This is a genomic window from Vibrio sp. Isolate30 (assembly GCF_022397975.1).
Classification (GTDB): Bacteria; Pseudomonadota; Gammaproteobacteria; order Enterobacterales; family Vibrionaceae; genus Vibrio; species Vibrio fortis.
Map to the genome: position 1 here is coordinate 1 of NZ_JAKEUS010000011.1, position 115343 is coordinate 115343.

Below are 115343 nucleotides of genomic sequence, written 5' to 3' on the forward strand. Positions count from 1 at the left end.
TGCGTATCTAAGCCAATGAAAATTATGCTATCGTTAGTCATGCTAGCCTCCAAATTTAGTTGTTTGACGCACTAATTATGGCTCTGGCTTTAAGCTAACCCACGATTTTGGAGGCTAGCACCTCGTGGGGGTCATTATGTCTATGTTGCAGGAGAGAATATGGAAGTTCTGAATAAGCTTTTTCCATCAGAAAGTCAGGTGGAAAGATTAAAATCTTCACCGGAATCAGGTGAAATTCATCTATTAAACCTTTTCAAGTTTAAAGACAAAGCAGAATATGCAGATGGTCGAGAAACTAATCTAACGGGCAAAGAAGCATATGAACTTTATGGCCAGCCTATGCTTAAGGTTCTGGAAAAGCATGGCGCTGAGGTTGTCTTCTATTCAGAGGTGACTGGTCTTATTCTTGGTCAAGTTGAAGAACTTTGGGACTCATTTGTCATTGTAAAATATCCATCTCGCAAAGCGCTCCTTGAAATGACGTCATCCGAAGAGTTTTTAGCTTTAAGCGTGCACCGTGAAGCTGGGTTAGCAGGGCAGTTGAACATAGAAACGAAGATCCCTTGAGTCACAACATAACAAACTGTTTAAGAGGGATTCGCAACGCGTGGCATTTTCACTATGCGTTGGTTTTAGTGTTTAAGGTGGTATGCGGTGGCATTGCTATTGCGTTGCTCACCCATTAACAGGGCGTTATACGATTAAGAGGAAAATATGGAACAACATTACTTAAATTCTTCCTTTCGAGAGAAGCTAATCGAGCACTCATTGATTAGCGAACTACTTAAAATGTCATGGAAAAATGGCAGTTGTTCCATCGAAATTTCCAAACCAGAGGTAGACAATCAAGGCTATGATCTAATCATGGAAGACCTTGGTGCTTTTCGTCATGTTCAACTTAAAACCTCTCATATTGGTTCGAGCACAGCACGTCAAAAAATCCATGTCGCTTTAGCTAATAAACCATCAGGTTGTGTCGTCTGGATTTACTTTAACGAAACAACGATGGAGCTCGGTCCATTCTTGTTCTTTGGTGGTGAGCCAAACAAAAAGTTGCCTGACATCAGTGATTTTCCTATTGCGAAACATACAAAAGGAAATGCGGAAGGTACTAAAAATGAAAGGCCATCAATCAGGGTTGTGTCAAAGTCAAAATTCGCAATTTTGAACACAATAGAAGAATTGTATGAGACATTGTTCAAAATCGTATAACAAAGCGTTTAAGACAGATTCGCAACGCTCGGCATTTTCGGTTTGCTTTGAATTAAGTGCTTACGGCACAATGGTTTAAGTTTGGTGCCAGCGTCGCTCACTACTTAACGCGGCGTTAGGCATTTTGAGGAGTACCAGGATATGCGGTTAGAATTCTTACTCATTTTTGGTGGGCTTGCAGGGTTGGTTATCAACGGATTTAGATACTTCGCTTTGCGCAGAATCAGTGAAAACAGTGATGATCTCATCGAACGTCTGAAAGAGTACAACTGGACTATGTTGTCAATGTCCATTGTTTTCTTGCCTGCGGGACTTTATTTGGTTTTTTCTAATGACTCTGCTTGGTATAACACTGTAGGAGTATTTATTTCGGTTTATGGGATCAGTGCTCTAGTGCAATCATTTAGACCATACGACACTGCTCAAGAAATAGAGCATTTTGGGCGAGACCCTGAATCGCTAGGAAGTACTTTGATAATTAGTAGGTTAATAGGGTTAGTTGCGATTTTGTTTGGTGGCTTTCTATTCCAACTGTAGAACATGCCTAACAAACTGTTCAAGAGGGATTCGCAACGCGTGGCATTTTTACTATGGCGTTAGGTCTAAGGAGAGACTGTGACAATATCATCAGGAATAGCTTTATTTATTGCAATGGCGTTATCCGCAGCAATTCCCGGACCAAGTGTTCTTGCTGTGGTCTCTAGGTCTATATCATATGGTTCGATGCAAGGACTGCTGGTGGTAGTTGGAGTATTGGTTGCTGATTACATTTTCATATTTTTAGCGATATCAGGCCTATCTTTGGTTGCGAGCTTGATGGGTGAGTTTGCCGTGCTAATCAAATACGTAGGGGTTGCTTACCTTTTATGGTTGGCTTACGTTACTTGGACTTCTGAGGTATCAGATTTACCTGCCAATAGAACGAAGATAAGTATGAAGTCATCTAGCCTAATAACGGGGATGCTCATTACTCTCTCTAGTCCAAAAGCAATTTTGTTTTATATGGGCTTCTTTCCTGCTTTTGTTGATTTAACTGCTCTAACTACAATTGACGTCGTCAGTATTCTATTTCTATCTACGATATCCGTGGGCGGTATCTTAGCTGCTTATGCATGTGCGGCTTCAAAAGCCAGCTTTATGTTTAAGGGACATATTGCTAGAAAGCGCCTAAACAAGCTTTCAGGTGGGTTTCTAGCTACTAGTGGTGCAATGTTGGCGGTAAAGACTTAACAAGCAACTTAAGAGCGATTCACAGCGCGTGGCATTTTTACTATGCGTTAATTTTAGTTATTAAGGTGGTATGCGGCGGCTTTAGTATCGCGATGCTCATCCCTTAACAGGACCCAATGTGGTTGGAGAGAATAAAGTTTAAAGCGCCAGAAGTGCAACTATAAAGCCACATAACGCGGCGCTAGTGTTTACATCAAAATTTACGCAAAAATAGGGAAGTTGTATGAGTATATCTGTCTATGTTGCTGGTAGTTTCAAGAATCTAGAAAAGATGCAGGCTATACGAGAAACGTTGGTCAATGCAGGAATTGAAACTACTATCTCTGAACCTCTTCAAGCGAATGGTATTGATGGTTGCTTGCAGCGCATTAGAGAAGCCGATATTACCTACATTTTAAACTTTGGTGGTTACGTCGGAAAAAGTGTAGCCATGGATATTGGTTATGCTTTGGGTCTCAACAAACCAGTTTATGCTCTTGAGCCAATTGAAGACCCAGACATAACTCACTTGTTAACTCGTGTCGTCACGCCTGGTGAAGTCATTGCTGAACTCAATGGAAATAGTAAAAACGAACAAACCGTTCAAGAGGTGATGACATCATCTTCAACTTTGTAGATAAGAGGGTCGCCAATTGGCACAACTTAATTTTATACATGTTGTCAGATCTAAAACGCTATGAAGCAGGAGCATGTGGGTTAGCTTTCAACTCGGCTTAGAGCAAGTATCCATTGAGTAATGGTTTCTAATGGTGTTTTGTTCCCATCCAGCAAACGCATTGTCAGCCCACCAAACAACAGCGCGAACGCTTGGTCTGCATGTTCATTGCCGACGACCTTTGCAAGCTCTTGCTTGAATTGTGTATTAGCAAGCTCAAGCAAGTTGTCACCTTTCACCTGTTTCGAATCTTTATGTTTGGTGTAATCGAGCACCAGCGTTAGCTCTCCGCGAAAGTGACCATCTAATGTCTCAACTAGTTTGTAGAGCATCTGCTCCTTGTCTTGCGGAATGGCCTCGCCTTCTTCTAAACCATATAAAGATCGCGGCTCTAAAAAGACCTCGGTACTTGCTTTAAATAGCGCATCTTTGCTCGGAAAGTAGTGGTATAAGGCACTTTTAGAAATCCCTAAAGCCTCCGCTATGCCGCGCATACCAAGGCCATTGACGCCATGTTCTGTAAAGATATCGACCGCTTTCATGGCAAGTTCACGGCGGTACGCTTCATGATCAACTACTTTAGGCATTCCTGATTCCTTTTAAAAGTCCACATGGACTATATAACATCTACACCTATGAGTCTAATCCAAACTCTTTTTAGGACGACCGGTCCAAAAAAGTTGACAGGCTAATTCTTGTTCGCTTACTCTATTTTCGACCGAGTGGTCTTTTAAAGACCACCCACTCCAAGAATGATGAGGAAACGAACAATGGATACAGATAAAACCACGATAAAAAACGCACATATCAATTGGCAATGTCAGGGGAAGTTTAATTTCACCACTGGATTTGGTGCGACAAAAGCAGAGTCTATGATTGCCAACTATGCGGCGTTTATTGCCCCTGTGATCCTATATTTCTTTGCATGGCAAACACTGGATTGGAACTGGGTGCAGATCCTTGTGGCGTCGTTCTTGACTCTGGATATGATTGGTGGCGTATTGACTAACTCATTAGGATCGATGAAACGATTTTTACATACTGATCAATCTCTTAATCTGTCACTGATGGGAAAATTAGTTGGCAGCAAATTCTTGTTTCCTGCTATTCACTTCCAGTTATTTGCTGTGCCTTTGTGCTTTGATGTTGCTTGGTCGTATGCGTTCTTTTGGTATGGTGTAATGATGGTTTCGATCGTGTTTATTCACTTCTTGCCAATGTATCTGCACCGCCCAGTCGCTTTGCTTGTCGTTATGCTAGCGATTATCTTTGCAACCATCTTACCTGCACCAGTTGGATTAGAGTGGCTAGCGCCTATTTTTATGATTAAGCTGGTGTTATCACATGGCGTAAGAGAAGAGCCTTACCGACCATCGGTGTCTCAGTAACGAATACCGACGTAATGAACGATAGAGCAATTGAAAATGGCTCGCTTGAACAATGCACGTGCGTTTGTCTCGATTAGTCAGGTAGAAGCTGATTTCTCTTAGAAATAAAAAATGGCGCAGCTTAATATCAAGCTGCGCCATTATCGCTTGAGGAATATTTTCCTAACTCTAAGGCGCTGAATGCCCTGGTACTAGCACCGCATCTGGAGATACCGAAGCACAACCTTGACCTGTCACAGTATCCGCTGAACATTCATAAACACGAACATAATCAACAACCATGGTCTGTGGCAGTGCCGAATCGTCAATACCTGTGTCATTAGTGTTGCCAGCCCAAGCGCCACCCACTGCTAAGTTCAGAAGTAAATGGAAGCGTTGATTGTAAGGCGCATCTTCCTCACCGATGACTACTCTGCCATTTTCTGTATATTGGCTATACCACCCACTTGAACGTTGCGTGGCATAATGTACACCATCTACATACCAACGAATTTCGTCTTTTTCCCACTCGAGTGCATAAGTGTGGAAATCGTCTGCAGGGTTAACGTCGTCAGGCATGTAGTACTCTTGACCTGACTCGACATTATTAGGCCAAGCCGCACCGTAATGGAGCGTCCCGTATACTCTCCTTTCTGGTGTGCCGCTTAGCTGTCCACCAGCATCGGATGGTGCTTTTAAGTTAACTGCTTCCACAATATCAATTTCACCGGAAGCCGCCCATCCACCATAAACATAGTCAGTTGGTAGCATCCAGATTGCGGGCCAAGTACCTTGACCTGAAGGGAGCTTGGCGCGAATCTCAAAGCGACCGTATTTCCAATCGCCTTTGTTCATGGTTCTCAACCGTGCTGAGGTATAAGGTAGTGTAACCGTATTACTCCAATCTCCATCGGGGTTATTCGGCCCGGTAAACGTCTCTTGCTTGGCTAAAATGTAGAGTTTACCGTCGTTTAGATATGAGTTATCCGGACGGTCGGTGTAACACTGCTGCTCACCATTGCCGCCTCCCCAACAGTTAACTTCGAAACCCCATTTAGTTGTATCGATCTCAGTGCCGGAAAACTCGTCATTCCAAACCATTGTCCAACCACTCACATCAGGTGTTGATGGAGCGCTAGATGAGTCAGAACCACTATTACAACCTGAAATAAATGCACCACTCACCAGTGCCATTAAGGTGAACTTTTTAGTATTTGTATTCCACATATCATGCAACTTCATTAGTTATTTTGAAAGCGCTTTCAATTTATCACCTCGTTGTTTATTTATCACAAATGAGAAGTGACTTTGTGATGACCTAACGGGATCAAAATCACATCATTTTTCTGATGGTGTTTGAGCTCACTATGCCATGCTTGCCCTTGCCCCAATAAAAAATATGCAGCGATCTACGCTGCATATTATTTACTCAATATTTTATCTCAAAGACATCAACATGGTTTAAGATTTAACTCGTGTAGTGTGGCACCAGCCTTCACGAAGTCGATGCACAGATGGTAAAAGCCTTTTTCTAAATGCACCTGTGAACCTTCGATATTTACGCGCTCACCTTCGGTTCCATGTACTGACAACGACATGCAAAACTCATCGTTCAAGCTCAAAGCACAAGAAGATTGCGCCAGCGACGGCTTGTCGTAACTCATCACCGCAGACACTTGGTAAGTTGCACCTTCGAGTACCTCAACAACAACGCTTGTTGTCTTGCTAACCTCCACGGTCGATAAAGCATCAAGCGCAATGGCGTCACTTCCCAAATACTCGTTAAATGAACGAATAGCCTTTACTGACTCATAACGCACAATAGGACGTTCCATGGCAGGAGTATCTAAAATGAACCAACAAATGTTCATTACGCTCCGCTGCAGCTCCCCAAGCGTTAGCGTGCCTTGCTCTATCGCCGTTAAAGTGTCGTCTCCAGCAACATTTGTCGCCGCACCATCATTATCGACAACCATATAGAGATCATTTTGAGCGCGGATCATGTATGAAGTGTGTATTTTATCTTCTACGCCACCTTCGGTTGGGTGATTCATTTTCGCCCACCAATCCGTCATTACGATACCTTTAAAGCCCCACTCCTGACGTAAAACGCTAGTATTCAAATCATAATTGGAGGCACCCCAATGACCATTAACGGGGTTGTAACACGTCATAATGGTCGTCGCACCGCCATGCTTCACCGCCATTTCAAATGGCTTAATATGAACTTCTCGAATCGCGCGTTCAGACATCACGCTGTCTACGTCCATTCGCCCTGTTTCTTGATCATTGGCGGCAAAGTGCTTGAGCGTCCCTGTGACTCCTGCTTTTTTTAGCCCTTTAACTTGTGCAGCCGCTAACGTTCCTGTGACAAACGGGTCTTCTGAAAAGTACTCAAAGTTGCGACCATTTAGGGGGTGTCTATGAATGTTGACGCCAGGCCCTAATAAGGTATCGATTTGATACGCTCTAAGCTCTTCACCCACCCAATAAAATAGCTCTTCGTTTAATTCTGAATTCCACGTGCATCCCAACAGTGTGCCAATGGGAACTTGGGTTGCCTTGTGACCACTATCCATACGTATGCCGGAAGGACCATCAGCAGCGGCAACGGCAGGAATACCAAAGTCAATCAAGTCGTCAGACACACCACCGAACGCCGCAGCGGTACCAGGAGTGACTTTAGGGCTGCACATACCTTCACCGCGAACCATGGTCGCTAACTGGGGCAATGATAATTGAGAAACAAATTGCTCCATGGTGACCGAACCATTTTTCACATCAAGAAGCTTGTAACCCAAATCATCAGTTATCACGAGAGCTTGAGGGAGGTTTGATTCTACTCTCTCAGACAAAGAGACCGTGCGCAGAGGCACAGATTCGAAATCAACACCATAGTAGCTATCTCGCTGTTTTACTGGCTTAATTCGCTCAAACGAACGTATTGGTGCGAGCGCTTCCTGACACTGTTCTGTGACGAAAGTCTTAGACACATGATACCTGTGCAGCAGTTTGGTTGTATCACGAACACTCGACCCTACATGAAAGCAGTAATCGCCTTTCTCTAATACATAACAGCTTTTGTTCCCCGTTACTCCGCTATCATCATAAGAAGCAAAGTCACGCACTGGCATCGAGATAACCATAGTTTCAGAGGCGCCCGGTTTAAGCGGTGCGGTTTTTTTGAAGCCCACCAGCACTCTGGCTGGTTTGCCAAGTTGGCCCTGAGGCGCTTCAAGATACACTTGAACCACCTCTTTCCCCACATAGTGCTCACCCACATTGGTGACTTTGATTGAAGCTCGGACAATGGAATTCTTTCCTTGGCCAACCACATCAAAATCCACCAGCTCTTGTTTAAAGGCGGTATAAGACAAGCCGAATCCGAATTCAAACTGCACGGCATTAGGTTTAAAGGTTTCAAAATAGCGATAACCAACGTACACATCTTCCGCATAACAATTGTGTGTAGTACCTCCAAAGTTAGCACTAGAAGGGTAATCACACAGATCATACGCGATGGTATCCGTGAGTTTTCCAGAAGGTGAAACGTCACCAGAAAGTACGTCAGCCAAAGCATGACCACCTTCCATACCTGCCGCCCAACAATACACGACGGATTTGATCGAATGGCGATGCTCCAATGTCATCAGCCAGGACATATCCATAATGTTGGTGGTGTTCATAACAACGATAACTTCTGAAAAGTTTTGCGTAATCTTAGTTAGCATGCTGACTTCAGTATCAGTCATTTTGTAGCTACCAGACGCGTCGGCATTGTCTTGATCTTCGCCAGCTGTTCGACCAATGATAAACATCGCCTTGTTAGACTGAGATGAGGCAAGCGCGACCTCTTCATCGCTGACCAATAGTTCTTCTTGATACCAAGGCTCTGCGGCCCAACCACCACCACCGTCATCAAATGGATTCTCTTTTACCCAATCGCGATAACGCTGTAATAGGTTTTCATTTAGTTCAATCGAGTCGTTTGCCAATAAGCCTTCGATAAGCGAGATTGAATACCTAACATTGACTGCACCACCTGAGCCCGTACCACTGCGATAAGTATCCAATTGGCAACGCCCAAAAACAGCTAAGTTATCACTCTGTTGAATCGGCAACACCGCTTGATCGTTTTTTAATAGAACAATGCCTTCTGCAGCAGATTGTCTACTGATTGGAGCCAGCTTATCCTGAACTTCTAATAAATGGTCTCTATCCATGAATTTTTCTCTCCGAGATCGACACTCATGACTGTCGGTATTTAATACAATTGAAAATAGTTCACTCAAATTTATATGGAAGCTCGCTCTAGAGCTCAGAATCGGCCTTCAATATAAACTCGATACCAATCAACAAAATTAGCCTCTCGACAGCATCGAGAGGCTATATTTTTATTTCATTAGAATGTTGCTGGTTTTACAGTGATGTCATCTAGGTAGATCTGTTGCCCTTCTGGTCCTGCCACCAATAGCTCGACAGAAATTGAATCGGCGTTTTCACCCAGAGTCCAAGGGATCTCGACAGTTTGCCAATCTTCGCTTACTTCCCAGAATTCCTCCCACTGAGATGATGCCGGTAGACCAGAGCCTTCCGCAGATTCACTATGAAGACCTGCTTTGAATACACCACCAGTGGTAAATGTCCCTTTCAACTTCATAGAGACAACCAGTTGGTCGCCCGGTTGTACCGAACCTTGGGCAAAACGCTCTTGTTTGATGACACCAGAGCTAAACACCACAGCACCATCAACGACTTGTGCATCGGTACCAAATTGCAACCAACCGTCTAAGCCAGATGAGAAGTCGCCATTCGTCATCAAGTTATCAACATCTTCCGCCGCAACAACGTAAACCGTTCTCTCCGCGACAGACTCGTTACCATCAGAATCTTGAACCGTGTAAGTAATGACGTGAGTACCTACTTCTGATGTACTGAAGTCGTCACCAGTCACCACCACTGAGGCAGTAAGATCGCCATCAACATTGTCAGCGGCTGAATAGCCCGGCTCGACATACTCTTCACCTACTGACATGCGCACCGCGCCTTCAGACAACGTAATAACAGGCGCGATCATTTCAGCTGTAACCGCGGTTAACGAAACATTGTCTAGTGTAATTGGCGTTGCGACACCACCACCCACAGCGAAGATAAAGTGGATAGGATTTGCCGCATTTTCATTTGCAGTGAATTGAACACTGTATGACTCAAGTTCGGTCGATAGACCAATTGTTGTGTCGTCCATAACAGGTAGGTACCATGGATCTGCTGTTAACAGCTCACCCACTTGCAAAACGATATTACGCGCTTCGCCCGCTTTGGCGTCGAAGCTCGCTACGTAAGTTTGCCCTTCTTGTAACACAACAGAAGATTGAACCAATCTAGGTTGCCATGTCGCACCTGGCGTAAACTCTGACACTACGAGTTGCCCATCGACGATCTCCACACTACCTTCACCTTGGTCAAGCACCCATTCTTCACCAACAGACGTTGAAAAGTCTCCGTTGACTATGAGGTTAGTTGATACAACTGGCTCATAAACCGTTACTGTTCTCTCAACAGTACCTGTGTTGTTTGAACTATCCGTCGCGGAATAAGTAATGGTGTAATCACCGGCTGTGTTCACATCCACTGAACCAGAAATAGTAATATCCGTGATCTCACCGTCTACATCATCTGTCGCTGTTGCACCTAGCTCAACGTATTCGCCATCAAGTGCAACACGAACTGTGGACGCGCCGTTCAATGTAAGCTCTGGTGGTGTGACATCGTTTTCAACATCAGGAGCGGCTTCAATGATCACGGTTCGAGTCACAGGCTTACCTACGTTACCTGTCGTGTCGACCGCACTGTAAGTGATCTCATACGTACCGTTTTCATCTGCATCAACTTCTCCAAGTTCACCGTACGTTTTGGTAACGACAATCTCAGTTTCGTCATCTTGGTTATCCGTGACCGAGTAGCCAGGATCCACAAACGAATCAACTGCATCTGGATAGTTAAGTTGTGTAATTGATGCACCACCGATAAGTGTCAGTTCAGGCCCTTCCGAATCTCGATACTCTGGGTAAATCGCAACGTTATCAACGTTGTACACGGTAGCGTCTGCATGTGGGTACATCTTGATTGATGTGATTGTTGCGAGTTCAGCATTGTTTTTCAGCAATTCCGACTTAGTAAAAACAAAGTGGCCCCACTCTTCTGTTGGCTCTGATGAAAAATTAACGCTGGTTGTTACATCAGCCCCACTGCCATTTTGTCCTTCTACAACGAAAGTCCATTGAGTTGCGCTATCGCTATAACTTGCAATAGAAGCTGATGCAGACGCCACATTAGCCGCACCTACAAGACGAACATCAAACTCAATCGTTGATGTTTCAGAAAGACTGTCCAAAGAGACTTCACCAAGGTCAAAGCCTCCCACTAAACCTGAAGCATCGGCCGTCGTAAACTGTACAACATTACGAGTAGAGCCTGTTTGTGCAGCGATATCAGACGTAACAATTGGCGTATGCGCATTCGTTGGGACAACGAAAGCTGGCGTCTCACCATCTTCACCGCTAAATACACCTTGCGTCGGTGATATATGGAAACCTTGGTCCGCTACATATTCGCCCGAAGGTGACGGTGTTGTCGCTACTGAATCGTTATCATCACTATCGCATCCAACTAACGTCAGACCCAAAGCCACACACATGGCGATATTGGATAGCTTGAATTTTCCCTTTGTTTCCATACATTACCTCATTGACTCGACATATCGCCCTCGAAAATGAAAGCGCTTTCTTTTGATAAATGGTCACACAGAGATAGGAAGGAAAATAGGTGATAATTAGCATTGTTTAAACAAAGTCACAGATACGACATCAAACAAATCATGTTTGGTGATCTACCTTCTCAAAACCGTGAATTCGTAGAATATCGTCATTTGGAGGGAGATTAGAAAAGAAAGCCGGACACATGTCGTATTATTGCTGATAGTCCATGATTCACTTTTCGTCACATTCTCAATCCCTTACTTTCTGTCGGTGGTTCAATTCGCTATTGCTCGCTAAACTGCTAGAACAAACACAACAAGGAAAGCAAAAATGATTCAACAAGGCCAAACATTACCAAACGCCACTCTTAGTGAACTGACCGATGAAGGAATGCAGAATCACGCGACCGAAACGCTTTTTGCAAACAAGAAAGTGGTACTTTTTGCAGTCCCAGGTGCTTTTACACCAACATGCTCTGAAGCCCACCTACCTGGCTATGTCGTTTTAGCTGATCAGATCAAAGCGACAGGCGTTGATGTAATTGCATGTGTATCTGTAAACGATGCGTTTGTCATGAATGCATGGGGTAAAACACACAACGCTTCTGAGATTCTGATGCTTGGAGATGGTGACGCGAGTTTTACCAAAGCGCTTGGATTAGAAATGGATACCGCGACATTTGGCGGCGTGCGCTCTCAAAGATACGCAATGATCGTGGAAAATGGCGTAGTCACTCAGCTTAATGTTGAAGAGCCAAAACAATTTGAAGCAAGCAAAGCTGAGACAATTTTAGCTGCTTTGAAATAACAAGAAAAAAACCACTCCTAAATCCATAGGAGTGGTGTCGAATTTTCGACAAGGTTCTAACAAGAACGTGTTGGACAGAGGGAGAACTCACGCTCCACCGTCTAAGTTACTTTCGTAAAACTAAGTGGACAAAACTCAATATCATGGTAGAGCGAAAGGGATTAGGGTGGCGCACCAAAGCCCTTTAGGAGACAGGCTGAGGTGCGCCTGTAGAATCGGTTAGCAGATGCTTAGATCTTACCTACTAGGTCTAGAGATGGTGCTAGTGTCTCTTCGCCTTCTTTCCATTTTGCTGGGCAAACTTCACCTGGGTTGTTTGCAACGTACTGAGCTGCTTTAACTTTACGTAGTAGGTCTTCAGCGTCACGACCGATGCCTTCAGCAGTGATTTCCATTGCTTGGATAACACCTTCTGGGTCGATTAGGAACGTAGCACGGTCTGCTAGGCCTTGACCTTCACGCATTACGTTGAAGTTGTTTGTGATCGTGCCTGTTTGGTCGCCTACCATGAAGTACTCGATAGTACCGATTTTGTCAGACGTATCGTGCCATGCTTTGTGAGAGAAGTGTGTGTCTGTTGATACTGAGTAAACTTCAACGCCGCGAGACTGAAGCTCTGCGTATTTCTCTTGTAGGTCTACAAGTTCAGTAGGACATACGAAAGTAAAATCTGCTGGGTAGAAGAAGAATACTGCCCACTTACCTTTCACGTCTTGCTCTGTGATTTCNCGAGACTGAAGCTCTGCGTATTTCTCTTGTAGGTCTACAAGTTCAGTAGGACATACGAAAGTAAAATCTGCTGGGTAGAAGAAGAATACTGCCCACTTACCTTTCACGTCTTGCTCTGTGATTTCTACGAACTCGCCGTTTTTGAATGCCGTTGCATTGAATGGTTTGATTTCTGTGTTGATCATGATTTTACTCTCTCAATAATTCGGTTGTGTTTGCGCTCTCTTGCGCTGTTGGGGTTATATTGCAACGAATCTTGAGAAGGGTAAATTTGGACTTTTCTATCAATCTAGTAGGTAAAACCTATCAAAGATGATTTGAACAAAAAAAGCGGACCATACAGTCCGCTCACAAATATTTAGCTTCCACATCGAGGTGTTAATAGACAAAACTGACGGATCAGTTTCTAGCCAGTACAAACATGTGGTAACCAAACTCATTGGCTCGTTGGGTACATAAGTTGACTTCATGTTTGATGTCTTTAAACGCCGCCGATTCGGCCATTTCTGGCTCAAGCTCTGCGACTCTCTGACTCAATGGGGCGTAGTAGTTCAACCATGCCTCTTCACTCATTGGAAAATGGTCGACAACCTGATACCCCGCTTTGCTCATCTGTTCTATGCGCGTTTGTACCAATTGAATATCTGGGTACTCTTGGTTCCAAAACTCTATAGACTCCTTACTTGGAGACTCAGTGCGCCACACCATGTCGCTGATCATAAGGTAACCATCGTCGCTCAACAGATCTTTCCATGCAGAGAGAGCTTTCTCTACACCCATGATATACGCACTGCCTTCAGCCCACATCAAATCAAAGCTTCGTTTAGCAAACGGTAATTCGGTCATACTCGAACATTCCGTTTCGAGACGCTGAGACAGGCCGAGTTGCTCAAATCGCTCCGTTAATCTGTCTAACGCCGATTGTTCATTATCAAGCGCGGTAATTCTCGCATTGGTCTGCTGCGCTAATACTTGAGTGGCTAACCCTTTACCACAACCAATCTCGAGGATGTTAGTCGGCTTAGTTGGTACTCGCGACAGTGCTTTCTTCGTTTCTTCTTCACTGCCTGGCCCCCATCGCTCTAGCGTTTCAAATACACGCATAAAGTCAGCCATATAGAGATCATGTTCGTTCATATCTTTTGATAACCATTTCAATCGCAACGCTTCTTTCTCACTAAAGCCTTGCTTCATTAACCAATCAAGATGAGCATCTGGTGCCAGTTTATCTAGCCCTTCATGCCATGCCTTTAAGTCGCCCTCTCCAAGCATCGCTGCCAAAAGAGTTCGTGACTTTTGCTTCTGCTCAATCTCTTCATCCAAAGCCTTAAGTCGATTCTGAAGCAGTTGCCTATCTACCTTGGCTTCAAGGCAAATCTTGCACTCTTGCAGGGTCAAGCCACCAGCTTGTAACTGTTGAATCAAACGTACACGCTGCACATCTTTGTCACTGTATACGCGATACCCATTCTCTAGCCGTCGACCAGAAATAAGGTTTTGTTTCTCGTAATAAAGTAGTGCAGTACGAGACAGCCCTACTTGCTTTGCCAACTCAGATATTTGATACATGGTTTACGCTCATTTTTTAGCTTCAATTAACTACTTTAAACTATGAAGTTATAGACAAGTCAACCAAAGAACGCTGAGTGATAGCTCACTTGCCCCACAGGGATTTCACCATTGAATGATAACGCTAGGAAGTACTCTGCTGGCACACCTGATAAGGTCAATTCTGGTTGTGATTTGAAGCCAAATCGGCCGTAATATTGCGGTTCGCCGAGTAAAACAACGCCTTCAAAGCCCGAGTTTTTAACTTGTGAAAGTGCTTCACGAATCAATGCACTTCCAACACCTTTACCTTGATGTGAGGGCGCAACGGATACTGGACCTAATCCCAACCATCGGCTGTCGTTTCCATCAATCATGACTGGAGACAAGGCAATGTGTCCGATGAGTTGCTCTCCTTCCTCGTAAACGAGAGAAAGCGTTAATGCATTGGCTTCTCGCAGCCTTTTCACGATCAAATGTTCAGTCGGTTTTGCACCCGGTTCGTGATGAGGATGATTTTCAAAGGCTTGATAAGTCGTCGATTCTATGTGATTTAAATCTAGCTCTGTTTCATGTCTAATGTTCATATCTTTCTATCCAATTAATAGGTATCCGCACTCAATACTTCGACGTCAGAGTGCTTTCAATAATCAAACTATAAAGTGTAAAGCTATAGACAGGTCAACATTGATTATCAACTTTTTATTTATCAGTCGACCAGAATGAAGATAAAAAAGGCGCTCAAATGAGCGCCTAGGTAAACATTGAGTTCGAGCCAAAAATTTAAATCAGTTTCTTAGCTAGGGTTTGGTCAATTGCTGCCTTACCTGCACCAGAGAATGCTAGAGATACACTTGCGGCTAGCAGTGCTAAGCCAAACTCGTAACCGTTGTTTGACATAAACAAACCATTTTCAAAATGAACCGCAAAAATGGCAACTAACATCGTTACTGCTAGTGCAGCTGCAGCCGGACGAGTGAGCAACCCTAGAAGAATAAACAGACCACCGACAAACTCTGCACTGCCCGCCAAGAACGCCATCAACACCCCAGGGCCTAGACCAATTGACGCCATCCACTGCCCAGTGCCTTCTAAGCCATAGCCACCAAACCAACCAAACAGTTTTTGCGCACCATGTGCCATAAAGATGATACCAACTGGTACTCGCAGTGCCAGAGCACCAAAGCCAGCGTTTGAGTGTGCGAGTTTTTGAATAAGTGCTTTCATAGTCGTGTCCTTAAAGTTATTCGATCAATATGAGGTGGTATATCAATCCTCCCTCAGCTGTTGATGAACAGTCTATGTGGCATAACCAACAGAAAGAATCCTGCAATTTTGATGCATTAATTCAATTTTTTCGAACAAGATTTATTGAACTCTTCCTCAATTACAGAATAACAAAAAATTATCATTAATATAATTTATGATAATTTCATTTAATTAATCGAATACCCTAATATTCTCCCCATCGAAGCGAAACGCTGAAAACAAGACAAATTATCTAGACAGATTTTGGAGCAGAATATGAAAATGAATCACGTTGGTATCATGGTTGGCGATATGGACAAAGCGGTAGAGTTCTACACTAAAGCCCTTGGCCTTCGCATTGTAATGAACAACACTAAAGTAATGGAAGAGCGTGAAACAGCAATCGGCCGTATGTGTATTGCTGTGTTTGGTGAAGGCTTCAAAGGCTTCAACATTGCGCACCTAGTAACATCAGATGGTATTGGTGTGGAACTATTTGAAATGGTTGACCGTGAAGAGCGTCATAACGTTGATTTCTCTCGCCTAGGTATCTTCCACTTCTGTTTACAGCTACCTAAAGAACAGTTTGAATCAGCAATCAAACGTGTTGAAGAGTTTGGCGGTAAAGTTCGTATGGATATTCATCGTTACCACCCAGAAGACGATTCTAAGCAAGCACAAATGGTTTACCTAGAAGACCCGTTTGGTAACCTATTTGAGTTTTACTCGCACTCTTACGAAGACACATACGCTTCTGACTACGAGTAATTAGTTGCCCAGAAGTGAGAACATTTTTAATGCCCATTAGCGATTATTGCTAATGGGCATTTTTTATTGAATTATGGCACAGGGAAACGCCAGAAGGCGGTGACATTTAAGCACTATAGATGTCGAACTATTGAGTCGATTTCATTAGGCCAAATAGATCTTTCGGATTGTTCATGTGCGGAACTAACTCTATCGTTTCGCCAAAACCGAGCTCAGTAGCAAGGTCATAGATATAACGCAGTACTGAAAGGTCCTCGAGTGCAAAGCCCACCGAATCAAAGATAGTGACCTGTTGCTCGCTTTCTCGTCCAATGCTCTTACCTGCAATCACTTCCCACAATGGGTACACAGTGTGCTCAGCTGGCAATTGTTGGATATCCCCTTCAACGCGAGTTTGCGGCTCATGTTCTATGAAGATCTTGCCATTAAGCAACACATCTAGATGCAACTCGGTTTTACCTGGGCAATCCCCACCTACTCCATTTATATGCATGCCCGGCTCGACCATATCAGGTGTCAGGATCGTCGCATACGCCTTATCAGCAGTAACGGTTGTTACGATATCTGCACCATTCACGCAAGACTTTGCGCTGTCCGCCTTGATCACCTTCAGATCAGGGTAAGCCTCAAGATGCGAAGCTAGCTTCTCCATCGCTTCAACATCAATATCGAAAATACGTAACTCTTTGATCCCTAAAATGGCATGAAAAGCGATGGCCTGAAATTCACTCTGTGCACCACAGCCAATCATCCCCATCGACTGACTGTCTTTTCTTGCCAACGCCTTTGCCGCCATCACTGAAGTTACTGCTGTACGTAGAGCGGTCGAGATAGTCAGTTCGGACAGCAGGCGTGGGTAACCCGTCGCCACCTCAGACAAAGCACCAAACGCCATCACGGTTGATAGGCCTTGATTTGGATTAGATGGATGCCCATTCACATATTTAAAGCCATATAAATTATGATCTGCAACGGGCATCAACTCGATAACCCCAACCTCGCTGTGCGCTGCGCTTCGCGCGGACTTGTCAAACTCAGGCCAGCGACAAAAGTCTTGTTCCATATACCCAATCAGATCAGCCATAAAAGTATCAGCACCTTGCGCATTTACCAGACGGCCTAGTGCTTGTACATCCAAAAATAATGTCATCCAAAAGCTCCTCAATCTCTTATTATTCATATGCATACTGCGAGTGAAGATAGTCTAGACGCGACTTGAGCCAACAAAAAGACAGAAAATTGCACAAATATCTACCCACAACTGGCGTTTTGATAGCATCATTTAACAATATGTCAGTGGATAAGCGAATCAGGAGAAAAGGTGTGAGCAACCTAGATGATAAAGACCGCGAGCTAATTGCCTTACTGAGAAAAGATGCGCGCATGCCAGTGGTCAACCTTGCAAAGCAGCTCAAGGTATCACGCGCTACGGTACAAAACCGGATCAGCAAGCTAGAGAAATTAGGAGTGATCCTCGGTTATACCGTCAAACTGAGCGAAGATACGGAGCAGAGTCAGGTCGAAGCAATCATTAGCATTTGTGTGGCGGCTAAGGATGAGAACAATGTACTTAAAAATCTGCAAAGTTTTCCAGAGGTATTGAGCGTGTACCACACTAATGGGAAATGGGATCTGATCGCTAACCTACGTAGCCAAAATCTATCAATGTTAGGTGGGGTGCTAGGTCGAATACGTTCAATCGAAGGCATCGAACAGACTGAAGCCAATTTACTCATTAACAAAATATTCTGATCGACAAACAACACAGCGCATAACGCAACCATAAGGGTGCGTAATACGGCTTTGGACATAAACGTGTCAGTTACTTTGCTAAATTAGCACTTAACGGATTACCTAAGGTATTGCAAAACCATTAGTTGATTGGCTAAATTTACACATTCACAACGCTCTTTGAACAGTGAGACACAACAAACCCTCAAACGTGACTGACGAGTTAATTCTCTGAAAAACAAAGAAGAAGACACCCTGTGTCTTCTTCTAAAATCAGCGTCTCTATTATAGTGCGAGCAAGTAAGCTTTGAGGGCTTTTAAACGCACAGTCGCGCCTCCAATTATGTCCATAAAACCAAGCGCCTGATGAGGCTTGTCGGCAGAGATCCAGCCCGAACCCGTTGCACCTAGCGGGATGGTGTAGCCTTCAGGCTCTTCAAACTCGATCACTACTGTCCTGCCGTGGCTACCCATGTTGGCACCCACGTGTCGTTGTACACTTTCTGTTGTACCACGCACCGATATTTCGGCCTCACCTGTATTGGTTGTAATACTGTTCACTCGGCCTCTGAAAATTTCTCCTGGGTGAGAGTTTACGAAAAACTCAGCAAATTGGCCTTCTTGCAGATAGCGATAGGTTTGGTCGCTTACGCGCATTTCTACAAACTTTTTACTTGTGTCGTATAAGAACAAGTTACCCGCTCTTGAGCCTTCAGCAACATTGACGATGCCGATTACGCCATCAAAAGGAGCCCTCACTTCATTGCGATCGTTAAGCCAATTACGTTGATTAATCGTGGCGCGAATAGAGTCAGCATCCGACATTGCCGCTAAGTAGTCCGATTCACCTTGCTGAATTCGGGTATACAGGTCGTCTCTCTCCTTCTGTGAACTAAATTCGTTGAGCTTAACTAATCTTTCATGGTTCTTTCTGTCTATCGCAATCTGTTCCTGAATACTCACAATACGATGCTCTATTGCGGTAAGGCTCGCCTGTAAACTTTTTATCTCTTCTTCAGAGTCTTCCGACTCCAAGGTGTAAATCAGATCACCTTTCTCAACTTCTTGGTTATGAACAACGTGGATCTCTTTGATTTGCTGGCCAACTAAAGGGCTCAAAACCGCATGAGGGGCTTTCACTGTGGTACTGTCGGTTAAATCAGCAGGAGACCAAAAGCGATGAGCCGCAAAAATGGCGAACGCGATAAACATACCTAGACCAACACTAATCACCGCATTTCGCAGCGTCCAGCGAATCACGCCCAGCTTAACCAACAGCCAAACAATAAGGATATAGGGCAACATGATCTCTTTCATTACGCTTTCTCCTCATTAGATTTATACACGCCACGGTAAATGATGGCACTTATGCTTGTAGAGATCGCCACCCAGTCGGTAAAGGCGATGGCGACAGCTAATACCCACCACGCCTTGTGAAGAAAGAGTCCACACAAGGAAAGTGCAAAAACTAAGTTGGCTTGTTTGCTGTTGATTTTTTCTGCCTTATGGACAGCGATTTCATGAAGCTGCCATAACAGGTAAATAACGTAACCAACCACACACAGTGTGATAACAAAAATCACTCCCATAAACAGTTCTGAATCGAGCAATCCAATAATAACCGGCAAACCATTCGTGAAGTGCTCACTCGGTAGATCCGTACCGTGAACCTTTGTCAGTAGTGCGAAGCCGTAGCTAAACAGCACAAAGCAACAGGAAATGAAGCTCCACTTCATAATGAATTTGGCGATATTTGTCAGGGTGTTTTGCATATTGAAACCTTTCATTCGTAATAAATGGGGGTATTCCTTTAACGCGCTGCGACAGCAGATTTCATCCCTGTTTGATGATGATTAGAATAAGGGAGCGAGTGAATGAGATACATAAAGTGAAGGTGGTTTCATTCATAAACTGAATTTATCCCAACCCTCACATATTTCGGTTGTTTAGAAGTTAAATGAAAGCCCAAACTGAACCGCACTCTCTTCAAAGTGGTACTGATCAAAGGCTTTGTTGGTTTGTCGATACTCAACGTAAGGTTTCAATTTTGCATCGGTATAGGTCAGCCGGGCTTCGTAATGTAGGTTGGTGTCACTATCATCGACTAAGGCCGATTCAAATTGTTTCTGCATCACGTAGTTGTACGAGAACTCCGCCACATGACCTAGCTCATAGCTAAAGCCTAAGTCTAAACGCCCTAAGTGACTTCGAGCTGAAGAATCGCTATGACTGTGTATGTTATGCTCATGATCGTGATCGTGGTCGCTATGGCCTGCGCCGATTTTGCTATTGCCATAATCGTAGCCAATTCGACCATGAATACCAAATTCATGGGTTGCTTGATAATCTAATCCAAGGCGAGCTCTGAGCTCATTGCTATCTGCGTAGCCGCCCTGCGCGTATGCACCGTAAGCGAACAACCCTAGCTGTTCGTTAGGCGTAAAATATCGACCAGCACCCAGTTGATAAAATTCGTGGGCTCCCGTTTCCCCTTCAACGTAAACGAAGAAGCCACCGTCGTCCATTGCTACTGCTTCTATACCATAAGATTTTTCGGTGTTTGAACTAGTGTGACCATGGTGGTCTTCATTGGCTACATACACATCGATTTGAGAACCGTTAGAGATATCTACATTACCGTGTGAAAAAGCAAAAGGACTCAATAGTGCTAGTGAGAGCGCTGAAAGGCGAAGATTAAAACGTGTCATGTGTTGTTCCTACAATTTAATTAATTTGGGGTACCTTTGGGTACCCCAAGACAGACGTTATTTCGTGTTTCCTTCTCGGGTATCGCGGTAAGGATCTGCTGAGTGTTTACGGTGGACAGAGCGTGGTTCTAAACCGTGAGCTTCACGCATTTCATCTACCATTCGTTGTTTCTCACCCATTCCGCGTTTCATGCTTTCAGGCAATGCTTCAGTCGGTACAATTAAGTCGCGATCCAATGGCCACTCTTTAAGCAATTGTGGGTGGTAGCCTTCTGGGTAGTACAATGACTCATCAATCTCTAGGTCGCGAATCTCTTGTTCCTGGATATCCGCACGAGAGTTCTTCGGCATCGGCACTCGGAACACTTCTCCGTCATTTAAGTTAAATTGAGGTGCACGGTTATTCGGGAAGTCAGGAATAATACCTTCACGAACCCATGCTTTTTCTGGTGTAACGTTCGCAACAATCATGTCTGGCGCACCAAAGTGGTAAGGACCTTTCCAGTGTTCACGAACCTGAGCTACCGTTTCGTTGTTGTAGTACGGGTCAAATTCCATGTGCGTTGTCATAAACAGGCGCGGTTGAATTTCATTCGCCAACCAACCTGCTGCGTAACCAGAAGTGTGGTGCGTATCGATTGTGTATCGTGTTAAAAAGGCAGGAACACCTTGTACAATTGATGCAATTCCAACAAGTTCGGTTTGAACTTCTGTTACAAATAGGTCAACCCCTTTTGCGTATTCAATATCTAGTTCAGTTGGGCGACCATCACCTGTCCAAACAAAGCTGAGTGACTCTTCTTCGTCAATTTTCCAATCTAGTCGGTACGCCGATGCACCATCTTTTGCGTGTGAACGACGCCAGTGGGAAACTTGGACGCCGTCAACATCATAGATAATGCCGCCATCATCTTTAAAGTCGAACTCAACGACTTCTATGTCGTTACCCGATGGGAATACATCGAACGCATCTTGGTGCCAGGACAGCATTTGCAGCATACCTTCCACCATGTGGCGTGTGCCATCTTCTGGGTTACGACCCGATGGTCCGTAGATCGTTAGTGGTTTTTCCCAACGGCCATTCCAGCCACCAAATTGATATAGGTAAGGTAGCGATCCAAAGTGATCGACGTGTAAGTGAGTAATAAAAATCTTGTCCAATTCATTTAATGCTACCCCGGCACCAATGTAGTTTGCGATAGATGCCTCACCGATATCGAAAACGAAGTTGTCACCATTACCAAGTTCGACGTAAATTGACGTGTTAGCCTGCCCTGGGCGAATCATCGGTGAAGTACCCATAAACGTGACACGCATTTCATTATGAAGCAGTTCTTCCGTGCGTGGGTACCAGTTAGCCGCAGTCACCATGTGGTCCATTGGCTCAATGCCATCAAACATCAGGCCTTCTTTCCACAGCTCTTCGCCCGTTTGTATGTCATGCTTTAGACCACCTTGCAAAATGGCATGGATTTCTTCTGGTGATGAGTAAATTTTTCCGCCTTGCTTCATCAAATCTTCGGTGCTGACATTTTGTTCATAGTTGAAATGCTTGTAGCCACTGAAGCTTGCTGAGTTTTCTGACTGGTAATGCTCGAAGGGATTATTAGCGAAAGCGCTGCTAGACAATAAGATAGCGCCGGCAAGAGTAGTTAAAGTTCGACAATGTTTCATAAGTGAGTTCCTACAAAAGTTAAAGGAAATCACTTCCGTGTGGTGCATTAATGGGCAATGAACTTTAGCAATTCACCCCTGCCCTGCTGATGAAACTATTATGTGATAGACGAACGTGAGAATGGATAGAGCAAACTTTAGTCAAGTCATAAATCAAATTTATGTATTTCACGATAAATAATGCAAGTTGGTAAAAACAACATGACCAATCACCTAAATATCAACGTAAAGACCTGAAGTCGTATTAGGCGGTGTTAGGAAGCAGGCTCTTCGAGGTAAAGATGAGTTGACAAAAAGTCGATGACAGCACGAATACTTTGAGGCTGATGTTCAACATCTTTGCCGTCCAGAGACTTTGGCACTATTTGATAGCAAACCAATTTGGATTCAATAGAACTCTAGCGCTAGCTTGCTCGACTCAGCTTGGGGATGGTTAAATGGCATTTAAACATGACTCAAGAGACAAAAATATGGGGATGAGCCAAGGGGCTAGATCGCTCAAGGTGTCAGATGGATGAGAAGCTTTTTGAACCGCCACTTGCATGTGCCATTAATATGGCCTCAATTGAGCTGCAATGTTTTAAGGTTGAGGAATTTGAAGTAACAGCACCAATGATGTTTACTCGTTGAGATAGTTACAGAATATCTATTATACGGCGTGCCAGTCTTGAGCCTTATTATGTAAAGGCTTTAACGATGGCTAAAGATCAACTGGTAAACTAAAGAGAGAAGGCGGCAAATCCTTTTGCCATTGTAGGACTTATTTACAATTCCTGGTGAACTGAGAACTTAACTTGTTTCTCCTGTCATTTTAATTTGTCGATTGAAGTCGCGGTCAGCCAGCTCTTGTGCGTCATATAGGTCTTCAAGAACTACTTGGTCCATCGCCATCACATCAAAAAACTGCTCTTCACAATAATTTTGGTTCCACTTTGGTAGCATTTCTTCATCTAGCGCAATTTTATTGACATGCTCGGCGGCAAAGTGAGTGTAATGTTCAAAAAGCTCTTCATCAGTTCCATTAGCCACCCACGCCAATTTCTTAAACCAGACTGCCGATTGCTCTTCCGATATATGATTATTGACTTTACACACCGACATTGCCACGAGCGACTCCGTGTAGTTTTCATAATGTGGAAGCGTATTGTGAACATGGGCACCACAAGCGATTGCCAAGCCAGAAAACAACATAGTTGAGGCTAAAATTAGTTTTTTCATAGCGTTTGCTCCTTTTCTGGTTGAGTGCACATCTGTTTAACGTGACCTTTTTCTTCCGCTTCATCAATAAGTTGTTTGCCCATAGACACACCTTCTACATACATCTCATGTTCTTCAGTAAACTGAAACGCTTCGCCTAGCACTTCCTGAGATAGCCCTTCAATGGTTTGTCGCATCACTAAAGACTGTTTCTCGACGTATTCTGGTGTCATTGTGCCGTACTCGACACAGTACTGATTCACTGTTTCTACGGCAGCCGCTGCCATGATTGCGTTATCTTGACTAAACAAAGTATCGTGACTGTGAGATGCCGCATTTGCAGATACTGCACCAAGCGAACCAACGGTTACTAAAGCGATGATGAGTGAGTTTTTCATATGGAATTTCCTACAATTCGTATAATCGATAAGCCAAATGTGATGACCTAACTTAAATGTTTGACTGAAAGTTAAATGCTCAAAGGTGCATGGTGCTTGCAATGCTAAGCGCTGCGAGAGCCAATATTGAGATGATTCGTATGCTAGTCATATGTGAGTTCCTAATTCATGTTTAAGGAAATCACATCCGTGTGGCTAATTTGGTAAGCGGAAGTCCAAGACTCATTCCCTGCTTAGTTGATGTAAGTATTATGCGCGTTAGGTTTAGATAAATGGAGATAGCAAGGTTTGGTTAAAACATTAATTTAATTTATGTATTACAGCCATAGACACTTCGTATTCGTCGTTTCACCCAACCTAATCTCTGCGCTTCATCAATTCTCAATTGAGTGCGTCATACCCGCGGCCTTTCATACAGTTTCGCATCAGGCTGTTGCGTTCTTCTTGGTTGATTTTGTAGGCCGATGCTTTCGAGCTTGCACCAGAAAGTACGCCAACCGTTGTACCAATTGCTGCACCTGTTTTCGCGGCACTGCTGCCAGAGTTGCCAGACACGCTACCTGCAATGGCGCCAGCTGTGGCACCTCGTAAACCCCGCTTTACCCCTTGTTCTAATGCGCCAGCACCTTCGTGCTGTCCGACACTATCTAACATTTCATAGCACTGATTGTGGTCGAGAGTGAATGAGTCCGAGTCGTAAATGGATTCGTCAAAGATAAGAGTGTGGGCTGAAGCGTAGGTAGGGATGGCTGAAAAAAGAACAATCCCTACGGTCGCCGCGGCATTGATAAGGGGTCGTGTTATACGAAAAATCGTCATGGTCGTTGCCTCGAAAACTAGAGGGCAAATCCATTTGCCATGATGAACTTTGAGAACATACAAACGTTAGAAGTCGTAAGAAATACCAAGCGTCCAAATACTGTCATTTTCAACAATATTGCTCAGAGCACTAGTAGTAGAAAGTTCACCTTCATGGGTATTGAAGTACGTGTACTTTACATAAGGTGTCCATTGGTCAATAGAAGTCGAGAGAATGACTTCGTGCTCATTAGTACGGTAGGAATCTTGGCTAAAGTAGAAATCCCCGCCAACATGAGTGAATCCCCCGTTTGAGCCATCTCTATTTTCGTGGGTGTAGGTGTAATCTAGTGCCCATTGCCCCATATCCAGCCCAAAACCTGCGACCCATTGATTGGTATTAATTGCGGTATCACTGAGGTTCTCTAGAGTTTGGCCTGATCGGTTGTATCCATAACCTGTAAACAGGTTGAGGTTATCTGTCGCTTGGAAATCGATAATTGCTTCAATGTGCATCTCTTCACCGGTTTCCCACTTCCCGAGTTCACCGTAGAGGTTTAAACCCCAGTCGTCAGACAATGAAAAGTAGTGACCGTAGCCCGCCGCTAGCCATCCTTGATCGTCAAAGCCGATATAAACCTGGCCGTTTTCTGAAGTGTCAATTAATGCACCAGCTTCAGTAGCATAAGTCCCGTTGTCCGCGGCATTAGAGGCGATATTTTGTTCAAGATATACTTGCGTGGAAGTTGCAAAAGCTGCGCTACTTACACAAAGTAGCGATAAAGGAAGTAAACGGAATGCTTTCATAAATTTCTCCAGTAATGTTGTGTACTTAACAAGTACTGGAGATTATTTACTGACTATTGATTTGAAAAAACATAGCCAAATTATGGCGTAACATTAATTCAATTTATGAGTGGATTGAAGGCAGTGCGGCTCTAACCGATTCTCGAACTTTAATGTGCTGCTCATCGCTTGCGTAGCGTCTGTGATACAGCATACGAAATGTTATTGGGTTCAGGTCCAGTGGGATAGCGTGAACTTTAAGACCAAGCTGTGGCGCAAGAAGCTTCGCAAGAGAACGAGTTGATGATGCCACGTAATCAGTGGTACTGGCCAACATGAGCATTGATGAGATGGAACTAGTCTCAATACTTACTTTTCTCGGTTTAATGGGTTTGTCCGATAAGAAATCTATTGTGTTCATTTCCGAGCGCCTAAGCTTAAGTGCGATATGTTGCTCTTCAAAATACTGATCGTAAGTCATTTCAGTGTCTATTCTTGGATGATTCGAACGCGTTAAGCAGACCGCCTCATCGTCAAAAAGCACCTCTTCTATCAGTGAATGGCGTTTACTCGAAATAACATCAATCACCAAGTCAACTTTCTGTGCGATGAGCGCATCAAAGAGTTTATCCTCATCCAACGGAGCTTCAATAAAGCGCACGCCGTCGATGTGTGCGCAAAACGGTAATAGACTTTCTGTACAATATACATTCAGCTCGTCGTTGTGCTCTGCCACGCTGCTGATGACATTAATCGGGTCTTCGATTCTATGTGCTAATGAAACGGCAGCCCCTGTCGGTGCTATCCCTCGACCTTCTCTGACGAAGAGCGATTTACCCACGACTGCTTCGAGTCGTTTGATCGCCGAACTGACTGCTGGTTGAGTTAGGTCTAGTTCTTCAGAGGCTAACGTTATTGACCGGTGCTTATATACTGCTAAGAATGTCGTGAATAGATTTAAGTCCAAAAAAGGTTCCTACTACGCAACTTACGGTAGTTATAAGTGTATCAAAACAGACATTTATTGTGTTGTGTTCTATCTCATGATTTGTGAGCAATAATTAGCAGATTAGATATCAATTTTAATGTTCGAAAATCTACACCATTTGGACGACTAAGTGTGTTGTAGAGTGTATAGGGGATGAGCAAATTTGGTCACATAGCTAGCGTTTTGTCATAAGGAAAAATAAGTCAAACTCTAAACTTAATGCATTTCCGAAAAACCGACGTAAAACATAAGGGGCCTTTTCGAGTTAGAAAGTGCCGCTGGTAAAAATTCAACCTGAGAAGTTCTTGGACATAAATGAGTTTCGAAAAACCTTATATTAGCAAAGCCTGAATAACTTAAGGTATGACAAAGTGAAAAAGCCCACTTCCTGAGTGTTGAGAAAGTGGGCGAAAGAACACAATACAATAAGCAGAAATCACACTATATGCATCATTGCGAACGATCAATAATTGATACTTGTACAAAGTAAGCTCACAGGGACTTATTGCATTAAGTCCTTCCCTTATATATCGTCATTCTTTCATAATAAACATTGCGAAAGCAATCTAGAGCTTTATAGCTTTAGTTGCAATCATTGTTGGCAAATAGTTTTCAATAATAAATCGCGGGGTTGGGTGTTCGTCTTCATAAAAACCAGCAATTACAAAACCGGAATTAGTTTGTTCTCCGATTTGCTCAGTTAAAGTATGTCCAAATACGATGGCCTGTCCTGTAGATAGCTTTTCTTCATATTCATTTTGGGTAAGGCTAGTTTTATCAGAATACGGTATCGCATATTTAGGTTTAATGAGCCCTTGCTCTTCTAGCTTTTTATTTCTTTCAAAAATAAATAATACAGGATTATAAAAACTAGTTAATAAAACCCCCTTTGTTTTCAGGACTCGGTAACATTCATTCCAAAGGTCTTTGAGTTCAGGGATATACAAATTTGATATTGGAGAAATGATAAAATCGAATGTCTGCTCTTCGAAGATACTAAGGTCTCTCATATCTCCTTGAATAGTGGTAATGTTCAGTTCGTCTCGTTTAGCGACGAGTTTATCTTTATTGAGCTGTTCTATAGATAGATCATATACCGTAACGATTGCTCCGGCTGCCGCAAGAACAGGAGCCTGTTGCCCTCCTGCAGAGGCTAAACACAATATCTTTTTGCCCTCTATACATTTCGGAAGCCAACTTTCGGTTAATGGTTTCTTTGTAATATGAACGGACCAGTTTCCCAACTTGGCTTGATCAATTACTTCTTTTGACACAGGTTTTGACCAATCCACTTCCGCTAGCGCGAATCTGTCCCAAACTAAACTATTGTGATTTATGACATCTGTACATATCTTTGGCATAAAGCCTCCTATTAATTAGGAAGATAGACGTAGAACTCGGTTCAATATGAACTTTTAAATCTTAAGCTGACTCTTTAATTTATAGATATGAAAGATAGACTACGCCTACTGATCCTGTAAATCCGATGATTAAATGGATGAAACAGAATTAGTTGTTCATTGGCGCGTATCCTTTTAATGGAAGAGGTATTTTCTGTGCATCTTATGCTGAAATCTGACAATGTCAACTGTTAAGAAATGTAGTTACCTTGAACTCGGCCCTGATGTTTTTCGTTCTGGCATAAATTAAAGTGGCTTTAGAGCGGCGCATAGAATGAGTGCCGTAATAATCAGCATTCAGTCCCAATTTTACAGCCCAGTTCCTGATAATTGAACGATAGAATGAGTAGCTGATAGGTGCCCAAAGCGTCGGCTACTCGGGAATGGAAAACTGCTTGCCTCTAGGGATGCTGCAAAAATCCATCGGCTAATACTTTGCTGTGTTCTCGGAGTAATCTCATAGTGGACATCGGTGCCATTTTTTTGCTGGATGCACTGAATCCTTTCATAGATAACTCCTTGCGAAGAAACATCGTAAACGTGTAGTTTCAGCAAATCACTCGCTCTTAACTTGCTATCTATAGCTAGGTTCAGTAGTGCGAGCTGCATCAGATCATTTTCAATCTCCAGCCTAGTTCTGATCCGCCAGATATCTTCAAGCTTAAATAGCCTTTTGATACCACTGCATTTTCCAGAACATAACTTTCTCATGACGACCTCCTCTCAGTGTTTTTGGTCAACATGAAGTTTGACAGTCACATTTAGTAGGGTTTAGGAAGATCTAAAACGTCGGTGGACAATTCTGAGTCAGTGGCATTGCTAAATTAGCAATGGGTGGGTAATTCCAGATTTGGAAAGTCTTTTAGTTATGTGCGATAAACTTTGATTAACGGTTTTACTGAAATAGAGAAATCTGAAACACTTTGGTTTTTGAGGCGACCCTCAGCCATTTAATTTGAAAAAACTATATTCCCATGTCACTGCAGAAACTTATTCGCTTTAGCGATGCCAAATTAGGCGCTATCTCACTTTGTATCTTAAGTCCCATTATCGCCGAGTATTTGTTGGGTATATGGTCACTTAGGCAGCTTTCGTCACTCCTATTCTTGGTGCCTTTTTACGGCTGTGGTGCGTTGCTTGTGAGAGAAATTGCACGACGAAGTCGAAGTGGCTGGGTTGGAGTTTTCACGCTTTCTATTGCGTTTGGTTTAATAGAAGAGGGGTTGTTAACTCAAACGTTTTTCAACGCAGATTACTATCACGCAGGATTACTATCTTTTGGCTATATCGAGTCAATTGGTACGTCACCATTCTGGATAATATATATTCTTGGACTTCATAGTCTTGGCAGCATTTGTTTACCAATATTAATGGTTGAATTGCACTTGGGTAGTTCAGAGCGGAAAAAACCTTGGTTAAACTGGCCATCCTTTGTCGTATGTACAACTCTCTACTTTGTGGCATCAGCATCCATTTTCCTTGGAACCCAACGGGCCTTTCCCTATGAAAGTACGTTGCTGCAAAAATTAGCCGTTGTCGCGGCCATACTAGTTTTTTTCGCTCTCGCGCTTGTTAGACCTAAAATCGCCTTAAAACGTAACAACAGACGTATTGGCAACATACAGGTGTTTGTCACCACAACACTTTTGGGCATTGTGTTTTTCGGTCAACACTATTGCATGTACACGCTTGGTCTGAGTGAGCATTTTGTTGCGTTTTCAATGCTGTTTACCTATCTACTCGGAATGTACTTTATATTGCGCTGGAGTCAGTGCGAGAATTGGCGTGACGGCCAACAGTATTCAATGGTGTTAAGCTTGCTAATGATTTATAGCGTATTGGGGCTCTATCAATTCTCTAAACATACGACAGCGCTTGGGCATGACATCAACTATGTCGATACAGCTCTTCAAGTCATGTTGATATTGGCCTTAATTATTCCGATATTAAGAAAAATTAAATCGCTTGCTTAAAGTATGACGTTTAAGTGAGCTAGGTTGGAATGGGCCATTTTCGAGTTAGAAAGTGCCGCGAGTCAAAATTTAGGCCAATGAAACGTCTGGCAATTGTGTATTAGTACCCGTGTTAAATTAACCAGTCATGAATAATTGCAGGTAGGCGAAGAGGAAGTCGAATTAAGACGCGCGGTCAGTAAAGCCGCGCTAGTCCAAAGGTGTGATTCAGTTACTAATTAAGTGCAATTACGTGAATTCAATGCATCGAGCTTCGTAATTTATCACTGCGGGCGAAAGTAAACATCAAGACAAAACAGAAAAGTAGTAACGCTGACGAGATTTGTAAGGTTAACAAGCTTTCAGATACAAGAGGTAACGCCAATGAAAAAATGCATAGTGCTACGATAAATATTTCGAAAGCAGCGCCTATAAATGAATAATTATGACGAAAAAGTGCCCATCTATAACTCATTGATAACTCCATTATTGAGTTTAGTTAAAAAAAGCGAAGGAGCATGCTCCTTCACTTTTTTCGAGGTTGATAAACAACCCCAAGCTGAGTGGGTACTTTATAAAAATACATCTATAATATAAATACTTAGAATCAAAAACATAGACATAGCGCATATTGAGTGTCCGTTTAAAACGCCTCTATTTGTTCAATAACACTACATCGTAAAGACAGGCGACATGCCGCTCTCTTGCCCATTAAGAAGAAGAGTTCCAATAACGATAAGTAACATGCCACCAAACAGCTGCAAGTAATGGCCCGCTACTCTCCATGTGTCATTACCGATTTGATTAGCTACAGATAGATAACGTTTTACTAAGTGCTTTCCTGTAAGAGTCATTATGGCGATCAGGGATGTGGTCAGTGCCGTACCGGCAGCCATAGCCAACGCACTCAATACACCCATCCAATACAGGCCAACAACATTAGCAAACAGAAGAACCATAACAGCACCAGTACACGGTCTTACACCAATAGTAACGATAATCCCGGCATACTCTCGCAAGGTGGAAGCTTTATTGATCGCCTCTGCGTCGGCGACATGCTGATGCCCACATCCACAATCTGCGTGATGCGTGTGAGCTATTGGCTTTTGTATGCTGATCGAGTTTAAGGTTGACGCTTGCATTGTTAGCGGAGACTGCCCACTCGTTGGAAGGACAGTGATGGCTTTCACTTTGAGCTTAGGCTTGCGTATAGTTTTATAGATGTTGCGGAGCGCTTTCCAACAAATCAGGGCTCCAACTGCAGCAACCAAAGCAAAACTTAATAAAACAAACATATTTGCTTTATCATTCACAACACGCATCGAGGCGTTAAATCCCCAAATCAAAACACTAACTAGCAGAATAGCTACCAATGCCTGTAGCAACGCTGACACCACTGTAAGCACTAAACTTGCCTTGACCTTTGTGGGATGAGTTGCCAAGTAGGTAGATACAATCACTTTACCATGCCCAGGCCCAAGTGAATGAAGCATACCGTAGACGAAGCTAAAACCGATCAAGTAACTCCCCGCCGCCCATGGTGAATACTTTGCTTCATAGAGCAAATCGGCAAGTTGGGCGTTTACTTCTTTCTGCCAATGAATACTCGATAAAACCAAAGATGGCCACATTGTCCAAAGTTGGTAAACACCAACAATCACAAGCAGTGCAGCCCCGAGACCAATCAGACAGTGGTTTGTTTTAAATTGATTTTTCTGCATTGGATTAGAACCTATAATTCTTCATCTGTTACTACACAACATCAATGAGAATCAGTGACAATGGCGCAGTTAAGTTTAATAGTTTGGGTAAAGAGCTGACCTAAGGTGTTGTCAGGGTCGGCTTCAACCGATAACGACATTGCGTAACTCATCTGCTCTGGAGTCGGGTTCGGTTCCACCAACGTCAGTGAGCACTGTCTTTCCAACTCAGGGGATAAGCTGACATCACTCTTAGAGTCCCACGACATATCGACAAAATAGCTTGGGTCAAAAATAAGTAGGCGTAACGTATCTCTCGTCACAGCCTGAGGCGTAGAGAGCGGCAGATCGAACCTCATCACTAATTTCGCTTTATCTCGTATAAACTTGGCGTTCTCAGCAATGGAGTATCTTATTGGCGTTTCGCCGTCATAAAAATAAGTGAAGTAATGCTCAAACATCATGTTGTCTATCACGGATGACGCAAGCTTCTCAAAAATCTCTTGTTCACCTTCTGCGGCTATATCTTCACCATCGAGCATATACATAGAAGTCATGGCGTCAAACGACCATTCCATCGACAGTCCGGTGATCATCCCATCTTCCCCCTCTATGTGGGTTTTCATTTCGATCCAGGAATGGGGGTGAGCTTGTAAGCTCGGGGCAAAAGGAAGCAATGCAAAACAAAGGAAAGCAGTGCTTTTAAAACGAGCTTTGAATAAACGCTCGATGAAGCGAGGCAGAATGTGCGAAAAGGAATGGATAACGAAAAGTTGAGAATTCATGGCTAACATATACGGCTTTACATAATGTTATAATATAACAGTTACAACAATGTTCACACCATTCATTCCTCTGTGAAACGTAACGCGATATGACAAAGTTGCCAAGACTAGAAAGACTAATACGAAAAAAGCCACTTATTTATCTTCATATCAGATAAATAAGTGGCTTTTCGAACGACTTAGAACAGGTGCTAAAGAGCAGGACTTGCTCTTAGACCAGCATCAATATACGTTGAAACTATCTTTTCTTTCCCTGCTGAACCAATTTCTCATGCCAAGCGGTACTTCCATCTCGCTTGCTCACTTCATATTCGGCACAGAATTGAGAGATGGTCATATTGTTATCTCCCGTCGCTAACTTAAGCGCCAATTGAACTTGTTGAAGCTTACTTTGCAATCGCAAAATTTGCCCCGCGTTCGGACTCTTTTCCTTTGCGTACTTTAATGCCGCGTGTTTGCGTTCCGCCGCACCTGCTCTTCGGTCTGCCTCGCCTAACAGAAACTTTAACTGACCAATCGTCTTTCCTTTCTTAAAAGCGGGTTCAAGCAGCTCAGCGCATTCGTCGAAAGTTGGGTTTTCAACGTATGGGTCAATTTTATGAGCTTGCTGGCGCATCCACTCTAGCGCTAATTCTTCATCTGACATCGTGAAACCTTGGCGAACAAAAGAGGCATATAATATCGCTCATTAAGGATGGGCTGCAACATCGGATTGTTGTCACAGCATCCGCTCTTAAGTTGCTTGGTAAGCAATGATGTCTCCGGGCTGGCACTCTAAGACTTCACATATCTTCTCTAACGTACTAAATCGTATCGCCTTCGCCTTACCATTTTTAAGAATCGATAGGTTCTGTTCACTGACGCCAACCTGTTCAGACAGCTCTTTCAAACGCATTTTCCGTTTTGCCATCATTACATCAAGGTTAATTACTATGTTCATGCTCCGCGCCTTAGATCGTGTGTCTTTGCTCATCAGCAATTTTTTGAGCTTCATTCATAACGTATGAAATAACCAATACAATCATTCCACAAAACAGTGTAACAACATCTAAGCCTGTAAAGCTAATAGATAAAATGCGCTGACCGGGAGGGTTGTTAAAACTCAAGACAACAGAGATGAGCCCACCATAAACAAGACCACCAAACGCCCAGTAAAAGAAACTCAACCCTAACTTGCGATAGTACTTAACCGTTTCAACAGTAAACACTTCGCTCGCTTCATAGCTTTTAAAGAGCTTAGTTAAGATCAGAAGCGCATAGAAAATAACACCGCAAGGCAGAAGGCTGACGATTAGAGCCCAAAATCGTGTCTCGTTCGATAGCGGTTGAGATGTGTAGCTAGATATATCATGACTAAACTGAACAATGCCGGTTGTCGTTAGGAAGTCCCAAGGTGTTTGGACAAATGCCCAAAAGTAAACCATTGATAAAGGAAGCAGCAGCATCAAGGCTTGCAAGATCACTCTAATCTTTCGGCTGTATCTCTGAATATCTTTCATATGAACTCTCCAACATATTGGTATGTAGGTCAGATTATAACCACCAAGACCAAATAAACAACAAAAAATTATCGTTTATCATTAAATTTAGCATTTAAAACGATAATTCATGGTTTAAAGATAAGCTTAATGAAGACTAATTCACCGAGTTGAGAGGCCGAATTTACGACTTATTCCACTCTCCATTGACATTTTCAATCATCTTTTTCAACTTTTTGTTGATAGTGTTTCTTTATAAGCCCCATTTATCTACAAATTGATAAGGAATAAATTCGTTCCATAAGAAAACGGAATAGGAAATGGAACGATGACACTGAACCAATTACAACAAGCTCGAGATGTACAACGTCCAACACGCGAAGCGATGTTACAACGAGCGCCTGAGGTCCATGCGTTTTGGAGTAACAATAGAGCACTCTTTAAAAACGCATGGGATGAGTGGGAAAAGAACCAGAGCTTAGCTCCATTAACAGAATCACTTATCGATCATAAATTGCGTGATGCTATCAATAATTCGTGGGCTGAACCCACCAAAGAAAATGCCGTCAAAGAGTTAATAAGCGAAGTTGCGCCTGGTGTTTATAAGTTTCAATTTTTCGATGTTGATAGCATCAAACAACTACGTAGCTATTTGTCATCAGCGGCGAGTGCAGACATCCCACTAAGACCGCCTTACGGCATTGCGTTGAATCGAGGTGGTGCAATGTTGGATGAACGTTCTGAGGGGTACCTAGCTGCACCAAATTTCCAGACGTTTTATCGTGAAATGTTGGATAAGTACATGAGACCAATTGCGCGACTTTTGTTCCCAGAAATTGTTGGTTATGACGCGCAAACTTTTGGCTTCTCAATACAGTACCAACCGAATACGGATACTTCTTTGAGAATGCATACTGATGCGTCTTCGGTGACATTGAACATCAACATAAACCTTCCCGAAGAAACTTTCTCTGGGTCTGAAGTCAGCTTTTACGACCCGACAACTGGAGGCCTAGTAGACCAAACTTTTGAGCCGGGTGTGGCGTTGATCCATCGAGGACATGTACCGCACGCAACTCACCCTATCACGCAAGGTGAGCGTTCAAACTTAGTGCTGTGGCTATATGGAAATCGTGGGCAAATTCCGATGCAGGGTGCGAGCTATACAACGATTGATGCTACCCAACGTTGGACCACGCCTACCGACAAACCTGACACATTTGCTCCTTTCTAGCCAATAGCTATTGGTTAACAGATTGCAGTGGCCTCACTCTCAAAAGGTGGGACTGTCTAAATGGTAGAAGATCGTACCCAACTGACAGAAGCAAGATATTGAGAATAATGGCCACTGTATTCCTTTGTCATAACAACTTTTACCCCAGTTTCCTTGCCTGACTCGCCAGTTTGTGGCTCAATGGCCGCAAATATTTCATAACTCGTTACACAACGCGACGCATGAACACTTTACATCTGCTGCCATGCAATCGAAACTTCTAATGAAGTAACTAGCAGTGACATAACAGAGTCAATAAAGCATTATGAACAACACGACCGAAAAAAAGTCGAATCCCCTATTCGAGATCCTTTTTAACGTATTTATCCCATCTTTTATCTTGATGAAGTTTAGTGGTGAAGAGCACTTAGGTACTGCCATGGCATTGGTTGTGGCCCTGCTATTCCCTGTCATTTACGGTGGTATGGATCTGATCCGCAACAAGAAATTCAATTTCATCGCGGCTCTTGGTTTCATCAGCGTTTTATTAACGGGTGGTATTGGCCTACTTGAGCTAGATACGCGTTGGTTAGCCCTTAAAGAAGCCTTGATCCCCGGCCTTATTGGCTTAGCGGTATTGGGTTCAACATTCACTCGTTACCCATTAATGCAAAAAATGTTGCTTAACGACAGCGTGCTTAACTTGCCACTCATCAATGAGCGTCTTGAAGCAAACGGAAAAAAACAAGCTTTTGATCGCTGCTTGATGTCTTCAAACTACCTATTTGCAAGTACATTCGCCTTCTCTTCGGCGATGAATTACTTCTTAGCGACATGGATTGTAACCAGCCCTGCTGGCACAGCAGCGTTTAACGAAGAGCTTGGCAAGCTCACTCTTTACAGCTACCCAGCGATTGCAATCCCAAGCATGCTGATGATGTTTGGTATTTTTTACTACATCTGGCGTCAAGTACGCGCAATGACTCACTTAGAAACCGAGCAAATCTTTCACACTAAGTAACGGTTTCATCTGAACAACAAAACGCCTCAAGCGGAACAATTCGTTTGAGGCGTTTTTTTATCTAAGACCCCACTCACCTGCCACCACTCTTCACAAAAGAGATCAATAGGATTTTTCTATCAAAGAAATAGAAATAAGTGATCTGCTTTTTTACCGCTTTGATGCCATTCTTAATATATAGACAGATAACCACATTTATTTTATGGTTATATTAATTAATAATACAAATAGATTTAACTGGATAGATAATCATCCTTTCATGAATCGTATCTAAGGTTGGTTGTTAGTTAACTTCGTCGCATTCAGGAGATAGATATGCACGGTGAGCAAAATGGTAATGCGGGCAAATGCCCAGTAATGCATGGCGGGAACACAACCCTTGGTGGTAAAGCAACGAAAAACGTCGATTGGTGGCCTAATCAATTGAACTTGAAAATCCTCCACCAAAACGACACCAAGTCGAATCCGCTTGATGAAAACTTCAATTATGCAGAAGCGTTTAAAGCACTAAATCTGAAAGCAGTAAAAGTCGATCTTGAAGCTCTAATGACAGACTCTCAAGATTGGTGGCCAGCCGACTACGGTCACTACGGTCCATTCATGATCCGTATGGCATGGCACGCTGCAGGAACATATCGAACTTCAGATGGACGTGGGGGCGGTAATACAGGTAACCAACGCTTTGCTCCACTCAACAGTTGGCCAGATAACGGTAACTTAGACAAAGCACGTCGTCTTCTTTGGCCTATCAAGAAAAAATACGGTAACAGCCTTTCATGGGCAGACTTGTTCATCTTGGCGGGTAACGTTGCAATCGAATCAATGGGGCTACCTACCTTTGGTTTCTCTGGAGGTCGCCAAGATATTTGGGAACCGGAAGAAGACATCTATTGGGGTGCTGAAAGCGAATGGCTAGGTGACGAGCGTTATTCCGGCGAGCGCGATCTTGAAAAACCATTGGCAGCCGTGCAAATGGGTCTGATCTACGTAAACCCAGAAGGTCCAAATGGCGAACCAACCATTCTAGCGTCAGGTCGTGACATTCGCGATACATTCGCTCGTATGGGTATGAACGACGAAGAAACAGTAGCACTGGTTGCTGGCGGCCATACCTTCGGCAAAACGCATGGTGCAGGCCCTGAATCGGCTATGGGACCCGAGCCAGAAGCTGCGCCGCTTGAAGAGATGGGCTTCGGTTGGAAAAACAGCTTCGGCAGTGGTAAAGGTGACGATACAACCACCAGCGGTATTGAAGGCGCTTGGACACCAAACCCAATCCAATGGGATAACGGCTACTTCGACATGCTATTTGGCTACGATTGGGATCTAGTGAAAAGCCCAACTGGTGCATGGCAATGGGAACCGATTGGAGTAACAGAAGACCATATGGCGCCGAAAGCGCACGACGCTTCTGTGAAAGTGAAAACCATCATGACCACAGCCGATATGGCAATGCGTATGGACCCAATCTACGGTCCAATTTCGAAACGCTTCCACCAGAACCCGGAAGAGTTTGCAGATGCGTTTGCTCGCGCCTGGTTTAAATTGACTCACCGCGATATGGGTCCGAAGAGCCGTTACTTGGGTGAAGAATCTCCAGCTGAAGATTTGATTTGGCAAGATCCGCTGCCAGCAGCAAGCTTTGACACACTATCAGACAGCGATATCGCAGAACTTAAACAAGCGATTCTTGCAACGGACTTAACTGTATCCGAACTGGTTTACACAGCATGGTCAAGTGCATCAACATTCCGTGGTTCAGACTTCCGTGGTGGTGCAAACGGTGCTCGCATTCGTTTAGCACCTCAAAAAGATTGGGAAGCAAACCAACCAGAACAACTGGACAAAGTTCTGACCAAACTTGAATCCGTTCGTTCTGCATTCAACACCAATGACCGTGGTATTTCTATTGCTGACTTGATCATCCTAGCGGGTAATACTGCGATTGAAAAAGCAGCTCAAGATGGTGGTTTCAGTGTTGAAGTGCCATTCTCGACAGGCCGTGTTGATGCCACAAATGAGCACACAGACGCCGAATCTTTTGCAGTTCTTGAGCCAGAAGCAGACGGTTTCCGCAACTTTGCGAAAAAACTCTTCACAGTACCTGCAGAGGAGATGCTACTTGATAAGGCACAACTACTTGCTCTGTCAGCACCAGAAATGACCGTACTCATCGGTGGTCTGCGTGTGCTAGGCGCGAACCACAACAATACCCCTCACGGAGTGTTGACCGATAAGGTTGGCGTTTTGAGCAATGATTTCTTCGTGAACCTTGTTGATATGGCGACTGAGTGGAAGCCTGTTTGTCCAAACAACAGTGCTTACTTAGGCACAGACAGAGCAACAGGTGAGAAAAAATGGACGGCAACACGCGTAGACCTTGTCTTCGGTTCTAACTCTCAACTCAGAGCACTCGCTGAGCTTTATGCATGTGACGACGCGAAAGAGAAGTTTGTAAAAGACTTTATCGCTGCATGGACGAAAGTCATGAACGCAGACCGTTTTGACCTGAAATAAGCTTTAGGTTAAGGAAAACAAAGGGTAGCATTTCGCTACCCTTTTCTTTTAGTTCATCAGAATACTCGCACAACACAAGTCAGCGCGGAAGTTCGCTACTCGACTGACATCTCCGGCGAGTCAAATACAGTTATCTCCGGCAAATCACCCTCAAATTTCTCTATATTGACCAACGCGCTGTGAGCGGCAGTACTTTGTGACAGCTTCGATGTCCGTTTATCGTGAGTGAGAACATTCGGGTTACCATGCTTATCAAGGCTGCCTTTTTCACTTGGATTCATCGGGTCATACCATGAACCAGTACACAGATAGATGGTTCTTTCTCGAATGTCTTCAGTCACAACCGCACCCGCTAGACACTCACCTCGTTCATTAAAGACCTTAACAATATCGCCGTCTTCAATGCCTCGTGCCTTCGCATCTACCGGATTGATCATCACTGGCTCACGCCCTTTAATCTTGGCATTTCGGCTGTAACTACCGGAGTCGAGTTGGCTATGCAGCTTTGTTTTCGGCTGCCCTGAAATCATATGCAGCGGGAAGGTTTCCGCTTGTTTTGATTTCAACCATTCTGTCGGAGGTAGCCAAGTAAACTGCCCTGGACAATCATCGTATCCAAACGAAGCAATACGTTCGCTGTAAAGCTCGATCTTACCACTTGGTGTCGTCAATGGATGCAAATCTGGGTCTTGCCTAAAGTCGGCAAGCAATACGGTGTCTGGGTTCGGATCTGCGAATTCGATAACGTCCCCATTCAAAAACGTTTCAAAATCGGGAAGATCAACACCTAAGTTTTTCGACTCAGGGATAAGCTTTTGCCACATGCTCTCAAGCCATTGACGTGAGGTCTTGTTTTGCGTGAAGTCCTCTTCGATATCCAAGCGCTTTGCGATCTCGGTGAAAATATCAAACTCGTCTCGAGCTTCGCCAACGGGCTCAACGACTCTAGGCATAGGGATCAAGCTATTGTCACGCGAGCCTGCACCGATATCTTCTCGTTCAAGTGTTGTCGTTACCGGTAATACTATATCGGCAAACCTTGCCGTTGACGTCCAGTTGATTTCATTAACAATGATGGTTTCAGGTTGCTGGAATGCCTCAATTAAGCGGTTAATGTCTTGATGATGGTGAAACGGATTACCACCAGCCCACCAAACCATACGAACATCTGGATACGTCAAGTTCATACCGTTGTATTGATATTCTGCCCCTGGGTTAAGCAACATATCGGAAATACACGCCACCGGAATAAAAGCGTCGACGTTATTTTTACGCTGTGGGAACGCAGGCCAGCGAATAGGACGATGCATCAATCCAATCCCACCGTCAGAACCGTAGGCGATAGCGTAGCCACCGCCAGGTAAGCCAATTTGACCAAGCATAGAAGCTAGTGTGATCGTTCCCCAAAGAGTCTGCTCACCATGCTCTGTTCTCTGAACCCCTGCCGCTGTGCAGATAAAGGTGCGAGATTTGGCCATCTGACGAGCGAGCTTCTTTATACGTTCTGTAGGAATTTCTGATAAAGCACTCGCCCACTCTGCTGTCTTAGCGACGCCGTCTTTCTCACCAAGCAGGTACGCCTTAACTTCATCAAACCCAACCGTATATTTGTCAAGGAATGCCTTGTCATGAAGATCTTCAACGAGCAAGGTATGTGCAAGCCCCAACATGAGTGCTGAATCAGATCCCGGGACTGCAGCTAGCCATTCCGCTTCAATTTCTGCCGGAGAATCTGAACGACACGGATTAATGTCTATAAACTCAACACCCGCTTTGCGACAGGCCAGTAGTTCGTCTTTCAATCGGTGACGTGTACAACCGCCAGGAGACACTTGAGCGCTCTTAAGTGGTACACCACCAAACATAACGACCAATTCGCCCTCTTTGGCAATCGTTGACCAGCGCGTTGCAGTAGAAGTTAGTTTATTAAAGTCACCAACAATATGTGGCAACAGAACAAGCGCCGTGTTGTAGCTGTAATTGCCTTCGCTACTTACAAATCCACCAGCACAAGTTAAGAAACGCTTAAGCTGGCTTTGAGCATGGTGAAAGCGGCCAGCGCTACCCCAACCATAAGAGCCGCCAAATATCGCTTCATTGCCGTGCTCATTACGAGTGGATTTAACCGTTTTACTGATAAGGTCGAAGGCTGTTTCCCAAGAAACCTCAACAAAAGGCTCTTGGCCTCGTGTGTTGTTTTTATGTTGTGGCCCGTTTTCAAGATAGCTCTTACGAACAGCCGGTTTCTTTATTCTGGCAGTTCCATAAAGAGAGCTGCGCATGTTGTCATTGATAGGTGAAGGGTCCGTATCAAATGGGTGTGCACTGACGCGAACTAATTTGCCGTCCTTGACCTCTGCAATCCCTGCCCCCCAGTGACTGGAGGTTGTGTACTTTTTCGTCATATTGCTACTTATTAAATGATTAGATCGCTGCTATCTCCGCTGTATTGGCTCGCAACGCTTGTCACAGATACCTAACAGATAGATACCTAACAAAAGGCTTTGTCTGAAGTTTACCCTTGTGGAACACAATTGTTCCAGACCTCATTCAGGATATTTCAGAATACGTTATTACCAATAATCCAGTGAGTAAAGACAAGACCCAAACAAGATGGTTTTAATTGCATCGAAGCCTTATTTTCTTTGACTCTATAGACACCCAAAAGATACACACCTGATCTTAACTACCAATTGAAACGTAACTGGTTGCCTAAAAAGGAAGAGATGACTATGGCCACCGTTTATCTAAGCATCGGAAGTAACATCAACCGCGAACATCACACCACAGAGGCTCTCAAAGCTCTGGAGGATAGCTTCGCCCCTCTACAGATATCTAGATTCTACGATTGTGTGCCTGTGGGTTTTGAAGGTGACAACTTCCTAAACCTAGTCGTTGGGTTTGAATGTGACCTACCTGTGACAGCGCTTTCTAAAGTCCTGCGTCAGATCGAATTAGATAATGGTCGTCAGCGTGAGACCAAAGCGTATGCAGCGCGAACGATGGATATCGACATCCTTCTCTACGACGATCTGGTCGGCATCATTGATGGAGTGGAATTGCCTAGAGGTGAAATCACAGAATACGCCTTTGTGCTTCGACCACTCGTCGATATTGCGCCCCAAAAACGCCACCCCACTTTAGACCTTTCCTTTCAGCAGCTCTGGGACAACTTCGACCAATTGAGTCAGAAAACCAACCCCATCCCTTTTAAGCTCGATTTCACATAGCTCTTGTAAACACTTTGAGAAGGACGCTGACCACTGAATCGCCTGAGTTTTATTGATCTTTTATCAAAACAAGCACGTAACTGACTTCACTTTCTAAGGATTGGACATTGTTATGAATCACAACGCCATTATCACCATTACAAATCTCAGACTAAGAACCTTCATCGGCTTCAACGAAGAAGAAAAAACCAAACAGCAAGACATCGTTATCAACGCGGAGATTCACTATCCAGCCAACAACTTGTGTCTCGCTGATGATGTGGACAACGCGCTCAACTACAAAAACATTTGCAAGAAGATCATTCAACACGTTGAATCTGGACGATTCTTGCTTCTAGAAAAATTAACCAGTGACGTACTTGGCATCTGTATTGACCATTCGTGGGTACGATACGCTCAAGTGAGAATCGACAAGCCTCATGCACTGCGTTTCGCAGATTCTGTTTCGCTCACCCTGAGCTATGAAGCAGACCAAGACAACAATTCATAAGGAGTGAGGCAATGTTAAGCACAGAAGCAGAAAAAGTAAGAGACGCCTTGCTCGCCAAAGGGCTTGAGACGCCAATGACACCGAGCGAAATGAACAGTGATCAAAAATACAATCGCATCAAAGGACTGCTAACTGAAGTAGTGAGCACACTAGGGTTGGACCTAACCGATGACAGTCTCGCAGAAACGCCACATCGTATTGCAAAGATGTATGTCCACGAAATCTTTTCGGGGTTAGACTACAACAACTTCCCTAAAATCAGCGTCATAGATAACAAAATGTCGGTCGATGAAATGGTTAAGGTATCCGACATTGACTTAACATCGACGTGCGAACACCACTTCATCACCATTGACGGTTTAGCGCAAGTTGCCTACATCCCTGAATCTAAAATACTCGGGCTGTCCAAAATCAATCGTATCGTTCGATTTTTTGCTCAGCGTCCGCAAGTGCAAGAGCGCCTGACACAACAAGTCTTAGTCGCGATACAGACTCTCGTTGAGACAAAGAACGTTGCTGTGACCATCAAAGCCACTCACTACTGCGTGAAATCCAGAGGCGTTATGGATGCCAACTCTGAAACTACGACAACTGCATTAGGCGGAATCTTTAAGACTAACCCTCAAACCAGAGCAGAGTTTTTACGATGAGTGAGACGATTCTAATAACCGGCGTGGGCAAACGTCTTGGGTTCGCGCTAGCACAGCAACTCTTGTCGGATGGATACAAAGTGATCGGGACGTACCGAAGCGACTATCCTCAATTGCAACAACTGCGCGACAAAGGGGCTGACTTGCAACTGGTAGATTTTTACCAGCCAAGCAGCCTAGAAGGTTTTCTTCATTATGTTGGTGAAGAATACCGGGCACTTCGAGCGGTCATACATAACGCGTCTGATTGGAAGCCCGAAAACAAGCAAAACCCGAGTGAAAACGCTCCACAAATCATGAATCAGATGATGACGGTTCATGTAACAGCACCTTATTTGGTTAATCTCGCGCTCAAAGAACAACTAATAGCTGGTGATACAACCTCAGACATCATCCACATCAGTGATTACGTCGCGGAGAAAGGCAGCAAAAAACACATCGCGTACGCAGCAAGTAAAGCTGCGCTCAACAACCTAACGCTTTCGTTTTCTGCCATGCTGGCTCCCAAGGTGAAGGTAAACACCGTCTCTCCGGCTATGATTAAATTCAATGATCATGATGACGACGCATACAAAGCTAAAGCTCTGCAAAAGGCCTTAATTCCCGCGGAGGCAGGCTTTGAAGAAGTGATAGCGGGCATCAAGTATGTGTTGGCCAGTGACTACATGACAGGGAGAACGTTGCACCTTGATGGCGGCAGACATTTGAAGTGAATTCTCCGTCGACGGGTTACAAAGCTCCCCGAAAGAGCTCATATCCAAAAACCAACACGACCGATCCAGACCTCACAGGACACGCTAAACTCAGTCAGCCAAAGTGACCGTGCTCACATTTTCGCCAATTCATCGACTGAATTAGGCAAGCTGTATAAAACGCGGCTCATATCAAACACCCCTTGGATCCACCCACCTGTTTAGGGGTTTGAGCACTTAAACAGAAAATTCAAACAAATGTTTAAATCCATCGATTTTTGGAGCAATTTTCCACTCATTTAACAGGATGACTTTCGCTTTGATCTTGATCAATATGTTAACTGTTGCGCAACATTTCGAACAATAACTTGCATGGGAAGTGAACACTCACTTCCCCTATTTGCTTAGTACAAGGAATGAAACTATGTCTACTCAGGAAACATTTAAAGCCTTCACGTCACAGCTAGAGTCTGTAACTAACCCGTTCTACAACTTCAATCAGCTAGTAACAAAAAACATCGAGACACTGACCAAGATTCAACTTGATAGCCTGCAAGCATACAGCGCGCTTGGCAATGAATCTTTGCAAAGCCTCGCATCATTAAAGCAGCCGCAAGACATCCCTGCATACGGCTCAAAACAGATGGAAGTGGCAAGTAAAATTTCACAGCAGCTAATGGAAGATAGCCAAAAGCTGACTCAACTTGGTCAAGATTTTAAATCTGCCGCTGATGAGCTGACGGCTTCTGCGGTTAAAACCGCGAAAAGTGCTTAATTTATTGTTTGTCGGTTGATGGCGAAGCACAACAATCAGCATCGCCATCTCTCAGCATCACTTCTTACAAGGATGTCAGAATGGAAAATAAATCGCCCTTTGAAGGTATGATGAATCTTATGTCCCAATATGGGCAAGCATGGATGGACAACCTAGGTCAGCCAACACAATCCACACTGATGAAAACCCAATCAGAAGACTTTTCAAAGTGGGCAAATTCAATGGTGCAAAACCCAACTAATCTGGTCGAACAGCAGATGAATTGGTGGACACAACAAGTCAGTCTGCTCAACGATTGTATTCTTGGCACCCAAGAACAAACCAAAGAGACCGATCGCCGCTTCCGTGACCCAGCTTGGAACGATACACCGCTTTATCGCTACATCAAAGAGAGCTACAAGCTTGCCTGTGACAACATTCAGCAATCAGTAGAAAACAGTGAGGACTTGGATGACGAAACCAAAACACGCCTCTCATTTTTCACTCGTCAGTACCTCAATGCCATGTCGCCAAGTAACTTTGTTGCGACCAACCCCGAGATACTCAAGCTAACCATGGACAGTAACGGTGAAAACCTTATCCAAGGAATGAAGCAGTTTCGTCAAGACTTAGAGCAAAGTGCCGACATCCTCAACATTCGCATGACGGATAAGAACCAGTTCACTTTGGGTGAGAACATTGCTTCGACTCCAGGAAAGATCGTGTTCCAAAATGAGATGTTTGAGCTGATTCAATACAAACCAACCACAAAGCAAGTCTATAAACGTCCAACACTGATCGTACCGCCCTTCGTGAACAAGTATTACATCATGGACGTTAACCCCGAGACCTCTTACGTAAAATGGTTGGTCAGCCAAGGTCACACGGTGTTTATGATCTCTTGGGTAAACCCGAATGCACAAATGCGAGATGTCGACTTCGGCAACTACGTTACTCAAGGCGTATTACCCGCGCTTGATGCAATTGAAAATGTTACCGGCGAGCGCGAAGTCAATGGCATTGGCTACTGCATTGGAGGCACAACCTTAGTCGCAGCCATGGCTTACCTCTCCGGCAAACGCCGCAAGCAACGCATTAAGTCGGTCACTTTACTCACCACCATTCTCGACTTCACTAAACCCGGTGAGCTAGGTGTGTTCATCAATGACCCAATCATCAGCAGCATTGAAGCACAAAACAACCAACGCGGTTATATGGACGGTCGCCAAATGGCAGTGTCATTTAGTCTGCTCCGTGAAAACAGTCTGTATTGGAACTACTACATCTCCAACTACTTGAAAGGCGAAAGCCCAATGGCGTTTGACCTGCTCTACTGGAACTGTGACAACACCAACGTGACCGCCGCGACCCATAACCAACTGCTACGTCAGTGCTATCTTGAGAATCGACTCGCCAAAGGCGAACTGGTGATAGATGGCGTGACTATCGATTTGGGTAAGGTTAAGTCACCCGCCTACTTCCTATCTGCCATTGATGATCATATCGCCCTGTGGGATGGCAATTTTGAAGGCACTAAACTATTAGGTGGAGACAATAAGTTTGTACTTACGGAGAGCGGGCACATTGCTGGGCCAATGAATCACGCCGACTCAAATAAATACGGCTTCTGGACCAATGACAATAACGACCAAGCACCTTCTCAATGGCTTGCAAGTGCTGACAAACATCAAGGCTCATGGTGGTCACATTGGCAAAGCTGGGTTGATGAGCGTAACTTCTCTGAAATGATTCCAGCTCGTGAACTTGATGGTGAACTCGACGCACCGGGTAAATACGTGAAACAGCGCATTCAAGATGTCATCGCACAAGAAACAGAAATGGAAAAGGAGTCCGCGTAATGAAGCCAGAAATCGGCCAGACTGCCACCATAGAAAAGACCCTAGATAAACAAACCGTCGAAGCGTTTGCGAGCGTCTCGGAAGATAATAACCCAATCCACTTAGATGAAGATTTCGCTAAAACCACGCAATTTGAGCGCCCCATCGTACATGGCATGCTTGCATCTAGCCTTATCTCTGGCCTATTGGCCTCAAAAGTACCCGGAGCGGGCAGCATCTACTTAGGACAATCCTTGAAGTTTGTTCGCCCTATCTTTGTCGGCGAAACCGTCACGGCCAAAGTGGAAGTGACGAGCGTACGCGACGACAAGCCCATCGCAGTGATATCGACTCAAGTATTGAACGCGAACGGTGAAGTCGCAGTCGACGGCGAAGCAACAGTGATGTACTCCGTTTAGCCACTAAAACGCAAAGTTAAGATCTACATTCAGCGCATCTGGTTGGTTGAAAAAACGATCAATGGGTGCTGCTGGATTGCTTATGCCAAGTCATACAAACTCATTTCCAAATATCGACAGCGCCCTGTTCCTATTTAACATTTGAACTCATGCCACAGTGTTTAAGAGTTTTCCTCTACCCAGACTCTCACGCCTTTCTGATTCTATGTTCCTAACTAAATCATCATGAGATACCACTATTTGCAAATATATATTTCTAGTAATATTTCGATAACAAAGAGCTAGACAGAAGAGCCCTATATTTGCGTATAGAAACTTTCTGTTTAAGTGCTTTCAGATTATGCCTAAAGGGAAGACTATGGAAAGTATCATCAAACAAGCCATCGAACTACGGAAAGAATCCAAATACCAAGAATCGAGAGCATTACTTAAAACACTATTAAACGATGAAACTTTTGCTGCTAAAGCTCACTTGCAGATTGCTTGGTCATACGACAATGAGGGCAAAGAGCAAGTAGCGATTGAGCACTATCTATCTTCTCTTTCAGGTTCATTATCGTCAGTAGAAAGGTTTGATGCGTTATTTGGGTTAGCAAGTACTTATCGAAGTCTAGGCATGTATACGGAGGCACTAATCTACTTCGAGCAAACGCTAAGCGAGTATCCCAATTCAGTTGAAGTTCAGCCTTTCTATGCAATGTGCCTTTACAACTTGGGGCGCCATAAAGAAGCCACATCCCTACTCCTTGAACTTTTAGTATCAACCACTAATAGTGATGCTATTAAAGAGTATCAGCGCGCCATTACTTTATACGCTAAAGATTTAGATAGAACGTGGTGAATCGAAACCCAGCCATGCTAACTCAAGTACTAGCCCTAGCTTGAAATACTGCTCATAGCGCACAGAATGGAATTCGCGCGCCAAGTATCAGACCAATTCGTCTTCTTAGAAAAGGGAATATTGATAGAAAAACGCCCCCTAACAGTACTTCACCAACCCAGACTCAACAAGTCTAAGGCGATTTTTTAAAGCTAGACGCATTGTTAAAAAATTAACAGAGCAACAACCTGTGTCCACATAAGAGAAGAATATGCATGTCGATATATCATCGCTAATTTTTATGGGTTTATGATAACTTACTTGGAAGTCAGGCAAACAGAAAAACGAGAATGCCTGTTATTAAAAAATGTTAGTTGTATAAGGAGATTTTGGTGGTAATTAAAACAGTAGTTGGCTCTCTATATTATGCGTATAAGTATAAAAAACAAATAGCACAAGCGACGGTTATTCCAATACTACTCTCCATGATATTAGAGTGGTTACTAGCAAACATTACCACCGGATTTCTAGCTGTTATTCTGTTATTACCTCAGTTTGTCTTACCTGCGATAGTTGCGATAAATGTTCATCGGGTAGTAATCAGTGGTGACAACTCAGTACCTAAGTGGGGCCGATTCAAAATAGGAAAAATTGAACTTCGTTTCATAGGTTACTCAATGCTCATGATTACAGCATTTTTGCCTGTTGCTCTCTTATCTGCATTAGACGTGTCACCTGTTGTTACGCTGTCGCTTATACTTCTGGTCATACTTCCATTAATCTGTAGGCTTTCTATTATTTTCCCTGCTATAGCCGTTGGAAAAGACGTTTCACTGCAATATGCGTGGGAGGTTAGTAAAAGCAACACTCTCTATATATGCGGAGTAATGTTGCTTATGTTTTTATTGAGCATGCTTGTGATTATGCCAATTGCATTTTTATCGTCGTCTCAGCTACTCCTAGGAGTAATAGGTCAAATCGTAGGGATATTTATTATTGTTTCACTTTCCTTAACGTATAGTCATATTGTAAAGGTGAAACAAAACTAACAATCTGCTTAAGAAGAACTATCAACGCTCGGCAATTTTGGTTCTAGTTTGGTACAGTGTTTACGGCGGTTAGTGTGAGTGTCGTGCTATGCGTTGTTAGCCACTTAGCAGGGCGTTAGCTAGCAAGAGGGTATATGGAAATTAATACCGACTTTGAGAAGATGAACTTCCATGATGTATCTATCGAAGATGTTTCCAGAATTGACTCCAAGATTATCATCGCTCTCAGTGGTATTTTCATCAGTAAAGAGCATCCAAGTTCAAATGGAAGCGATCTCATTGTGCAAAATGGGGTGATGACTCTATACAATGTATCCAATGAAAAAAGTCTCACTTGGTTAAATAATGGTGCGCCTGTGAGCCACGAAACACCAGAGTACCCAATTGATGAAATCATGAATGCGAATTTTGATGGAAGCACATTCCACTTTAATGGCTTCAAGGAAATGGTGCCTTGGCATGAGTGGTTTATTCAGGCAACAAGTTTCAATTTGGTCGCCTTCGACATTATGGAGACAACTAGCTAATAGGCATTAGGTGAAATATGGATATGGTTAGCATTTCTGGTATCGAAGAACGAGTCAAAGGACAAACTCCCGATGTCCTGTCACTGAATTATGATTTGTCGATATTGCGCATCAAATTAGTTTTTCCGTCGGGTCAAATTGTTTACGTTACATGTGAAAATGTTGAAGGCTTTAAAGTTCTTGACGAAGGGCAGCTGCTAGAGTTTTGGGAGGGTTCAGCGATTCGGTATTTGCTGTTTCAAGTTAACACTAATGGCTGGCTAGCTTCGGAAAACAATCGTGAAACTGCACCGCTAATAGTAGAGGGCGGCGACCTAAAAGAATATATGCTGGCGGGGACTAATGAGTGCGTGAATATTTTGGCTTACACGCAACCATATGTGCAGTACGAATAGGTTTCACCTAATAAGCGTTTATTGCTTCAAGACCATTATCTCAGTCTATATCGGGCACGTTAAGCTTTAGTCTCTAACGCGTTTTTATCCAAACACCAACTAGAATCCCAAAAGTCAAAACCTGCAATGCAAAAACGCCTCCAAAAACGGAGGCATTTTTGTATCTAAATTTGGTTCGGATTAAATAGCACTCCGTTAGAAAACAATATTTTTTCTCTCAAAGCCTATTCGCTGCATCATCACTCGGACACCGTCCAGGTATACCAAAATCAAAGCAGTACGCTTGGTAGGTACAAGGAAAGACTCGGGATGAAGGTTACGATGAGCACCATAGGCAGATGTCCAAGCAGAATCAGCTTCATGGTTGGTTTAATGTATTTGTCGAGCGAGAGCTTGGCCACTCCCCCAGCCATGAAAAGCATAGGCGCGCATGGCGGTGAGATGTTCCCCAATCCCAAGTTAACGCCCACGATAGCAGCAAAATGAATCGGATCGATGCCTAGTGCCTTAATGATTGGCAGGAAAATAACCGCAGCAAGAATACTGCCGGAAATATCGTCTACTATCATGCCTATCAGCATCAACAACACATTGATCAATAAGAGTAATACCAATTTGTTATCGCTAATCTGCAGCAACGCATCCGCGATCTGATTCGGTATTTGCTGAAATACCATTGCGCGACTCATAACAAATAGAAAGAACAACACTGCGATAATGGATCCTGTCATCGCTACTGAACCGACAGTAATATCCATTAGCTGTTTAAAGCTGATGCCTTTGTACACCATAAGTCCAATGACAACTGAGTACACCACAGCAATAGATGCAGCCTCAGTCGGTGTCGCCAAGCCACTGTATATGGTGCCTAAAATAATGATAGGCATAAGAAGAGCGAACGTTGCTTTTCTTCCCGTTTGTTGGATATTTTGAAACTGAGCTTTATAAGACTTGGGTTTATGTACTTGGATACCCTGCTCATTTCTCAAAATAAAATGGTTGAGTACGCAATACCAGAGAGCGAGTAATAGCCCAGGAACTATGGTCGAAAGGAACGCTGCTCCTACAGAAATACCACTAGTAATCGAGAAAATGATCATAGGTATCGATGGTGGGATAAGCAACGCCAATACCGACGAACAGGCAACCAAACCAGTGGCGTGCCCTTCTGGGTAGCCCTCTTTGACCATTCGTGGAATCATGATTTTGCCAATAGCGGCAATAGCAGCCGTTGAACTTCCAGAAATAGCGCCAAACAGAGTACAACTGATCACGGTCACAGCTCCCAAACCGCCTTTGATGCGCCCAACGAACGCATTAATGAAGTTGAGAATACGTTCAGAGATGCCACTTTCGGCCATCACAAAACCGGAAAAGATAAACAATGGCAACGCTAACAGTGAAAAGCTAGCTACGGTGTTGTAACCATGCGGCAGCAAGAACGAGATGTTACTACCGGTGATATAAGAAAAGAGTAGTGCGCCAACCCCAAAAGCAAATGCGACAGGAACACCGATCAGCAGCAGCACGACTGTGACAGCCATTGCGAGAATAAATAAGGTCATGATCTGCCCTCCGGTTTAAACAGTTCGCGAACGTCACGACCAATATCAAGTAACAAATAGAGCGAAGAAAGGATAAAACCAAACACCATCGAAGAAGACCACACCCAGCGAGGCCACGCTAGGTTGGTGCTTAACCGCCCCCTGTCATAAATTTTCATCACATATTCCATAGCAAGATAAGAGAAGAACATCAGTGCGCTGAGAGAGACAAGATAGCCAAACAGCTTAATCAGCTCGATGGTCCTTGGATTGTCGACGATAAGGTGAATGACTCCCCCTGTGATATGCTCTTTCGTCTTAGTGGCATAGGCCATACCTGAAAAATAAACCCATACCCCAAGTAACAATGCGACTTCTTCGATACCAGTGAACGGAGAATCAAACACGTAGCGCAGGATTACTTGGAAGAACATCAATAGTGACAAGCTAATAACCGAGCTAATCATGATGAATCGCAGTAACATTTCTAAGAAATCACACACGCTGTAAAAAGCAGGCACATCACGTTGTGCAAGAGAGTCGTTCATAATTGCCTCACATCACTACTTCTGAACACCGGAGACGGAATAGACTTGATCCATGATGTCTTTACCTACCGTTTTCTCCATACTTGGCCATTCGTTGCTGTAAATACTGGCCTTCGCTTTATCCATTTGCGCGTCAGTAAGTGAGACTACTTTGATGCCCGCTCCTTTTACTTTCTTCAGGTAATCAGCATCAATTTGTTCTGCTTTTTGCCAAACAACTTGCATGGTTTTATCAGCCGCTTGTTGCATCTTGTTGCGTTCTTCGTCTGGCAATCCGTCCCACCAATCTTTGTTCACCAGAAAGAATCCTTGCTCAAAGTAATCTTTGGTAAGAATGTAAGTCTCTAGTACATCACGCATTTGCCAGATTTCGATCGAAGGACCAAATCCACGGCCATCAATCACGCCAAGTTGAAGAGAGGTGTACAACTCACCATAAGGCATAGGTACCGCTGAGAATCCCCAGTCTGCAAAACGGTCAACCGCGACAGGCACATCGACCGTACGAATTTTCAGCCCTTTGGTATCTTCTGGGAACTCGACAGGCACTTTCCCTACCCCTTTTCGGATAGCCATAGAACCAAAACCCGTCGGTACAATACCAAGTGCATGAAGGCCGATATCAGCGAAGATGTCGTTGTAAATATCGAGCATCCCACCTTTCAGACCATAGATCTGTTTAGCGCTGTTCCAATCGTCGGCAACGTAACCGAGCCAGGTCAGATCAAGGCGTTTATCGAACTCCGACGCACCAAATGAAATGGTCATCGGGATCACCCCATCAACCGCTTGCTCGAACTGAGACTGCCAATCACCGAGATCGCCCCCAGAGTGATATTGCGGTGTGTAATCAGAGCCTGTTTCCTTAAGCTCTTGCATGAAGGTCTCAGCGGCAAAGTTAAAGATGTGGTCGTTTGGATAAGCTTGAGCCAAAATGAAACGCTCAGCGGCTGCGTTAAATACCACACATGAACTGATCGCTGCGAGTGCTACTGACTTGAATAACTTGTTAGTTTTCATAGTTCCTTCCTTGTCAAAAAGACGGCTTAATAAGGCATTAAGCCGGTAGAAAGATGAGTTAGAACAACTCATTAGGGAAATCTAGCTTGGGAATGAGTACTTGATACCTTCACGAACACCGGAAGATGGCCAGCGTTGAGTGATGGTTTTACGATCGGTGTAGAAGCGAATAGCATCTGGCCCATAGATACACAGGTCGCCAAATCGCGATTGCTTCCAGCCACCAAAGCTGTGATACGCCACAGGGACAGGTAGAGGGATATTAATGCCGACCATGCCCACTTTAATTTCGTCACTGAAGTAGCGCGCCGCTTCACCATCTCGGGTAAATAGACACGTGCCGTTGCCGTATAGGTTGTCATTAATGATTTGCACGGCTTGCTCCATTGACTCGACACGAATCACTTGCAGCACTGGACCAAAGATTTCCGCTTGGTAGCTGGTCATTTCCGTGGTGACATGGTCAATCAAAGTCGCGCCGACGTAGTAACCTTCCTGACAGCCGACCACTTCGATGTTGCGTCCATCGACAACAAGACGAGCCCCCTGCTCAACCGATGACGTAATATGCTCTTCGATACGTTGTTTGTGTTCTTGACTGATAACCGCGCCAAAGCTGTTCTCTTTCTCGGCATAGTGGCCAACTTTGATGGAGCGCATCTGCTCAGTCAGTTTGGCAATCAGTGCATCTGCGACTTCATCTCCAACCGCCACAGCAACGGATAGCGCCATGCAACGCTCACCAGAAGAACCAAAAGCAGCTCCAATCAGTTGATCTACAGCGTTATCTAAATCAGCATCTGGCATCACAATCGCGTGGTTTTTCGCACCACCTAATGCTTGGCATCGCTTGCCATAACGTGCGGCTTCTTGATAAACGTAATGAGCAATCGGTGTGGAACCTACAAAGCTGACAGCTTCCACTCGTGGATCTTCTAGCAGTGCGTCTACCACCAGCTTGTCGCCATTAATCACATTGAACACACCGTCTGGCAGGCCAGCTTGCTGAAGAAGCTGCGCTAGGAATAGCTGCGCTGAAGGCACACGTTCAGAAGGTTTGAGAATAAAACTGTTACCGCAAGCGATCGCCATCGGATACATCCAAAGCGGGACCATCGCCGGGAAGTTAAATGGCGTGATACCAACAACAACCCCAAGTGGCTCGAATTGACTCCAAGAATCAATTTGGCCTGCAACATCTTTACTGAATTCACCTTTAAGCAGTTCAGGAACCCCGGCAGCATACTCAATATTTTCAATCCCGCGGATCAATTCTCCCATCGCATCGTGGCTTATCTTGCCATGCTCTTTACCTATCAACTCGCACAGTTTCTCTGCGTTGTCTTCAACCAACACTTTAAATTTGGCGAAGATCTGTGCGCGTTTTGCTGGTGGCGTTTTACGCCAATCTTGTTGTGCTCGCTGAGCAATGGTGATGACTTCATCGACCAAGGCTCTATCAGCCATTGCCAACTTAGACTCCACTGCTCCTGTTGATGGGCAGTCGACATCTAAGAAATTCTCACTGGTTTCTACCACGCGTCCATTAATATAGTGACCAATAATGTTCATTACCTTCTCCTTGTCTTATTTGTTCTCAATGCTTTCGCCTAGTGCATTAACCAGTCGATCAATCTCATCGGGGGTGGTGATAAATGGGACGCCCAGTTGAACCGTATCGCCGCCATATCTGAGGTAGAACCCTTTGTCCCACATGCGCATTGCCACTTCGTAAGGTCGTTTTACTGGTGAACCATCTTTATATGTCAGGGTAATTCCGGCAGCTAATCCGTAGTTGCGGATATCGCTGATGTAGGGAAGATCACGCAGAGAGTGGACCGACTCTTCAAACAGAGGAGAGAGGCCATTCACTCGTTCCATGATGTTTTGATTTTCGAGTTCGTCGAGCGTGGCCATTGCAGCGGCACACGCAACCGGCGATGCGGAATAGGTGTAACCATGAGGGAATTCAATCGCGCTGATATCGCCACTGTTTGCCATGAAAGCGTCGTAGATTTCACTTTGACAGATCACAGCACCCATCGGAATAATGCCGTTAGTTAACTGTTTCGCTGTGGTCATGATGTCTGGCGTGACGCCAAATTTCTCTGCGCCACTATAAGCACCCATTCGTCCGAATGCGCAGATAACTTCATCAAAGATCAATAAGATATTGTTCTTATCACAGATCTCTCGAACCTTTTGCAGGTAGCCCACAGGAGGTGGCAACACGCCCGCTGAACCCGCAACAGGTTCGATGATCACAGCAGCAATATTGCTGGCATCATGCAAAGCGATCATTTCATTAAGCTGCTCAGCTAAGTAAGCCCCTTGAGCTGGTAACCCTTTTTGAAACTCGTTACCGGGAATGATGGTGTGTGATAAGTGATCGGTATCCAAGCCTTGCCCATAAAGTGCCTTGTTGCCAACGATTCCACCGACACTGACTCCACCAAAGTTCACACCGTGATAGCCTTTTACGCGGCCGATGTATTTGGTTTTGCTCGCCATACCTTTCTTACGCCAGTATGCACGTGCCATTTTCAGAGCCGTATCGACAGATTCAGAGCCGTCATTGGTAAAGAACACTTTATCCAAACCTTTAGGCATCAAGTCTGTAATCCGTTCAGCTAACTCAAATGCAGAGGGGTGACCAAATTGAAACGAAGGGGCGTAATCTAATGTGGCCAACTGCTTGGTTATTGCTTCATTAATATATTGATTGTTATGGCCTAAGCCACAAGTCCATAAACCAGACAGCGAATCGTAGATCTTACGATTGTTTTGATCGGTAAAGTAGCAACCTGACGCAGAAGTCATTAATCGCGGATTACTTTTAAACTCACGATTTGCCGTAAACGGCATCCAGAGAGAATCCAACTGATTCGGGGTGAGTGCTCCATTCATGTTAACGTTCCTTTTTATCTGCCGTTACGACATGTAGCCAAAACAGCAATTAAACAAAGTAGTAACATTTACTTTACATATCACCTCGCCAGCATTAAATTGCATTTACCAAAACATAAGTTTGCTTATTTCAAACTAACTAGAGATAACAATGGCTAAGAAAACGATTAATCAATTTTCCCACTCTGATTTACGCCTGCTGAACATCTTTAAAGTGGTGGTTGAGAATAATGGCGTCACCCCTGCCCAAGACGTACTAGGTAAAAACAAAGCAACCATCAGCATCGCCCTGTCAGATCTAGAAACTCGATTTGGATTTTCCCTGTGCCAAAGGGGGAGAGGCGGCTTCAAGCTAACACCTGAAGGAGAAGTGATTTATCGTGCCTACTTGGCCCTGCACGAAGGGATCGATAACTTCACCAATGTGATCAACTCCATCGATGAAACCACCCGTGGCGAGCTACGTATTTACATCGACGACAACTTTATTAATCACCAAGAGATGCTGGTCACCCACACCTTACAGAAGGTCAGCCAAAAGTTTCCCAACATTAACCTGTACCTCACTATGGGAAGCAGCCAAGCAGCGAAAGAGAAGCTCAGTCAGGATGAAGTCGACATTGCCGTCATGCAGAGGACAACGCCTGACGCCGGATTGACCTATCTAGACCTGTACAAAGAAAAAGAGTATTTGTACGCTTCAAGCAACCACACCATCTTCAGACGCAGCTATCTCGACATCAGCAAAACGGATATCTTGCAGCTCCCGACAATACAATCAAACTATTCTAATGGTGTTGAGTGGTCGCGTTATAACACTAAGGCGACGACCGATGATAAAGAAGCGACGGCTTTCTTGATTTTGACTGATGAATTCACTGGCTATTTGCCAAGCTTCTACGCCAAACAATGGCTAGACAGCGGTCGAATGAAAGCCTTAAAACCACAGGATTTCAATAACCACATCGATTATTGTGTCGTGATGAAAACAGCACGCAGCAACGAACTACTCATCAAAATCTGGCTCGATTGTTTTGATGATATATTGAGGAAAAAAGGTTACGTCACAAACTTTGAGGCTTTACGTTAAAGTTTGTTTAACCTCTCTTTATGATCTGCCAATGTTCGACTTTCCAAAACTAATGTTTGTTCAACAGTGTGCCAGAAGGTTTGCGTCATGATAAATACCAAAGGTGGTGAATGACGATTTTTATTCTTACCCTAATTGCAACTCTAGTTCACTTCCTCATTAAGTGGAGAGGGAGAGAAACATTATGCATTGCGTCAACCATTTCTGGCGGGTTGTCTCATTGCTCTACGTTTTAGGTTCGATGAAAATTTAAATAGAGCGAATTTTGGTGTAATAAAATCCGCCCTATTTACTCGCTAATTTGAACAAGGAATATTACTTCTATGCCCTCTTAACCCTTCGCCAAGCGCATTGTTTTTGCCGCTGGTTTTTCAGCTCTGGACTCATAGTAAATACCCCAATGCTTTTCAGGTTCATCACTGTGCTCTGACCCTTTCCAAGGCTCATCAAATGCTTCAAATACAAACGTTAATACCTGCTCACTTTCAGCCCAATTAACCAATTGTCGGAGGTACTCACATTGGAGTTCTTCAGATGCATTGTTAACCTCAATTCCTCGGCCATTAGATTTAGTTGCCCAGCCGGCTTCGGTTATTATTACAGGTTTATCAGGGTACTTACTTGCGACAGAGGTATAGTTGCTAACTGTGTAATCCATAGCACTTTCAAGACCTTGATACTCCCACACAGGATAGGTATGAATAGAGATAAAATCGATGACCTCAACAAGTGGGGCTAGTTTGTTCCACCATGGCACATAATTCTCACAGAAAGTAATTGGCTGAGATATCTTCTCTTTTAAAATTAGGGCATAAGCGACAAGACTTTCCACACTAACCAAGTGATCGGTCCAATCGACACTCGCCTCATTACCGATAGAGACTGCCACGACAATGTCACTAAAACGGTTTGAGAGCTCGATAGTGCGTAACAATCCTCGTATATTGTAAGCCTTATTTTCCGCCAATTGCGTTACTGAGTACTGGGCTTCCCAAGGGCAGTTAGGATTACTAAGCTCTGCCGCTAAGTCATTACCCAACAGCACTCGTAGAGATAGTTTCTCATCCTGAATAACTTTCAGAACCAACTCAGCATGAGTACTGCTGTCATAAAGTCGGAGATAGTCCCAATTTGGTTCCAGAATCAGTAAATCTTCTTTGATTTGCTCGTAGCTTGGATAAGCTCCAGTTACAGGGCTCTGTCCATTTCGATAGCCCGAATAGCAAATCGCTCTACCATATGGAAGTGAACTATGTTTTTTAGACATACTTTGGTCTTCCCTCTTCGCTCCATAACCCCCAACACGCACCTACTCCCCCTTCTTTTTCAACTTTCCAAGCCTCATCAAAAGAAGAGAAGTAAAATAGATCGATGGCATCATTCTCCGCCCACTGGCAAGTATTTAACATATATCGGATAGCATTTTCCCACGAAGGCACAGCACCGTATTCGGATGGCCCTTCATTCGGCCAGCCAGTTTCACTGATCACCACCCTCTTGCCGCCTGAAACCTTGGACACTCTTTGGTACATATCCTTCATGTAGACCAAAGAGTGCTCGATAGGTACACCTTCCCAAAAAGGATAACAGTTAGCAAAAACCACATCACAGGCATTAGTCACCGCTGGGTTTAATTCGAATAAGTAATATGCATCAACATAACCAACATCGATGTTCGGTACTGCTTTCTTTGCACTCTCGATGTATTCCACTAAGAGATCCGCAGATAACTCTCCACGCAGCAACACTTCATTACCGACTCCTAGCATGTCGACATAACCAGCTTCAGCGAGTTTTACTGCATTTTTTAACTCAATGTCATTCTTCTCTAGATCATCATCGAGCCAGACACCAACCAAAGTTTTTAGCCCCATGTCATGAGCGATTTTAGGAATTAACTCATTCCCATCGGTGCATGAAAATGTACGTATCCATTTAACATAGGGACGTATGATGGAGAGACGTTCTCGAATTTGTTCTTCCGAGAGCAACGAGCCAGGGCTTTGTCCAGGAATATAAGGGCTAAACGATATACCATGGATCTTGCGTTTTAGTAATTTGCGTACCAGCCCTTTAAGTTCATCATTACTGTATAAACTAATATCAAGCCCTGCTAAGGATGGTCCTTTGGCATACTTGTGCATATTTATCTCCTTCCTTGTAGTACTAGTGACTACTGTTATCTATATTTCAACTGACATCACTAATTCAAATATGTGGAAGTCACTATATCTCTACACACACCAAAAAAGAAAGCGCTTTCTTTTTTGGTGTGTGTACGATCTCAATAGTTAAAATCGCACCAACATAACATCAATAAATCTCACATAAATGAATGAAATATATTGTCGTCATATCACCTTTCACTTGATAAATACCTACCTAGTTAACACTTTTATCAAATCAGCTAATGGGTGAAGACAACAAGTTTATATTGCCCAGCGCAATTACTTGTCGCTACTAGACCAAGCGGTTGGTATACTCTCTAGACTATGTTAGGTGGAGAGTGGAAACCAATGAAAGATATGCGCCAAGCCATGTTAGATGCGGGCTACAAGCTGATTAATGAACATGGCTTTGCCGGTGTTGGACTTATGAAGATCATCAACGAGGCAGAGGGCACCAAAGGTTCTTTTTACCACTACTTCAAATCAAAAGAACATTTTGGCGAAATCCTACTTGGGAATTACTTTGATGACCACTTATCGATATTAAATGGTTACTTAAGTGATGAGACAATGACACGCCGTCAAAGAGTGATTGAATATTTTACGTTCTGGAGCGACTCCAAGCTAACAGACAACTTTCAAATCCAGTGCTTGGTTGTCAAACTGGCAGGCGAGATTTCTGGCACTTCCAACCAAATGCAGTCCACAATGTCGGAGGGTGCCGAGAAAATCATCCAGCGCATGGCGGATCTGTTTATTGAAGGAAATGAAGATGGCGAGTTTAACATCACCGACCCTAAAGCACTATCTCGCACACTTTATGGACTCTGGCTTGGCTCAACCCTCATGGCGGCAATGCAAAGAAATCGTGCGATTCTAGATACAGCCATGCAAGAAACAGTTTCCTCAATTAGCTAGATTAGCTCTCATACAGAAAAGGGCCAGCAGTACGGGTCTAGGCGAAGGTGAAACAGCAAAGATGCACGTAGCTCTTCTTTTGGCCCGGACTATCCTTGTGTCTGAACCACAAGTGAGTTTTTTGGTGACCGAACCAAGTGAAGTCTATTTCTCATTTAAAGCACTAATACCATTAACAGTGAGTAGTGAGCGAATGGTCGGATCGACATGCTTAAAGAAACTAAGCCAACCAGAGCATAAGTAGTTCAGGCCTTCTTCGCCATCATTGGACTTAATAATACGATTTTTTGGACACTCACCATGACAGGCAAACTTAAACGCACATTGTAAGCATTGCTTTGGCAGTGATTTTTGTTTACCAAATCCAAAAGCCTGTTGACGTGAGGAAAAGGCCATACTAGCTAGATTCGTTTTAAGGATATTACCGATACGAAACTCTGGATACACATAATGATCACACGAGTACACATCACCATTCGGCTCCACAGCTAACCCCTTCCCACAGATATCACTCAAAGTACACATCGTACTTGGCTTACCCATCCACATACCTATAACGTTTTCAAAGTAAGGAATGAATACTCTGCCGAAGTCCTGCTTGAACCATTCGTCAAAAATAGTCGAGAGGAATACTCCCCACTGGCGAGAACCTACGCTCCATGATTCCACAGGCCCTGATACCGGGATGATCGCTTTGTTCGCATGCATCCATTTATTATTCGTAGAGCTAGAGCGTTTATCTACAACAGGGATGAATTGAATCTGTTTCGAGCCAACCTCATCTCGTAAAAACTGATAGACTTCAAGCGGGTAACACCCTGTCACGTCATTCACACATGTTAGTGTGGCAAATGAAACGTTATGAGACTTCAAAAGCTCAATACCTTTCATGGTTTTTGCAAACGTCCCTTTACCCGCTCTATTTTTTCGGTAGTGGTTATGTAAATGCTCAGGGCCATCGATGCTCACACCAACAATAAAATCATGGCGCTTAAATAACTGACACCATTCATCATTTAATAGCGTTCCATTAGTCTGCAAATCGTTACTGATCTTGCTATATTCAGGGCAATATTTTTGCTGAAACTCGACGACTTTTTCGAAATAAGATAATCCCAACATAGTAGGTTCCCCACCATGCCAAGAGAACACGATTTCAGGTGTATTTTGGCCCTCTATATATTGCTTGATATACGCTTCAAGCATCCCTTCATCCATAATATATGACTCGCCTTTGGGGTATTCTAGAAGTTGTTGTTTGTCGAGATAGTAACAATAAGTGCAATTTATATTGCACACCGCACCAATAGGTTTCGCTAGAGCTTGAAGCTTGCTGTGTGCTTTACCATTAAACTGAGGAACAGAGAGATTAGTCATAGATAAGGGCCTTAACTTTTAAGTCACAAGAACATCCTTTTATGATTGAGGGGAAGCGACCGATGCTTCCCCTATATGGGTCCGCACTTATTTCACATTCTCGAATGGATTCCAGCGTTCATCAACGGGAATAATGTTCTGCTCCCTCTCATAAGTTTGATAATCCGCCAACATCTCTCTAAATAGAATAGGCTTCTTATCTCTTAAATCATGTTGCTCTGCTGGATCTGTTTTGGTGTTATACATGTGCCATTCACTGTCACCGCCCATACCCGTTGAGATACGAATGATCTTGTAATCACCTTTGAGCAGAATCCCACTACCAAACAGTTCGAATGGAATCGGATTATCACTGGTATGAACCGTTTCCGTTTTCCCTTCAAAATACGGCAGTAAACTTACCCCACTCATTGGCGCAACTTTTCTTCCTTTGTAGGACGTACCAGGGTGCTCAACCTCTGCTATTTCTAGGATAGTTGCCGCCACATCTTTCACCTGAGAAAGATCGTTGGTTTGCGTACCCGGTTTTAATGCTCCATCACCTTCAAGTAGTTCTTTGGCAGGCTTCACGATGAATGGGACTCTGATTCCGCCTTCTGCTGTATACGCTTTGTACCATGATAGACCGCCTGTGGAAGCACTCGCCCACTCAGGGCCAAGAGAAACACTTGAGTTTTCTTTACCAAGGTTTTCCACTGAATTATCAAAATGGTGCGCAGTCCATGTGCGAATTAGATCACTGATGTTTTCTCCAGTGATGTCTGTCGCTTCTGGTCCATTGTCGGCAAGGTACATGATGTAAGTATTGTCATATTCATCAATGCTCTTTAGGTAATCTACGATCTGACCAATTTGTTGGTCTTGAAGCTCCATCATCCCCATCGCAACAGCCATTTTTTTACCGTACCACTGCTGCTCTTTCTCTGTTAATGAATCCCATGGGCGGCTTAGAGAGTTCCGATCGGACAGCGAAGCGTCTTTTGGAATTACGCCCATCTCCTTCATTCGATTGAAACGATCTTCTCGAACAGAATCCCAGCCATGCTTGGCGTAGTATTCGACTTTATCTGCGTATGCCGCTTCCGGTGCTTGCAGCGGTAGATGTATTGCGGTGAATGGAACGTAAGCGAAGAACGGCTTACCATCATTTCGATTGCTCTCAATCATCTTGATGACTTCATCGGTGTACACCTGATCTGAATATTGACCTTTGTATTCGTCTGAGACCACTTCACCATTTCGATATGTCGGCTCCACCTCCACTCCAGGTATTTCACCTTTTTGAAGCGCCTGTGCTGTCGCGGCGTTTTTCGCTGGGAACATCATGTCTCGGTTAAAGTGATTTGAGCCACCAGCTAGAATGCCATAGCTTTCTTCAAAACCGCGATCATCTGGTAAAAAGCCATCATCGTGACCTAAATGCCATTTACCCGCCATGTATGTGTGGTATCCGTTCTCTTTAAGTAATGTTGCGACCGTCACACCTTTTTTCGTGAGGAACCCTTCATAGCCTGGTTCACCAACAGCATCAGGATAAACCGCGTAATCAAACGTACCCAAGCCAACTTCATGGCTATTCGCACCTGTCAACATCATTGAACGAGTCACCGAAGAAGTAGGTGACGCGTGAAAGTTAGTAAATTTAATGCCCTCTTCAGCAAGCTCCATCAAATTGGGTGTAGCGACCTCTGAACCATAAGGTTGCGTATCGGCAAATCCGACATCGTCGCCAACAATTACGACAATATTGGGTTGTTCATTTTCTGCTGCTACGACTGCACCACTTGCTGCAGCCATCGCGGTAAAAACTAAAGACTTCTTGAATGTCTTCATAGGACGTTCTCCAATTACTGTGAAAAATGTGTATTAGAATCAGTGCGCGGCTTGGGACATCCAATGTAATAAGTCGAGCGCAGGGTCGTAATCTTGTTCTGCAGCCTTCCCAAGCCAGACCACCGCTTGCGATTGATTGGCTTGGACGCCGCTACCAGAAAAGTACATGAGGCCGAGCTGAGTTTGAGCTTCTGGGTTACCTGCCGTTGCGGCCGTTTTGAACCATTGGGCAGCCTTTTCTTCACTTTGCTCCAGGTGTGTTCCGTCTAAATAGTGATGAGCAATTCCCACCTGGGCGTGAGGGTCTCCGGCATAAGCTTTCTCTAACATCGCCACGACTAGCCTTTGAGATGCATTCGACGGCTCAGAGTAGGCCGGATTGGCAGAGCTCAACGGAATCCAAAACAACGCGCAAGCAGACAAAGAAAACAAAGCTAAAATTAAACGTTTATACGGCATGATTCGCCTCCTCAGACACGAAAAACAAAACGTCCTTGTTTTCAAAAAACTAAATAAACAGCACTAATGGCGCAAAAACGATTAACGCCGATAGAAGTACATTTTCTATTTTCATCGTCAGCCTCCTAAATGGATATATCGATAACGTGCAACTAAACAGCACCTTCAATGATGTTGGAAATAGCTTGAGGGGTCATTGGATAAAACTGAAAACTGATATCCTTTTCTATCGCTTGAGCAATCTCCTGCTTAATTGAATCATCGAAACTCCACTGGTTAAAACGTTGCATCGCTCCAATACGAACTTGGAACTCACGCAAAAATCCAAGAACTCGCTGATAAGCCATTTCATTAGTGCCTGAGGTTTCCAATGAGAAAGCGGCGGCTAATTTAGGTGCATTCGGGACATAGAATTCAGGTAAAGCTTCCACCACAATTGGCATTAAGACAGTATTTGCGTCCCCATGTGGAATGTGACTGATCGCCCCAAATGCATGAGCACAATTATGAATTGGAATACCGCCCAGCGAAGCATAGAACGCAGAAATAGCCATAGTGCTCGCCTGCAATAGGTTTGCTCTCGCAACTAAGTTGTCTGGTTGCTCTAGTGCCAAAGGTAAATTATCAATAATCAACTTCGCAGCATGAATGCCATAAGCATCCGTGAAACTATTGCTCATTGGAGACACAATCGCTTCAACCGCATGGGTCAGCGCGTCCATCGCAGTTGAACGAGTTAAGTGAGTTGGAAGCTTTGTGGTTAGCGTTGGGTCAAGTACAGCAATGTCTGCTTCCAAACCAGAAGCAACTAAGCTGGCCTTAATGTTTTCGTGTTCCTTGAAAAAGACTGCGATAGGTGACGCTTCAGCACCGGTGCCCGCAGTAGTAGGAACAGCAATATGAGGGATGTTGATGTCTTGATTATTTGGCCACACCTCCATGTGCCCACCCCCCGAGATAATAGAACGAATGTCATTAATGTTTTTGTGAAATGCGTACTTCACTCCTTTTGACGCATCAATAACACTGCCACCGCCTACCGAGAGGATCGCATCAGCTTGCACGCTATGAGCGTAAGCGATCGCAGCATTAATGTTGTTACATGTTGCATCAGGCTCAATGTCAGTATAGATACCAACCAATTCGACTTGGCGCTGGCCTTCAAATAGAGCGGAGAACTTTTCAATGTAACCCAGTTGCTTTAATCCTTGATCCGAGAAGAGCACGACGCGCTTCGCACCAAGTCGAGCAAATAACATTGGGATGTTTGCAATGCCATTTTCTTGCGCGTGTATCGTGGTTTTTAGCTGATAGTTAAAGTTTTGGTTTGTCATGAGTATTGCCTCTTGTCATTTAATGATTAAATAATAGGCCAATACAAACCGGTCGGTCTAGTGCAGTAATGTCAATTATGTGTCAAGAAAGATCTTTTTGATCTCACGGTTTTTACTCAGACTAGAACGAAAAAAAGCCCGCAGTATGCGGGCTTAGCTTTAACTAGGTGATCAACGCAGGTGAGCTGGCGTTTGAGATTTATCTCTAGTCAAGTAGTAATAAAGATATACTAATGAATAAATCGTGACGAACGCATCAAGCGCGAACACACCACTCCAACCGTAGAACCATTGGTAATCATTGATACAAATGTTGTATAAAAAAATTCCAACAAACATGGATTTCTCGAACGCGCTGTAAATCATGGTCGAGGTTCTAAGCTGTTTGTATTTCGCAGAGAACATGAGCAAAACACCAATACAACCTACCATCACTCCCCAATGCTGATAGGTTCCTTGCAGATACTCTTTATTCATCATCATCACGTCGTTGTAGGAAAACAGAGTCCTCATGCTCCACTCTGGTGCCAAAAACGTAGAGAATGCGGTGGCAGTCAGTAGACCTGTGATGATCAAATAAGACTTGATCGTCTTTTCAAAAAAACGCTCTAACATATTAATAACCTTACAACTTAATTTAAATAATTCGCTATTTACCAAACATATTCATAACTGCTGATTTCAATTCGTTATCTTCAGCTGAAAACAAGTGTTTTACTCTATGGTCCAAGCCCGTTTCCATTACGGTTTTAGCATGAGAAAAAGTGAGAAACCCTTCTTTACCGTGATAGTGCCCCAACCCAGACTCTCCAACACCACCAAACGGTGCGTCATCCACAGCCAAGTGGAACACACAGTCATTGATGCACATTCCCCCAGAATGAACTCGAGTTTTCACTTCCGCTTGCAAGTCTCGATCAAAAGTCATCAGGTATAACGCGAGAGGTCGAGGCTTACTATTAACGATGGAAAACGCCTCTTCGATATTTTGATACCCGATAATTGGCAGTAAAGGACCAAAGATTTCTTCTGTCATAACAGTAGAGGTCAAACTTGGTTCAACCAATAAATGGGTAACTAATCTATGGTTATCAGGATCAAGTGCATCGCTATGGCAGAATTCAATTCGAGTTTCTGCCTGCTCTTCTTCACCCAGTAACGCCATGATTCGATCATACTGCCTTTGATTCGCCATTGAGGTCAGGTTCTTCGAATACACTCCTTCAACAAACAAGCTTTGGTACTGAGACTTGTACTCGTCAATAAACTGCTCAATTTTGCTCTCTGGCAACAATATGTAATCAGGGGCTACGCAAACTTGCCCATTGTTAAGACTTTTGCCATGAATGATGCGTTCTACTGCAATATCGATTGGCATGTCTTCTGCCACTATGACTGGCGATTTACCGCCTAACTCAAGAGTAACAGGGGTTAAATTGCCCGCAGCAGCTTTCATTACGTGGCGACCAACTTGCGTGGACCCCGTAAACAACATGTGATCAAAGCTTAACGATGTAAACGACGCTGCAATATCGGCTTCACCCTCCACAATTTGAACTTCACAGTTGTCAAATACCGTTGCGAGCATTTCGCCCAACACTTGGTTGGTATATGGGGTAAATTCACTCATTTTTATCATCGCTCGGTTACCTGCTGCCAGCGCGGATATCAGGGGCCCAATGGAAAGCATGATTGGAAAGTTCCATGGTGTAACAATCCCAACCACACCCTTAGGTTGGTAGACCACTTCAACTCGAGATGTAGAAAGCAAAGCACCGGCGTGGCGAATTGACGACATCATCCAGTGAGGCAGACAGTCAATCGTATGATCAATATTACCGATACAAGGCACGATATCCGCCATCAATGTGTCCAGTTGGCTGCGATGTCCGTAGTCTAGGCTGACTGCTGTACAAAGTTTGTCTGTATATTCGATCAGCGCGAACTTAAGCTCCGTTAGTTTCTTAATTCTGCTCACCTGACTTGGCATCGGGTTCGCTGCAAATTCTTCCTTCATAGAGCTGAGAGCATTTTCCATTTGCACTGGTGTTAGATCATATTTCATACAGCACCTCGTAGTTAATTTGCTACAGAATAGCCAATACAAACCGGTCGGTCTAGATATTTTTGTCAATTGTATGTCAGAAGCTAGTAGTCTTGTCGCTTTGATTTGAATCTAGCTGAGCTAAGTGTGCGTTATCGCCATTTGCTAACAACCTTTAAAACCTATCTAATCAGATCAAAAGGCTTTGGTGAGTAGGTGCTTATCGATATACACTCACCTCCACTTGTCACAATGAAAGGTATCAAGATGACGATCGCAATTGACCAACTCACCCAACAGTATCCGCTTATCAAAGAGTTGATCTCACTTAAGGAAACCTCTTGGTTCAACCCTGCTATCACTAGCTTTGAGGATGGGTTGCCACATGTTGGACTGGATCAGAGCGACATCAAAGATGCCAGTGACAGACTAAAGCGATTCGCTCCTTACCTAGCTCATGTTTTTCCAGACACCCAAAAGAGTAACGGCATCATCGAATCTGATGTTGTCTCCATTCCTGCGATGAAAGCAACTTTAGACAGCGAGTACACACCCCATATCGCTGGACAGTTGATGCTAAAGAAAGACAGCCACTTACCTATTTCGGGCTCGATTAAAGCCAGAGGTGGTATCTATGAAGTACTCGTACTCGCAGAGAAACTGGCCATCGACGCGGGGATGCTCAATGAAGGTGATGACTACACCCTGTTAGCAACCGAACCATTCAAAGCATTCTTTAGCCAATTCAGCATCGCCGTTGGATCAACAGGGAATCTTGGGTTGTCTATCGGAATTATGAGTGCAAAGTTGGGCTTCTCTGTCTCAGTTCATATGTCGGCAGATGCCAAGGCTTGGAAAAAAGACAAACTGCGTTCTCATGGAGTAACGGTTGTCGAGTACGAACAAGACTACGGAGTGGCCGTTGCTCAAGGACGCAAAGAAGCAGAGAAAGATCCGAACTGCTTTTTCATTGATGATGAGAACTCACAATCGTTGTTTCTTGGGTATTCCGTGGCCGGAGAGCGCTTAAAGCAGCAGTTTGCTGAGAAGAATATCGTCGTCGATGCTGAGTATCCACTGTTTGTTTACCTTCCTTGTGGCGTTGGCGGAGGTCCGGGGGGCGTCGCGTTCGGACTAAAAGCGGCATTCGGTGATCACGTCCATTGTATTTTTGCCGAACCTACCCACTCACCTTGTATGTTGCTTGGGGTTCACACGGGGTTGCACGATAACATCAGTGTTCAAGATATTGGTATCGATAATATCACCGCTGCAGACGGGCTCGCTGTCGGTCGCGCTTCTGGCTTTGTTGGTCGAGCGATGGAAAGACTGTTAGACGGATACATCACCATCTCTGATGCACGTATGTATCGCCTTCTTCGCCAACTCAGCGAATCGGAAGACATTCAGCTTGAGCCCTCCGCCCTCGCAGGCATGATCGGCCCGGTGATTTTAACCAATAGTAATGAATACCGAGCACAAATGGGCTTCGACGATATTAAAATGGCTAACGCAACTCATCTAGTATGGGCGACAGGGGGTGGTATGGTTCCGCAATCAGAAATGCAGTTCTATCTAGAGCAATCCATTGCCTAACACTACAAGTTTGACATGTTCAGCCTGAAATAAAAAAGGGGCGCGGTTATTTGCACCGCGCCCCTACTCAATAGATTAGAATTTAGGAGAAAAGCTCCGTTCTATTTCGACCATTTCTTTTCGCTGTATATAAAGCGTTGTCTGCCAATTCCAGCGTCAACGATATAGGTGTAGTATCGCCGTACCACTGAGCAACACCAATAGAGATTGTGGCGCCTTCTTCTAAAGAGGTGATATCCGACTCAATCGAGAGACGAATGCGCTCTGCAATCTCATACGCCACTTCCATGTTTGAACCATCCAAAAAGATGATGAACTCTTCCCCACCTGAACGACACACAACATCCGCATCTCTCACCTGAGCTTTCATCAACTGTGCAGTTTGTTTAAGCAACTGATCACCAAACTGGTGGCCATATTTATCATTTACGGCTTTGAAATGATCAATATCTAATGCCAACACAGATACTGGTTTTCCATTATTTTGGAAATTTTCGATTGCTCGCTTCAACCCTCGGCGATTCAATAGACCTGTCATTGGATCAGTCAGATTCTCAGAATGTAGTTTCTCTATCTGATTCGATACTAAATTGAAGGTATTCTCGCAGCTCACTTTCAGTTGTGACGCTTCAAAATACCAAGGGTTAACATTACTCAATTCAGCAGATAGAGAATGCGTGGTATCGAATTTATTAACGGTGTTAGCGAGCTGCCACAATGGCCTTGAAATACAAATCGCTGAAATCCAAATGAAGATCAAAGTGCCTATTCCGACTGGAATCGACTCAAACATAACGTACTGCATTTGTGTCTCTAACTCCATAATAGCTCGGTCTTTCGGAGTTTGAGCTATTATCCCCCAGCCAGTGCTTTTCACCATGGCAAAACCCGACAACATAGCAACGCCTTGAGTATTGACAATTCCCTTAGAGCCATCGCCAACATTCAGTACTGTTTCTACAGCATCATTTCCCAGTACCACTTCGCCAATACGACTCTTCTGCGGGTGATAAATCAGAGAACGGTTTCGATCAACGACATAGAGATACGAACCATCCTTATAATTATGACGGCTCAATAAGTTACTCAAAAGACTGGAATCTTCTAAATAAATACTACCACCTACATACCCAAGATATTTACCTTCAGGTGTAAATATCGGATACGTCATACTAATAAGATAATTGCCCGCTGGGGATACAAACGGGTCGGAAATAAGAGGAGCTTTTGCCCTTAGTGACTGCCTCGAACGTTCAGATGTCAGTTTCACCCCTTTTAGGTTGACACTCTCTGGCATGATTGAAGCAATCACACCATCTTGGTCCACTACATACACTGAGTTAAACGAGTCTGTCTGTTGATTGAGCCTGGTGGTCTCTTGGGTAACAAAGTTCGCATCATTGATCCGAGAGGAGAGTAGTCTCGCGCTGTACTTTAGTTGAGACATAACTTGCTCAACATATACGTCGGTCATTGCTGCCATTTTGTCAGCATAGACTCGATTAGCTTCTAAGCTTTTATTGATTATTAATTCGTGTTGAGCTCGGTAGCTTGAATGAAATACGTTCATCAACGTAATAGCGACACTCAAGATACATAAAGATAAGACAAGTAGTCGTAAGTTAATTCGATGACCAATCACTGACGTCATGTCTGAATTCCATTGAAAAAAAATACCCCCCTATATCCTTGGATGATATTCATCACCAAATAGGAGAGCATTAGTAAAACTTGAATTTATAAATTAATATTACCAATAGTGATGATTTAAGTAAAAACAAAAATATTCAGAATGAGATTTCAATCCTGTTGGACATTTTAATAACAAAATGTGTTTAATCCCCAACCAAAGAAGCATCTTAAATGTCAAACAAAAACCACCAAAAAACTATGGGATTTGCACCATCGTCTCAAAAATGAACCATACTTAGTGATTGACTTTACTTGAATTTTTCACACTAAGTTTACTAAACTGAAGGTACCACTAAAGGATAGGGCTCTCTCCTAATTAAGATTCGTTCTTAATAATTTGATACAGTTAAGTTATTGCTTAGTTACTTAAACTGTTTTAAACAACATACAAAGATCGCGGTTCATTAGAATAATTATTCATATTTAATACAATTCATTTTCTTAATTTAAATAACATCCGAATATTTTCTAGCACCTTATTCTCAACCATAAGCCTTCAATTCATTCAATAGTTCCAAATTCACAAGATAATTTTCCACTTTAATTACCTAAGTTTTTCATTTACTGTGATGAAACTTGAAATTAATGGCGGTTGACGACGTGAATCTAAGACAACTTGAGATCTTTTATGCTGTCATGAAATCAGGCACCGTCTCTGGCGCAGCTAAACACCTTCATGTTTCACAGCCAAACGTCACTCGTGTTCTCTCTCACACTGAACAGCAATTAGGGTTCGCGCTGTTTGAACGCATCAAAGGAAGATTGGTCCCAACCAAAGAAGCACATCTCCTCCTTCCCGAAGCAGAAAAAATCTATCAGCAGTTGGGTCAATTTCGGAACCTGACAAATAAAATTAAAGCTGGGGAAAAGCACCTTACAATCGGTGCACCTCCAATTCTCTCTTCCACTATGTTGTCACCTCTTATCGCCCAGCTCTGCAACAGTGGGGATTACAACATAGAGATCTCGACAGGGAATCAAGATGAACTATGCGATGCCCTATTAAAGAACCAGATCGATCTTGCGATCTGCTTTGGCAATGATGCTCCACACTCTCTCGTTCAAAAAACACTAATAACCTCTGAGATGTGTGTCATCACGCCGCCTCAAGATTCAAATGATGACGTTATCAGCCTGAAACAGTTACTGAGCTGTGACAAAACACTCATTGGTCTCGACAATCGTGACCCGTTAGGAGCACAGCTTCATCAAGCCATACATACACTCGAACCCGATTACCACCCTTCGGTATCAGTGAGAAACTACAGTACCGCAGCCGAGTTAGTCGTGCATCAAGTCGGTTGCGCGATTGTCGACCCTTGGACAGCAAGCCAATACAAAGATCGAGTACACACGGCCAAATTAATACCCGCCATTGATATTACCGTGTCGTTACTTTATGCCGAACACAACCCATTAAGTATTTCAGCAAGAAACTTCGTCCAACAACTAGAAGCGAGCCTATAACCTGTTGTTATAGGCAACCAACAAATAAGCATTCGAACCGTTCACGGTGAACCACTACTCTGTTTTCAATTCAACAGGATAACAAGGATGCTTCATGTCTATCGCTCAACCCTACTTACTCTTCTTAGGCGACGTTACTGATCCAATTTCTGCCAAAACGGCGCGCGGTATTGCGCTATGGCGACCTGAACTGTGCGTTGGAGAACTGAGACTAACGACAGATACAGTCGCTCTAGGGCTCGATGATCTCACGTTAGAGGAAGCCCTAGATAAAGGCGCAAAAACGCTAGTCATCGGTACTGCCAATGCCGGAGGCGTAATCCCTGAAACTTGGAAACCGACACTAATCAAAGCAGCACAACTCGGGTTTAGTATCGCATCGGGCATGCACTCCCGCCTCACTGAAATCCCGGAACTTGCAGAGCTTCAAACCAAAGAGAAAACTCAACTTCACGATGTACGTCATTACGATGCGCCTTTAGCTGTGGGTACAGGCAAAACTCGCCAAGGTAAACGCCTTCTCACCGTCGGAACGGATTGTTCAGTCGGTAAAATGTTTACCGCTCTGGCTTTAGAAAAAGCCTTAAAGGAACTTGAGATCGATGCGCAATTCAAAGCGACGGGTCAAACTGGGATTCTCGTTGCAGGCGATGGTATCTCAATCGACGCTGTCGTTGCCGATTTCATTTCTGGCGCAGTAGAAGCGATCAGCCCAAGTTTTGACGACCACCAGTGGGATATCATCGAGGGACAAGGTTCTTTATTTAATCCTTCCTTTGCAGGAGTGAGTTTAGGCTTGCTTCATGGTGCTCAAGCAGATGCGCTTGTACTTTGCCATGAAGTCGGTAGACCTCACATTCGTCACCTTCCTCATTGCCAACTCCCTTCAATCTCTGCCACGATAGAAGCGAACTTGGCGGCAGCTAGATTAACAAACCCAAGAGCTGCATTAGCGGGTATTAGTCTTAATACTTCAGCTCTGAGTGAAGAGGAAGCCAAAGCGCTCTGTGCAGATTGGCAAGAGACTTATCAGATACCTGTTACTGACCCTGTACGTTTCGGAATCCAGTCCATTGCCAGCTATCTCAATGCCAACTTTTAACTTGCGAGAATAAACCATGTTATTAGAAGCGACTCCGTACAGCATCGAATTGGCGACCCCTTTTGTCATATCAAGAGGCGCACGAACTCATTGTCACACGGTAAGAGTGACCGTCTCTCATGACCATCAGCAAGGGATTGGAGAGTGCACGCCTTACCCGAGATACGGCGAGAGTGTCGAGTCAGTAATAGCACAAATAGAAAGCTGGACCTCGGACTTAATCAGCCTTTCACCGCAAGAAGCGAAACAGCACTTACAATCAATGCCAGCAGGCGCAGCACGTAATGCCGTAGATTGCGCGCTTTGGGATTTGATTGGCAAACTAGAGGGGACATCCTTCCCATCGCCGCTTTTCACAATTAGCCCTGCAATAGAGACTGCCATGACAGTTTCCATTGGTGATACGGAAGCGATGGCAAAACAGGCCAAGCAATACGTAGACCAAGGCGCGACACTGTTAAAGGTGAAATTGGATGATGAATCAGTGGTAGAACGAGTTACTGCAGTGAGAACCGCAGCTCCGAATTGCAAAATCATACTCGATGCAAATGAAGCGTGGAGTTCTCTCGATTTAGAACAGTTATTCGAACAACTCGCCCCTTTTGATATCACCATGATTGAGCAGCCTCTACCATCAGGAGAAGACCAACTCCTAGCCAGTATTAAGCACCCTATTCCACTCTGTGCAGACGAAAGCTGCCACACGAGAGCACAACTTGCTGACCTAAAGGGACGTTATGAAATGGTCAATATCAAACTCGACAAAACAGGCGGGTTAACCGAAGCATTACTCTTGGAACAACAAGCTCGTGAATACGGCTTCTCAATTATGGCTGGTTGCATGCTTGGCACTTCGATCGCTATGAAAGCGGCTCTGCCAATTGCGACCAACGCAGAGGTGGTTGATTTGGATGGCCCAGTGTTGCTTGGTGAAGATATTGAAGACGGACTTGAATATCACTCAGGGAAATTGCACTTTTAGTTAAACACTATAGAACGTTATCCCGAGTAGTACTCTTAACCTACCTCCCGATTGACCTTCAAACAGGTTAATTTGTTCATTATTTGCGCGAGATTGGTCACATCTCGCGCAATCGACCATCTATAAAAAACAATTCCATCATTTTTTACTACCCACCTTTAAAATTGAGGTATATACTCTTTCTTATCCCTAGATGGAGGCAGAAATGGATACCCAAAACACCACGACTACGTTTCAACAGCTAAAAACCGGTGCAGACGCATACATTCAGCGTCGTAATCAACGTTTATTAGCCAATCATCGCAAAGAATTGCGTAACTTTACACGAGCAGAAGCATCAACTTACCTAGGTATTGATGCGAAAACACTGGATCGTTACGTAACAGCTGCGGAGATTGATCCACGTCGCCATGAAGACTCACAATGGTCTATCGACATCTCAGAAATGTACAAAGTGCGCGACCTACTGCCGGAAAATCTACGCAAAGATGCGAAATTTATCCGCAGCGAAAAGCAAAAAGCGCAAGTTATGGTTATCCAAAACCAAAAAGGTGGTGTGGGTAAAACCGTATCAGCAGCGACCATTGCTTCTGGTTTAGCGACTGAATTCCACCAAGAATATCGCGTTGGCCTTATTGATATGGACGGCCAAGCAACCCTCTCTATGTACTACGCTCCAGAAGCGGAACAAGAAGGTTACCTTTCTGTTGGCGATCTTATGATGCGCACCTTTGATCTAGATGAAGGTGAAACATTTGAACAAGCCGTTTCAGAAGCATTTTTAGAAACCACTATCCCTAACTTGCGTATTCTGCCTGCAGCGCAAAGCGATCGCGCTATGGAAGGTTGGTTCCACGAGCGTGTATTTAGCCAAACTCTTGCATCACCATATTCGCTGCTGCACGACATTATTGAAAGTGTTCAGGACGAGTTCGATATCATCATCATCGATACGCCACCATCACTTGGCTATGCGACGTTTAACGCATATTACGCAGCAACCAGTGTGGTGTTCCCACTATCTATTACTGAAAACGATATCGATGCGACTTGTTCATACTTTAGCTACATCCCACAAGTTTGGGCACTGTTAGAGAATGCTAACCACCAAGGTTATGACTTCATGAAGATTTTGCTTACAAATCATCGTGATAGTTCAACAACGACAGATTTGATGAACAACCTATACGACCAATTCTCGCCGTATCTGTACTCGAAAGAGTTCAAACACAGTGAAGCGGTTCGTCAGGCATCTTCTCTTCTTTCGACAGTTTTTGATATGTCGAAAAGTGAGTACCCAAAAAGTAAAGCGACCTTCCAAAGCGCGCAACAAAACAGCTACGAAGTCACCAGCCAGATCCTCCGCGATATTCTGAACGTGTGGCGTGAACAGGAGAATAGTTAATGGCTAAGAAACGTGGCGGTAGCCCTCTAGGAAATACACCTGGCTCCATTGCAGCGCAGCAGTCAGCAGCGAAAGCAACAGTGGAAACGCTGACTAGCCAACTAACTAAGGAGCTTGAAAAGTCGGGCCAAAAAGCGGCTGACTTTCTTCAAGAAAAGTTCGGTATTGAATCTGTCGGCCAACAAATGGTTTGGAAATTGGCTTCTGGCAATACTGCAACATTCAATGAAGTGACACTGTCATTTGATCAAGTAAAAGCAGATACGTACGTTACTTTCGACGTAAATGGTCGCGACCAAAGCCTGCTGACTAAAGAGTCGCTAGAAGACTTAAACTCTCTAGAGTTTCAGCAGTTTTACCCTGCAGTTGGTCGTGAAGTCGATGGTCAAATTGATGTACTCGATGGCTCTCGACGTCGTGCCTGGTTCTTACTTCAAGAAGGACGCGTAAAGGAATTCAGAATACTTGTCACTCAAGATGAGATTTCGACTTCTGATGCTAAAGCACTAGCGAAACAGCTACAAACGGCGAAAGAACACAACCAACGCGAAATTGGTCTTCAATGCCAAACGATCATGAACAGTGGCAACTACACTCAAGAAGACGTTGCTGCGATGATCGGTATCAGCCGCCCAGCAGTGAGCAAAGCACTAAAAGCAGCAAGCATCGATCAACGCATTATCGCCCTATTCCCAGTAGTAAATGCGCTATCACACACAGATTATGCACTGCTTGGTAAAGTGATGAAGACATACCAAGAAGACAGTAAAGGCTTAACCGCGTTTATCCAAAAATTGGGGAAGAAAGCTGTCAATGTTCAGGTTGAACATTGTAGTGACGAGAACAAAGAAGCCCTGCTCTCTTTGATCAAGTCAGAGCTGAAAATTGCGGAATCTAAAAAAGTGACCGACAAGGCTGAAGTTACTCAACTCGCTGAATTTACTAGTAAAGGTATGTTTGCACGTAAGAAAGTCAAAGGTCGTAACTTCTCTTACGAGTTTGGCCGTTTATCGAAAGAACTGCAGTCAGAGCTGGATGAAGCGATTCAAGCTGTACTGGATAAAGCAACGCAAGACTAGCTAACGCAATAGTTAAGATAAGCCCCTTTATCTAGTTCAAAAAAGGCTGAAACTTACACTTTCAATATAAGTTTCAGCCTTTTTCAATTTAGCCTAGCGGTGCTTATATTGCGTTGGGCAATAACCACGCGTAACTTCAGAGCCGCGAAACTTGATATGCTTGGTTTTACGCCCTGAAACCCTCGCCCGCCAAAGCTTAAAACTTCCAGGTTTCAGTTGTTTTCTCATAAATCGAATCACCTCTGGTTCGCTCAGCCCAAACTGCAACTCTATTGCTTCAAACGGAGTCCTATCTTCCCAAGCCATCTCTATAATCCGAGACTCATTCTCTTCGCTCAATATCATTCTTCAATACCGCACTAAAAAAGAAGAATGCTACGTTCACTGTTGGCATTAGGTTCATCTTCAAAGCAAAGTTTTTATTTAGAGCGTGGCGTGTTCAGGCTAGCCAATAACTAATATAAACGAAAGATGACATCCACCTATCAAAACCTCCCCCAAACGCGAGCTACTCTTCTCGTAATACTATACAGATTAATTCTATATTTGAGATACAGACATACAGGTAACTAATTTAAGTCACTGTTTATTCGAAACAATTTACATTAGGATAGTGATAACTAGGAAAAATTCGATAGAAATATTCTGTCTAATAGCGCTGTTATGCGTATTTGGGGATCATCTTAGAAGGAGATATCGTGTTTATTGAAAAGTATCAGTGGTTTTATGCCGCACTTTCAGGCTATTCAGCGACTTCGCTTTTAGTTCTTACAAACGTAAGTCCCGCAAACTTTGGCTTATGTTGGCCACCATTGCGTTCGCAATATGTTTACCTATATTCGCGACCTTTTCAATGACGTATTGGATATTTATAAAGTACAGAGTTCCTCAGAAGAATGTAGCTTTGTTAATAAATAGCCCAAAGAGCCAGAAAGTAACAACTTACAGTATGTATCTAATAGCATTTGCATCGCTATTTCTAATAATTCATCTAAGTTATATCGCCGGAGTTGCCGCTGCCGTAGCCTTGTATTTTAGTAAAAAATTTCAGTCTTACTGCTTATACAAAGTAGGCATAACAAATCAGTGGTTGGATGCTGTAGAAAGAAGTCCAGGTAGTGCACCTGATTTAGAACCCAACTAAAATACGCATACAAAGCGTTTGGCATTCTCAGTTTAATTCAGCTTTAGTAACCTCGGCACAATAGACTAAGTGATGGCGTTGCTCACTACATCAACGCTGTGTCATACACAAAGGAAAAGCCAGTGACTAAAAGGATTCAAAATAGAGAAGTTAAAGTGTGCCCAATAGTACTGCGCAAATCAGGCTCTACTTTAGAGTTGTTAGTATTCGAACATCCTTTGGCCGATGTGCTGTTAATAAAAGGTACGTTAGAACTGACAGACAGTTCAGTAGAAAGCGCAGCGCTTAGAGAGCTTGAAGAAGAGTCAGGTATATCCAAAGTTTCCAGTACTAAATACCTCAGAAGTTGGGAAAGTGGTTTCCAAAATCAACTTTGGCACTTTGTCCTGTGCGAAGTTTCGGAAAGTTTGCCAAACAACTGGACCTTCTACACACAAGATGATGGCGGCCACGAGTTCAATTTTTTCTGGCATAAACTCGGAGGTTATCTGGAATTTGATTGTCACAAGGTGTTTTGTAAAGCCATTAAACAAGTCGAAAATATATTTATATAACAGCCATACCTGAGCGATTCATGATATTTGGCACTCCCATTTAAACACGGCTCCCAAAGTCCACCACTAACCTTTACCACAATCAGAGGCGTTCTCAATGAAGTTAGTATGTAAAACAGAAAGATTGGTTATTCGCCAGCTTACGCTCAAAGAGGCGGGTTTTGTCATCCGTTTATACAATGATGAATCTTTTATCCGCAATATTGCCGATAAAAACATACGCACCATAGAAGACGCTGAAAATTACCTTACCAATGGTCCTTTGGCGAGTTATGAAACATACGGTTTTGGCCTGAACCTAGTCTCGTTACGCAAAACGGGGACACTTGTCGGAATCTGTGGTGTATTGAAACGCCCCGAGTTGGACAGTCCGGACCTTGGTTATGCATTTCTACCGGAATATTGTAATCAAGGGTATGCGACAGAGGCTTCTATTGGGGTACTTCAACATGCCGTTAAAGCTCTATCGTTGGATACTGTGCTAGCTGTTACCTTCCCCAGTAACAAAGGTTCAAACCGAGTACTAACGAAAGTAGGTTTTGAACTAAAGGGCACCATCGAATTGTATGGTTTAACGAACAACTTATATGAATACTGTACTTGAGATGACAGTGTACCGTCACCGAAACTCGCCGCTCACTTACAAATTGATTGACCCATTCAATCACACTCAATCTCTGCCAATATAGTAATGTCCCCTACCCTCTTCATCATGTGTACCCTTCAAATTCGCCAACTCTCGTCGTTACTTATCGGAAAAATTGAGACATTTTGTTTGTTGCTACGTAGTGGTTCAAAAAAAGAGATACCACATGGAAACAATCAACATCTTATGGTTCAAACGCGACCTTCGGCTCACTGACCACGCCCCTTTATCCAACGCACTGTCCTCAGAACATCCTACAATTTTGCTCTACATATTTGAGCCTTCATTGCTGAACAACCCACACTATTCAGAGAGGCATTGGCGCTTTGTGTGGCAGTCTCTTGAGTGTATGAACGAAACATTAGCTCATCACGGACATCAAATCTCTGTAATGCAGGGAGAAGCGTTAGAGTGCTTCCAAGAGATACAATCTAAGTACCAAATTGATACTGTTTATTCCCATCAAGAGATCGGCTTGAATTGCACCTTCGAGCGCGATCGCTTGCTCAAGGGATGGTTCGATACCCAAGGTATCGCTTGGCAAGAGTCTCAGCAGGGCGCTGTTTTACGTGGATTAACTAACCGAGAAGATTGGGATAAGAACTGGTCTTTAATCATGCGTTCCCCAATACTAGAGCTTCAAATAAATAGTAAACACTTACATACTCTAAATCCCAAGCAGATTAACCATTCGTTCAGTCCTCTCCCGTCATGGACGAGTTTAAGTTCAGGCATGCAAACAGGCGGAAGTAAGCTTGCATGGCTAACACTTCACGACTTCTTTAACCGTAGAGGTAAAGACTACTATCGCAGTATCTCTAGCCCAATCAGATCGAGAAATGCCTGTACCCGCTTGTCACCCTATCTTGCATGGGGAAATATATCGCTTCGCGAAGTCTACCAAGAGCTACTCAAACATTGGCACGTACCCGGCTTTCGTCGCAGCTTAATTGCCCTATCATCTCGGCTCCACTGGCATTGTCACTTCATCCAAAAGTTCGAATCTGAATGTGAGATGGAGTTTCGTTGCACCAACATGGCCTATGAATCGTTGCTCTCGCAATCTTGTGATACAGACCAAAAACATCTTATGGCTTGGAAAGCCGGTAATACAGGCTTTCCATTAGTCGATGCTTGCATGCGCTCCTTACATTACACCGGTTACATCAATTTCCGCATGAGGGCTATGTTGGTTAGTTTCCTTACCCACCATATGAACATGGATTGGCGCGAAGGAGTGACTCACCTAGCTCAACTCTTTCTCGACTTTGAGCCTGGTATTCACTATGCCCAGTTCCAGATGCAAGCGGGCGTGACGGGCATTAATACCATCCGTATATACAACCCTATCAAGCAGGCACAAGAACATGACTCAGAGGGTGAGTTTGTCAAAAAGTGGGTACCTGAATTACAACAAGTGCCTGTGCCACTGATATTTGAACCGTGGAAAATGACACAGATGGAAGCCGCGATGTATCAGTTAGAACAACACTCGCCATATCTCGCCCCAGTTTTCGACATTAACGAGAGAGCGCGCGAGGCGAGAGAACGACTGTGGTCTTGGAAGAAACGACCTGATGTTAAGAGCGAAGGAGCGCGAGTTCTAGCAAAGCATGTGCGTCAAACCAATAAACGTGCAACAAGTTGATCGCCGAGCAAACCTTTGACGTAGTAATCTCTTTAATAAGGCCTTCATCAAATACATTGAGACTACGGATAGACACATGAGAGAGCTAACTTTTTCACACAAAGATATTCAAACCATGGAGAAGCGTTTTCGTACTCGATTGGTCAACTCGATATCGGGATTTAAAAGCGTGAATCTTATAGGGACTAGAGACCAACAAGGACAAGAGAACCTCGCAATAGTGAGTTCTGTCGTCCACTTAGGCTCACACCCTCCCCTCTTGGGCTTTATTGTGCGTCCGTGTAAAACGCCAAGACACACGCTTCAAAACATCATTGAAACCAAGGCGTTCACAGTCAACAGCGTCAACGATAAGATTTTCCAACAATCACATCAGACATCGGCTCGATATCCTAAATCGGCGTCTGAGTTTAAAGAAGTAGGCCTCACACCATATTATGACGGTAATTGCCCAGCTCCATTCGTTTTAGAAAGCCGATTAAAAATCGCGTTAACTCTGACTGAACGTATCGACATAAAAAGCAATGACACGGTTATGCTGGTTGGGGAAGTAAACACCATTCATGTTCCACGAATGGCGATTATGCATGATGGCTTTCTCGACCTTGATGCGTTGGGTACTGTCACAGTTTCTGGACTAGATAGTTACCATAGGACGCAACGTATTAACCGTTTAAGCTACGCAAAACCAGATAAAAAGGTGTTCCCATTAACGACCGATGGTGAGCCGTCATCATGGGGTGCGGTCAACCCTGTTCCGGAATAGTTAACCTATCACCAAGCTTCTTTCTGGATATCTAATCTCGTCCCAAGAGCATGCTGATAAAGGCGTCTCTCGACTCAGGTGTTGTTTCCCTGTCTACCACGTATTTAACATGGTCACTGAAATTGGCATCTGGAGATAACTCAATACTCCAGAGTGCATCGATTTTATTCGGCACCATAGAATATCGCACATCGATAATCCGTTGCTGGTCGTATAGGTCTAACGCAAGAAAGCCACTAGAGAACCGAGAAAATCGGTCAATGTCTGCCATCTGCTGACTTTCTTCGGCTACCCACGGCAAATCAGTAACAACGTCAAGCTTAGCAGCAGATTCGCCAGGATAAGTTTTGACATGAACTCCAACCCTGACTGCATCAACAAAGTAAGAGTTATCGAATTCATAAACCACTTTCCAAAGAAGCATATTCGCTAAGGTTGGTTTTACTTGCAACATTACCGGTGTATGTTGCCGTTTGAGTGCTATCTCCCACCCAATGGTTTCCGCTCTCTGTTTTTGAACCGCACCGATGGTCAGATAAACAAGCGCCCAACTCATAGCAATGCGAGCGAGCTTGGGCTTAAACCTCCAAAAGGCACCAATAACCAGCACCATCAAAGGAAGCGTAAACATAGGGTCGATAACAGAAATAACGTTTAAGGAAATACGCTCATTGGATATTGGCCAGAGCAACTGCGTCCCATAACTGGTGCAAGCGTCCAGTACACCATGAGTGCTGTAACCCAATGCACAGTAGAACCATGTTTGAAGGAGAGTTAGAGCGTTTCTTTGAGCAAAAATGTTATACAGAACCAGAGCGCAGAAGAGGCTACCGAAAGGTATGAACAACAAAGAGTGAGTAAACTGTCGGTGATACTCCAAGAATAACAGAGGGTCGTGGCTCGATCTGATCAGTACATCTAGGTCAGGTGCCATACCAGATATCCCGCCTAGTATTGCCACTGCCCTTAAGTTCTTTCTTTTGCTTACTGACAATGCCAATGCTGCACCCAGCATCCCTTGCGTCAATGGGTCCATTTATAGCTCTTTGATAGCATTCATATTAATGAGTCATACTATTTAGCGTAGACCCATATCAACAATAGCGGGAACAAAAGACATACGAACAAAAACGTGACACTGTCCCTTTATCACAACTTTAGCCAATAGGTACGATTTCACACAAGTTCCATCACAAGCAGAACTCAAAAATGCACTAAAAATTGTCAATGTTCAGGCTGAACATTGTCGTTATTACTCCCCTACAGTAATAAATATTCTCACGAACATTTAGGATTATTGACGATTTCGATGAGAGTCGTGACACGCCCTCACTTTCGAAATACCCATTGATATCGCTAAATCTTCACGCACCGTACAGAAAACATGTAGTCCTTGGAACTCGTGGCACGTCTTATTTCGCCTTTGTGTGCATTCCACCACGAGTACGCCAAGGTGCGAATATACGCTTTCTTTTCCGTCGTACTACTTCCAGTCCAGAACTCACTGTACGCACCTTGTGTAATGTACCAACCATTCCACTTTACTCCGGCAGGTCGAGCAAAAAACCGCTGCTTGTTGAGCTGTGATTTATCAATTTTTTTAAATGGCCCATCAACTTGGGACTCTTTCAGCTGTAGTCCTAGATTTTGCTCCCCGCCTCGCCAGCCCTCTACACCAAGTTCTTCATTTGGCATACCAATCGCTTTTTCTAGTGCCATCCAATCTTCATCGCTGGCAACTCTCCACCCTATTGGACAGATATTTCTGGGATCGGAGACATCATGCCAGTCATATAACCTGCCGTACTTCAATAAGTTCTCTGGGGCGTCTTCTGGAATAACCGCTGACCTTATATCAGAGCCATCTTGAAATTTGGTGCTCCGTAAGTTTTCCGCTAGCCATACCTGGTCACCGATAGTAACAGTGCGATAAGTATTTCCTTCTTTGTCTGTAACTGTTTCTTCCAAGTCATACAGTTCTTTATTAATGTCATTCGCAGATGATGCAGCAGTCACAGCCATACAAACTCCTATACATAAAATACGCTTTTTCATAATCACTAACCGTTATCGAATAGATGATTAAGATTAGCGGTGAGCGAACTCTTACGCTAGGTGACATACTCTTTAAAACTTGCCCATTTGTCTCATTCACTCACTGCCAAGAAATCATGCAATATTATTGACCAACCCTTTTGCTTTAACCCACTGCTTCGGTGATTGCCCATATAGACGTTTGAACTCTCGGCTAAACTGAGATGAACTCACGTAACCTACTTCCATAGCAGCCTCGCTGACATTTGTGCCCGTCGCAATTTTCATTGCAGCGCTATTGAGGCGCATCGATTTCATGAACTGAATGGGAGACATGTTTGTTGCCTGCTTAAACTTACGATGCAACACTGCCCTACTCATCCCAACTAACGATGCCAGTTCATCAATCGAAACGTTTTTCTCCAGGTTCATCGATAAGTGCTCAATAGCTCGCGCGATACCATTACCTACACTGAACGCTTTCCTCACTGAAGGGCCACAGTCTCCTTTTAACACCGCATAATAAAGCTCTCGTAAGCGACCTTCCCCTAACACCACAGAATCAGTGACATTGTCACTTATGGTTACAAGGCGATATAATGCATCCGTAAATTCTTCATCCCAGTCTGAAAGCATTAGGCTCTGTGGGTTAATAGATGATTGAAAACCAGATTCACACCCTTTTGTCTCTTCCATTTCAATAGTCAGTTCTTTCATAACCTTGGTATCAAGAGAGACATAAACTCCGATTAAGGGATCATCTACTGATGCTTCTGGCGTACCGGCTTCTACCGGAAGTGAAGCGACGCAACACATGTACTGTTTGCTGTCGTAAACATATCGGTCACCTTCTAGTATCGCTTCCTTTTTTCCATTCAATATAACAATCAAAGCTGGGTCATAAATCGCCGGTGCACAAGGTACTGCGTTCGTTACTTTGAATAAATGCACCCCATTAATTCTACTTTCAATCATGCCATCTGTTGTCAGTCGATTGGCAACCCAATCTTTTAGATTTTGCTTCATCTTTTCTTCCTTAACACCACAACGATATAAATAGGCAATTTTTAGAGATCAATCCGCGTACAATTCACACTCACTGAGAGTTATAGTTCATTTCATCCAGAAATACTATCATCGACAGTGCACGCACGTTTAACCTTAAGTGCTCTAGTCTCAACACATTTTCATATGCAGAGTGAGGTTACGATAATGACAACTAAGCAATTCGGTAACAAAGGTTGGACACCCGATCAGATTGGTTCTCTTTCAGGAAAAACCTATGTGATTACTGGAGCAAACAGTGGAACTGGTTTTCAAGCGTCACATGTACTCCTATCAAAAGGCGCTCAAGTCATAATGATGAACCGAAATAGAGATAAGTCACTACAAGCCATTGCTGATCTTAAAGCTAGCTTGGGCCAAAATATCAACGTCAGCTTTATACGGATGGACCTTGCTAGCTTAACTTCAGTCAGAACAGCCGCATCGGAACTGCTTGAAAAAACGGCGAAAATTGATGCACTTATCTGTAATGGCGCCATAGCTCAAGTCGCAAAGCAAGAGTTCACTAGTGATGGATACGAAAGCCAACTAGGCGTTAACCATTACGGTCATTTCTTACTGTGCGGATTGCTATATCAACGTTTAGAAGAAAGTAACGGGCGAATCGTCGTTGTTGGGAGTACCGCATATAAAATGGGTAAGAAACGCATTCAATTTGAAGACATTAACTTCAACGATAGATACACAGCATGGGACTCGTACGCTCAAAGTAAGCTCGCTCAAGTAATGTTTGCTTACGAGCTACAGCGCCGTCTTCAACGTGCGAGCAAACCGGTACAAGTTCATGTATGTCATCCCGGAGCCTCCAGAACCAACTTACTAAAGGACACTGCGAGTACATTCAACAAAGTGTTATGGGCCGTCATGTCGAGAGTTATAGCTCAATCAGCAGAGAAAGGCGCGTGGCCCCAGTTACTATGTGCGACACAAGATGGATTAACGACAGAAACTTTATATGGCCCAACTAAACGCGCTGACACAGTTGGACCAGTAGACGTGAATGACCTTGATAGAATTGCACTGGATGAAGAGATGGCAGCAAGACTCTGGACACTTTCAGAGAAAGCGACATCTTTCACTTGGGATCTGAGTTCTCCTAGTCTCACCACACATTAGACAAGCAAAAATCAAACTCTTGAATCGGAGTGAGTTTATATACATCGACTGTTTCGAACTTCAATTAGAGAGCAACTTTCGACAATAAATTACGGTTTAATTTTGTCAATGTTCAGCCTGAACATTGACAAAAAGCGAGGCAAAATAGCCGATCAAGATTATCCATCTAAACGGTTAATGATATGACGAAGAGAATCTAATACGTCAGATGCCATCATACCTACTTGTCCATACTTACTGGCATTGTGGTCAGCAGCCATGCTGTGAATAACGCTACCTAATATTGCTGCATCAATAGGTTTATAACCTTGTGCCAGTAGTGACGAGATAACACCGGCAAGTACGTCACCCATCCCACCAGTCGCCATTCCAGCATTACCTGCGTGACATACTACCGTTTTTTGACCATCACTAATTAAGGTTCCCGCTCCCTTGAGCACTGTGACACATTGATACTTTTGACATAGCTTCTCAACTGAGAGATAACGATCGGTTTCAACGTCTTTGGCACTGCAATTGAGCAACATTGCGGCTTCACCAGGGTGGGGCGTAATAACAGTATTTACTATCATACGGGCATCTAGGTCATCTTGAGCTAACCAATACAAGCCATCCGCATCTATCACTTTAGGTACGTTGTAAGCTCGACTCATCACCTCATCATAAGCATGTTTGCCCCAATCAAGTCGACTTAAACCCACACCTAAACAGATACTTGTGCACCAATCTAGTCTTTCTGATAATTGCTCAACATCTGACACCATAGCTTCAGGTAACAAAGAACGCATAGGGAAACAGCTAGATTGATGAACAATAGAGGCCAGCAACCCCGTCCCGGAACGCAACGAAGCTGCAGCGGCGAGATACGCAGCACCACTCATGCCGTCACCGCCGCCAACAACCAATAGGCGCCCGTGGCTACCTTTATGTGAGTCTTGTGCTCTAGCTTTCAACCTATCTCGCCATCTTGCACTCGTGAGCAAAGCATTTGGTGCATTATGATCAGCAAAGACTCTATCTACACTTAGCCCTGCAAACAGCAACTCCCCAACATGACTTCGGGCTTGAGCCGTAACTAAGCCTCTTTTGAGGGCAATAAAGGTGACAGTCGCATTTGCCTTAACCGTCGTTCCAAGCTGTCTACCGGTATCGCTATCTAGCCCTGATGGAACGTCGATTGAGATGATAGGGCAGCTAGACTTGTTCAATGTGGTGATGACAGACTCAGCATACTCCCTCAGTTTGCCAGTAAGCCCAGTCCCCAAAATTCCATCAACAATGAGATCGATACTATCGTCTAGTTCAAAGTTTGGTTCGTGCACTTTACCGCCAGCAGATCGAAAGAGTTGCTCTGCAGACCTCGCATCTCCACTTATCTTTTGAGATGAACCAACTTGCCATAAGGTCACCTTATATCCTGACGCCAATGCTAGTCTTGCAACAACATAGCCATCACCGCCATTGTTACCCGTTCCAGTAACCACCAGAATATGACGACAGTGTTCATACCTTTGCTGAATAACAGAAAATACTGACTCTCCAGCTCGCTCCATCAATTTATACATCGATATACCAAGAAGGTCTGCGACTCGTTTCTCTCCCTGTCTTACCGTATCAGATAAATACAGCTCTTCAGGTAGTTCTGATGTTACCAAGCTTGTAAACATTAGGGACCTCGAAGACTAATGATTGGTTCTATTTAATTAAAAGCATATAACATTGTTTAGTGATTTGATGTGGCCTATCGAACAACATCTGTACAAAAACAATTTGTGCAGCGAAACGACAATCAAACCTGTCAGTGTTCAGCCTGAACATTGACAAAAAAAACGCCTCATGTGGGTGATGGGTGGGGTAGGTTACTAAATGCTAACTGCTTGTCGCTAAAGGGAATCACTTCTATATTTGAAGTGGTTTAAGAATTCAAATTCGATAAAAAGGGAACCAAATGGGGCAATCAAATAAACTCAAAGCAGGAGATTCGTTTCCTACTATTAATGCTACTTTACTAGACGGAACAAATGTCACCTTAGGTGAACCAAAGTCAGGAATGACATGGCAAGCTGTGTTTGTCTATAGAGGTAAGCACTGTCCATTATGTACCAAATACCTCAATGAGATTGAAAACTACAAACAAGCCTTCAACGATGCAGGTGTTGATATTCTTGCAGTCTCTGCAGACGCAAAACATCAAGCACAAGAGCAATTAGAGAAACTCGATATCTCTTTCCCAATCGCTTACGGACTCACTGAAGAACAAATGAAAACGCTAGGCGTCTACATTTCGCTTCCACGCTCAGAGCAAGAAACCGATCATAACTTTGCAGAGCCAGGATTATTCATCGTTAATGAGAAAGGGGAGTTACACGTCGTTGATATTTCAAATAATCCTTTTGTGCGTCCAGAACTAGGAGCATTAACGCGCGGTTTAGCTTGGATACGAGATCCTAATAACCATTACCCAATTCGTGGCACACTAGATTATTAATCTAGAATTGAAGTTAAAAAGCCAGCTAAGTAAGTAACTTAAGCTGGCTTCTATTCATCTATAACAAAGCGACATCGACAAGACTAATGTCAATGTTCAAACTAAACATTAGATTTAATAACAATAAGTGAATGCGCTTGATATCTCATCACAGCGCAAGTGTTACGGTGTAACCTGGTATTCAGTCTATCTTTATATAGTTACGAATACAGAAAGAACAATACACTAATTAGTTGTGACGGATATTGTCTATTAAAAACAACAAACTAAAACTCATCAAGAACATCTATATTATGACCATTATACTGGACACAATATCATCAATAATCGGTTAATGTTCAGCCTGAACATTGACAAAAAATTAACATACCAAACTACGTATTTCTTTGACTACTGATGATCAAACAATATTGATATAACACATATAACGATGATCTGAACATTAAGATCAAAACACCATAAAACCTACAGTAAATCTTCCTCAGATCAATCTACTTCGTTAAATGTTTATATCTAACGACATAGAGATAATGACATTTAACGATCTTACACAATGAATTTAATTTCGTTCATTGAAAGAAAAATATCGCCGATCTCAAAAAGAACAAATGATGAACAAAAAGAGTGTTAAACAACTGAAGTTTGTCGATAAACTCAACAGCTCATTGCAAAACTCTCTTGAGTTTTGTAATGAGATTTTGAGTCACCGACAGAACCTAAGTGAAGTTGGTATTGTTTTGAAACTAGATCCTAAAGGTTCTAGTTTCTTAGTGTAACGCTTTAAGTAACGACATTTACCGATTAAACGTAGATATTAGCCGATTAGATATAAATATTTACCGAAAATCTAATAACATTAGACGATCTAGCATATAAACATTTGCCGATCCCGATTGTTTTAATATCAACATTAACCGATCGCACATGAATCAAGATCTTAATTTGCTAAAGGTCAATGATCATCAAGCGATCCAAGCCTATAAAGTAACCACAACACGCATCATAAGGGAAGAGAACGGTAAATAAAGATCAACCCATAAGAACTAAACATTTACCGAAGTAACTAAACATCTGCCGATGTTTATAGGTGGTTATTGTGATCTACTATCAACATTTACCGATTTGATATGGATATTTACCGAAGTTAATGAGTTAATCGAAGATCTCTGTTAGACTGATAAAATCGTATCCATAGGTAATGATCATGACTTCATCATCCAGCTTAACCGTTATTAATGAAGAAGATCGAAAGAATCGATTCATCTCATCCATTTTGTTTTCTAGAGCAACGATTTTTCATCCCGCATCTCGGTTAACATCAACTATGCAGTCTAAGTTGGTTGAGATTGCGCAGAATGGTGGTACGGATCTTAACTATCCATTAGAAAGTGTGAACATCAATAGCTACGGTAAAAATTTTAGAGTTGATCTTCATGTTGACTATTTACTGCAACCTCACCGCGATATCTTAGAAACAATGTTGGCCTACGCACAAACCATCCAATTGGATGATTCTTCTTATGAAGCAGGTGCTCGGCTGACCTGGTCACAGGTATATCAAACAATTACCGATGGCAATGTATCGGATACACAGGAGGATGGCTTTGATTCATTTATTGATCGAGACGCAACAGTTCTCTCGATGAGTATGTATGAATTGGCTACGCGAATGGGAATGGCAACCACAAGAGCTAACTATGATCAAATTGAGCGTAGAATCACTCAATTGGCAACTGCACATCTAGTGATCAATGAACTCGATGATGATCAAAACGTAGTCGGTAAAAAACCACTGGAATTTGTACAAGATTACCGCTTCTATTGTGATCGTAGCAAATTCAAGACCGGTCGTAAGACAACCAAGAACTTAACCAATCATGTGTTTTTGGTTCCTGATATGCGTCTGCTACAGGCCATTCGTGATCATGGCTACTATTACCGCCTCGAACAACACAAAATGACGAACTACAGCAAGCCATCAGTCCGCTCATTTTTAAAGTACATAACTACACATAAAGCTGAGTTTCTTCATAACAAAAAGTTTGAGTGGGCGCTAGATAGCTATATTCAGTCTATAGCTTCAAAAGTTAGCCACAGCTTCCGTAGCGATCTTAGAAAAGATCTGTTAGCGAATGCAGTACAAATTGAAAAAGACTTTAGCCTACAGTTCCGAGATGTCGGCAACGGTATTCAGATTTTCTATATCGGAGAAAGTGAATCATGATAACTCAATCTCTTGATACGCTGATGTCGTCACGTGCAAGTCAAGAAATGAGCTTTAGCCTAAAAGGTTTACTTAAAGGTCATGTGGGGATGTTGATAGCGGCCCCAAATGTTGGTAAATCTCACTTAGCACTATGCATTGCTATGGAACACGCCTCTTCGATGACCCTATTGGGTATGAGCGCGGCCGATAAACCCGCTAAAACACTGGTTTTGAGTTCGGAGGATGGGGCAGGTGTTATACAAACCAGAATGAAAGATAAGCTAGCAAGTTGTACGCCGACAATACGCTCTGAACTGAAGAATAACTTGCATTTTATGACCGATATTGAGCCTATCGTTATACCGCCTGACTGCTCACACCAAGAACAAATAGAGCATCAGCAGTACTTGGCCCAACTTAAAGAAACATTTGCTCAATTTGATTTAGTGATTATCGATACCGTAACAGAAGCAATCGGGCGATGTGAGGAAGTGAAACACGACAGACTGATTAAGAATGTATTTCAGTCACTAGCCAATGATTCAGGTGCAAGTCTATTGCTAGTGCATCACGTCAATAAAGATGAAATTCGTGGTAATCAAGAGATAACCATGGCGTCTGGAGCAGGGCTTACATCAGTAATGCGTTTGACTAAGTGCTTATTCACGCTAAAACGCAGCAAAGACTTAATGTCGATTAAGTATCTGAAAAGTAATTATCTACCGGAAAACGAGAATCAAGAGTTTGCGGTTGAGGTACGCCAAAGTCTGACGATAAACCCTGAGTTATACAATCCGAAAGCACGTGCTAGTAGCAAAGGGGTTAGAACGACGACTCGGATTAAAGCCGCGCCAAAATCCATTACACTGTCTGGGACCATCCCCGAGCAGGAAGAGATCGAAGAGCGCAAGAACCTGCGTGATGTGCTCTAGTCAATTTCTGGCGTTAAGACCTTTCTATGAGCAGCTCAAATAAGAGCTGCTTTTTTGTTTGAGCTCGTTTGACCTGTCTACAGGTTTCAGGTTTAGACTCTGCGCCTTAATCCAATAAGTAGAGGCAAGGTTGAGTCAATTCGAAAGTGGTCACGCGAGCCGTAATACAGGCACACGTTTTGAACTATTTCATTAGGCGCTTGATCAACAAAGGCTGTAGGTAAATTGGAAGCTGAAGAGCACCAACAAGAGGCAAGAATAGAGGACCTAGATAGGCACCTGCAATGGTGTAGGTGAGGAGCACGTTTCGGTTTCCTGATGTGATTGCGGCAATCTTCGCACCATCGCGATCGGTAAAATTGAATATGAGGTAAGCGGCAACGAAAAAGCTCAGGCACAAAACGAAAGCCAGCAGGAAAAGTTGTAGCGCGAACTCTGAGTTTGTATCCCATAATTGACGATAATCGCCCATCAAGCCGAGTGGGAAAAGAAACACCAGCATGATGTTGTACTTAGCTAGCTCAGTATGCACTTTTTTGATCTTAGATTGATCAACGCAGGCGTGGATCAAAAAAGAGAGGATAATAGGGCCGATGATATAGATTATTAACTTGATTGAGTAAGCCTGCATGTCTAGTTCAAAGTGATCGTCATATGTCCACCACAGCGTTGCGTAGAGAGCCACAGGCTTTAATAGCGTAGAAGTAATGGTATATGTCATGGCTGAAAAGTAATCCAAGCCAATGGAGCGCACAATTGCAGGTGTTGCAAACAGGGAACCAGTAGCAGCGACTCCTAACATCGCCAATGCGAGATCCTGATCTAAGCTAAAAATCATTATCGCCGCTCCACAAAGAGCCATCATCCCGAAGGTGTGTATCACAGCATAGAGCCAGCCCTTTGGACGTATCAGGGATTTAAGTAGCGCTTTTTGATCGAGGCCGACTAAGGTAAAGAACATCAAAAAGAATAGGACAAACGGTAATACTTCAAAGACATGCATTGAGAGGCTAGGCATGAGAAAACCTAGAAAGCAAAATGCTATGAGTAACCATGGGGCTTTACTTGATATGTAGTTGAGCATAATTCCGTGTCATTTAGGGCGCAATAGTGCCCTTAATCCTTTATGTTTGCAGTACCAACAGAAGAACGTTGCACCAAGATCGGCATAAATAACTTGCGATCTTTTTTCTCCATTTCTTCCTTGTTTGCGAGTTGCAGTGAGAGTTTGACGGCTTCGTTTGCCATCACTTGGATTGGATAGCGAATGGTGGTTAATCGCGGGTAAATGTAGCGTGCAATATGACCATCATCGAAACCAATGACTGACATATCTTGAGGAATTCGGACACCATTTTCTTGAAGCAGAGTCATACATCCTGCTGCCATTGAGTCATTGTAAGTCGCAATGGCTGTGATTGGTGTATTGCGAGCCATTAAATCGACCATAGCTTGCTCGCCACCAGTTTCGTCAGGCTCACCATACTGAATGTACTCTTCGCGAGGTTCAATGCCATTATCACGCAGGGCATTCAAATATCCTTCACGGCGATCGCGAGCGTCGTCGATATCATGACTAGAGCACAGGTAACCAATATGTTTATGGCCATTGCGGATAAGGTGCTCCGTCGCGATGTAGGAACCTTGGCGGTTATCAAGAGCAACACAACGCGCGGCTATCTGATCAACAACACGATTGATAACCACCATGCCTGGTATTTCATCTGCGAGTTTGGTGAGTTCTGCGTCTGACATCCCCTTACTGTGAACGACTAATGATTCACAGCGGCTGTTGATCAAAAGGTTGATGGCATTGCGCTCTTTCGTGGCGTCATGGTAACCGCTGCCCACCAGCAACTGTTTTTCTTGCTCACTCGCAATGGTATCAATGGCTTTGATCATTGAGCCAAAGAAAGGTGCCGACATATCATTAACCAGCACACCGATAGTATTAGAAGATTTGCTCACTAATGCTCGAGCGTTCGCATTGGGACGATAGCCCAATTTTTTCATCGCTTTTTTTACAGCAATAATGGCCGATTCGCTGGTGTGTGGAGCGTTGTTAAGAACTCGTGAAGTGGTAGCAATGGATACGCCAGCTTCTTTCGCGACGTCTTTGATGGTTGCCATAGTGGACTCAGAACTAAAAATTTTGAGCTATTTAACAATGTGTAGCGGTCGAACTCAAACAGTTAAGTAATAATTATCGCTATACATCATGAATTTAGATGAAAAAGCGAGCTCAATTGAACTCGCTTTTTTATGTTTATAGTTCTCTACAGCTGATATGTATAGATGTTTAGTCGCTTGGAGCATGAGCGACGTTGTATCACCATCATAGCCTTGGTTTTAGAAGTAATGGAATAAAGGCGGCTCATGCATCAAAAAGTTCTGGTGAGAAATGTTCCATGCATATGCTCCTGCTAAGGTGAACACAAGATAATCACCGATGTCGATGCACTCAATGTTTTGGTTTCGAGCGAGTACGTCTTTTGGTGTGCATAACTGACCAACTAAATTGGCAGTAGTGTGTTGGATTGGATTCGAAATGGTCGAGTGCTGATGATTGTGGATGACAGCAAAAGGGTGATCATGGCTTTGTGCTGCTGGTGTACGGAAATGGTGCGTGCCACCACGAGCAATCACAAAGTTTTCGCCAAGATTCTGTTTGATGTCTAACACTTCCATCACATAGTAGCCGCAAGGCGCAGAAATATATCGTCCACACTCAAAGCGTAGTTTCCAATCTTGCATGTGTTCTTCAGCGATCAAGAATTCTAATTTGTCGCAAAATTCTATCCACGGGAAATGTTGGCTAGGATCTTGGTAATTGATCCCCATGCCTCCACCCAGGTTAATAATGAGGTCTTCAAGCGAGTATTGTTTCTTCCACTGCTTAACCACTTGGAAGTAACGTTGAACGAGTGCTAAGTGACGACCAACATCGAGTTGATGTGACATTAGGTGGAAGTGGAAGCCTTTCAGCTCTATCAATGGGAAATCACGCAGATGCATGATGGCGTTATCCAACTCAGCTTCATCGAAACCAAATGGAGTCGGTTTTCCACCCATGGCTAGCTTGCTGAGTGTGATGTCGCCAATATCGATATTCATGCGCAGAAAGATGGAAGCGGGTCGATTCAACTTTTGTGTTAAAGCTCCGATTCGCTGAAGTTCCGTAATACTTTCAACATGGATGGCATCGACATCAAGTTGTATTGCTTGTTCTAATTCGCTTGGCATTTTACCTGGACCACCAAAGATCAGCGGTTTATTAAGCTCTTGCTGCTGAAGGTGGCTAAGTTCTCCGCCAGATGCTGCCTCAAAACCATCAACGTACGGTGCTAAAGTTTTCAATATCGGTGCTGAAGGGTTCGCTTTTGCGGCATAAAATAGTTCCACATTTTTAGGTAATACATGGCGCATCTGTTTGATGTGCTGTTCAATTGCATTTAGGTCATACAGGTAAGCACACAATGGTTGATTTTGCTGCGTCGCGAGCTGCTTTACTTCTTGCTCAATGTACGAAGGAAGTTGAGTTGGGTTAGTCATGACTTTGTCCCTTGTTTAGAGCCGTCCACGGTGTTGCAATGAGTGTGTAACCTGACTCTTTGTCGGCATTTTGCATCAAACGAGTGGTGAAGTTGTTTTTACTTGGGAAACAGCCGCCATCAAGTAAGGAGACTAACTCTGGCTGTTTGCCATTGATCGACTGCCAGCGCACGATAGCTGCTTTCAGTGATCTCCATAATGTCTCTTCAAGCTTGGCGTTTTCTTCAGCAATAAAGAATATGGCTTCACTGATGTTATTAATAAAGGTGCAGTAGCCAATGCGATTCCAGCCTTGTTCTCGGCTGTAGTAAACCGATTGTCGGGCTCTTTCTGAAAGCTGTTGTAATTTCTCTGATGGCCAAAATTCAGGTAACAATTTTGTACCTTCTAGATCACGAATCCACACGCAACATGGCATACCTTGTTCTAAACCAATTAGCGTGTTTTGTAGATGAGGCTCAAATGCGACTCCATGTTTGAAGTAGTAGTTAAACACACCTGGAACCAAGCAGTGTAAGTAGCGCTCGAACCACAAGGTTGCGAGATTTTCATACTGGCTCTGTGTTGATATCGCTTTCTGTTTTAGCTGGGTAGCTATGCAGCTGTTTCCTTCTCGGTCATAAGCAAATAACGAACCTGCTAATGTCGGTTGTAGAATATCGATTTCGCTGAGTGTGAAGTTTTCGCGATATAAAATGCCAAATGATTCACGAGCTTTAATGATGTCGTCATGCTCTTGCTCAGCAATCGATCCTAGATTCAGTGTCGTTGCGTATGGCTCACTCATCACCTTGAATACAGGGTTACGCAGCTGCTCACCCTCTTTTATCGAACGTAGAATAGAGGTTAGCTGAACGGCGCTGTCGAGTTCATACCATGCGTTTTTGCGAACACAGTTGGTCAAGCGCACATTGATGGAAAACTTCGCAAACCATTCCATATCTGGGTGATAAAGAGTACGCACAGATGAAGTGGGTAACAGTTTGTCTCCACTTAAGCCTAATGGTGTAATTTTTCCTTGTTCAATCGCACGTTGAACTGCTGGATTTTGTAGAAGTGTGTAGCTTTCCCAAGGGTGGCACGGATAAAGTAATTTTGATTCTGAATCACTTTCTCTTGGAGCCAATTGTTCGAGCATCGCTTTAGGTGATGTACGCGTATCTGAGCGTAATATATCCAGTAAAGTTGCTTCCACCTCAAACCAATACAGAGGTACTTGCGCCCCAACTTCTGGGGAACAAGCCAGCAAGTCATCCATGCTTACGCCAGAGCGACTTTTTGGTGTTGGATGAAAAGTGTGTCCCCAGAGTAGCGACTGTTCTGAAGCGATAAAGGCATTGTGCTGTTGATGAGGATTGTCGGCATTTAGGAACTGTTCGGTGACCAGTAAGCTATTCTGCATTTGTTCAATCAATTCGTTATTGAACGGGATCATCAACATTTGTTTAAGGTAGTTGAGCAACAGTGTCAGGGTTTGAGTCGCGTCCAATTTAGACCAGCCAGCTCCGGCTGTTTTCAACCAAGGTGCATCCGAAAGTTTTACTTTTCCTAGCTTACTCATGTATTCAATAGGTAAGACTAACAGGTCACTCTCGTGTGCCCGGTTCTGCTGAGGAAGGTGTATTGCCACGCGTTGCTGGGCTACATAGTTCCTTTTTAATGTCTGCGGAAGTGATGCCGAGCTGAAACTCCATTCAACTTGATTATTGGGTATTGCATATTCACGAAGGTAACAGTTCACTACACCCATAATGGTATTTAATTGGGCTTTTTCTTGATTTAGCTGAACCTGGCTGAGGTTTATCTGCGCATTGTTCTTAGCTTGGTTCTTAGTTGGAGATGAATGAGTGTTTAACATGTCGATGTCCAAATTTTGAAAGAATGATCATTGCGATAGCAGTACTAAAGCTGATCAAAGTAGAAAGTAAGAAAGGAACCTCAAGCCAGCCCAAGCTTGATATAAAAGACGCGCTTAGCCCCGCGGCAACACCGCCCCATTTAGACATGGCATCAAAGCGCGAAAATATCTTGCCACTTTGCTGTCGGTCGATTTGGTTGGCTAAGGCTTGATGCAGCCCTTGGTAGCAACAGACCATACCAAGTCCAAAAACAACTCGTGCGATGATCAGCGTTGTTTGGTCGGGTATCAGGTGCATCGCAGTACTGACTGAGAGCAAGCCAAAACCAAGGTACAAGGTATTTTGTGGATGACGGCGGTTGAGCCACTCTGAAAACAGATGAATTTTTCCGGCAAAGAGTAAGTAAACACCGTGTGGAAGGGCGTATAAAAAGCCTATCCACGCAGGGTTTGTTACCCCGTATTGCTGCACAAAAGGTGAGAAATAGGGGAAGGTGACGACCATAGAAAAAGCAAAGCAGAACTGTGCACCGAATACCCAGTAGAGATTGTGAACGGGCTTCTGTGTTGCTTGTTCTGTTTGAATTGTTGTTTGGCCTTTAACTTCTTTATCCGCATCCAATTTCACGATGCTATCAGCAGGGAGCGTTAGTGTGATAGCCAATGCTAACAAGGGTAAGGCAGACAACCACAGATACGCATTCAGCGGATTTGTCTCCGATAAGCTCCAACCTAGGCCGATGGGCGCGACGATCAACGCCAAACGTGCAGAAAGCTGAGTCTTATTCAGTGAGGTACCGAGAGTCTTTGCGTCTTTAATTTGACTTGATAGGTAGCTATTAGAGGCGGCCATGGTGCCGCCAAAGGTTCCTTGAACAATAAGACCAAACACAAACATCGCTATATTGTCTGCCAAACCACACAGAGCAAATCCCGCAGCAAGTCCTAACTGGGCTCGTAATAGAGAGCGACGTCTGCCAAATTTATCAGCAAACTGCCCCCAAAATCGTGCAGCTAACGCAGTACAAAAGGTTGGCAAAATAAACAAAATGCCAGCCCAGTCTGAATCAATATGTGCGCCAAGTGTCGGTAATACCATAGGCAAAAACAGAGGCATGCCTAAGGCTGCAAATGCTGCGATGAAGTGGCAGAGCAGCACGCAATATATGAGTTTGGTCATGTTGGATTAGCTCACGCTCTGTTTGATGGATTCTAGATAAGCGTGTTGTGCTTCTTCACTGGTAAGTAGTAAGAAGTTAGGAGCCGATAACCCATAGAATTTGTTGATATCGCTAGCGCCGGAGGCTTCTTTCGAGAGCAAACTGCCTGAGCTCAATAAATATTTTGCATACAGGTTCGGTGATTCAAATAGCATCTTGTTGGCAAGTGTTACGTCAAGACCTTGATTACGAAGTTGCTCTAGCTGTCGTGAGAGGCTAGCTGCCACTATGTTGTATAGGTCAGCAGATGGCGCAATTGCATGCGCGGCCATTGCTTCAACAATCGCTGCAATATCGAGCTGTAACGTGATGGTAGTGAACATCTGACCAAGAGCCAGCTCATCGTTTACTTTGATGCGCTGATCCAGTAATTGATCGCACTTAACGGGTGAGAGGTGTTCAAAGTTTCTAAATCGCTCAGGCCAAATTCGCGCTGCATCATTGTCCTTCATCGCTAGGGTCATTTTTCCCTGCGCATCGAACGCTATAATGGCGTTCTGTTGGTTGGACTCCAATGCGATGCCGTAGCGGAGCCATAATCTCAGATGGACTTTCGAAAGTAGGTCAACGTAATCCTTAAACCAAGTTAACGTGTCGTTGTGATTATACTGCTCAGCGAGGTGCTCTAAGAACAAGCGTCCATCGGGCATTGGGCTAGCAAGCGCGGCAACAGGAACGAGAGCTTTGTCTTGCGAATGGTTTAATGGATATTCACGTACGATGTAAGCGAAGCTCTTGTCGTCTCCTACGTGACCACCGTGTTTCTCATTACAATGAAATAGCGTGCCTTGTAAATCGGTATCACTTTGCTCTAAGTGCGTTAACAGGCACTCAAACCAGTGTCCGTCATAAAGAGTCGAAGGCTTGATTAAGCGAATGTTTTTGGTACCTAGGGAACGCATGATAAGCGGTACTTTGATGTGAATGTGTGGTGCAGAATCCACAACGACGGTACGTACTGATAGTGTAGGCGTAACATCAAGGTATGGAGTAGGGGCTTCAATAATCCCTTCGGGAAGAGACTCAAGGCTTTGCAGTGTCAATGGGTGGGCCGGGAATAAGTGATGACTCAGAGCAAAGTCGCCCGGTAGACCCACTTGCTCCATGGTAGGCCAGCATAGTGGTTGCGAACTGGTCAGAGTGACGAGTGACTTATCAATCGCTAGCCAACGTAGAGCGAAGCTTTGTGCAAACTCTGGCGCATATTGTTCGAGGTCTGTATCGCTCAAACCAAATTTTGCGCGAGCGGTTGGATAATAAGGGTGATCAAGGTATGACGCGATCTGATCAGCGCGCAGCAGTTTTTGATGCCAATGCTGTAGTTGAGAGATCGGCTGGATCAATGATTCAGAATGTTGTTGGAAAGCGTTATCACATAGTGCTTTGTGTTCCTCCGCACATTCCAGTTCCTGTAAGTAACCGTCTAGCAATGGATGAGAGCTTTCGTGTGCACATGCCTTTAGTAATTTAATCCAATCATGATAGTCGTGTTGAAGTTTAACCTGCCCCTTTTCCTCGATGATCCAACCATTGCAAGCCATATCATTTGGAGAACCGTATACCCAGCGTTGCATGTAGTAACTTGGAGTCACGGGTAGATAAAGCGTGAAATCCGAATGTGAAAAGACAGCCCATACTTGTTCACTCGGATAATTCGAAACAGTAATAGCGGCAGAAACTTTAGCTCTGAACTGACTTTTAGACACTAATCCAAATAGGTCTTCACGAAGGCAAGTATCCACGAGTCGCTGAGTTAGGTATGAAGCATTGCCATTCATGCGGTTACCTCGTTGTTTGGTGTTAGATTGAATCGAGAAATGGTGCGTTGAAGAACCGCATCTAGAGCTTGTCCTGAAGGCGACACTATAGAAATTCGCGCCAAGTAATCTTTGTTTGAAAAGCTTTGTAGGAAGGTATCACCTGGGTGTTTGAGCACTTGCTGCTGTATGACAATATCCCCATCTTGATGAATGAAAGACGTGGATGTTCCCTCTATGACGCCACTCTGCTTTGCGACAACATAGTGGACATCTGCACTGCCAGCTATTTGGAATGAAGGATCTAGCTTGTTGCCAAGATGTAGGCTTAAGATGGTGCTAAACCATTTCCCACCACTTAGATTGTCGAGTAAGAACTCTCTACCATCTCCAATGCTCCGATAGTTTATTTCAACTAATACTGGGCCTGACTCTGTGATGATGAATTCGCTGTGACAAACACCAAAGCCGACGCCAAATGCCTGTAACTGCCTGACGCACTCATCCTTAAATTGAGTGCTGTTGCCGCCATTCCAAGTGGCACCGGTTTCAATAAAGAATGGAGGCTCAGAGAGATCTACATTAAACCCACCAAGTGCCGTAAAGTTTTCTCCGTCTCCCAAGGTTTCTACGGTGATAAGCGGTCCCTGCAAAAAATCCTCAACCAAGATCGGGCTAGTTGGGTGTTTCTGCCAAAAGCGCTCGCAATAACTTTCCAGCTCAATCTTAGAGTTACAAAGCTGGACGTCTAGGCTTGCCACGCCCTCTCTGGGTTTGGCGACGACAGGAAACGTAAAGTTCAACGTAGAGTCGGTGTCGTGGTAGATCAATTCACTTTGCACATTGGGCAAAGATTTTTCGTTCAGAACTTGGCGAGTGAGGTGCTTGTTCTTTGCTTGTAACGTTACGGTCCAATCTTTTGCTGGCAAACCGAAGAATTGAGCGCATATGGCGGTAGAGGTTTGCAAGTGATCACTGTTACTAAAAACAGCGCTAGGTTTCAGATCTTGTTCGGTAATGGTTTCGATAAGTGCAAGCGGATTAAATACATCACATTCAAGAATGGCGTCTGGGCTAAAACGCTCGTCATTGTTTCTCAATTTTAGATGGTTGAGCTTGTGATCTGTGACCAAAGTGACGTGAAGACCCATGGCTTTTGCTGTCGGTACGAAGCCGTGAGTGACAGCATCATTCACGACATGACTTACGATAATAATCGTAGATTTCATTGAGCTTTCCTAATTTTCCAAAGGTTGTCGTTACCTGCTCACAACTTACTTTCAAGTGGTCTCTTTCTTGTTTTTGGTGAAGAGTATTTTTCTATCTTATTGTTTTTATTGATAACACTGTTAATAGCTCTGTTGCATATTGCCACGCAAATATAGATCAAAAAATATTTATTGCAAATATAAATGATATTTGTTTTCATTCGCGTCGTTGTTACTTTGTAAACTAAAATGGAATTAGTAAATGAACATGAAATTGCCCCTGTCTCCGCTTGCATTAGCAATTGGTGGAGTCCTGACGAGCGTGACTATCATTCCAACTGCAACCGCTGAAGAACAGGTTATTGTGGATGAAACACTGCAAGTTATTGGTCATCAATACGAAGGATATGCTGAGCATATGCCGCAGTCGGGAACGAAAACGGATGTTGAATGGTTGGATGTTCCGCAAGCGGTTTCTGTTGTGACAAAGACAGAAATGGAAGACCGAGGCGCGGTACGTTTAGTGGATGCACTCGATGGTGTTGCGGGTGTGAATAATACCTTAGGTGAAGGCAGCCGAGACCAATTCGTTATTCGTGGTTTTGATGCACTTAATGACATGTATCGAGATGGGATGCGTGACGACGGAACTTTACAGTCCTACCGAAGCCTGGCGAATATCGAGCGTGTTGAAGTGGTGAAAGGGCCTGCAGGTGCACTTTATGGACGAGGTTCTGCTGGTGGTATTATTAATTTAGTCACTAAACGTGCTAACGGTGATAACTTTACAAGTGTTAAAGGCAGTGTGGGCAGCAATAGCCAATTTGTAGGCCAGTTAGACAGTTCGATGGCGTTTTCTGACAAGGTAAATGGACGCATTAACGTTGAGCACCGCCAAGCGGATTCCTATGTTGATCATGTGGATTCTAACGATTTCTTTATCGCCCCAACGATTCGAGTGATGCCTTCTGATGGACACATTATTGATCTCGACGTTGAATATGCTCACCAAGAATTAGTGCCTTACCGTGGCGTTCCATCCAAAAATGGTAAACCAGTCGATGTATCCGAAAGTTCTTTTTACGGCGGTACCAATGATTATCAAGAATCGGATAGTATTCGCGTTGGTATTAATTATGAGTGGCACTTGAACAGTGACTGGGTATGGACAAACCGCGCAGCATACAACCATATCGAGTTAGAACAAAAAGGGACGAGACAAGGGACCGTAACCGGGGATCAAGTCTCTCAAACCGTAAATAATTTTGGTTACGATCCTCGAACGACAACAACATTACAGTCTGAGCTTGTTTGGGAAACCGAATCCAACCAAATGATGATTGGTGCCGACTACAACCAAATCAATATCGATCTTACGCTCGCAAGCGACAAAACCTTACCACCGAAAGATATATACAACCCTGTCGCAGGCCCAACACCCGATCCAGGCTTCAAACCTTTCCGAGACAACACAACAACAACGACAGGCGTATATATTCAAGATGTCTACACCTTTGGTGATCTTTCAGTGATCGGTAATGTGCGTTATGACTCCATGGAGCTTGAACAGCAAAAATTCGGCGCAGAAAAAGAGAACCTTGACGATAACAAAGTTAGCTACCGTGGTGGCCTAGTCTATCGCGTGACAGACGATATGTCTGTGTATGCAAGCTTAGCCCGTTCATGGCAGTTGCCTTATTCAGGTATTTATATCAACCCTAAGTTGGCTGAATTCTTCCATACCGATCTAAAAGAAGTGGGTGCAAAAGCTTATCTACTGAATAGCGCATTGATGCTAAATGCTGCGGTTTTCCAAATTGATCAAGAGCAACCGCAAACTAATACTGACGGGGATGTGATCAGCAAGATTGAAGCGCGTCACCAAGGTATCGAACTGGAAGCTCGCGGTCAGATTTCAGAGCAATGGGATATTTCGATTGGGTATAGCTTCCTTGATGCTGAAGATAAAGATACAGGTAAAAAACCAAACGATGTGTCTGACCACCTCTTCTCGCTGTGGAGCACGTATCAGTTAGATGATAACTGGCGTTTAGGTGGTGGTGTTAAATACGTCGGTGATCGTTATGCAGGTAATAATGAAGCGGTCGCATTAGGGGATTACACCACGGTTGATTTGATGGCGGCTTACACCACGGGTCGTCATAAAGTCCAAGCGAATGTTTATAACGTCTTTGATGAGAAATACATTCTAGGTGCGACTAATGGCACATCTGGCACGAACCAGATTGGTTACGGTGCTCCTGCCGAATTCATGCTCAGCTATGGTTATCAGTTCTAAATGTCAGTTGAGTTTTAAACATTATTGCTTTGTTTGCTAGCAAATAGCGAACAGTTTTGGCCTCACTTTGAGGCCACTTAGCCCGAAAGGTTGAAGGACACATCTAATCGATGACACTGCCTTTGGCCTTAACCTGCCTTTTAGGAGATTTTCATGTCTTACCAGAATTTGGATGGTAACCCCTGTACTCAATCGCATCAGAAGTTGCGTCTCAGTACTCTTGCTATAGCTATCGCTTCAGTGACTTCCATAAACGCATTTGCCACGTCAGATCCTCAAACTACGACCATGGAAACGGTTGTCGTTACTGGTAGCTGGATAGGTAACTCAGAGCTCGAGGATGTGAAAGAGTATCCAGGGGCTCGTACCGTTTTGACTAATGAACAGATTAAAAAAACCGGCGCGCTTTCTATTGATTCTGCGTTTCAAAGTGTACCGGGTATTAAAGTTCAAGATGAAACTGGCACTGGTGTTTTACCTAACATCTCAGTACGTGGCTTGAAAGCGAGCCGAAGTGGTCATGCTCAGTTTCTAATGGATGGTGTACCACTGACTCTTGCGCCTTATGGCCATACTGGACAGTCGATCTTCCCAGCGACGCTGTCGATGCTTGATCGTATTGATATAGTGCGCGGTGGCGCGGCGGTTCAGTACGGACCAAATAACGTCGGTGGTGTGATCAACTTAGTGACGAAACCTATTCCCCACCAATGGCAAACGGAAATCAGTAACAGGTTGACTGTTTTTGAAGATGGTGATGCTCCGTTAAATGATCTCTATTTACGCACAGGCGGTTGGCTTACTGACACACTGGCCCTTCAAGTGGAAGGTAACTTCCTAACAGGAGAAAGCTTTCGAGAGCACTCCGACACGGATGTCAAAAACTTCCAAGCTAAGTTGCAGTGGTTACTCAGCGATACTCAAGAGTTACAAGCTTTCGTTCAACGCTACGACGCCGATACTCAAATGCCGGGTGCCTTATCGCCAGAAGATTACAAGAATGATCGCACTCAATCGAAGCGACCATACGATGAGTACCAAGGTGAATCAACACGTTGGAGCCTAAATTACTTACATGACCTGAACATTGCGGATAGCGCGGAACTCGAGATACTGACATTTGGTCACCGCTCAGAGCGTTTCTTCCAGTGGGGCTTTAATAGTGCTGGTGGCCACTGGGCTGATCCGTCATTGCCATCGACCCATATTCGCACATCACCACGAGAATTTGCTGTCTATGGTGTTGAGCCTAAATTGGCGATCTATTTTGATGGTAACTCCGTGACTCAAAACTTGATTGTTGGGGCGCGCTACGTTAACGAAGATATCGATTACAAGCTTACACAAACACCGATTGCAGGTGGGGCAACCACAACCCCACGTGATTGGCATTTGGACACTGACGCTTTTGCTGGCTATATCAGTAATGAAATAGGTTTGTTTAATGATGATCTAAAGGTCACACCTGGGATTCGATATGAATCAATAGATATGGCATTTAATGATTTAGGTAACGCTGAAAGCACGGACAACAAAGTTACAGAGTGGCTGCCAGGCCTAACGGTGGCTTACCATCTTACTGAGCAGTGGGTGGGTTACACCAACGCACAAAAATCTCTACGTGCACCGCAAATTGCTTACATTCGCGGTAAAGGTGAAGAGGGCAGTGAGCTTGCATGGAACTACGAGTTAGGTGCGCGTTACAACCTTGATTCAACCAGCTTCAATGTTGCGCTTTACCGAATCGATTTTGAAGATCAGCTTCAATGGCAAAGCGCGAGCCAAACTTTCGACAATATTGGTAAAACACTTCACCAAGGTGTTGAATTTTCTGGCCGTTATACTCCTGAGTCACTCCAAGCTCTTAGTTTAGGTGCTGGCTATAACTACCTAGACGCAACGATTGAAGAAGAGGGTGCAAACAAGGGTAATCAACTGCCTTATACCTCCAAACATCAATTTAGCTGGGACGCGACTTACGCGTTTAGCAAGTTAGATACCACTCTGTCTGGTTACTACTTCAGTGAGTCATACTCTGATAATGCGAACACCAGCGCCGAAGATGCTACTGGTGCGACGGGCAAAGTGCCAGCCTACATGGTATGGAACTTCAACCTAGGTTCTGATCTGTACAAGGACGAGAGCAGCAAACTGCGCATGAACTTTGCGGTCAACAACTTGTTTGATGAGGACTATTACTTCCGAGGTATTGATACGAGTCCTGTTGGTCGCTATCCGGCGCCAGGGCGCTCTTATACTTTGGATCTTAATTACCAGTTCTAATTCGTAATTTATTGAAAATTATAACGAATAAAAGTCGCCAATACTCTTGGCGACTTTCACGGTTTTAGCGTTAGAGGATAATTTAATATGGGAAACGACTTTCAACGAGTTTCGACGAACACACTTCGCGTAATGAAGAGATTATGGATTAGCGTCACTGTATTGGCGATGTGCTTAATCTCATTCTCTAGTTGGGCGAAAACAAGAGTCATCCTAGATGAGCAAGGTCAGTTCGAGATAAGTACTGCGCCGCAACGCATCGTTGTTCTAGAGTTCTCATTTGTAGATGCGTTAGCAGCGGTAGGCGTTTCTCCCGTAGGTGTCGCCGATGATAATGACTCAACACGTGTGATTTCAGCGGTGCGAGAATTGGTTGAACCTTGGCAGTCGGTTGGTATGCGATCTCAACCTAGCCTCGAAGCCATTGCTGTTCTTAAGCCCGATTTGATCATCGCAGATGCAGAGCGTCACCGTACTGTTTATCAAGACTTACAACGAATTGCGCCGACTTTATTATTAAAAAGCCGAGGTGAAACATATCAAGAAAACCTAGAATCAGCGCTCAAGATTGGTGTCGCTCTTGATAAGCAATCAGCCATGGAGCAACGAATTCAAAAGCATCAACAAACTATGCTCGATTTCAAAAGCCACTTCTCTTTAAAGCAAACCGTCCAGTTTGCTGTCGTATCAGATAAAGGAATGTGGCTTCATAGCCCAGCATCATATGCCGGAGGAGTACTGACAACATTAGGGATAGCGAGCCCGATTGAGGAGTTGAATGAAAAGGCGTACTTACCAACCAGTTTTGAGTTATTGTTAAAAACCAATCCGGACTGGCTATTATTAGGCGCTTATTCTCATCCTAATGTGGTCAACGACTGGCAGAAAAATCCGTTATTTAACCTATTGACCTCAGCAAAAAATAAGCAAGTTGTTGAAGTTTCACCGGCACTTTGGTCATTGAATCGAGGCATGTTAGCGGCTGAGCAGATGGCGAAAAATCTAGAGCAGATTTTGGAACGTTCATGAGACCGATGTTGATCTCACGAGGCAAGCGAAGCTTGCCATTATTGCCGTGGCGAGTCGCTGCATTTACGTCGTTAGTATTGTGTTTGATGCTATCTGGTTATGCGGCGTCTATGCTGGGATGGTCCAACTTTTCTCTGAATTTTAATGACTTAGTTGACTATTGGCTTGTGTTTGACTCGAGCAATATGACTCATCAAATTTTGGCGACGCTAAGAGCGCCAAGGGCCTATGCAGGGTTATTGATTGGCGCGAGCCTAGCGGTTGCGGGTTTACTGATGCAGGGCTTAACCAGAAACCCACTCGCATCTCCCTCGATTCTTGGTATTAATGCTGGAGCTGCCTGTTTTATGGCTTTAGCTGCGATAGGCGTGCCTGTTGTTAGTGAACTGAATCCAATTCTTAATGCTGTTATCGGAGCCTCGTTAAGCGGTGGTGCTGTGATGCTCCTCGGCGGCTTTTTTTCTGCACGCTCTCACCCATTGCGCTTGGTATTAGCGGGCATCGCCATTACGGCATTATTGATTGGGTTGACTCGTGCAGCATTGATTCTTGCAGACGATATGGCTTATAGCGTGCTGCATTGGCTTACAGGATCATTATCTACCGTGGATGATGAGCAATGGCAAATGCTGTGGCCACCTTTAGGGATGGGGCTAGGGTTGGCTATGAGCCTAGCTCGCAATCTCAATTTGCTGGCGCTTGGTGAAGAGGTCGCTATAGGGCTAGGCAGTAATATTCGTCTTACGCGATTCATTTGTGGCGTGACAATTGTTTTGCTGGCGGGTGCTAGTGTTGCTATCGCAGGACCGATTGGCTTTGTCGGATTGTTAGTGCCTCATTTAGTTCGCCCTATGATTGGGCATAATTATCATGTGTTGATTCCCGTTTCCGCGATGGCAGGGGCAGCGTTGGTTTCTTGGTCAGATGCGTTATCAAGAGCAATTGCTTTCCCAACAGAAACGCCCGTTGGTGTCATTACCGCTTTACTAGGGACACCATGTTTTATTCTCATTGCGACGAGGAAGTCTTAATGCATCATAATGCTAAGGTATGGTTGTTACTTGGGCTACTCATGTTGATGGCCTTTTCTGGCCTGTTTGTTGGGGCGGCATCACTCTCGATTTCTCAAGTGATGGAACATTTGATGGCTTTTTCTAGTGATGATTTTGTAATCCAACAGTATCGGTTGCCACGCATGCTGCTCGCCATCGGTGTTGGTGCTGGGTTAGGGCTTTCAGGCGTGTTAGTACAAGGGGTGATACGGAACCCTCTGGCGTCTCCTGACCTAATGGGAATTAGTGCTGGAGCAGGCCTCGCTGCAACTGCGAGTTTGGTTTGGTTTCCAAATGCACCAGTGAGTTTACTCCCTATATTTGCGATGTTTGGTGGCGTTTTTTCGGCTGGGTTGATTGCCGTGTTGGCATGGTGGTCTAAACCAACACCGGCCAAACTGGCTCTGATCGGTATCGCCGTGAGTGCGTTTCTTGCCAGTTGCATTGACTTCTTGCTCGTCACCAACCCTATCGAGATCAATACTGCCATGGTGTGGCTAACAGGTAGTCTTTGGAGCAGGAACTGGCAGCAAGTGCCATTTATTTGGGGTGCGTTGGTTCTACTAGTGCCAATAGCACTATGGCTTGCTTGGCGATTAGACGTGTTGGGGCTTGGTCAGGAGAGTGCGACTACACTGGGTATCAAGCCAAAACAGATTCAGGTTCTCGCTCTGTTGGCCGCTGTGTTAATCGCGAGTGTCAGCGTGTCAGTAGCCGGTACAATCAGTTTCGTTGGGCTATTGGCGCCGCACTTAGCGCGTTTGCTTTTCGGGCATAATCATAAGTTACTAATCCCTGCATCTGCTTTGCTGGGGGCCATTTTAGTGACCTGTGCTGATGCGCTTGCTCGAGGTTTGAACCCTCCTATCGAACTGCCTGCTGGCGTGCTTACATCAGTGATTGGTGCACCTTATTTCATTTTCCTTCTTTATCGTTATCGAGGTTGGTAACCATGCTACAAACGCAGAACCTATCCGTCGCGTACGGCAAACAAACGATCATCCCAAACCTCTCGGTTTCTATCCCAAAAGGGAAAATTACCGCGTTAATTGGTCCTAATGGATGTGGTAAATCCACTTTGTTAAAAACCTTAGTAAGAATCAATAAACCTATGTCAGGGGAGGTGCTGTTTGAAGGTAAACCATTATCAAGCTATGGCGATAAAGCACTTGCGCGTTCTTTGTCGCTTCTGCCACAAATCCTAGTTAGTCCTGAAGGTATTACCGTCAGAAAACTGGTCGAATATGGTCGTTCACCTTATGTATCTCATTGGGGAAAGTTAGGAATAGACGACCAAACTATTGTGGAACAAGCGATGCTTGATACAGGCGTTCTTGAATATGCTGATAAGCCGGTTGAATCGTTATCTGGTGGTCAAAGACAGAGAGCCTGGATCGCGATGGTAATAGCACAAGATACAGACATCGTAATGCTTGATGAGCCAACCACGTATTTAGACATGTCGCATCAGGTAGAACTAATGAATTTGATGCAACAAATGAATGCCAAAGGTAAAACTGTGGTTGTGGTGCTGCACGACCTTAATCAAGCGTGCCGTTATTGTGATCATTTAGTTGTGTTGGAGAAGGGCTGTGTTGTGGCTGAAGGTTCGCCTGACGAGGTGATGACAGAGACGTTGCTTGATGGTGTTTTTGACTTGAATGCAAAAGTATTCCGCGATCCGATTTCAAATACACCGATGTGTGTAGCGATTTAGGTATTTGTTCTGAGTCGCTGAATCTTGAGTGCGCTGTTTTGATCAAAATTCAATTCGCGTGAGCACGTAGCAACTTTATACGTTTTCTGAACCGCTTGTTCTGAGCTTCTGATACATTCTAATGACTTAGTTAACAGAGTCAGATGAACTAATGCTCATAGGAAGTGAAAATGCTATCAAAAAACACCACAGGGTTGATTGTCGTTGACGTGCAAGGAAAGCTTGCGAGTTTGATGCATGAAAGCGACGCTAATATTGAGAATACGACAAAGCTGGTGAAAGGCGCTAAAGCACTTAATTTGCCTATTGTATGGTTAGAGCAAAACCCAGATCGTTTGGGGTCTACCGTTGAGCCGATTCGTGAAGTATTGGCAAAAGATCATTTAGCCATCGCTAAATACACCTTTGATGGCTGTAAAGAATCGACGTTTAAACTGGCGGTGGAAAACACCAAAGTCGATACATGGCTAATCTGTGGGATTGAAGCGCACATCTGTGTCTATCAAACCGCGTTATCGCTGCGTAAGATGGGCTATCGAGTCGAGTTGGTGACGGATTGTACGTCTTCAAGAACAGCGGCCAATAAAGCTCTCGCAATGGCGAAACTCACCGCAAATGGCGTTGGACTTACGGGTGTTGAAATGTGTCTGTACGAAATGATTGAAGACTGTCGAGCGCCCGAGTTTAAAGAAGTTTTAGCACTGATTAAATAGTGTTAGGTTACTTAACTCGTACTCAAAATGAGTAATGGGTGATAGTAGGTTTTACTTCCTTTAGTGAGAAAAGCTACCCTCGTCAATCTGTATTTATTCTTTAAATTATATCTATGTCACTACTCAATTGTCGTATCAATCAACACCAATTTGGTGATCCTAAAGAATCTTTAAAATATGAATCTGTTTCATTAGAGGTATTAGGGCAGGGCAAAGTTCGAGTCGAAGTTGAAGCGACCAATATTAACCCAAGTGACTTACTGTCAATTTATGGGGTAGGGCAATATAAGAATAATCATGTACCTCCTAGAGTACCGGGCTTTGAAGCGGTTGGTAGAGTCAGACAATCTCACAGTTCTGAGTTCCTAGAGGGTGATCGTGTTGTGGTCGCAACGAGTGGTACTTGGCAGCGATATATTGATGTGGAACCAAACAACCTTTTTCACGTTCCAGAACATCTAGAAGCGGGATTTGCCAGCCAACTTTACATTAACTCCCTAACGGCATGGGTGTTGACGCATGAGGTTGCTGCATTAACCAATGATGATTGTCTAATTATCAATGCAGGAAACTCAGCAATCGGTAAGATTTTCGCTCAGTTGTCTCAATCGTTGGTCTTTACATTGATCGTTGTGACGTCTAGTCCAGATCGGTACCGGTACAAGACCCCTTATGTTGTTCACACTAACGAAGATTTTGTTGAGCAGATTCGAAGGCTGGGTGCTCCGTTACCTAACGTTGCGTTTGATGCAATCGGTGGTACAGCAGGAGAAAAGTTACTTAATACCTTGAAAGATGCTGGGCGATTCATAAATTATGGCACGCTCTCATTAGAGCTGTATCAGCCGTCTTTTTTTCAAAGTGCAAAAAGAGCGAATGTAGAATTCAGAACGTTTTTTCTTCGATACTGGGAAGACGGTGTTGGTAGTCAAGTAAGGCGAAACGCGTTTGAAAGCATGTTAAAGCACTTTCTTTCCAATGACATTGCGTTAGATGTCGATCGCAGTATGTGCTTTAGTGATTATTTACAAGCTATAGAGCTTATTGAGTCCAATAAGCCACTAGAAGGCAAGATCATTTTAATTCCTTCCTAGCCTCTTCAGTACTTGTTGTACAGGGTTACTTAGATAAAAAAATCCCCAAGCCGGAACTTGGGGATTGAGCTACATTGGCGTGTGTTTATGTCATCACTCGATTACTGAGCGGGTTTAAACGTCACTTTGTAAGCGTATTGATTGTCCGTTAACTGGAATTCCTTGTGAACACTTGGGCTCCAAGAGTCATCACCGCCCACGCCCATGTGTTTATGGTCTAGGCGCACGTAAACCTTCTCTTCTGCGACCAAATCGTTGGTGTGCTTCGCTGCTGCTAAGTGTTGCTGAGAGTACTGACTCACACTGAACTGGAAGTCACCCGAGATTTCTAACTCATTCACCTTCAACCATTTCGTACCACAGCGCAGACCGCTGTCGGTTGGGAAAATGTATGGCGTGTGCATCTGCTCGAGTGTTTGTGTGTGCTGGCCGAAGCGCGCTGCTGCCAAACGGTCAGGGTAGTTTTCAAATGGACCTAAGCCTTGCCATGTGATCGGAGCGTTTTGCTCGTTCAATGGCAGTTCAAATTCCAAACCGATACGTGGCATTGGTGGTAAATCATCAGCCAGCTTCACGTCGACAGCCAATGCCATCTCACCGTTGTTGCTCAGGGTGTGCGTCCAAGTCGTGATCGCCTGTACTTCACCATTAAAGTGGTAAGCGAACGTCGAAGTCACTTTCACCGCATGTGCCAGAGTCTCACTGTGGCAAGCCACGCATTGACGTTCCCATTGGCCGATACCCGCCATGTCCCAACGACACATCCAAGCGTTTGGATCGACGTTGTCGATTTCGCTTACACCGATGTCGTTATCCAGTGGCGCACGGAAGAAGTTATCTTGTGGTGCCGCAAGCATTTGTGCTTCACCATCGACACACCAATCGGTCATCAAGCCAGTTTGGCTATCCCAACGCCATTGATGTTTTTCATCCAAGCTAGACACCAAAACGGTGTTGTCTTGCTGCGTTAGCATTGGCGCTGGTTGCGTTTCCAATGTTGGCAGAGCAAGGCCTGCTGTATTGCGTAGTGACATTTGCTCAGAAGCGACGACGTGTTCTGCGTCTGCCCAAGGTGTTGTAGCAATCAGTGTAATGTCGGTATTTAAGTGATATTGCGCTTCCGCTTTTGGCGTGAAGTTAAGGGCAATCTCAATATGTGCTTGGCTGTCCGCTTTTACGTTAAGCGCCAATGAACCGGTTTGGATAACTTTGCCATCTTCCAACAGAGACCAGTTCAATTGCTCATTATCGGTCGCACGGAATAAGTTCTCGTTAGTCACCAACAGTGTGCAAGCTTCTTTGGTTTGTTCTTGCAGTGATAAGGTGATCATGCGTTGGCAGTATTTTGCTTCTTCCAACGTTGGGTGAACCGTGCGATCTGGGAAGATCAAACCATTGATGCAGAACTGACGGTCATTGATTTCATCACCAAAGTCGCCGCCGTAAGCCCAGAAGTGTTGGCCGTTTTCATCCCATTGGCTCAAGCCTTGATCGACCCAATCCCAAATAAAGCCACCTTGTAGGCGAGGGTAATCGCGGAACGCATTCCAGTAGTCATTAAAGCTACCCAGACTGTTGCCCATCGCGTGTGCGTATTCACACAAGATCAAAGGACGAGTTTCGTTTGGTAGTGATACCCATTTCTTGATTGCCCATTTAGGCACGGCTTCGTCTTCGATGACCGTGTTCACACGCGCGTACATTGGCGCAATGATGTCGGTTGCCGTGGTGTTTGAACCGCCGCCTTCGTATTGCACTGGGCGAGACGGGTCGTAGTTTTTAGACCAAGCGTACATCGCATTGTGGTTGCTGCCGTGACCGGATTCGTTACCTAAAGACCAGATGATGATCGAAGGGTGGTTCTTATCGCGCATCACCATCTGGGTGTAGCGACTCATGTAAGCGTGCGCCCATTGTGGATCGCTCGATAGGCGGTTCATTGGCTGCATGCCATGGGTTTCGATGTTCGCTTCATCGCACACGTACAAGCCGTATTGATCACACAGTTCGTACCAACGAGGGTGGTTCGGGTAGTGCGCTGTGCGTACCGCGTTGAAGTTGTATTGTTTCATCAAGCAGATGTCGCGGATCATGTCTTCTTCCGTCATCACATGACCAAGCTCTGGGTGATGTTCGTGACGGTTCACGCCGCGGATCAACAAAGGCTTACCGTTTAGCTTCAATTGGCCATCGGTGATTTCGACTTTACGGAAGCCCACAGGGTACGCTTCGCTTTCTAAGTGCGTGCCATTTTCATCCAACAGTGAAACAACTAAGCGGTAAAGGTTCGGTGTTTCCGCTGTCCATTTCTTTGGCTCGCGTACGTGCAACGTTTGGAATACCACGTCATCCCACGTGCCACGTTCGTCAATGCGACGGTTGTGCGGACGGTCGATGCGTGGCTCTGTCACGGCTTGTTCGCCATCAAACAGCTGCACTTGAACTTGGTAGGTGTCAGGTGCAGAAATCGAAGTCACAATCGACAGTGAACCATCGCGGTAACACGCGTCTAAATCCGGTGTGATGAACACATCTTCAATGCAGTGTTGTGGTTTAGACAGCAAAGTCACGTCGCGGAAGATACCACTTAGCCACCACATATCTTGGTCTTCTAGGTAGCTGCCATCACTCCAACGAATCACCATGACGGCAAGGCTGTTGTCTCCTGCAACAAGGTAAGGCGTTAGATCGAATTCAGAAGGCAGGCGGCTATCTTGGCTGTAGCCAACCCAAGTGCCGTTACACCAAAGGTGGAAAGCCGAGTTCACGCCATCAAAGATAATGCGTTGCGTATTGGCTAAATCTTCCTCAGAAAGTGACACGGTAGTGCGGTAGCAACCTGTTGGGTTATCACTTGGCACAAACGGCGGGTTTACTTCGAATGGGTATTTCACGTTGGCGTAGATAGGCTTATCGTAACCTTGCATTTGCCAGTTTGAAGGGACAGTGATCTCACCCCAGTCTTTATCATTGAATTGAGGCTCGATGAACTTGCCGTCAACTTGCTCTGGTGCGTCAAACAGTTTGAATTTCCATTGTCCGTTCAGCGATTGGCGCTGGGCATTCACATTGTCACGAGCATCTTCTTCATCACGAAAGCTTGCAAGTGGGCTGTGTGCCTTGAGGTTGTTGATATTGACCGATTGTGGATTCTCCCAATCACGTCTTTGAATAATATCTGAGAATGCTGTCATGATGTTCCTACTTAAATTTCTTTGTTACTAATCTGTTTTTGCAATCATTTCGCAGTGCAATAAAGTGAATGGCGTTGCGAACGAGTCGGAGAGCGATGAATCGTTATTTCGCTAGCTGCTCTACGAGATAATCTTTGGCTTGGGTATAGCCTTGTTTTGATGCTTGGTTGGCTAGCGCAGCGGCTTGCTGTACGTTATCGTTTTCGAGTGCTTTATCGATTTGAGATTGAAATACTTCCCACTCATCCAGCGCTTCTGGAGAGGAGGCTGGTGTAATGTGTGAATTCGGTTTTTGCTTAGTGTGTGTACCTAGCTCAGTCAATAACGTGAGAACTGCGTTGTTGTCTGATGCGCTGGTGGTCACCTCGACGACCCCAAAGGCTTGGTAATCCGCCACTAAAGGGAGTTGTTTATTGCCAATGATGTTCTGAGACTCTGCATACACCTGTTCTGGGTGCTGTCGTGCGAGTTTTTGTCCAAACATTGAAGAGTCGGAAGCGAGAACTATGTATTGAGCACCGTTTAGCTGTGGGTTGATGGTGATTACTTTCTCGATGCGTTCTAAACCGCGCATGCCAGTAGGGTGGTAATCGAAATCCTGTGCTGAATATCGAGAAATAAGCTGCCAGTTTTTGTCATAAACTAAGACGTTCGCTGCAAATAGTGCGTTGTTGTCGACATAAGAGCGTACAAGAAGTGAAAGTGGGTTCTCTGACGTTATTTCATAGCCGACAACAGGAAGCGCTTGGTGTGACGCAGAGCTTGATGAAAGTAGGACCGCGTCACTTAAAATAGGCAGTTCAGCATCTACAATAACTTGCTGGTGGAATGGCGTAGACAGCGTCGTTAGCGGGAGAGTCTCTAAGGTTGAACAGCATGGTTGCTTGCTCAAATCTGTATTGAAAGTCTGCTCAGGTAATCCACTGCATGCGCTCAAAGACAATGCCATAAAAAGAGTAGCTAGCGGTTTTAGTTTCATCTGCTTGTGTCCTATGAGGGGTGAACGCTTTGCTCACCCCGTTGGGTCAAAAATAGTTACCGGGTAGGATTACCACCATGTTTCGACGTTAAAGCCGAAAGTGATCTCATCGATGTTTTGCTTGGCGATGCTTTGTGCTTGGCCGTAGACATCGCCCCCGCGTCCCCACTCATCGGTTTTCTCTGAGTAAGTCGCGAATAAACGAAGTGATGGACGAGCCCAAACACCTTTTCCAGCCTGGAACATTTGTGACACGGTCACTTTGTACATGTCATTGGTACCGGCACCGTTCTGTGCTTCTACTGACTCATAACCCACCTCTAGTGCGGTAGCCATGTAATCCGTCCAGCTGTATTGAGGGCGAGCACCTACGCTGAACCACTTCTCACCTTCGTCGTTGTCGAGATTTTTATCTTGGTAGGCGATGGAGTACATCACTTGGAAGTCTTCACTCACGTTTAGGTCACCAGAGTTGAAAATGCGCCAGCTGTAACCGTCGTGTTCAACACCCGTGCTGTACTTACGGTTTGAGCCGCCTTCTGCACTCATCAAGCCGCCCGCAAGCGCATCCGTACCGTACTGGAAAGCGAATGTGTTTGAGCCGTAATCCCAAGCTTGGCGGTAGAGTGTCGATAACATTGCGCCAGAAGTGGTGATGTCACTCTCGTCATAGCTAGAGTTTTGGGTGAAAA

Annotated in this window: 102 protein-coding genes and 3 pseudogenes (1 of these 105 running past the window's edge); 50 read left to right on the forward strand and 55 right to left on the reverse strand. The window is 44.1% G+C overall.

Annotated elements, in window-relative coordinates; genetic code table 11:
• Positions 1-159 precede the first annotated feature (159 nt).
• The 5 genes from L1D60_RS19715 to L1D60_RS19745 all read left to right on the forward strand — a co-directional run bounded on the left by L1D60_RS19715 (position 160) and on the right by L1D60_RS19745 (position 3058).
• On the forward strand, positions 160-567 hold the full coding sequence (locus L1D60_RS19715) for a DUF1330 domain-containing protein (protein WP_239842570.1): 408 nt from the start codon (positions 160-162) through the stop codon (positions 565-567).
• A 147-nt stretch (positions 568-714) separates the two neighbouring features.
• A complete protein-coding gene (locus L1D60_RS19725) occupies positions 715-1212 on the forward strand; it encodes a hypothetical protein (protein WP_239842571.1) in 498 nt (165 codons plus the stop codon).
• A gap of 141 nt (positions 1213-1353) precedes the next feature.
• Entirely contained in the window at positions 1354-1749 is a 396-nt protein-coding gene (locus tag L1D60_RS19730) for a hypothetical protein (protein ID WP_239842572.1), read from the forward strand.
• A 78-nt stretch (positions 1750-1827) separates the two neighbouring features.
• Positions 1828-2442, forward strand: a complete 615-nt coding sequence (locus tag L1D60_RS19735) for a LysE family translocator (protein ID WP_239842573.1) — start codon at positions 1828-1830, stop codon at positions 2440-2442.
• 223 nt (positions 2443-2665) lie between these two features.
• Complete coding sequence (locus L1D60_RS19745; protein ID WP_239842574.1) at positions 2666-3058, forward strand: nucleoside 2-deoxyribosyltransferase; 393 nt, start codon at positions 2666-2668, stop codon at positions 3056-3058.
• Positions 3059-3138: 80 nt separating this feature from the next.
• Here the strand turns inward: L1D60_RS19745 and L1D60_RS19750 are convergent, their stop codons facing one another.
• Entirely contained in the window at positions 3139-3684 is a 546-nt protein-coding gene (locus L1D60_RS19750) for a TetR/AcrR family transcriptional regulator (protein ID WP_239842575.1), read from the reverse strand.
• Positions 3685-3867: 183 nt separating this feature from the next.
• Here L1D60_RS19750 and L1D60_RS19755 point away from each other — a divergent pair, with 183 nt between their 5' ends.
• Positions 3868-4485, forward strand: coding sequence for a hypothetical protein (locus L1D60_RS19755; RefSeq protein ID WP_239842576.1), 618 nt, complete (start codon positions 3868-3870; stop codon positions 4483-4485).
• 171 nt (positions 4486-4656) lie between these two features.
• Here the strand turns inward: L1D60_RS19755 and L1D60_RS19760 are convergent.
• The 3 genes and pseudogenes from L1D60_RS19760 to L1D60_RS19770 all read right to left on the reverse strand — a co-directional run.
• Positions 4657-5658 (reverse strand): annotated as a pseudogene (locus tag L1D60_RS19760) (glycoside hydrolase family 16 protein); the annotation flags it as partial.
• A 257-nt stretch (positions 5659-5915) separates the two neighbouring features.
• The gene (locus tag L1D60_RS19765) at positions 5916-8687 is read right to left on the reverse strand and encodes a glycoside hydrolase family 3 protein (protein ID WP_239842577.1); all 2772 of its coding nucleotides are present in this window, start codon (positions 8685-8687) and stop codon (positions 5916-5918) included.
• A 179-nt stretch (positions 8688-8866) separates the two neighbouring features.
• On the reverse strand, positions 8867-11200 hold the full coding sequence (locus tag L1D60_RS19770; protein WP_239842578.1) for an immunoglobulin-like domain-containing protein: 2334 nt from the start codon (positions 11198-11200) through the stop codon (positions 8867-8869).
• Positions 11201-11552: 352 nt separating this feature from the next.
• On the opposite strand from L1D60_RS19770, the gene L1D60_RS19775 reads away from it, so the two are divergent.
• Positions 11553-12029 carry a peroxiredoxin gene (locus tag L1D60_RS19775; protein ID WP_239842579.1) on the forward strand — a complete coding sequence of 159 codons (477 nt, stop codon included), beginning with the start codon at positions 11553-11555 and terminating at the stop codon, positions 12027-12029.
• Positions 12030-12259: 230 nt separating this feature from the next.
• Here the strand turns inward: L1D60_RS19775 and ahpC are convergent, their stop codons facing one another.
• The 4 genes from ahpC to L1D60_RS19795 form a co-directional block, all read right to left on the reverse strand.
• Positions 12260-12943 carry an alkyl hydroperoxide reductase subunit C gene (gene ahpC, locus L1D60_RS19780; protein ID WP_239839338.1) on the reverse strand — a complete coding sequence of 228 codons (684 nt, stop codon included), beginning with the start codon at positions 12941-12943 and terminating at the stop codon, positions 12260-12262.
• A gap of 214 nt (positions 12944-13157) precedes the next feature.
• Positions 13158-14327 carry a MerR family transcriptional regulator gene (locus tag L1D60_RS19785; protein WP_239842580.1) on the reverse strand — a complete coding sequence of 390 codons (1170 nt, stop codon included), beginning with the start codon at positions 14325-14327 and terminating at the stop codon, positions 13158-13160.
• 59 nt (positions 14328-14386) lie between these two features.
• A complete protein-coding gene (locus L1D60_RS19790) occupies positions 14387-14893 on the reverse strand; it encodes an N-acetyltransferase (RefSeq protein WP_239842581.1) in 507 nt (168 codons plus the stop codon).
• 196 nt (positions 14894-15089) lie between these two features.
• A complete protein-coding gene (locus tag L1D60_RS19795; protein ID WP_239842582.1) occupies positions 15090-15533 on the reverse strand; it encodes a DoxX family protein in 444 nt (147 codons plus the stop codon).
• Between the two features lie 297 nt (positions 15534-15830).
• Here L1D60_RS19795 and L1D60_RS19800 point away from each other — a divergent pair, with 297 nt between their 5' ends.
• Positions 15831-16322, forward strand: coding sequence for a VOC family protein (locus tag L1D60_RS19800; RefSeq protein ID WP_239842583.1), 492 nt, complete (start codon positions 15831-15833; stop codon positions 16320-16322).
• A 127-nt stretch (positions 16323-16449) separates the two neighbouring features.
• On the opposite strand, the gene L1D60_RS19805 is transcribed toward L1D60_RS19800, so the two are convergent.
• The gene (locus L1D60_RS19805) at positions 16450-17472 is read right to left on the reverse strand and encodes an ornithine cyclodeaminase (protein ID WP_239842584.1); all 1023 of its coding nucleotides are present in this window, start codon (positions 17470-17472) and stop codon (positions 16450-16452) included.
• A 173-nt stretch (positions 17473-17645) separates the two neighbouring features.
• On the opposite strand from L1D60_RS19805, the gene L1D60_RS19810 reads away from it, so the two are divergent.
• Positions 17646-18074 carry an Lrp/AsnC family transcriptional regulator gene (locus tag L1D60_RS19810; RefSeq protein ID WP_239842585.1) on the forward strand — a complete coding sequence of 143 codons (429 nt, stop codon included), beginning with the start codon at positions 17646-17648 and terminating at the stop codon, positions 18072-18074.
• A 264-nt stretch (positions 18075-18338) separates the two neighbouring features.
• Here L1D60_RS19810 and L1D60_RS19815 read toward each other — a convergent pair whose 3' ends face one another.
• The 11 genes and pseudogenes from L1D60_RS19815 to L1D60_RS19865 form a co-directional block, all read right to left on the reverse strand.
• Positions 18339-19370, reverse strand: a complete 1032-nt coding sequence (locus tag L1D60_RS19815) for a biotin/lipoyl-binding protein (RefSeq protein WP_239842586.1) — start codon at positions 19368-19370, stop codon at positions 18339-18341.
• Positions 19370-19825 carry a magnesium transporter gene (locus L1D60_RS19820; protein ID WP_239842587.1) on the reverse strand — a complete coding sequence of 152 codons (456 nt, stop codon included), beginning with the start codon at positions 19823-19825 and terminating at the stop codon, positions 19370-19372. Before L1D60_RS19820 ends, L1D60_RS19815 begins: the two co-directional genes overlap by 1 nt.
• 174 nt (positions 19826-19999) lie before the next feature.
• Entirely contained in the window at positions 20000-20761 is a 762-nt protein-coding gene (locus tag L1D60_RS19825) for a hypothetical protein (RefSeq protein ID WP_239842588.1), read from the reverse strand.
• A 57-nt stretch (positions 20762-20818) separates the two neighbouring features.
• The gene (gene gntH / locus L1D60_RS19830) at positions 20819-22435 is read right to left on the reverse strand and encodes a guanitoxin biosynthesis MBL fold metallo-hydrolase GntH (protein ID WP_019822909.1); all 1617 of its coding nucleotides are present in this window, start codon (positions 22433-22435) and stop codon (positions 20819-20821) included.
• A 789-nt stretch (positions 22436-23224) separates the two neighbouring features.
• Positions 23225-23653, reverse strand: a complete 429-nt coding sequence (locus L1D60_RS19835) for a hypothetical protein (RefSeq protein ID WP_239842589.1) — start codon at positions 23651-23653, stop codon at positions 23225-23227.
• On the reverse strand, positions 23650-24030 hold the full coding sequence (locus L1D60_RS19840) for a hypothetical protein (protein ID WP_239842590.1): 381 nt from the start codon (positions 24028-24030) through the stop codon (positions 23650-23652). Before L1D60_RS19840 ends, L1D60_RS19835 begins: the two co-directional genes overlap by 4 nt.
• A gap of 381 nt (positions 24031-24411) precedes the next feature.
• Positions 24412-24849, reverse strand: a complete 438-nt coding sequence (locus L1D60_RS19845; RefSeq protein WP_239842591.1) for a glycine zipper family protein — start codon at positions 24847-24849, stop codon at positions 24412-24414.
• A gap of 66 nt (positions 24850-24915) precedes the next feature.
• Positions 24916-25635, reverse strand: a complete 720-nt coding sequence (locus tag L1D60_RS19850) for a hypothetical protein (RefSeq protein WP_239842592.1) — start codon at positions 25633-25635, stop codon at positions 24916-24918.
• A 103-nt stretch (positions 25636-25738) separates the two neighbouring features.
• Positions 25739-26581: a LysR family transcriptional regulator gene (locus L1D60_RS19855; RefSeq protein ID WP_239842593.1), complete on the reverse strand. Its 843-nt coding sequence runs from the start codon at positions 26579-26581 to the stop codon at positions 25739-25741.
• Between the two features lie 587 nt (positions 26582-27168).
• Entirely contained in the window at positions 27169-27963 is a 795-nt protein-coding gene (locus L1D60_RS19860; RefSeq protein ID WP_239842594.1) for a class I SAM-dependent methyltransferase, read from the reverse strand.
• A 256-nt stretch (positions 27964-28219) separates the two neighbouring features.
• Positions 28220-28713: pseudogene (locus tag L1D60_RS19865) on the reverse strand (tyrosine-type recombinase/integrase); the annotation flags it as partial.
• A gap of 263 nt (positions 28714-28976) precedes the next feature.
• On the opposite strand from L1D60_RS19865, the gene L1D60_RS19870 reads away from it, so the two are divergent.
• A complete protein-coding gene (locus L1D60_RS19870; protein ID WP_239842595.1) occupies positions 28977-29975 on the forward strand; it encodes a hypothetical protein in 999 nt (332 codons plus the stop codon).
• 650 nt (positions 29976-30625) lie between these two features.
• On the opposite strand, the gene L1D60_RS19875 is transcribed toward L1D60_RS19870, so the two are convergent.
• From L1D60_RS19875 to L1D60_RS19895, 5 genes are all read right to left on the reverse strand, one after another.
• The gene (locus tag L1D60_RS19875) at positions 30626-31675 is read right to left on the reverse strand and encodes a nickel/cobalt transporter (RefSeq protein ID WP_239842596.1); all 1050 of its coding nucleotides are present in this window, start codon (positions 31673-31675) and stop codon (positions 30626-30628) included.
• 41 nt (positions 31676-31716) lie between these two features.
• Positions 31717-32439, reverse strand: a complete 723-nt coding sequence (locus L1D60_RS19880) for a DUF1007 family protein (RefSeq protein WP_345772878.1) — start codon at positions 32437-32439, stop codon at positions 31717-31719.
• A gap of 238 nt (positions 32440-32677) precedes the next feature.
• Positions 32678-33085 carry a hypothetical protein gene (locus tag L1D60_RS19885; protein WP_239842598.1) on the reverse strand — a complete coding sequence of 136 codons (408 nt, stop codon included), beginning with the start codon at positions 33083-33085 and terminating at the stop codon, positions 32678-32680.
• An 87-nt stretch (positions 33086-33172) separates the two neighbouring features.
• Complete coding sequence (locus L1D60_RS19890; RefSeq protein WP_239842599.1) at positions 33173-33379, reverse strand: helix-turn-helix transcriptional regulator; 207 nt, start codon at positions 33377-33379, stop codon at positions 33173-33175.
• Between the two features lie 10 nt (positions 33380-33389).
• Positions 33390-33938 (reverse strand): DUF2975 domain-containing protein, encoded by a 549-nt coding sequence (locus tag L1D60_RS19895; RefSeq protein ID WP_239842600.1) that lies wholly within the window; start codon positions 33936-33938, stop codon positions 33390-33392.
• 307 nt (positions 33939-34245) lie between these two features.
• Here L1D60_RS19895 and L1D60_RS19900 point away from each other — a divergent pair, with 307 nt between their 5' ends.
• From L1D60_RS19900 to katG, 3 genes are all read left to right on the forward strand, one after another.
• Positions 34246-35151, forward strand: a complete 906-nt coding sequence (locus L1D60_RS19900) for a 2OG-Fe(II) oxygenase (protein ID WP_239842601.1) — start codon at positions 34246-34248, stop codon at positions 35149-35151.
• Positions 35152-35455: 304 nt separating this feature from the next.
• Positions 35456-36151, forward strand: a complete 696-nt coding sequence (locus tag L1D60_RS19905; protein WP_239842602.1) for a VC0807 family protein — start codon at positions 35456-35458, stop codon at positions 36149-36151.
• Positions 36152-36466: 315 nt separating this feature from the next.
• A complete protein-coding gene (gene katG / locus L1D60_RS19910) occupies positions 36467-38668 on the forward strand; it encodes a catalase/peroxidase HPI (protein ID WP_239842603.1) in 2202 nt (733 codons plus the stop codon).
• A 95-nt stretch (positions 38669-38763) separates the two neighbouring features.
• Here katG and L1D60_RS19915 read toward each other — a convergent pair whose 3' ends face one another.
• Positions 38764-41073, reverse strand: coding sequence for a molybdopterin-dependent oxidoreductase (locus L1D60_RS19915; protein WP_239842605.1), 2310 nt, complete (start codon positions 41071-41073; stop codon positions 38764-38766).
• Positions 41074-41400: 327 nt separating this feature from the next.
• Between L1D60_RS19915 and folK the strand changes: the two genes are divergently transcribed.
• From folK to L1D60_RS19970, 12 genes and pseudogenes are all read left to right on the forward strand, one after another.
• Entirely contained in the window at positions 41401-41898 is a 498-nt protein-coding gene (gene folK / locus L1D60_RS19920) for a 2-amino-4-hydroxy-6-hydroxymethyldihydropteridine diphosphokinase (protein WP_239842606.1), read from the forward strand.
• A gap of 112 nt (positions 41899-42010) precedes the next feature.
• Positions 42011-42388, forward strand: coding sequence for a dihydroneopterin triphosphate 2'-epimerase (gene folX / locus L1D60_RS19925; RefSeq protein WP_239842608.1), 378 nt, complete (start codon positions 42011-42013; stop codon positions 42386-42388).
• Between the two features lie 11 nt (positions 42389-42399).
• The gene (gene folE, locus L1D60_RS19930) at positions 42400-43038 is read left to right on the forward strand and encodes a GTP cyclohydrolase I FolE (RefSeq protein ID WP_239842609.1); all 639 of its coding nucleotides are present in this window, start codon (positions 42400-42402) and stop codon (positions 43036-43038) included.
• Positions 43035-43751, forward strand: coding sequence for a dihydromonapterin reductase (folM, locus tag L1D60_RS19935; protein ID WP_239842610.1), 717 nt, complete (start codon positions 43035-43037; stop codon positions 43749-43751). Before folE ends, folM begins: the two co-directional genes overlap by 4 nt.
• Positions 43752-44154: 403 nt before the next feature.
• Positions 44155-44505, forward strand: a complete 351-nt coding sequence (locus tag L1D60_RS19940) for a phasin family protein (protein ID WP_004738385.1) — start codon at positions 44155-44157, stop codon at positions 44503-44505.
• Positions 44506-44585: 80 nt separating this feature from the next.
• Positions 44586-46343, forward strand: coding sequence for a class I poly(R)-hydroxyalkanoic acid synthase (gene phaC, locus L1D60_RS19945; RefSeq protein WP_239842611.1), 1758 nt, complete (start codon positions 44586-44588; stop codon positions 46341-46343).
• Positions 46343-46741, forward strand: coding sequence for a MaoC family dehydratase (locus tag L1D60_RS19950; RefSeq protein ID WP_239842612.1), 399 nt, complete (start codon positions 46343-46345; stop codon positions 46739-46741). The genes phaC and L1D60_RS19950 overlap by 1 nt, the downstream gene beginning before the upstream one ends.
• A 358-nt stretch (positions 46742-47099) precedes the next feature.
• Positions 47100-47582 (forward strand): tetratricopeptide repeat protein, encoded by a 483-nt coding sequence (locus L1D60_RS19955; protein WP_239842613.1) that lies wholly within the window; start codon positions 47100-47102, stop codon positions 47580-47582.
• Between the two features lie 45 nt (positions 47583-47627).
• Positions 47628-47724 (forward strand): annotated as a pseudogene (locus tag L1D60_RS23605) (amino acid ABC transporter ATP-binding protein); the annotation flags it as partial.
• A 229-nt stretch (positions 47725-47953) separates the two neighbouring features.
• Entirely contained in the window at positions 47954-48610 is a 657-nt protein-coding gene (locus tag L1D60_RS19960) for a hypothetical protein (RefSeq protein ID WP_239842614.1), read from the forward strand.
• A 134-nt stretch (positions 48611-48744) separates the two neighbouring features.
• Positions 48745-49137: a hypothetical protein gene (locus L1D60_RS19965; RefSeq protein WP_239842615.1), complete on the forward strand. Its 393-nt coding sequence runs from the start codon at positions 48745-48747 to the stop codon at positions 49135-49137.
• 17 nt (positions 49138-49154) lie between these two features.
• Complete coding sequence (locus L1D60_RS19970) at positions 49155-49532, forward strand: hypothetical protein (RefSeq protein WP_239842616.1); 378 nt, start codon at positions 49155-49157, stop codon at positions 49530-49532.
• A gap of 269 nt (positions 49533-49801) precedes the next feature.
• Here the strand turns inward: L1D60_RS19970 and L1D60_RS19975 are convergent, their stop codons facing one another.
• From L1D60_RS19975 to L1D60_RS19995, 5 genes are all read right to left on the reverse strand, one after another.
• The gene (locus L1D60_RS19975; protein ID WP_239842617.1) at positions 49802-51097 is read right to left on the reverse strand and encodes a TRAP transporter large permease; all 1296 of its coding nucleotides are present in this window, start codon (positions 51095-51097) and stop codon (positions 49802-49804) included.
• Entirely contained in the window at positions 51094-51624 is a 531-nt protein-coding gene (locus tag L1D60_RS19980; protein ID WP_239842619.1) for a TRAP transporter small permease subunit, read from the reverse strand. Before L1D60_RS19980 ends, L1D60_RS19975 begins: the two co-directional genes overlap by 4 nt.
• Positions 51625-51639: 15 nt before the next feature.
• Positions 51640-52644, reverse strand: coding sequence for a TRAP transporter substrate-binding protein DctP (dctP, locus tag L1D60_RS19985; protein WP_239842620.1), 1005 nt, complete (start codon positions 52642-52644; stop codon positions 51640-51642).
• Positions 52645-52725: 81 nt separating this feature from the next.
• Positions 52726-54216 carry a CoA-acylating methylmalonate-semialdehyde dehydrogenase gene (locus tag L1D60_RS19990; RefSeq protein ID WP_239842622.1) on the reverse strand — a complete coding sequence of 497 codons (1491 nt, stop codon included), beginning with the start codon at positions 54214-54216 and terminating at the stop codon, positions 52726-52728.
• 15 nt (positions 54217-54231) lie between these two features.
• Positions 54232-55551 carry an aspartate aminotransferase family protein gene (locus tag L1D60_RS19995; protein WP_239842623.1) on the reverse strand — a complete coding sequence of 440 codons (1320 nt, stop codon included), beginning with the start codon at positions 55549-55551 and terminating at the stop codon, positions 54232-54234.
• A 151-nt stretch (positions 55552-55702) separates the two neighbouring features.
• On the opposite strand from L1D60_RS19995, the gene L1D60_RS20000 reads away from it, so the two are divergent.
• Entirely contained in the window at positions 55703-56641 is a 939-nt protein-coding gene (locus tag L1D60_RS20000) for a LysR family transcriptional regulator (RefSeq protein WP_239842624.1), read from the forward strand.
• 331 nt (positions 56642-56972) lie between these two features.
• On the opposite strand, the gene L1D60_RS20005 is transcribed toward L1D60_RS20000, so the two are convergent.
• Positions 56973-57908: a glycosyl hydrolase gene (locus L1D60_RS20005; RefSeq protein ID WP_239842625.1), complete on the reverse strand. Its 936-nt coding sequence runs from the start codon at positions 57906-57908 to the stop codon at positions 56973-56975.
• Positions 57901-58785, reverse strand: a complete 885-nt coding sequence (locus L1D60_RS20010; RefSeq protein WP_239842626.1) for a glycosyl hydrolase family 17 protein — start codon at positions 58783-58785, stop codon at positions 57901-57903. The genes L1D60_RS20005 and L1D60_RS20010 overlap by 8 nt, the downstream gene beginning before the upstream one ends.
• Positions 58786-59157: 372 nt before the next feature.
• Here L1D60_RS20010 and L1D60_RS20015 point away from each other — a divergent pair, with 372 nt between their 5' ends.
• On the forward strand, positions 59158-59727 hold the full coding sequence (locus tag L1D60_RS20015) for a TetR/AcrR family transcriptional regulator (protein ID WP_239842627.1): 570 nt from the start codon (positions 59158-59160) through the stop codon (positions 59725-59727).
• Positions 59728-59871: 144 nt separating this feature from the next.
• On the opposite strand, the gene L1D60_RS20020 is transcribed toward L1D60_RS20015, so the two are convergent.
• The 6 genes from L1D60_RS20020 to L1D60_RS20045 form a co-directional block, all read right to left on the reverse strand.
• A complete protein-coding gene (locus L1D60_RS20020; RefSeq protein WP_239842628.1) occupies positions 59872-61104 on the reverse strand; it encodes an anaerobic sulfatase maturase in 1233 nt (410 codons plus the stop codon).
• Between the two features lie 87 nt (positions 61105-61191).
• Complete coding sequence (locus L1D60_RS20025; protein WP_239842629.1) at positions 61192-62937, reverse strand: arylsulfatase; 1746 nt, start codon at positions 62935-62937, stop codon at positions 61192-61194.
• Positions 62938-62976: 39 nt separating this feature from the next.
• Positions 62977-63330 (reverse strand): tetratricopeptide repeat protein, encoded by a 354-nt coding sequence (locus tag L1D60_RS20030; protein ID WP_239842630.1) that lies wholly within the window; start codon positions 63328-63330, stop codon positions 62977-62979.
• 218 nt (positions 63331-63548) lie between these two features.
• Positions 63549-64730, reverse strand: a complete 1182-nt coding sequence (locus L1D60_RS20035) for an iron-containing alcohol dehydrogenase (protein WP_239842631.1) — start codon at positions 64728-64730, stop codon at positions 63549-63551.
• 171 nt (positions 64731-64901) lie between these two features.
• A complete protein-coding gene (locus L1D60_RS20040) occupies positions 64902-65345 on the reverse strand; it encodes a hypothetical protein (protein WP_239842633.1) in 444 nt (147 codons plus the stop codon).
• A 34-nt stretch (positions 65346-65379) separates the two neighbouring features.
• Positions 65380-66795: a coniferyl aldehyde dehydrogenase gene (locus L1D60_RS20045; protein ID WP_239842634.1), complete on the reverse strand. Its 1416-nt coding sequence runs from the start codon at positions 66793-66795 to the stop codon at positions 65380-65382.
• 246 nt (positions 66796-67041) lie between these two features.
• Here L1D60_RS20045 and L1D60_RS20050 point away from each other — a divergent pair, with 246 nt between their 5' ends.
• A complete protein-coding gene (locus L1D60_RS20050; protein ID WP_239842636.1) occupies positions 67042-68370 on the forward strand; it encodes a D-serine ammonia-lyase in 1329 nt (442 codons plus the stop codon).
• Between the two features lie 82 nt (positions 68371-68452).
• Here L1D60_RS20050 and L1D60_RS20055 read toward each other — a convergent pair whose 3' ends face one another.
• The gene (locus tag L1D60_RS20055; protein ID WP_239842637.1) at positions 68453-70021 is read right to left on the reverse strand and encodes a sensor domain-containing diguanylate cyclase; all 1569 of its coding nucleotides are present in this window, start codon (positions 70019-70021) and stop codon (positions 68453-68455) included.
• Between the two features lie 641 nt (positions 70022-70662).
• On the opposite strand from L1D60_RS20055, the gene L1D60_RS20060 reads away from it, so the two are divergent.
• The 5 genes from L1D60_RS20060 (at position 70663) to L1D60_RS20080 (ending at position 76097) form a co-directional block, all read left to right on the forward strand.
• Positions 70663-71529, forward strand: coding sequence for a LysR family transcriptional regulator (locus L1D60_RS20060; protein WP_239842638.1), 867 nt, complete (start codon positions 70663-70665; stop codon positions 71527-71529).
• Between the two features lie 94 nt (positions 71530-71623).
• Complete coding sequence (dgcN, locus tag L1D60_RS20065; protein WP_239842639.1) at positions 71624-72631, forward strand: N-acetyltransferase DgcN; 1008 nt, start codon at positions 71624-71626, stop codon at positions 72629-72631.
• Positions 72632-72647: 16 nt separating this feature from the next.
• Positions 72648-73613, forward strand: coding sequence for an N-acetyl-D-Glu racemase DgcA (gene dgcA / locus L1D60_RS20070; protein WP_239842640.1), 966 nt, complete (start codon positions 72648-72650; stop codon positions 73611-73613).
• Between the two features lie 205 nt (positions 73614-73818).
• Positions 73819-75018, forward strand: a complete 1200-nt coding sequence (locus L1D60_RS20075; protein ID WP_239842641.1) for a ParA family protein — start codon at positions 73819-73821, stop codon at positions 75016-75018.
• Positions 75018-76097: a ParB family protein gene (locus tag L1D60_RS20080; RefSeq protein ID WP_239842642.1), complete on the forward strand. Its 1080-nt coding sequence runs from the start codon at positions 75018-75020 to the stop codon at positions 76095-76097. Before L1D60_RS20075 ends, L1D60_RS20080 begins: the two co-directional genes overlap by 1 nt.
• A 93-nt stretch (positions 76098-76190) precedes the next feature.
• On the opposite strand, the gene L1D60_RS20085 is transcribed toward L1D60_RS20080, so the two are convergent.
• Positions 76191-76442: a TIGR03643 family protein gene (locus L1D60_RS20085; protein ID WP_239842643.1), complete on the reverse strand. Its 252-nt coding sequence runs from the start codon at positions 76440-76442 to the stop codon at positions 76191-76193.
• A 921-nt stretch (positions 76443-77363) separates the two neighbouring features.
• Here L1D60_RS20085 and L1D60_RS20090 point away from each other — a divergent pair.
• The 4 genes from L1D60_RS20090 to L1D60_RS20105 all read left to right on the forward strand — a co-directional run bounded on the left by L1D60_RS20090 (position 77364) and on the right by L1D60_RS20105 (position 80855).
• Positions 77364-77795, forward strand: coding sequence for an NUDIX domain-containing protein (locus tag L1D60_RS20090; RefSeq protein ID WP_239842644.1), 432 nt, complete (start codon positions 77364-77366; stop codon positions 77793-77795).
• A 97-nt stretch (positions 77796-77892) separates the two neighbouring features.
• Complete coding sequence (locus L1D60_RS20095; protein ID WP_239842645.1) at positions 77893-78399, forward strand: GNAT family N-acetyltransferase; 507 nt, start codon at positions 77893-77895, stop codon at positions 78397-78399.
• A gap of 208 nt (positions 78400-78607) precedes the next feature.
• On the forward strand, positions 78608-80089 hold the full coding sequence (locus tag L1D60_RS20100) for a deoxyribodipyrimidine photo-lyase (protein ID WP_239842646.1): 1482 nt from the start codon (positions 78608-78610) through the stop codon (positions 80087-80089).
• Positions 80090-80165: 76 nt separating this feature from the next.
• On the forward strand, positions 80166-80855 hold the full coding sequence (locus tag L1D60_RS20105) for a flavin reductase (protein ID WP_239842647.1): 690 nt from the start codon (positions 80166-80168) through the stop codon (positions 80853-80855).
• Between the two features lie 31 nt (positions 80856-80886).
• On the opposite strand, the gene L1D60_RS20110 is transcribed toward L1D60_RS20105, so the two are convergent.
• From L1D60_RS20110 to L1D60_RS20120, 3 genes are all read right to left on the reverse strand, one after another.
• Positions 80887-81891, reverse strand: coding sequence for a metal-dependent hydrolase (locus L1D60_RS20110; RefSeq protein WP_239842648.1), 1005 nt, complete (start codon positions 81889-81891; stop codon positions 80887-80889).
• 320 nt (positions 81892-82211) lie between these two features.
• A complete protein-coding gene (locus tag L1D60_RS20115) occupies positions 82212-82877 on the reverse strand; it encodes a fibrobacter succinogenes major paralogous domain-containing protein (protein WP_239842649.1) in 666 nt (221 codons plus the stop codon).
• A 147-nt stretch (positions 82878-83024) separates the two neighbouring features.
• Positions 83025-83915, reverse strand: coding sequence for an AraC family transcriptional regulator (locus tag L1D60_RS20120; protein ID WP_239842650.1), 891 nt, complete (start codon positions 83913-83915; stop codon positions 83025-83027).
• 186 nt (positions 83916-84101) lie between these two features.
• Here L1D60_RS20120 and L1D60_RS20125 point away from each other — a divergent pair, with 186 nt between their 5' ends.
• On the forward strand, positions 84102-85070 hold the full coding sequence (locus L1D60_RS20125; protein ID WP_239842651.1) for an SDR family oxidoreductase: 969 nt from the start codon (positions 84102-84104) through the stop codon (positions 85068-85070).
• A gap of 158 nt (positions 85071-85228) precedes the next feature.
• On the opposite strand, the gene L1D60_RS20130 is transcribed toward L1D60_RS20125, so the two are convergent.
• Positions 85229-86737 (reverse strand): NAD(P)H-hydrate dehydratase, encoded by a 1509-nt coding sequence (locus L1D60_RS20130; RefSeq protein ID WP_239842652.1) that lies wholly within the window; start codon positions 86735-86737, stop codon positions 85229-85231.
• A gap of 281 nt (positions 86738-87018) precedes the next feature.
• Between L1D60_RS20130 and L1D60_RS20135 the strand changes: the two genes are divergently transcribed.
• The 4 genes from L1D60_RS20135 to L1D60_RS20150 all read left to right on the forward strand — a co-directional run bounded on the left by L1D60_RS20135 (position 87019) and on the right by L1D60_RS20150 (position 90696).
• Positions 87019-87558 (forward strand): redoxin family protein, encoded by a 540-nt coding sequence (locus L1D60_RS20135; protein WP_239842653.1) that lies wholly within the window; start codon positions 87019-87021, stop codon positions 87556-87558.
• A 611-nt stretch (positions 87559-88169) separates the two neighbouring features.
• Positions 88170-88334 (forward strand): hypothetical protein, encoded by a 165-nt coding sequence (locus tag L1D60_RS20140; protein WP_239842654.1) that lies wholly within the window; start codon positions 88170-88172, stop codon positions 88332-88334.
• 422 nt (positions 88335-88756) lie between these two features.
• Complete coding sequence (locus L1D60_RS20145; protein ID WP_239842655.1) at positions 88757-89782, forward strand: DNA mismatch repair protein; 1026 nt, start codon at positions 88757-88759, stop codon at positions 89780-89782.
• Positions 89779-90696, forward strand: a complete 918-nt coding sequence (locus L1D60_RS20150; RefSeq protein WP_239842656.1) for an AAA family ATPase — start codon at positions 89779-89781, stop codon at positions 90694-90696. Before L1D60_RS20145 ends, L1D60_RS20150 begins: the two co-directional genes overlap by 4 nt.
• Before the next feature lie 184 nt (positions 90697-90880).
• On the opposite strand, the gene L1D60_RS20155 is transcribed toward L1D60_RS20150, so the two are convergent.
• The 7 genes from L1D60_RS20155 to L1D60_RS20185 all read right to left on the reverse strand — a co-directional run bounded on the left by L1D60_RS20155 (position 90881) and on the right by L1D60_RS20185 (position 100312).
• Positions 90881-91714 (reverse strand): hypothetical protein, encoded by an 834-nt coding sequence (locus L1D60_RS20155; RefSeq protein ID WP_239842657.1) that lies wholly within the window; start codon positions 91712-91714, stop codon positions 90881-90883.
• Between the two features lie 98 nt (positions 91715-91812).
• A complete protein-coding gene (locus L1D60_RS20160) occupies positions 91813-92826 on the reverse strand; it encodes a substrate-binding domain-containing protein (RefSeq protein WP_239842658.1) in 1014 nt (337 codons plus the stop codon).
• Positions 92827-93045: 219 nt separating this feature from the next.
• Entirely contained in the window at positions 93046-94248 is a 1203-nt protein-coding gene (locus tag L1D60_RS20165; protein WP_239842659.1) for a type III PLP-dependent enzyme, read from the reverse strand.
• Positions 94241-96106: an IucA/IucC family protein gene (locus L1D60_RS20170; RefSeq protein WP_239842660.1), complete on the reverse strand. Its 1866-nt coding sequence runs from the start codon at positions 96104-96106 to the stop codon at positions 94241-94243. Before L1D60_RS20170 ends, L1D60_RS20165 begins: the two co-directional genes overlap by 8 nt.
• On the reverse strand, positions 96078-97286 hold the full coding sequence (locus L1D60_RS20175) for an MFS transporter (protein ID WP_239842661.1): 1209 nt from the start codon (positions 97284-97286) through the stop codon (positions 96078-96080). The genes L1D60_RS20170 and L1D60_RS20175 overlap by 29 nt, the downstream gene beginning before the upstream one ends.
• Before the next feature lie 6 nt (positions 97287-97292).
• Positions 97293-99104, reverse strand: a complete 1812-nt coding sequence (locus L1D60_RS20180) for an IucA/IucC family protein (RefSeq protein ID WP_239842662.1) — start codon at positions 99102-99104, stop codon at positions 97293-97295.
• Entirely contained in the window at positions 99101-100312 is a 1212-nt protein-coding gene (locus L1D60_RS20185) for an ATP-grasp domain-containing protein (RefSeq protein ID WP_239842663.1), read from the reverse strand. Before L1D60_RS20185 ends, L1D60_RS20180 begins: the two co-directional genes overlap by 4 nt.
• A gap of 241 nt (positions 100313-100553) precedes the next feature.
• Here L1D60_RS20185 and L1D60_RS20190 point away from each other — a divergent pair, with 241 nt between their 5' ends.
• The 8 genes from L1D60_RS20190 to L1D60_RS20225 all read left to right on the forward strand — a co-directional run bounded on the left by L1D60_RS20190 (position 100554) and on the right by L1D60_RS20225 (position 110478).
• The gene (locus L1D60_RS20190) at positions 100554-102590 is read left to right on the forward strand and encodes a TonB-dependent siderophore receptor (RefSeq protein ID WP_239842664.1); all 2037 of its coding nucleotides are present in this window, start codon (positions 100554-100556) and stop codon (positions 102588-102590) included.
• Positions 102591-102743: 153 nt separating this feature from the next.
• Positions 102744-104873: a TonB-dependent siderophore receptor gene (locus L1D60_RS20195; RefSeq protein WP_239842665.1), complete on the forward strand. Its 2130-nt coding sequence runs from the start codon at positions 102744-102746 to the stop codon at positions 104871-104873.
• Positions 104874-104960: 87 nt separating this feature from the next.
• Positions 104961-105902, forward strand: a complete 942-nt coding sequence (locus L1D60_RS20200; RefSeq protein WP_239842666.1) for a Fe(3+) dicitrate ABC transporter substrate-binding protein — start codon at positions 104961-104963, stop codon at positions 105900-105902.
• Positions 105899-106933, forward strand: a complete 1035-nt coding sequence (locus tag L1D60_RS20205; RefSeq protein ID WP_239842667.1) for an iron chelate uptake ABC transporter family permease subunit — start codon at positions 105899-105901, stop codon at positions 106931-106933. Before L1D60_RS20200 ends, L1D60_RS20205 begins: the two co-directional genes overlap by 4 nt.
• Positions 106933-107904, forward strand: coding sequence for an iron chelate uptake ABC transporter family permease subunit (locus tag L1D60_RS20210; protein ID WP_239842668.1), 972 nt, complete (start codon positions 106933-106935; stop codon positions 107902-107904). Before L1D60_RS20205 ends, L1D60_RS20210 begins: the two co-directional genes overlap by 1 nt.
• A 2-nt stretch (positions 107905-107906) precedes the next feature.
• Positions 107907-108671 (forward strand): Fe(3+) dicitrate ABC transporter ATP-binding protein FecE, encoded by a 765-nt coding sequence (gene fecE / locus L1D60_RS20215; protein WP_239842669.1) that lies wholly within the window; start codon positions 107907-107909, stop codon positions 108669-108671.
• Between the two features lie 170 nt (positions 108672-108841).
• Positions 108842-109384, forward strand: a complete 543-nt coding sequence (locus tag L1D60_RS20220) for a hydrolase (protein WP_239842670.1) — start codon at positions 108842-108844, stop codon at positions 109382-109384.
• A 107-nt stretch (positions 109385-109491) separates the two neighbouring features.
• The gene (locus L1D60_RS20225; RefSeq protein WP_239842702.1) at positions 109492-110478 is read left to right on the forward strand and encodes a zinc-dependent alcohol dehydrogenase family protein; all 987 of its coding nucleotides are present in this window, start codon (positions 109492-109494) and stop codon (positions 110476-110478) included.
• A gap of 101 nt (positions 110479-110579) precedes the next feature.
• Here the strand turns inward: L1D60_RS20225 and L1D60_RS20230 are convergent, their stop codons facing one another.
• The 3 genes from L1D60_RS20230 to L1D60_RS20240 all read right to left on the reverse strand — a co-directional run.
• On the reverse strand, positions 110580-113672 hold the full coding sequence (locus tag L1D60_RS20230; protein WP_239842671.1) for a beta-galactosidase: 3093 nt from the start codon (positions 113670-113672) through the stop codon (positions 110580-110582).
• Between the two features lie 103 nt (positions 113673-113775).
• Positions 113776-114651: a MalM family protein gene (locus L1D60_RS20235; RefSeq protein WP_239842672.1), complete on the reverse strand. Its 876-nt coding sequence runs from the start codon at positions 114649-114651 to the stop codon at positions 113776-113778.
• A gap of 69 nt (positions 114652-114720) precedes the next feature.
• On the reverse strand, positions 114721-115343 hold the 3' portion of the coding sequence (locus tag L1D60_RS20240) for a carbohydrate porin (protein WP_239842673.1). Its footprint extends 619 nt past the window's final position; only the last 623 of its 1242 coding nucleotides appear in the window; its start codon lies beyond the right edge, outside the window — the gene reads right to left on this strand; it ends in the stop codon at positions 114721-114723.

Excerpts from the sequence above, each read along its gene's own strand:
- L1D60_RS19715 (WP_239842570.1), top strand. The coding sequence starts at position 160 with ATGGAAGTTCTGAATAAGCTTTTTCCATCAGAAAGTCAGGTGGAAAGA.
- L1D60_RS19725 (WP_239842571.1), top strand. The coding sequence starts at position 715 with ATGGAACAACATTACTTAAATTCTTCCTTTCGAGAGAAGCTAATCGAG.
- L1D60_RS19730 (WP_239842572.1), top strand. The coding sequence starts at position 1,354 with ATGCGGTTAGAATTCTTACTCATTTTTGGTGGGCTTGCAGGGTTGGTT.
- L1D60_RS19745 (WP_239842574.1), top strand. The coding sequence starts at position 2,666 with ATGAGTATATCTGTCTATGTTGCTGGTAGTTTCAAGAATCTAGAAAAG.
- L1D60_RS19750 (WP_239842575.1), bottom strand. The coding sequence starts at position 3,684 with ATGCCTAAAGTAGTTGATCATGAAGCGTACCGCCGTGAACTTGCCATG.
- L1D60_RS19755 (WP_239842576.1), top strand. The coding sequence starts at position 3,868 with ATGGATACAGATAAAACCACGATAAAAAACGCACATATCAATTGGCAA.
- L1D60_RS19765 (WP_239842577.1), bottom strand. The coding sequence starts at position 8,687 with ATGGATAGAGACCATTTATTAGAAGTTCAGGATAAGCTGGCTCCAATC.
- L1D60_RS19770 (WP_239842578.1), bottom strand. The coding sequence starts at position 11,200 with ATGGAAACAAAGGGAAAATTCAAGCTATCCAATATCGCCATGTGTGTG.
- L1D60_RS19775 (WP_239842579.1), top strand. The coding sequence starts at position 11,553 with ATGATTCAACAAGGCCAAACATTACCAAACGCCACTCTTAGTGAACTG.
- L1D60_RS19785 (WP_239842580.1), bottom strand. The coding sequence starts at position 14,327 with ATGTATCAAATATCTGAGTTGGCAAAGCAAGTAGGGCTGTCTCGTACT.
- L1D60_RS19790 (WP_239842581.1), bottom strand. The coding sequence starts at position 14,893 with ATGAACATTAGACATGAAACAGAGCTAGATTTAAATCACATAGAATCG.
- L1D60_RS19795 (WP_239842582.1), bottom strand. The coding sequence starts at position 15,533 with ATGAAAGCACTTATTCAAAAACTCGCACACTCAAACGCTGGCTTTGGT.
- L1D60_RS19800 (WP_239842583.1), top strand. The coding sequence starts at position 15,831 with ATGAAAATGAATCACGTTGGTATCATGGTTGGCGATATGGACAAAGCG.
- L1D60_RS19805 (WP_239842584.1), bottom strand. The coding sequence starts at position 17,472 with ATGACATTATTTTTGGATGTACAAGCACTAGGCCGTCTGGTAAATGCG.
- L1D60_RS19815 (WP_239842586.1), bottom strand. The coding sequence starts at position 19,370 with ATGAAAGAGATCATGTTGCCCTATATCCTTATTGTTTGGCTGTTGGTT.
- L1D60_RS19820 (WP_239842587.1), bottom strand. The coding sequence starts at position 19,825 with ATGCAAAACACCCTGACAAATATCGCCAAATTCATTATGAAGTGGAGC.
- L1D60_RS19825 (WP_239842588.1), bottom strand. The coding sequence starts at position 20,761 with ATGACACGTTTTAATCTTCGCCTTTCAGCGCTCTCACTAGCACTATTG.
- gntH (WP_019822909.1), bottom strand. The coding sequence starts at position 22,435 with ATGAAACATTGTCGAACTTTAACTACTCTTGCCGGCGCTATCTTATTG.
- L1D60_RS19835 (WP_239842589.1), bottom strand. The coding sequence starts at position 23,653 with ATGAAAAAACTAATTTTAGCCTCAACTATGTTGTTTTCTGGCTTGGCA.
- L1D60_RS19840 (WP_239842590.1), bottom strand. The coding sequence starts at position 24,030 with ATGAAAAACTCACTCATCATCGCTTTAGTAACCGTTGGTTCGCTTGGT.
- L1D60_RS19845 (WP_239842591.1), bottom strand. The coding sequence starts at position 24,849 with ATGACGATTTTTCGTATAACACGACCCCTTATCAATGCCGCGGCGACC.
- L1D60_RS19850 (WP_239842592.1), bottom strand. The coding sequence starts at position 25,635 with ATGAAAGCATTCCGTTTACTTCCTTTATCGCTACTTTGTGTAAGTAGC.
- L1D60_RS19860 (WP_239842594.1), bottom strand. The coding sequence starts at position 27,963 with ATGCCAAAGATATGTACAGATGTCATAAATCACAATAGTTTAGTTTGG.
- L1D60_RS19870 (WP_239842595.1), top strand. The coding sequence starts at position 28,977 with ATGTCACTGCAGAAACTTATTCGCTTTAGCGATGCCAAATTAGGCGCT.
- L1D60_RS19875 (WP_239842596.1), bottom strand. The coding sequence starts at position 31,675 with ATGCAGAAAAATCAATTTAAAACAAACCACTGTCTGATTGGTCTCGGG.
- L1D60_RS19880 (WP_345772878.1), bottom strand. The coding sequence starts at position 32,439 with ATGAATTCTCAACTTTTCGTTATCCATTCCTTTTCGCACATTCTGCCT.
- L1D60_RS19885 (WP_239842598.1), bottom strand. The coding sequence starts at position 33,085 with ATGTCAGATGAAGAATTAGCGCTAGAGTGGATGCGCCAGCAAGCTCAT.
- L1D60_RS19890 (WP_239842599.1), bottom strand. The coding sequence starts at position 33,379 with ATGAACATAGTAATTAACCTTGATGTAATGATGGCAAAACGGAAAATG.
- L1D60_RS19895 (WP_239842600.1), bottom strand. The coding sequence starts at position 33,938 with ATGAAAGATATTCAGAGATACAGCCGAAAGATTAGAGTGATCTTGCAA.
- L1D60_RS19900 (WP_239842601.1), top strand. The coding sequence starts at position 34,246 with ATGACACTGAACCAATTACAACAAGCTCGAGATGTACAACGTCCAACA.
- L1D60_RS19905 (WP_239842602.1), top strand. The coding sequence starts at position 35,456 with ATGAACAACACGACCGAAAAAAAGTCGAATCCCCTATTCGAGATCCTT.
- katG (WP_239842603.1), top strand. The coding sequence starts at position 36,467 with ATGCACGGTGAGCAAAATGGTAATGCGGGCAAATGCCCAGTAATGCAT.
- L1D60_RS19915 (WP_239842605.1), bottom strand. The coding sequence starts at position 41,073 with ATGACGAAAAAGTACACAACCTCCAGTCACTGGGGGGCAGGGATTGCA.
- folK (WP_239842606.1), top strand. The coding sequence starts at position 41,401 with ATGGCCACCGTTTATCTAAGCATCGGAAGTAACATCAACCGCGAACAT.
- folX (WP_239842608.1), top strand. The coding sequence starts at position 42,011 with ATGAATCACAACGCCATTATCACCATTACAAATCTCAGACTAAGAACC.
- folE (WP_239842609.1), top strand. The coding sequence starts at position 42,400 with ATGTTAAGCACAGAAGCAGAAAAAGTAAGAGACGCCTTGCTCGCCAAA.
- folM (WP_239842610.1), top strand. The coding sequence starts at position 43,035 with ATGAGTGAGACGATTCTAATAACCGGCGTGGGCAAACGTCTTGGGTTC.
- L1D60_RS19940 (WP_004738385.1), top strand. The coding sequence starts at position 44,155 with ATGTCTACTCAGGAAACATTTAAAGCCTTCACGTCACAGCTAGAGTCT.
- phaC (WP_239842611.1), top strand. The coding sequence starts at position 44,586 with ATGGAAAATAAATCGCCCTTTGAAGGTATGATGAATCTTATGTCCCAA.
- L1D60_RS19950 (WP_239842612.1), top strand. The coding sequence starts at position 46,343 with ATGAAGCCAGAAATCGGCCAGACTGCCACCATAGAAAAGACCCTAGAT.
- L1D60_RS19955 (WP_239842613.1), top strand. The coding sequence starts at position 47,100 with ATGGAAAGTATCATCAAACAAGCCATCGAACTACGGAAAGAATCCAAA.
- L1D60_RS19965 (WP_239842615.1), top strand. The coding sequence starts at position 48,745 with ATGGAAATTAATACCGACTTTGAGAAGATGAACTTCCATGATGTATCT.
- L1D60_RS19970 (WP_239842616.1), top strand. The coding sequence starts at position 49,155 with ATGGATATGGTTAGCATTTCTGGTATCGAAGAACGAGTCAAAGGACAA.
- L1D60_RS19975 (WP_239842617.1), bottom strand. The coding sequence starts at position 51,097 with ATGACCTTATTTATTCTCGCAATGGCTGTCACAGTCGTGCTGCTGCTG.
- L1D60_RS19980 (WP_239842619.1), bottom strand. The coding sequence starts at position 51,624 with ATGAACGACTCTCTTGCACAACGTGATGTGCCTGCTTTTTACAGCGTG.
- dctP (WP_239842620.1), bottom strand. The coding sequence starts at position 52,644 with ATGAAAACTAACAAGTTATTCAAGTCAGTAGCACTCGCAGCGATCAGT.
- L1D60_RS19990 (WP_239842622.1), bottom strand. The coding sequence starts at position 54,216 with ATGAACATTATTGGTCACTATATTAATGGACGCGTGGTAGAAACCAGT.
- L1D60_RS19995 (WP_239842623.1), bottom strand. The coding sequence starts at position 55,551 with ATGAATGGAGCACTCACCCCGAATCAGTTGGATTCTCTCTGGATGCCG.
- L1D60_RS20000 (WP_239842624.1), top strand. The coding sequence starts at position 55,703 with ATGGCTAAGAAAACGATTAATCAATTTTCCCACTCTGATTTACGCCTG.
- L1D60_RS20005 (WP_239842625.1), bottom strand. The coding sequence starts at position 57,908 with ATGTCTAAAAAACATAGTTCACTTCCATATGGTAGAGCGATTTGCTAT.
- L1D60_RS20010 (WP_239842626.1), bottom strand. The coding sequence starts at position 58,785 with ATGCACAAGTATGCCAAAGGACCATCCTTAGCAGGGCTTGATATTAGT.
- L1D60_RS20015 (WP_239842627.1), top strand. The coding sequence starts at position 59,158 with ATGAAAGATATGCGCCAAGCCATGTTAGATGCGGGCTACAAGCTGATT.
- L1D60_RS20020 (WP_239842628.1), bottom strand. The coding sequence starts at position 61,104 with ATGACTAATCTCTCTGTTCCTCAGTTTAATGGTAAAGCACACAGCAAG.
- L1D60_RS20025 (WP_239842629.1), bottom strand. The coding sequence starts at position 62,937 with ATGAAGACATTCAAGAAGTCTTTAGTTTTTACCGCGATGGCTGCAGCA.
- L1D60_RS20035 (WP_239842631.1), bottom strand. The coding sequence starts at position 64,730 with ATGACAAACCAAAACTTTAACTATCAGCTAAAAACCACGATACACGCG.
- L1D60_RS20040 (WP_239842633.1), bottom strand. The coding sequence starts at position 65,345 with ATGTTAGAGCGTTTTTTTGAAAAGACGATCAAGTCTTATTTGATCATC.
- L1D60_RS20045 (WP_239842634.1), bottom strand. The coding sequence starts at position 66,795 with ATGAAATATGATCTAACACCAGTGCAAATGGAAAATGCTCTCAGCTCT.
- L1D60_RS20050 (WP_239842636.1), top strand. The coding sequence starts at position 67,042 with ATGACGATCGCAATTGACCAACTCACCCAACAGTATCCGCTTATCAAA.
- L1D60_RS20055 (WP_239842637.1), bottom strand. The coding sequence starts at position 70,021 with ATGACGTCAGTGATTGGTCATCGAATTAACTTACGACTACTTGTCTTA.
- dgcN (WP_239842639.1), top strand. The coding sequence starts at position 71,624 with ATGTCTATCGCTCAACCCTACTTACTCTTCTTAGGCGACGTTACTGAT.
- dgcA (WP_239842640.1), top strand. The coding sequence starts at position 72,648 with ATGTTATTAGAAGCGACTCCGTACAGCATCGAATTGGCGACCCCTTTT.
- L1D60_RS20075 (WP_239842641.1), top strand. The coding sequence starts at position 73,819 with ATGGATACCCAAAACACCACGACTACGTTTCAACAGCTAAAAACCGGT.
- L1D60_RS20080 (WP_239842642.1), top strand. The coding sequence starts at position 75,018 with ATGGCTAAGAAACGTGGCGGTAGCCCTCTAGGAAATACACCTGGCTCC.
- L1D60_RS20085 (WP_239842643.1), bottom strand. The coding sequence starts at position 76,442 with ATGATATTGAGCGAAGAGAATGAGTCTCGGATTATAGAGATGGCTTGG.
- L1D60_RS20095 (WP_239842645.1), top strand. The coding sequence starts at position 77,893 with ATGAAGTTAGTATGTAAAACAGAAAGATTGGTTATTCGCCAGCTTACG.
- L1D60_RS20100 (WP_239842646.1), top strand. The coding sequence starts at position 78,608 with ATGGAAACAATCAACATCTTATGGTTCAAACGCGACCTTCGGCTCACT.
- L1D60_RS20105 (WP_239842647.1), top strand. The coding sequence starts at position 80,166 with ATGAGAGAGCTAACTTTTTCACACAAAGATATTCAAACCATGGAGAAG.
- L1D60_RS20110 (WP_239842648.1), bottom strand. The coding sequence starts at position 81,891 with ATGGACCCATTGACGCAAGGGATGCTGGGTGCAGCATTGGCATTGTCA.
- L1D60_RS20115 (WP_239842649.1), bottom strand. The coding sequence starts at position 82,877 with ATGGCTGTGACTGCTGCATCATCTGCGAATGACATTAATAAAGAACTG.
- L1D60_RS20120 (WP_239842650.1), bottom strand. The coding sequence starts at position 83,915 with ATGAAGCAAAATCTAAAAGATTGGGTTGCCAATCGACTGACAACAGAT.
- L1D60_RS20125 (WP_239842651.1), top strand. The coding sequence starts at position 84,102 with ATGACAACTAAGCAATTCGGTAACAAAGGTTGGACACCCGATCAGATT.
- L1D60_RS20130 (WP_239842652.1), bottom strand. The coding sequence starts at position 86,737 with ATGTTTACAAGCTTGGTAACATCAGAACTACCTGAAGAGCTGTATTTA.
- L1D60_RS20135 (WP_239842653.1), top strand. The coding sequence starts at position 87,019 with ATGGGGCAATCAAATAAACTCAAAGCAGGAGATTCGTTTCCTACTATT.
- L1D60_RS20140 (WP_239842654.1), top strand. The coding sequence starts at position 88,170 with ATGAACAAAAAGAGTGTTAAACAACTGAAGTTTGTCGATAAACTCAAC.
- L1D60_RS20145 (WP_239842655.1), top strand. The coding sequence starts at position 88,757 with ATGATCATGACTTCATCATCCAGCTTAACCGTTATTAATGAAGAAGAT.
- L1D60_RS20150 (WP_239842656.1), top strand. The coding sequence starts at position 89,779 with ATGATAACTCAATCTCTTGATACGCTGATGTCGTCACGTGCAAGTCAA.
- L1D60_RS20155 (WP_239842657.1), bottom strand. The coding sequence starts at position 91,714 with ATGCCTAGCCTCTCAATGCATGTCTTTGAAGTATTACCGTTTGTCCTA.
- L1D60_RS20160 (WP_239842658.1), bottom strand. The coding sequence starts at position 92,826 with ATGGCAACCATCAAAGACGTCGCGAAAGAAGCTGGCGTATCCATTGCT.
- L1D60_RS20165 (WP_239842659.1), bottom strand. The coding sequence starts at position 94,248 with ATGACTAACCCAACTCAACTTCCTTCGTACATTGAGCAAGAAGTAAAG.
- L1D60_RS20170 (WP_239842660.1), bottom strand. The coding sequence starts at position 96,106 with ATGTTAAACACTCATTCATCTCCAACTAAGAACCAAGCTAAGAACAAT.
- L1D60_RS20175 (WP_239842661.1), bottom strand. The coding sequence starts at position 97,286 with ATGACCAAACTCATATATTGCGTGCTGCTCTGCCACTTCATCGCAGCA.
- L1D60_RS20180 (WP_239842662.1), bottom strand. The coding sequence starts at position 99,104 with ATGAATGGCAATGCTTCATACCTAACTCAGCGACTCGTGGATACTTGC.
- L1D60_RS20185 (WP_239842663.1), bottom strand. The coding sequence starts at position 100,312 with ATGAAATCTACGATTATTATCGTAAGTCATGTCGTGAATGATGCTGTC.
- L1D60_RS20190 (WP_239842664.1), top strand. The coding sequence starts at position 100,554 with ATGAACATGAAATTGCCCCTGTCTCCGCTTGCATTAGCAATTGGTGGA.
- L1D60_RS20195 (WP_239842665.1), top strand. The coding sequence starts at position 102,744 with ATGTCTTACCAGAATTTGGATGGTAACCCCTGTACTCAATCGCATCAG.
- L1D60_RS20200 (WP_239842666.1), top strand. The coding sequence starts at position 104,961 with ATGGGAAACGACTTTCAACGAGTTTCGACGAACACACTTCGCGTAATG.
- L1D60_RS20205 (WP_239842667.1), top strand. The coding sequence starts at position 105,899 with ATGAGACCGATGTTGATCTCACGAGGCAAGCGAAGCTTGCCATTATTG.
- L1D60_RS20210 (WP_239842668.1), top strand. The coding sequence starts at position 106,933 with ATGCATCATAATGCTAAGGTATGGTTGTTACTTGGGCTACTCATGTTG.
- fecE (WP_239842669.1), top strand. The coding sequence starts at position 107,907 with ATGCTACAAACGCAGAACCTATCCGTCGCGTACGGCAAACAAACGATC.
- L1D60_RS20220 (WP_239842670.1), top strand. The coding sequence starts at position 108,842 with ATGCTATCAAAAAACACCACAGGGTTGATTGTCGTTGACGTGCAAGGA.
- L1D60_RS20230 (WP_239842671.1), bottom strand. The coding sequence starts at position 113,672 with ATGACAGCATTCTCAGATATTATTCAAAGACGTGATTGGGAGAATCCA.
- L1D60_RS20235 (WP_239842672.1), bottom strand. The coding sequence starts at position 114,651 with ATGAAACTAAAACCGCTAGCTACTCTTTTTATGGCATTGTCTTTGAGC.